Raw genomic sequence first — 115,343 nt, forward strand, 5'->3', positions numbered from 1 at the left:
TCTGGTATTAAAATCATATAAAACAAAGTCTAGCCAAAGTAGACTGATGTTCATATTATCATCAGATAACTTCCTTCAAGCTTATAAACGAGTACAGTATATGAAGCAATATGCTGACTATAGAAAATCTCAAGCAGATGAGGTGAAGGCTAAGGCTGAATCTCTAAAAGAGGCACTAGCTAGACTAAGTACACAAAAAGCAAAACAGCAAAAGCTACTTACTGAACAACAACAGAACGAAAAGAACTTACAAGAGGATCTAGGAGAACAAAAGAACCTAATGTCTATCGTACAAAAAGATCAGCAAAAGTATAACAAACACATCAAGCAAAAGCAAGAGGAGACAAAGGCAATCGATAGAAAAATCAAGCAATTGATCAAAGAAGCGATTGAAGAAGCGAACCGTATCGCTAGAGAGAAAGCCGCTAAAGAAGGTAAGAAGACGACTAAGTCTACTGCTTCTACGAAGTCTGCTACTGCCTTTGAGCTTACTCCTGAAGGGAAAATCGTAGCAGATAACTTTAGAGCAAATCAAGGTAAACTACCTTGGCCAGTAGCTAAAGGATATATCTCTCTACCTTATGGAGATCAGCCTCACCCTGTACAGACTCAGCTGACGATACACAACAGTGGTGTAGAGATCACTACTGAGGCAGGCGCTAGAGCTAGAGCAGTATTCGGAGGAGATGTCCTTCAGGTACAGGTATTACCTGGTGGTAATAAAGCTGTCTTAATACAACATGGAGATTATATAACTGTTTATCAAAACTTAGGTGATGTATCTGTCAAAAAAGGAGATAAAGTAAGTCTAAAACAAGACATCGGGTCTATCAGTACGAATAGTAATGGTCAGACGGTGTTGAAGTTCTTACTGTCTCGAAATACAGATATCTATAACCCACAAAGTTGGCTGAGCAGAAGTAATTAATTCATATATCATACTATGAGTACACAGTCATCATTCAATATATTTAAATGGGTAAAAGAGAATAAAGATTTATTAAAACCACCTGTTGGCAATAAAAACATTTACCCTGAAGCGTCTGATTATATTATTATGGTCGTAGGTGGCCCTAATGCTAGAAAGGATTTTCACTATAATGAAGCTGAAGAGTTCTTCTTTCAACTAGAAGGAACTATCTATATCGATATACAAGAGAATAACGAACGCAAGCGCATTACCTTAAACGAAGGAGACATTTATCTACTACCTGCTAAGGTACCTCACTCACCTATCCGTACAGAGAACTCTGTAGGACTAGTGGTAGAGAAAAAAAGAAAAGACCCTGGTGCAAAAGATGGACTCATGTGGTTCTGTGAAAATTGTAATCATAAATTATATGAAGTCTATTTTGAATTGACGGATATAGAGAAAGATTTCTTACCTCATTTTAAACATTTCTACTCATCTGAAGAATTGAGAACCTGTAAGTGTTGTCAGACTGTGATGCCTACTGATGCAAAATTCGTAGAATAGTAGATTACTGTACATTACACTCCCTGTTATATTTTTTTTTATATTAGCAAGTAACAATCAATTACAAACTATAAATAAAAAAACAAATGACGACATCTAATAACCAATTTGGTATTTCGGAAGTATTAGAAAAATTAGGACTCGTGGCAGAGAACAATGGTTCTTCTACAGGTCTTAATTCTTTTTCTAACGGTAGGATTATAGAATCTTATTCTCCTGTAGACGGTCAACTTATCGGAAAAGTAAAAGCTTCTACAAAAGAAGATTACCAAAAAGTAATGGCTACTGCAGAGGAGGCTTTTAAAAGCTGGAGACTAGTGCCTGCTCCTAAACGAGGCGAAATCGTAAGACAAATAGGTGAAGAACTTCGAAATAAAAAAGAATACTTAGGCAAGCTAGTATCATACGAGATGGGAAAAAGCCTTCAAGAAGGTCTAGGTGAGGTACAGGAGATGATCGACATCTGTGACTTCGCAGTAGGTCTATCTCGTCAGTTATACGGACTAACGATGCATTCTGAGCGCCCTATGCACCGTATGTATGAGCAGTGGCACCCTATCGGAGTGGTAGGTGTTATCTCTGCATTTAACTTCCCGGTAGCAGTATGGAGTTGGAATACCATGATCGCATGGGTATGTGGTGATGTGTGTATCTGGAAACCTAGTTCTAAGACACCATTATGTGGTGTAGCGTGTCAGAATATCGTAGCTGGCGTATTCAAGAAAAACAATATCCCTGAAGGTGTATGTAACCTAGTTATCGGTAATGAGTGTGGTGATCTAATCAACACGGATCCTAGAATCCCTCTAGTATCATTCACGGGGTCTACTCGTATAGGTAGACATGTATCTAAGACTGTAGCAGAACGCTTCGGTAATACTATCCTAGAGCTTGGAGGTAATAATGCTATCATCGTATCTGAGCATGCTGATATCAACATGGTATTAGTAGGGGCTGTATTCGGAGCTGTAGGTACTGCAGGACAGCGCTGTACTAGTACGAGAAGGCTGATCGTACACGAGAGCGTATATGATAAAACAGTAGATGTACTACAAAAGGCGTATGCACAATTAAAAATAGGGAACCCATTAGACGCTACTAATCACGTAGGACCACTTATCGATAAAGCAGCTGTAAAAGATTACTTAGACGCTATAGAAAAGGCAAAAGCTGAAGGTGGTAAGGTCATCGTAGAAGGCGGTGTACTAGAAGGTGCTGGGTATGAGAGTGGATGTTATGTAAAACCGTGTATCATAGAAGGTAAGAATACTTACGAAATTATACAGGCTGAGACATTCGCACCTATCTTATACATCATGAAGTACAAAGATATCGAAGAAGCTATCGCTATGCAAAACGGGGTGCCTCAAGGGCTATCTTCTTCTATCTTCACGAATAGTATGAGAGAAATGGAGTTATTCTTATCTCATGCTGGCTCTGACTGTGGTATCGCTAATGTGAATATCGGTACATCTGGTGCTGAGATCGGAGGAGCATTCGGTGGTGAGAAAGAGACTGGTGGAGGAAGAGAGTCTGGATCAGACGCGTGGAAAGCTTATATGAGAAGACAGACGAATACAATCAACTATGGTACAGAGCTACCATTAGCACAAGGTATTAAATTTGACTTCTAGTCTATACTTATAAAAATAAAGGGTGCTTACAGTTAGTAAGCACCCTTTATTTTATTCTATTATCTAAGTGTTTAGAATCTATATCCTAAGTTAATCCCTGCATTAAACTCAATAGCAGAGAATCTGTCATTCACTTCACTACTGAAGTTTCTCGCGATATCTGCAAAAGGATGAATCGTGAATGAGTCTCCTAAAGCCCACTTATACCCGAAGCCTACTCCAAAGATGAAGCTATTCATATCTACTTTAGTTCTAATAGACGTATCTGCTGCTTCTGACCATAGGTTCTCTTTAAAATCTCCAAAGCGGTATTTCAAGAAAGGAGATACTACATAACCACTGCCATGTGCATCATTCCCTGACCCAAAATAGTAGTTATAGTTAACAACTAAACTGTTGGTATTAAACTTTTGGTTCTTTCCTCCTTTTTCTTTGTGGTAAGAAAAACGGTCGTTGATATTAAAATTAGCTCCTATCGACTGGTTGTGCCCAATAAAGTGCTCATACCCGATCTCTACTGATGCTAGTGCAAGTGTATTAAACACATTCACTTTTACTTCATTAACAGCCTGTGCTCTAGCTCCTACTGTACCTACTAAGAGTAATAGTACTAAATATATTTTCTTCATATAACAAGATTGTGTGTGACAAATATAATAAAAGTGTTTTTTATTTATGGTTCCTTCCCTCCTCATCTGGGTATAGCTCAGCGACTACATCGCTCTGCCAATACTCCTTTGTCTCTATATCTAGAATAGAAATACGTCCTAAGAATGCTGCTCCTGTATCTATATTCCATACATTGGCAAAGTTCATAGGATACTTAAAACCATAATTAGTAACAGGTGTATGTCCTATAAAGATTTCGTGATAGTGCAACAATCTCTTCGGGTATCTAATGTCTTCCTTACTGATCGTTGTATCCATAGATAATACCATCTCCCATAACGTTCTGTCCCAATAAAGGCCTTCTTCAATATACTCGTCCTTCACTCCTCTTAAGTTCGTAAAACCTGCATGAACGAAGAGTCTATTGTTCTCATCGATATAATAGTTCTGTAAGTTTCTAAAGAAATGGAGATGCTTCTCTCTCATTTCTTTTGTGATATTGTCTAAAGAATAGGACTTAACAGAAGCGTCTCCTCCATTGCCTTCCCATAATTTATTCTCCTTACCTGTTTCTAACCAATTCACTAAAAGCGTCTCATGGTTACCTCTTAAGAATGTACAATTATGTGTCTCCTTCAAAGCTAATAAATACTCTACTACCTTCTCAGATTCACTCCACCCATCTACATAGTCTCCTAAAAAAATTAATTTATCTGAAGGGGTTACTTTTGCGCGTTCCATCACTTGTAATAGCGCCTTATAACCACCGTGTATATCCCCTATAACTAGTGTTCTACTCATCTATTTCTGTTTCGTATTTCAGTTTACGCAAGATACGCATTACTTCCTTAAAGGCTATAAAGAGCTGAGGGTCATTCGAATATTTTAGATAATCTTTAACGGAGATTAGTTCATCTTTAGCATCTTCAAAACCGTTTAGGTAGCACAACATCATATTAAAACATAGTTTACCCAACACACGTTCTTCCTTAGAAGTCAATTTAAGGTTGTTCTGAAGTTTATAAATAACATTAAGACTAGATCCGTAGATATGTCCAAGGATATTTCTATTATAGGATGGTGCTTTAAATAAGACTGTGTTGGTCATAGAATAAGTCCCGTTCTCTGAGAAAGAGATCATCACTTCTTCGAATGGGTAATAACTCGTCTTATCATTCAGCCCTAGATTTAGATACTCTGTTATCACAAACTTATGCCCATTATACGCAATCGTGACAGAGTCAAGATCTGAATAAAACAACTTAATCTGCTCATTGACAAACTCTATATCTACTCTAGAATAAAAAGGCATCCCCCTAACCATCTTTTTATTACCTGCCCAACAAATGATAAATTGTTCTCTAAAAACATTATATCTCGGCTTCATATCTCGATGCGTATCTGTCATAAAGGTGATAACACTATCTAAGATACTCGCTAGATCATTCTGAGAGTTCTTCTCTATGCTTTTTACTATTTCCCTATTCGTGCTACGAGGTACTACTGCATCAGGAACAGAGGTACTGCCTATCCTCACGAAATAACTTCCTTCTGCTATCTCACTGATTGACCGCTTAAACGTCGTTAGACCGATACCTGATCGAATAGAGACAAGACCTACTACCTTATCTTTGGGTAGGTCATTAAAAGCCACATTATCATAGGTGATAAGCGGAGGATTATCTAAATAAGCGTTGACTAAATTCTGAATCTTACTGTCATCATAGAAGTCTACACCTACTATTTCGTTATCTTCGTCTTCTATCCCTACTAATAAATAGGAGCTATTGTCTGGATTTGAATTCGCTAAAGCACAGATATGTTTTAAAAACTTAGCTTTGCCCGATTTACTGTGCAGATTGAGTTGCCTCTTCTTATCATAAAAGCTATTCTCATCATAATGCGCTAGTAAATTTTTAATAAGTAATCGCTTATTAATCACAACATTCTTGTTTTGTTCTTAAAATTATAAAAAGAAACTCACAATTCAGACCTAAATCAGAAACTCCATTGTTATATTTAACCATACATTAACAACTTAATAGAGAATATTTTTTGAATTTGCGGTAAGAATCAGAAAAGTATATTACTTTAGAAAAAAAACTATAGATATGGACACAACAGGATCTAATTATGATATCCGTGAATTAAACGAATTAATAGAAAGAGAGAGTGCATTTATCGATATCCTAACCATGGAGATGAATAAAGTTATTGTTGGTCAGAAACATATGATCGATAGACTTTTAATTGGTTTGTTAGGACAAGGGCATATTTTATTAGAAGGAGTACCTGGATTAGCAAAAACTTTAGCCATTAATACTTTATCTAAAGCAGTACATGGAACATTTAACCGCATCCAGTTTACGCCTGACTTATTACCAGCAGACGTTATCGGTACAATGATCTATAACGTAAAAGAAAATGACTTTTCGATCAGAAAGGGACCTATATTCGCTAACTTCATTCTAGCGGATGAGATTAACCGTGCTCCTGCTAAGGTACAATCTGCATTACTAGAAGCGATGCAAGAGAAACAAGTAACTATCAGTGATGACACTTTCAAACTAGACAAGCCATTCTTAGTTATGGCTACTCAAAACCCAGTGGAGCAAGAAGGTACTTACCCTCTACCAGAGGCACAGATGGACCGTTTTATGCTTAAGACAGTTATTGATTATCCTAAATTAGAGGATGAAAGACTTGTTATCCGTCAAAACTTAGCTGGTGAGAAACCTCAAGTTAATGCTGTAGTAACTCTAGAACAAATACAACGAGCTCAAGAAGCTGTTAAGAAAGTATATATGGATGAGAAAATAGAGAAGTATATCTTAGATATTATCTTCGCTACTCGTTATCCAGAACAATTTAAACTAGAGAAGTTAAAACCTATGATTAGCTTCGGTGCATCTCCTCGTGGAAGTATCAACTTAGCTCTAGCAGCTAAATGTTACGCTTTTATCAAAAAGAGAGGGTATGTAATTCCAGAAGATGTGAGAGCAGTAGTAATAGATGTATTACGCCATAGAATCGGGGTTACTTATGAAGCAGAGGCTGAGAATATTACTTCTGTAGATATTATTAACCAAATCGTAAATGAAATAGAAGTTCCTTAGTAGAACAAGGATAACTTTTAATATACAAAACCTATTTATAGTTAAGTGTAGATAGGTTTTGATGATTTTGTTAATTTGAAAGCTGTATAGTCATGGAAACCAAAGATATCTTAAAGAAGGTCAAGAAGATCGAAATAAAAACAAAGCGATTAAGTGACCATATTTTTTCGGGAGAGTATCACACTTCTTTTAAAGGGAAAGGTATGACCTTCTCAGAGGTGCGTCAATATCAATTTGGCGATGATGTAAGGGCTATAGACTGGAATGTTACTGCACGTTATAATGAGCCTTATATCAAAGTATTCGAAGAAGAGCGTGAGTTAACAATGATGCTCTTAGTGGATGTGAGTGGTTCGGAAGCGTTCGGGTCTACTGATCAGTTTAAAGAGGATATTGTACTCGAAATAGCTGCTACACTTGCCTTCTCTGCTACTCAAAACAATGATAAAATAGGTCTAATACTGTTCTCTGATCAGATAGAGTTATTCATTCCTCCTAAAAAGGGAAAAACACATGTGCTGAGAATAATCAGAGAGCTTATCGACTTCAAACCTAAAAGTCTAAAGACAGATGTAGGCTTTGCTCTTGAGTATCTCTCGAAGGTAGTCAAGAAGAAAGCTATTGTCTTTGTGCTTTCAGACTTCATTACACACTCTTTTGAACAGACTTTAAGGATATCGGCAAAAAAACACGATATTACAGGCATAAGAATCTACGATAAAAGAGAGAAAGAACTTCCTAATGTAGGTCTTATCAATGTATTCGATGCAGAGACTCATACAGAACAGTTAATCAATACTTCTGATGCTAGTGTAAGAAAAGCCTATGCTTCTCACTTCCACAAGCAAGAAGAAAACTTTACCAAAGTATTTCAAAAATGTGGAGCAGGAACTATCAATATTGAAGTAAATGATAGTTATGTCAAAAAATTACTAGGATACTTTAAATCGAGATAAGGACAATGAAATCTAATTTTCTACATATCGCTATTATTTTTTTAATTGCTACTTTCTCTACTCTAGCTCAAAATAGAATAGAAACGCAAGTAGATACTACTGCTATAAAAATAGGAGACACCTTTCTATACACCATAAAGGCCCATTCTAACACAGGAAGTTTAATTACATTCCCTGCTACAGAACAGATAGGGAACTTTGATGTAGTAGAGTCATTCCCTATTGATACGATTAAGAATGATAATACACAGGAGCTTATTAAGAAATATCACTTGACGCAATTCGACCCAGGTGATTTTAGTATTCCTGCTGTACCTGTTATAGTAGATGCTAAGCTATTTCATACAGACTCTATACAGATACATGTACAAGATGTAGCAGTAGATACATTAAAACAACCTCTTTATGAAATTAAGTCAATCTCTAAAGAAGGAGCTTCTTTCTCTACAGATTGGTATTATCTACTGTTTATCTTCATCGCTGTACTAGCGGGGATAGGTATCTATATCTATATCAGAAGACAACAAGAGAAGGACCTTACGGAGGATGATAAATACAAAACTCCTTATGAGAAAGCAGTTAAAAAACTGAAGAAACTAGAAGAGAAGAAAAACTGGAATAGAGGTGATGCTAAACCATACTATTCTGACATGAGTATTATCACAAGAGGGTTTATAGAAGATACTTTTGGAATCTCAGCAAAAGAATTGACGACTTTCGAAATTATCACTATTCTTAAGGCTACTTTAAATGATAAGAAGGTAAAGCTAGATCCTGTGGTGATTAAAGAATTAAAACGAGTTCTAGAATCTGCTGACTTAGTTAAGTTCGCTAAGTCTCAACCTACTGAAGGTGAAATAACAGCAGATACTTCTAAGATACAGAATGTCATAGACAGTATCAATACGGCTTATCCTATCTCTGCTGCAACACAAACAGAGTTAATCAGAAGAAGAGAGGAAAGTAAAAAGAAAAAGAAAAGAATACGTATATGGATCCCTACAGCCATCACAGCATTCTTAGTTGTTGTGACTGGGATAGTGTATATTATCAATACTTCTGCTAAAGAAGACTATCATTGGTTTACATTCAACAATACGAAGAAACTGATGAACAAAGAATGGATTACTAGTACGTACGGTACTGCTCCAGGACTGACTATCTCAACTCCTGAAGTTCTAATCCGTAAGAATGAACCTTTATTGCAAGAAGGAAAACCTGATGGTATATCATCACTTAATCAATTTAAATATGGTGTACTAGAAGACCCTATTCACATTGTATTAAATAATGTAGTTACCACTAAGGAATATAAATATACTGATAAGGAATTGATTACTTATTCTATTTCATTGCTGACACAAAACAATAAAATAGAAAACTTAGAGTATAAAGATGAACGCTTTGAGAATGCAAATGGTATTCTCGGGACACTTGTTTATGGTGAGTTTGCATTCAAGAACCCTACTAATCAAGTAGAAGAGAAAGTAATGTTCGAAGGAGTATTAACAGACAATGGTGCTAACAAAGATCAAGTATGGATATTCTATCTAGCAGAAGATGAGATAGCTCCTAAGCTAGTAGAACGTATGTTTGATTCAATACAGTATAAAAAAGAGGAGAAATAACAATGATACAGAATATAACTTTTGCCAATCCTGAGTTCTTCTGGCTATTTATACTATTACCAATAGTCTTATTTGTATGGTATAAAAACAGAAAGAAACAGCGTGCTACTGTCAAGCTAAGCACTATACAAGGTGTACAAGAGCATACTTCACTATTAGTAAAGTTATTGCCTATTTCTATTATCTTACGAGTACTAGCCCTTAGTGCCATTATAGTAGGTATGGCTAGGCCTCAAATCGTGAATGTAGATTCACAGATACACTCTACGCATGGTATCGATATCGTGATGGCTATGGACGTATCAGGAAGTATGTTAGCACGAGATCTAAAACCAAACCGTTTAGAAGCATTAAAAACTGTAGCTGCAGACTTCGTATCACAGCGTGTGACAGATCGTATAGGATTAGTTATTTATGCTGCTGAAGCATATACTAAGACGCCAGTGACTAGTGATAAATTACTGATACTAAATGATCTTAAGAGTATAAAATATGACAATGTACTAAGAGATGGTACTGCTATAGGTGTAGGTTTAGCGACATCAGTAAACAGATTAAAAGACAGCCCTGCTAAAAGTAAGATTATCATACTTCTTACAGATGGTGTCAATAATACAGGTACAGTAGACCCTACATTAGCTGCTGAGATCTCTAAAGAATACAATATTAAAGTATATACTATTGGTATCGGTACTAATGGGTTAGCAGAATCTCCAGTAGGAATAAGAGAGAACGGTGAAATAGTATATGAGAAAGTACCTGTAGAACTAGATGAAGAGCTTATGAAGTCTATCGCAAAGACAACAGGAGGTAAATACTTTAGAGCAACAGATACTAGTAAGCTTAAAGCAATTTATGAAGAAATCAATCAATTAGAGAAAACGAAGATTGACGAACAGAAGTTCGTTAAATCTGATGACAAGTTTCAATTCTTAGTGTTACTTGCCTTTATTCTATTGTGTATTGATTTCACATTACAAAAAACATTATTCAGAGGATTCATATAATAGATTATGTGGGAGTTAGACAATAAACAATATCTTTTTCTATTTTCAATCATAGCAATATTGATCTTAATCTTTATTGGGGATATCTTGTGGAAGAAAAAGAAGCAACAATCATTTGCTACAGCTAAAGCAATTAAAACTTTGGCACCTAATCAATCTAAGAATAAACCAATCATTAAGGCATCTATTTATCTAGTAGCTCTAATATCTATTGTAATTGCTTTAATCAATCCTAAGATAGGAACAAAGGTTATTACAGTCAAAAGACAAGGTGTTGATATCGTATTCACATTAGACGTATCTAAGAGTATGTTAGCTCAGGATATGGCTCCTGATAGATTGGCAAAGATGAAACAACTAGTCTCTCAGATTATCAATAATCTAGGACCAGATAGAATAGGTATAGTAGGATATGCAGGTACGGCATTCCCGATGTTGCCTATTACTACAGATCATTACGTAGCTAAGATGTATCTTCAGACGATGAACACAGATATGGTCTCTTCACAAGGTACCGCATTTGAGGACGCTATCTATGTAGCTTCTAATTTCTATGACAATCCCAATACAAGCAAAGTCATGATCCTTATCTCTGATGGAGAAGACCACGGAGAAGAAATGGAGAATGCTATCAAAATAGCAAAAGAAAAGAAAGTAAAGATTATCACCATCGGTGTAGGAACAGAGGCAGGAGGACCTATCCCTATTAAGACACCTAAAGGCGTGGAATATAAAAGAGATTGGAACAATGAGATCGTTACTACAAAGCTCAATCCATCTACGCTTAAATATATAGCTGATGCTACTGGAGGAAAGTATTATTACGGTTCGAATACGCAAGAGATTGTAGACCTTATTAAAAACGACCTTAGCAAAATAGAAAAAACAGATTTTGAAGATCAACAAATCGCAGAGTACCAATCTCAATATCAGTGGTTCTTAGGATTTGCTTTCTTACTGATCTTTATCGATTTATTCATACTAGAAAGAAAGACTATCTGGATGAAAAAACTTAATTTGTTCAATGAAAAAGAATAGCATGCGATTAATTATGAAAAACTCATTCTACATCACGATATTTTTATTGTTTACTGCTTACTCATTTGCACAGTCTGCTGGTAGAGCACTGAGCACAGGTAATGAAGTATTCGAGAACAAACATTATACTCATGCAGAATCTTCTTATAGAATAGCTAATTCTAAAGACAGTAAGTCTGTAGCTGATTATAACTTAGGAAACTCTTTATACAAACAGCAATTAACCAAAGAAGCAGAAGCTGCCTACCTTAGAGCCATACAAAAAGCGACAACCAAAGAAGCTAAGCACCAAGCCTACCATAACTTGGGGAATGCTTATATGAAATCTAAGAATTATCAAGCAGCAGAACAAGCTTACAAAAAGGCTTTATTAAACAATCCTAAAGATGATGAAACTCGTTATAACTATGCTGTAGCGAAGAAAATGAACAAAGAGAATCCTCAAGACAATCAAGACAACAAGGATAATCAAGACCAAAACAAAGATCAGAATAAGGATAATCAAGATCAGAATAAAGACCAAAACAAGGACAACAAAGATCAAGACCAAAATAAAGATAATAAAGACAAAGGGGATAAAGGAGACCAAGACAAGAAAGATCAAGATCAAAATGATAAAGGAGATCAGGATGACAAGAACAAAGATGGTCAGAATGATAAAGATAAAGACGATAAAGGAGACCAAGACAAGAAAGATCAACCTAAACAGAATACCCCTAAAACACCTAATCAAGATCAGATGGATCGAATATTAGATGCGATGAATAAAAATGAAAAAGATGTACAGCAGAGGCTAATTAATAGAGGCCCTAAAGGTGGTAAACCAGAGAAAGGACAACCTGCTGGACAAAATGAACAAAGAAAAAAAGACTGGTAGAATACAATGAAAACACTGCGTTACTACATATTATTATTCGCTCTGATTTGCACCCAAGCAATCTTAGCTCAAATCAGCTTTGAAGCAACAGTAAGTAGAGATAACATACCGCTTAACGACAATGTTCGCGTTGACTTTGCTATGAACCAAGATGGAGATAACTTCTCTCCACCTCGTTTTGACAATTTCACTGTAGTTGGAGGGCCTAACCAATCTGTTAGCTACGCTTGGACAAATGGTAAAAAGTCTTTTAATAAAACCTATTCTTACTTCTTACAACCGAAGAAGAAAGGAACTCTATCTATAGGTTCAGCATCTATAGAAATAGATGGACAGGTCTATAAAACCAAACCGATTACCATTACAGTATCTGACGCTGTAGCAAAGCAAGATCCTAGACAGCAATATAATCAAGTACAGCAGAAAGCTCTAGATGAAATACATCTAGTCGCTGAGGTGACGAATCAGAATCCTTATATAAACGAACCTGTAACGATAACGTATAAACTGTACTTCAATACCAATATCGCAGGATATACAGGAAGAAAAATACCTACTTATGAGAAGTTCTGGGTGCACAATGTAGACATCCCTAGACGACCTGAAGTGAAGCTAGGTAAGTATAAAGGGACAGATTATAACTACATTGTATTAAAGCAAGATGTATTAATGGCCCAAGAAGCAGGCAATCTTAGTATAGATCCTCTTGAGTTAATGATACAGGCAGAAGTTCCTACAGGTAGACGTGACTTCTTCGGATATCCTGAGTTTGGGTATATGGAGAAAGAATACAGTACAGGTAGAGTAACTATCAAGGCGAAAGACCTTCCTAAAGCAGGTAAGCCTGACAACTTCTCTGGAGGTGTTGGGACATTTACATTTAAAGTAACACCAACTAAGACAAGCCTTAAATCAGGTGAACAACTAAACCTAAAAGTTGAAGTTGCAGGTAAGGGTAACTTGGATTTATTGACCATTCCCACCCCTACTGCGCACTCTGCTCTAGAGATGTATGACCCTACTAGTTCAGATAAGATTACTTCTGGGGTACATGGTATGCAAGGTAGCAGAGTGAACGATTACATCATTATCCCTCAGTATAAAGGGGATTATATGATTGACCCTATGGAGTTCTCATATTTTGACTTAAGCACTAAGAAGTATAAGACTATTCATATTGACAGTTTAGCGATTAATGTACTAGAGGGACCTACCCTGCCAACTAATACAGAGGCAAAAGACACAGACGTAGTAGATAAGAGCGAATTGTTTCAACCGAATAAAGCTACACCTACAGTAGTAGAAGCTTCTACTAGCACCTACTGGGACACTACGTTATTCTACGCCCTTACAGTACTGCCATTCGCAGCTATACCACTATTCTTACTTGTAGTGATACAGCGTCGTAGATATGCATCAGACACAGATGGTATCCGATTGAGAAACAACAATAGACTAGCTAGAAAATACTTAGGAGAAGCAAAGAAAAACATCAATAACAAAGAATTGTTCTATGAAGCACTAGAGCGCTGTCTACACAACTTCCTTAAAGCGAAGCTAGACATGGTGACTAGTGAGATGAGCAATGAAAACATTACAGAGATTCTAACAGATAGAAATATTACTGAAGACGCTATTAAGAACTTTATGGATATTAAGAACGCTTGTGAATGGGCGCGTTACGCTCCGACTGATCAGGTTAATATCAATAAAGATTATGACAATGCGATTACAGTAATCTCTGAACTAGAAAAACAATTCAAATAGACCAACATGAAACACATCATCACTCTTTTTATATTTGTTTTGAGCTTTCATACATGGGCACAAACGGATTCTTGGAAACAACAATTTGACAAGGGGAATGCCTTGTATCAAAAAGAAAAATATAGTGAAGCAATCACAACCTTTAAAGCCATAGAGAAACAAGAAGCTTCTTCACCAGAAGTATTCTTTAATCTTGCGAATGCTTATTATAAAACACGTGATTACGTCAATGCTGTTTATTACTATGAGAAGGCCTTAAAGCTTAATCCTAGTGACACCGCTATAGAGACCAATCTAAACTATGCGCGCAAAGAGCTTATAGACGATATTACGATAGTGAAGCAGTATGATAACGAAGACATACTTCACCAGACATTAGGGAAGCTATCCGTTGACCAATGGGCTACATTAGCTACAGTAATGGCCTTCGTAGTGCTATTGTGTTTTGTGATATATTATCTGAATCACAGCAGTACGATTAAGCGTATTAGCTTTGTATTGATGCTTGTTTCTATCCTAGTGATAGGAGGTAGTGTATACGCTGCTACTTTCGAGCAGAAGTATGCTTCTAAGACTACATCTGCTATCCTATTTACAGAAAAAGTAAACCTTAAAGAAGAAGCGAAGAACACCTCTCGTACACTAAAAGAACTACACGAGGGTACTAAAGTGTATATCTTAGAGAAAAAAGCATTGTGGATCAGAGTGAAACTAGATGATCAACAAGAAGGGTGGATAGAAGAGAATACGATTAAGTATATCTAGATCGTTTCAGGTTCTTTTAAATCTTGTATCATATCAATACTCTTAGAGAACAGAGATTTAACTAAATCGTATAAACTAGGTAGTACAGACTCAGACAGAGATACATATATTTTATAACTAGTAGAGTTCATTAATGTTTCATGACTAACGAACTTAAATATCGCGTTAACCTCATCGAATATAGAGAGAAAGATACTTCCTACTAGGATCACGATCAAGATCTGAAATACAGCCCCAAAAAGTCTGTTGAACAGCCCTAAGAATACCGCTTGTACAAACTTAGTTGCTAACTGAGCGATGAAGCGTGCAGCTAATACTGCCAACACAAAAGCCAATACAAAAGCGAGTAAAGGAATAGAAGGTGACTCCCACCCTAGAGAATTCATCAGAAATTCTTTGATAATATTTGAGAATTTCAATGCTCCTATTATTCCGATAAATAGAGATAGAAAAGAAACTACTGAAATAAAAAAACCATCTCTAGCTCCTTTTATAATAGCAAAAATAACGGCGATAAGGCATATAATATCTAAAAACATAAATACTCAAATATATTCTGTGCGAAGATATTACAATTCTATTAATTACAATAGAGCATAACTGTAGTATATTTGTCACCATTACAACTAACAATATGGCAAGAGATGAACAATTAAAAGCTAGATGGGACGCTGTCGTTCAGAAAGTATCTGACCGATTCGGAGACGGAGAGACACTAGACTTAGAAGCTATCATATATTTAATCGGAGTACAAGAACTAGGTAAAATCAAAAAGAGATATAAAAAAGATGACAAAGTGAACTTAATGCATATCGCTATCTGTCGTCTATTAGAACCTTATGGTTATTACGAGTTTGATCACTTTGACCAGGACGGATGGCCACACTATAATGTAAAAGAAAACCTACCTAGCCTTAAAGCAGGTGAACAATCGGTTTTAATGAAAGAAGCGATAGTCAATTACTTCTTAGAAAGTAAGTTTATTGACTAACATAAGAAACAATTATAAAAATTATAGCTGTTTATAATTTTATGTCTAAATGAAAAGCAGTAAATTTGCTTTTTACTTTACTTAAGATGATAGATAAAATAAAAGAATACATCGGTGAAGCGGAACACTTTAACACCGATAATAAAGAGACGCTTGAAACATTTAGAATTAAATTCTTATCTAAAAAAGGAATTTTAAACGACTTATTTGCACACTTTAAAACGGTGCCTAATGAGCAGAAAAAAGAGTTTGGTCAAGCTATCAATCTATTAAAAAGCACTGTCGAGAATAAAGTAAAATCTATTCAAGATGAACTAGAATCTAAAGATGTGCAAGGTCTTTATGGAGACTTAACACGTCCAGGTTACCCTCTAGAGATCGGGTCTAGACACCCTATTTCACTAGTGAAGAACCAAATCGTTGATATCTTTAATAACATTGGTTTTAATATCTCTGAAGGTCCTGAGATTGAAGATGATTGGCATAACTTCTCTGCGTTGAACTTCCCAGAGTATCACCCAGCTCGTGATATGCAAGATACATTCTTCGTTCAGACGAATCCAGAACAACTATTACGTACACATACTTCATCTGTACAGACTCGTTATATGGAGAAGAATACACCACCTCTGAGAACTATATCTCCAGGGCGTGTATTTAGAAACGAAGCTATATCATCTCGTTCACACTGTATATTCCACCAAGTAGAAGGTCTTTACATTGATAAAGATGTTTCTTTTGCTGACTTAAAACAGACTTTGTTATACTTCACTAAAGAGATGTTTGGTAAATCTAAGATTAGATTACGTCCATCATACTTCCCATTTACAGAGCCTAGTGCTGAGGTAGATATCTATTGGGGATTAAAGACTGAGACAGACTACCGTATTACTAAAGGTACAGGGTGGTTAGAGATCATGGGATGTGGTATGGTTGACCCTAACGTTCTTAAGAACTGTAATATCGACCCTACTGAGTACAGTGGTTTTGCCTTTGGTATGGGGATAGAGCGTATTGCTATGCTATTATACCAAATCGGAGATATCCGTATGTTCTTTGAGAACGATGTACGTTTCTTAGAACAATTTAAATCGAACTTCTAATAAGAAAACGATATATAGTAAAAACACCTCATCTGATCTAGATGAGGTGTTTTTTTATATCCCTTTACATATAGACCCTTATAATCACTACATGGATTATAAGGGCTATTTATATCTAACAATACTGGAAGATTAACTAGAAGTTCTTCTTCACTCCTATCATAATACCGTCTTTAGCAAACGCCCCACCTTGATATGAGCGTACATAGTCTATACGGAAGAAATTAATCTTACCAAATCCGAAGTTAGACAGACCTGCTGTAAACTCGTGATATGGCTTTATATCGCTTACCATCGCATTGTGGTAGCCCAATACTACATTCCATCCTGTCTCTCTTAGCAAAGGAACCTTATTAATCAAGAATCCTTTAAAATCATACTCAAAATGACTCTCTACATAAGACTTATTCGTACTTAGAGCATAATATGGCAATAAGTTAAATGAAGTCAGTCTATCATTCGTGATGTTTAGATGAGTCTCGTTACCTGTGAAGTGTTTTCTATCCACATAAGAGATACCATCAGCACCAAAATATTTACCCATTAATACATTATACTCAAATCTCCCTTTATTACTCACCGTTAGTCCTTGGCTAAACCTAGCTTCCAGCTTATCGTATTCTAATCCTTTCTCACTACCACTGAATCCCTTTTCATAGTTCACCTCTATCAGAGGATAGTTAGGATTGCGCATATAGATACGCTTAGTAGGATAGCTTACATAGTTCATCCCTAAGGATAGCGTAGTACCAACTCTAAACTTGTATAGATGATGATTCGTGATCGGGCTACTGTTCATATCTAGAGGAGCTAGTGGATCATTAGAGGTATAAGCTCTACTACCCTTATAGAATGAGCCATTCGCATTATTATACAGCGGGCTTCTATCCTCATACCCTATCGCACTGTGTACCTTTAGAGCTTCATTGAAGAACTGACCGTAATACCCCACATACACATCATTGTGATTATAGTACTTCGCATAGTTCTTTCTCATTAATAGGGAGAATGCAGTATTTAGTAGTTCAGGTATATTCTCCTTATTATACTGTTCTATCTTACTTCCTCCTTCTATATATACTGCTGACTTAGACGCTCCCTTAAACTGGCGCAATAGCTTTCCATACACTCTCAGCCTATCAGAGGCAAACCCGTAGCCAAAACTAGCTTTACCATACGTATACCCTATCTTATCCTTATCATAGATAGAACCATACACATCCGTCTTCATATTGAACCCCTGCACAGTATTAAATCCAGGTTTATCCATCCCTATTAATCCTGTGTAGCCGATACTATACATATTATCTTCTCCTCTATAGTTATATCCACCGAACACATCACCTATCTTAAATCTATTGTGCTTCTTGCGAATACTATCTTTATACGCAGGAGACTCCTTAATTATTCTTATACTATCCTTCACGCGATAATCATTCAACTCCTCTTCTGACAAAGCAAATAATCTATTCTCTTTCCAGAAATCATCTCCTTTCTTATTCACATCCTTCGCAAAGGATAAAATCTCTTTATCAAAGCTCGCTCTAGTGAAATTAGGTGTGAAGTTATAGTTGTTAAACACACTTAAGAACACGGCTTGTATCCGTACTCCTAATGCTCCAAAGACTAAGTCAAGGTTCTGCGAGCGCTTCACCCAGCTCTTATTATCCTCATTATAACTAAAGTTCTGACTCACATTGATCTCTTCTATCAATGGTTGCTGTACACTTACTCCCGTTACTTTTAAATCTATACCATAGATAGCCCCTATCCCATCTACTAAGTAGAGATCACCTGAGAACACAGGCTGAACTGATGACTTAGGCGTTACCTTGATTTTATTAATCAATACCCCTTGATCTCTGAAGGTAGCCTCTAGCGTGTACTTATAGTATGAGAACGCTACATCTGCTATCGGAGAGATTAGTTTAGTATCCATATCTCCGATCACGATATGATTATCATAGAAGTCATAGAAGGACTCATCCGCAGTATTAAAGCTATATCCACTATTGCTCCCACTTACCTTAGATGCGATAATATGTTCTTTTAGTTTATTCGGTTTTTGATACTTTAGGCTAGAAACTGTCTCTGACAGATACACTATCCCTCTACCTAGTGAATCCACACCAGATAATCCACTACCATTCACCTGCACCTTCTTTTGAAAAAACTTAGACATCTTCAGCGTCTTCAGCATTCCTTTAGAGTAAAAATCCGCAGTGAAAGCAGACATTCCCTCTGTATTCTTCTGCTTGTTCTTTATCGCTAGACGGATCAGATCATCTGCAGGATTCTTACCAGCTGTGATCACGATATCTTCTAGTATGAAGTCTTCAGACTCCAGTACCACATTTACCTCCTGGGCAACTCCAGTATAGGTAATATTCTTTCGCAGCGTCTTATAGCCTAAGAATTGATATACGATTGTATACTCCCCCTTCTGAGGTAAGCTTAATTCATATAGTCCCTGTTCATTACTTATTGTATTCTGTTGGCTTTTCTCTAGATATACCGTAGTATAACTAATGGGATTACCCTCTGTGTCTTTTATACTCCCTTTTAGTTGACCAAATACAGTCAAGCCAATCAGAAGCATAAAAAGTGTAACAAATTGTTTCATTGGTTAGGTTTTGTTTAATAGTAACTATTAGACATTGTATTTATTACATTGTTACACCTTGACCATGATATTATACTAAATAACAGAACACCTCATACAGTCTTCATACCTCATCACATCGCTAACCTTCATATTCATTGACTTCATACCACTATATCCTCTCACAGAATAAGACAATACCTAAGTAGAGAAAGTTCTAAAGCGTTAATTAACTGTAAAAGAATTAGTCATTATAACATTAAATACACCTTTAACTCATTCTCTTTTGTATTTTTGTCAGTTCAAACTAAACTACCTATGTCAAGATTCAACCTATTAACTGTAAAAGAAGTTCGCAGAGAGACTCCTAATGCAGTATCAATAGCATTTGATATTCCTGCCAACCTAAAAGAGGAATTTGCATTCACAGCAGGTCAATATCTTAATATTAAATACCAACACGAGGGGAAAGAGATTCGTAGAGCTTACTCTATCTGCTCTACTCCTACTAGTGGAGAAGTACGTGTAGCAGTAAAAAAAGTAGAACACGGTGTGTTCTCTACTTTTGCAAACGAAACACTGAAAGCTGGTGATCAGCTAGAAGTAGAGAGCCCAGAAGGAAGATTCACTTTTGAGCCAAATGATTCAGTAGCTAATAACTATGCTGCCTTTGCAGCAGGTAGCGGTATCACTCCTGTGATGTCTATACTAAAGACAGTATTAGAGCAAGAGACTAACAGCAAGTTCGTACTAGTATACGGTAATAAAAATGCGGAAGAGACTATCTTCCACGACGAATTATACAAACTACAAGAACAATACGCAGAGCGTCTATTCATCCACTTCGTTTACTCACGTATTAGAGAGAACGATTCTATCTTCGGACGTATAGATAAAGCAGCGATCAACTTCGTAGTAAACAACAAACACAAAGATGTAGCGTTCGCTCGTTTCTTCTTATGTGGTCCAGAAGACATGATCGATACTGTAAGTGCTACTCTACAAGATAGAGGTGTTACTAAAGACAAAATCGCTTTTGAGATCTTCACTCCTAACACAGATGGTGTAAACCCTGTACAGGCAGAAGGAGGTACTACTAAGGTGACTGCGCTAGTAGATGATGAAGAAGCTAGCTTCGAGATGTCGAAGAGTGAAGTATTACTAAACGGTGTACTTAAAGCCGGTATAGATGCTCCATACTCATGTCAGGGTGGTATCTGTAGCTCATGTATGTGTAAGATCGTTAAAGGATCTGCTGTGATGAAGAAGAACAGCATCCTTACAGATGATGAGATAGCAGACGGACTTATCCTATCATGTCAAGCTATCGTTACATCAGACGAAATCTATGTAGACTACGACGATATATAATAGATATACGATATAATCTAAGCTCTCCCACAGTGGAGAGCTTTTTTTTGCGATCATACTCCGAGGTGATAGTCTATTGCTCCCTATATGATAGGCTAGTGATAGGCTATTTTTGGTACTTTTAAGCCGACCAAATGCCCATCACATGCCGACCACATGCCGACCACCCCACAAAAAAAGGTAATAAAAGCACATTTAATACTTTAGAAATAATACTCAGAATGCAAATCCGGGCCGAGATATAAAACACATTACAATAACACAATAAAAAAGAGCTGTACAAAGCATTATACTTCATACAGCCCTAAATCAATTATAGTTAACAGTGATAAATTAATAAATAGCAAGAGGCTCTCCCACCGCGTGGAAAAGCCTCTTTCAATCTATCACAACACTAAACTTACTAGTTTCTCATTTACTTGGTCAAAGTTGAATGACGTGTACACACGGTCAAACTCTCCTTTGATTGCTTCATTCATCAGGTTACCTACACTACCTTCATGTGTATGGTTTACCTCTTTTGACGGTTGATAAGTACCTGCCTCTATCGACAGCCCTATCTCTTTATATGCTTCTCTAAAAGGCATCCCCTTTAGTACATAATCATTCACTACCTCAACGCTAAACAAATAGTCGTATTTCGGATCGCTTAATATCTCTTTATTCACCTCTATATTGTTCAACATCAGTTTAAGAATATCTAAACACTCTTTTAATGACGTGAAAGCTGGGAACAAGTTCTCTTTTAATAACTGAAGATCTCTGTGGTACCCAGAAGGCAAATTAGTAGTCATTAAGGCTATTTCGTTAGGCAAGGCTTGTATCTTATTACATCTTGAACGAATAAGCTCTAGAACGTCTGGATTCTTCTTATGTGGCATAATGCTCGACCCTGTAGTCAAATGATCTGGGAATTTGATAAAGCCCATGTTCTGACTCATATACAAGCACCCATCCATCGCGAACTTAGCTAAAGTAGCTGCAATAGCGCTTAACCCTTGTGCTAAGATACGCTCCGTCTTCCCTCTGCCCATCTGTGCATAGACTACATTATAGTTCATAGACTGAAAGCCTAATAGGTCTGTAGTCATCTGTCTGTTTAGTGGAAATGATGAACCATAACCCGCAGCCGATCCCAATGGGTTCTTATTCGTAACCTTCCACGCAGCGAGCATCATCTCTAAATCGTCTACAAGGCTCTCTGCATACGCCCCAAACCACAAGCCAAATGACGAAGGCATTGCGATTTGTAAATGCGTATAGCCAGGCAGTAAAACATCTTTATACTGATTACTCAATTGCTGTAGTGTATCAAATACCTCCTTCGTCTTAGTCACGATCTCCTCTATCTCATGGCGAAAATAAAGTTTAAGGTCTACTAATACTTGGTCGTTTCTAGAACGTCCTGAATGTATCTTCTTACCAGCTTCACCTATTCTCCTAGTCAATAATAACTCTACTTGAGAGTGTATATCTTCTACATCTTCTTCTATCTCGAATTGACCAGCTAATATCTCTTGGTATATCTGTTTTAATTCTTTTTGGATAAGGACTAAGTCTTCTGACTCTAATAACCCTATACTTTCTAACATCTGTGTATGTGCTAGTGACCCCATAACGTCAAATGCCGCTAGGTTCATATCTAACACTCTATCTTGTCCTACTGTGAAGGTATCTACATTACTATCTACAGTAGTGTTTTTTTGCCATAATTTCATTTGCTACACGATTTGCGTTAACATCTCTATATACAAGGCTATTCCCTCTTCTATCTCCTTTACATAGACGAATTCGTCTGCTGTATGTGAGCGAGCAGAGTCGCCAGGTCCACACTTAAGCGATGGAATACTTAACAAAGCTTGGTCACTCGTAGTAGGTGAGCCATACGTCTCTCTACCTAGTGCTATACCCGCCTGTACGATAGGGTGATCTTTAGCTATAGACGAAGGCTTTAATCGAGTAGAACGCGCATTGACCTCACAGTCTACATGCTGTCTCACCATCTCTAATACTTCTTCGTTTGTATAAGCATCTGTCACACGTACATCTACAACAAAATCACAAGTAGAAGGCACCACATTATGCTGTGTACCAGCATTGATCATTGTCACACTCATCTTGATAGGTCCAAACTCTTCAGATACCTTAGGGAACTGATAGGTATTAAACCACTCTATATCTTTTATTGCTTTAAATATCGCATTGTCTCCTTCATTACGCGCTGCATGTCCTGAGCGCCCATGAGCTACACAGTCTAACACCATTAGTCCACGTTCTGCTACAGCTAAGTGCATTTGTGTAGGTTCTCCTACGATAGCGAATTCTAATTCTCCTAATTTAGGTATTACAAATTCTAAGCCATCATTCCCTGATATCTCTTCTTCTGCCGTAGCAGCGATACAGAAGTTATACTTCATTCCCTCTTTTTCATAGAAGTAAAGAAATGTAGCGATTAAAGAGACCAAGCACCCTCCAGCATCATTACTCCCCAATCCGAACAACTTGCCATCTATAATCTCAGGCTTAAAAGGGTCACGAGTATAGTCTTTATTTGGTCTCACAGTATCGTGGTGAGAGTTCAATAAGATCGTAGGCTTACTCGGATCATAGTGCTTATTAAACGCCCATACATTAAAAAGCTCTCGGTGAATAGCTACTCCATGAGACTCTAAAAAGTTAGCGATTAGATCAGAAGTCAAATGCTCTTCTTTACTAAAAGATGGAGATGCTATAAGGCTTTCTAATAAAGCTATTGCCTGTTGTGATAAGTTGTCTTTCATTGTGGTTTTATATAGTTATGGGTAGTTGTCTTGTTATCTTATATTAAAGTTGAATCGTAGTACCAGCTTTTATATCTAATAGATCCTCTGCTTTCTTAATACATACCTTATCTACTCCTTGGTTGACAGCCGCCAAAGCGTTCTCTATCTTTGGCAACATACCATCAGCTATCACCCCTTGTTGTTTTAGTTGTGTAAAGTTCTCTTGATTAATGGTATTGATCACAGAGTTCTCATCGTTAATGTCTTGCAGTACCCCTTTGCGCTCAAAGCAATATACTAAGGCTACTTTATACTTAGTAGCGAGAGCAACTGCTATATTAGAGGCAATAGTATCTGCATTGGTATTTAGTAGTTGGCCTTCCTTATCAGCCGTAATCGCAGAGAATACAGGACTAATCCCTATCTCTAACAATTGTTGTAATCGAACCACATTCACATCGCTTGCCTCAAAGTCCCCTACATAGCCATAGTCTATCGGCTCAATAGGGCGTTTATGACTCTGTATCAGCTTAGCGTCTGCTCCTGAGATTCCCATCGCATCACAACCTCTTGCTTGAAGTTGTGCTGTGATTTGTTTGTTTATCAAACCTGCATACACCATTACAGCTATAGGCAACATCGCTTCGTCAGTGATACGACGCCCATTGACCATCTGAGTTTCTATCCCTAACTGTGTAGCCATACGCGTAGCTAATTTACCTCCACCATGTACTAAGACCTTAGGGCCTTCTATATGAGCATAGATGTCTAAAAAAGCGTTTAACGCAGACTCGTCATCGACGATATTACCTCCTATCTTAATAACTGTAAGGCTTTGCATATTTTATTGGTTTTTAAGCATTTCTTTTAATACAGCTTGTGCTGCCCATACTCTGTTTCCTGCTTCTTGGATCACGATAGCATGCTCGCTATCTAATACTTCTGACGAGATCACTAAATCACGTCTAACAGGTAGGCAGTGCATTACTTTGGCTTGGTTGGTTGCTTCTAATTTATCAAGAGTTAACATCCAAGACTTATCTGTACACGTTATCTGTCCGTAGTCTTCATAACTCGACCAGTTCTTTACATATACGATGTCTGCATCTACTAAAGCTTCGTCCTGATTAGTAGTCACTGTAGCTCCTGCTGTAAACTCCTCTTTCAGCGCATAGCCTTCTGGATGAGTTACTACAAAGTCTACAAGACCTTCTGCCTGAGCTCTACACATCCACTCTGCGAAAGAGTTCGGTACTGCCTGCGGAAGTGCCTTAACGTGCGGTGCCCATGTCAATACTACTTTAGGTTTTTTGCCTTGAGGTACTAATTTATCTTGTGCAGCGTCATAATTATAATCGAAGTGCTCTACTATGGTGATCAAGTCTGTAAAGCTCTGTAGGGGATGTCTTGTCGCGCTCTCTAAGCTCACTACAGGTTTGCCACAGTACTTAGCGAACTTGCTAAACAATTCTTCGCTATAGTCTTCCTCAGCATCTTTTAACCCAGGGAATGAACGAAGTCCTAATATATCACAGTACTCTCCCATCACAGCTGCAGCTTCTCTAATATGCTCTGCTGTATTTCCGTCCATCACTACGCCGTCTTTAGTCTCTAAAGCCCAACCGTCTGATGTCATATTCATCACCATTACATTCATCCCTAAGTTAGCAGCAGCCTTCTGAGTACTCATCCTTGTACGCAAACTTGGATTTAAGAATACTAAACCTATTGTTTTGTGCTTGCCAAGAGTTTCTTCTGCAAAAGGGTTTGCCTTACACGCTAATGCGCTGTTTACTGCTTTAGATAGAGAAGGTATATCGTTAACGGAAAAAAATTGTTTCATTGTAATTGTCTTTTTAGAATTGTTGTAATCTGTTGTTGAATTTATCCAAGAATAAATCTGCATCAGCTTGAGTCAGATTTAATGCTGGTAACAACCGAATTACATTAGGGCTTGCATTACCCGTGAAGATGTGGTCTTTCACTAATAGCTCTTTACGAACCTCTTTTAACTCAGGAGCAAGGTCTATTCCGATCATCAATCCTTTTCCTCTTACTTCCTGTATCTTGTCTAATTTCTTTAATTCATTGATTAAGTAGTTCCCTACTTGTGCTGTATTTGCCATTAGATTGTCTTGCTTCATAACCTCTAATACAGATAGGGCTGCTGCACAAGCTAAATGGTTTCCTCCAAAAGTAGTTCCTAACTGTCCATGCCAAGGCTTAAACTGCTCTCCTATCGCTATTGCTCCAATAGGGAATCCATTCCCCATCCCTTTAGCCATCGTATAGATATCAGCACTCACTCCACCGTCATTCACTGCGTAGAAAGAACCTGTACGTCCATATCCACACTGTACTTCGTCTGCGATAAATACTGCATCATATTGCGTAGTAAGACTTCTGATTTTCGCTAAGAAGCTATCTGTAGCTACCTTAATCCCACCTACACCTTGTATTCCTTCGATAATCACTGCTGTTACTTCATCACCGTAAGATGCGAAAGCTTGTTCAAGAGCTTGCTCATCGTTAAAAGGCAAGAACACAATGTTCTCTGTTTGATTGACTGGGGCAACTATCTTTGGGTTATCAGTAGCAGAAACAGCAAGAGAAGTTCTCCCATGAAAAGCTTTATCAAAAGCGATAACTTTCTTTTTACCATTATAAAAAGAAGCTAATTTTAAAGCGTTTTCATTTGCTTCTGCTCCTGAATTACACAAAAACAATTGATAATTGTCCAACCCAGCTACTTCCCCTAATAATGCAGCTAATTGCTGCTGAAGAGGGATTTCTATAGAATTAGAATAAAATCCGATTTTGTTTAATTGGTCCGTTAATCTCGCTACATAGTGCGGATGAGTATGACCGATAGAGATCACAGCGTGCCCTCCATATAAATCTAAATACTCTTGACCCTTGCTGTCATATACTCTACTCCCTAATCCTTTTACAATCTCGATAGGGTTAAGTGGGTATACATCATATAATTTCATCATAATAAATCGTTGTTAGAAAGCCGAAGCTTTTAGTTGTAAACCTGTTTTTTCGTCTAATCCGAATAGCAGGTTCATGTTTTGAACAGCTTGTCCGCTTGCTCCTTTTAGTAGGTTATCTATCGCACTAGTCACTAATACATCATTTCCATTCTTTACGATAGACACCAAGCATTTGTTCGTATTTACCACTTGCTTTAGGTCAATGCCCTTTTTGCTTACGTGTGTAAATGGGTGTGATGCATAATATGTGCTGTACATCGTGTAAAGCTCTTCTTCTGTCAAAGTCGATTCAAACATCACACTTGCAAAAATCCCTCTAGCGAAGTCTCCTCTCTCTGGGATAAACTTAATGTTCTGTACATAGTCAGGTTGTAGTTGTACAAGGCTTTCTCCTATCTCGCTAAGGTGTTGGTGAGTGAAGGCTTTATATACTGATATATTATTCGCTCTCCAACTAAAGTGAGATGTAGTAGATAGACTCTGTCCAGCTCCTGTAGACCCTGTCAAAGCATTGATATAAACAGACTCAGGCATCTTAGCTGCATGTGCTAAAGGCAACAAGGCTAACTGTAATGCTGTAGCAAAACAACCTGGATTAGCTATATAATTCGCTTTCTTTATCTTCTCTTTATTCAACTCTGGCAAGCCATAAACGAACTCTCCTGCTGTATCTTTTAATCTAAAGTCTTGGCTGAGGTCTATAATCTTAATCTCCTTATCAATGTCATTCTCTACTAAGAACACTTTAGAATCTCCATGCCCCATACACAAAAACAATACATCAATATCCTCCATCAACACATTCGTAAAATGTAAGTCTGTATCTCCGAATAGGTCACTGTGAATCTCATATACTGGCTTACCAGCGCTACTGTTAGAGTGTACAAAGGTGATCTCTACTGCGGGATGAGGTAAGAGAAGTCTCAACAACTCTCCTCCCGTATAGCCAGCACCTCCTACTATTCCTGCTTTTATTGTCTGCATAGTTCTATTGGTCTTGGTTATTAACTTTGTGCCAAATCATGACTTGGTTACCAAAGATCTTAGAGAACCCTTTTACATCTTCGCCTGTCCATGCATTGTTCATCTCTCCATAGCTACCAAACTTATTAGACATTAGGTCATGCTCTGACTCTATACCTATCACCACAAAACGGTGTGGGTGTAACTCTACGATTACCTTACCACTTACGGTCTGCTGTGTACTGCTCAAGAATGCTTCCATATCTCTCATTACTGGATCGTGGAATTGTCCTTCGTGTAGGTAGTTACCATAGAATGACGCCAACTGCTCCTTCCAACTTAGTTGCCACTTCGTCAACGTATGTTTCTCTAAAGTGTGGTGCGCTTTCACTAAAATAATAGGCCCTGCTGCTTCAAAACCAACTCTCCCTTTAATCCCAATAATCGTGTCTCCTACATGGATATCTCTACCGATACCGAATGGTTGAGCTAAGTCTTGTAACTGTTGGATAACCTCAGTAGGTTTTAGTTTCTTACCATTTAAAGCTACTGGCTCACCCTTATCAAAAGTAATCTCCACTGTCTCAGGAGTCACTTTAGTCACCGGTGTAGGCCATGCCTCTTCTGGTAAATATAGATTAGAGGTTAGGGTTTCTTTTCCACCTACTGAAGTTCCCCATAAACCTTTATTAATTGAATATTTTGCTTTCTCTGCATTGATTTCGACACCGTGTTTTTGTAAGAACTCGATCTCTTCTTCTCTGCTTAATTTTAGATCTCTAATCGGCGTAATAATCTGTACACTAGGCACCAATATATTAAAGATCATATCAAAACGCACTTGGTCATTCCCTGCCCCTGTACTACCGTGAGCTACCGCTTCGGCACCAATCTTCTTAGCGTAATTAGCAATAGCTGTAGCCTGACATACACGTTCAGCACTTACTGATAATGGGTACGTAGCATTCTTCAATACGTTACCAAAGATCAAGTACTTCACACTGTCGTTATAGTAGTCCTCTGTCTCATCGATAGTCGTGTGAGAAGCAACTCCTAAAGCATACGCTTTCTCTTCGATAGTCTTCACTTCTGCTGCATCAAATCCACCTGTGTTTACCACTACAGAGTGTACTTCATACCCTAATTCTTCTTTTAAATAAATTACACAGAAGCTCGTGTCTAATCCTCCGCTAAATGCTAATACAACTTTCTTATTATTCATGATTGATGTGTTTTAAAATTAAAATAGATGTGTTTTTTTGACTGTTTTCTTCAATTGCATTTGCAATCGTTTCAGCAATGAGTACTTTTTCTGCATATTTTTAAGTCTCTCTTTTGCTTTGGTCTTTTGGTCTATTTTATTCCGAAGCTCTTTTTCTTTATCTTCTGGGTTCCAAAGCATGGCTGTACAAAGACAGTTTTTCTTCTCTTTACTCTGTAAGATTTGGAAGTTTACACAACTCTCACACCCTTTCCAGAACATCTCATCCTGAGTTAGTTCTGAGTAAGGCACAGGCTCATAGCCTAAATCTGAGTTGATCTTCATTACAGCAAACCCTGTAGTTAGACCGAATATTTTAGCCTTTGGATATTTCTTTCTAGATAATTCAAAAACACATTTTTTAATAGCTTTTGCCAGTCCCTCTTTTCTAAAAACAGGGTTCACAATCAGTCCAGAATTGGCTACATAATCACCGTGACTCCAAGTCTCTATGTAACAAAAACCAGCCCAAGTACCATCAACATGTAGGGCGATAACAGCCTTACCTTCAACCATTTTATTGGCAACGTACTCTGGTTTTCTTCTAGCAATACCAGTCCCTCTAGCAAGAGCTGACTGAGCCATTTCTTCACAAATTTGTTCCGCATATCCTACGTGTGTTTCATTCGCAGGAATTACGATAAACTGATTTGAATTCATTTCAAAACAAGTGATTAAGAATCAAACGAGCCAAGATATTGATACCGAATAGGTACAATAATCCTCAGACTGTCTGAAAAGCATTAAAAATCAATGATATATGTACAGATATAATGCCAAAAAAGGCATTACACTAAAAAAAGGCTAAAAAAGATTAAGCCCGGGCGCGAGATGACCGCGATGTAGATAATGAGAAAACTGCAACAGTTGCTAAAGCAATGTTGTTAGAGATAAAAGTAATATTTAAATCGGTTCTCTTCATAAGTTTTATATCTGCTTAAATAAGCATGAACAAAGTTTTCTAATTAAAATTGGATTATGCAAGGTTTTTATTAAAAAAATAAAACATCGCTCAACACCTTACATACTAAGAGTTTGATCGTAATTGATTCAAAATATTTTTAGTCCAAATTGTCTAATATTTCATTTTGAACGTCATTTCTGCACTATTCCTATATTTAAAATAAGATAAAAACCATCTTTAAAAAGGGTATTTTATTCTCTAACTAAACGCTATAAAGATAGCGTTTTTACCCCTAATATTCCACTCAATTATCCTATAATAACGATGATAAAATGGATTAAAAAAGAAGAATTATTCTCCAATAACACAATAAAAAAGCCCTATTCAATGTCTCTTATAATAAGACACTGAATAGGGCTATAAGTATGTTTTTTATCGTATTAGTAGCTAATTAAGCTTTTCACGTCATAGTTAGATAACTTATCTCTTCCGTGTAAGAATGATAGTTCCATTAAGAAATTTACTTGTACTATCTCTCCTCCTAAACGCTCTACTAGCTTACATACAGCCTCTGCTGTACCTCCTGTAGCTAATACGTCATCATGGATTAACACCTTCTCTCCTGGCTTAATCGAATCAGTATGTATCTCTAAAATATCTGTTCCGTACTCTAATCCATACGCTTCAGATATCGTGTCAAAAGGAAGTTTACCTGGTTTACGCACAGGAATAAATCCTGCTCCAAGCTTCTCTGCTAACAAAGTAGCAAAAAAGTAACCTCTACTCTCCATCCCTACTACTCTATCAATCTTCTTATCACCTACTAATGCTAATAACTGATTAGTAGCTTCTACCATAGCTGCATGGTCATTTAATAATGGAGTGATATCTTTAAAACCAATACCTTCCTTCGGAAAATCTTGAATATCTCTAATATAATCTGCTATGTTCATAGTCAATATTTTATACTGTAAAAATACAATTATTTATCTGATTTTATTACTTCTATAACCTTGTCACACACTACTTGTGGATCTATTGTATGCATCGCATTCTCATATCCTTCTACAATCTTATTTCCATACACAGACGTAGGTAATAATGGATACTGTGATCTATCTGCAGTGATACAATAGTCTGCTGGTTGATTAAATGGTGCAAAGCCCGCATAAGGGTGTGTCGCTCCCCACAGAGTCACAACTTTCTTGCCAAGCATAGCCGCTATATGTGCATTTCCTGAATCCATAGATAGCATCACATCTAAATGCTGTATAAGATTAATCTCTATATCAAACTTCACCTTACCTGCCATCACGATTACATTATAGTTATCGCGCTTTAGCTGGTTCAATAAAGCTATTTCTTTTTCTCCTCCTCCAAATAAGAATATGATAGACTTCTCACGTTCTGCTAAGGAGTCTACCACTTGTTGCATCAAGTTAAGAGGGTACACTTTCGTATCATACTGTGCGAAAGGAGCAATCCCAATCCATACGGTATCTTTCTCCTTTACATATTGTAATAACTCTGGGGCTAACTCTGGTACAGCAGGGAACTGAGGATTAGTTAAATCCACTTTAAAACCAAGTTTAGCTAATGTATTCTGATGATTAGAAAACATCGTGGGCAACTGTTTAAAGACTTTGTTCTCTGCTCGAGTAAGTTCTTTCTTTCCTTCTCTTCCTTTGTCTAATGCGGCTACTTTAGTACCACTTAAACTAAATAAGGTTCTGATAATCTGCGCTCGTAGTACATTGTGAAAATCAGCAAAATAATCAATCTTAAGCTTCTTTAAGTCACTAAATAATCTGATCAAACCTAAGAATCCTTTGTGTCGTTTCTTTACGTCAACTGCAAAGAAATCAACCCTGTCTATATCTTTAAAAAAAGGTTTGAAAAAAGGACGAGATACTACAGTCACTCGTACATCTGGATGCTGTGCTACTAAAGCACGCACTACAGGCACTGTCATAGCGACATCCCCCATAGCAGACAATCTAAATACCAATATATGTTTCAACTGTGCCACAACTAGTTAAATTAGGTTATGAACAAGAAAAGCGTGAATACTCACGCTTTCTATATTTTTTTATCAAAGATATGATTATTTCTTGTTTTGGTACAATACAGGGTTTAATTCCTCATCATTGTACATTTTCATTTGCTTGTATACTTTCATATACTTATCTCCATTAGCGATATCATTTAATAAATCATCGATAGCAGTAGTTAAGTCTTTCTTTTGTTCTAAAAGTACATCCAATTTAGCTTGACATTTATCTCTGTGATCTTGAGTAGCTTCAGGTCTAGTAGCTTCTTCATTCATGTGATAAATCTTAAGAGCTAAGATAGATAGTCTGTCAATAGCCCAAGCTGGACTCTCAGAGTTAATCTTAGCAGTTGCTTTTACTTGAACATCTTTGTGTTTTTGTAAGAAATAGCTATCAATATATTCTACCATATCTGTACGCTCTTGATTCGAAGCATCAATTCTTCTTTTCAAAGTTAATGCAGCTACAGGATCGATCTGTGGATCGCGGATAATATCTTCGAAATGCCATTGAACAGTGTCAATCCAGTTCTTTAAATACAATAAATGTTTGATATCATCTTTTGGATATGGGTTGTTGATTGGCTGGTCAACATTATCAAATTTATGATAGTCACGAATACTCTCTTCGAATATTGGAAATGCTAATTCTGAAAACATACTAATTATTTTATTTACAAATATAGTTTTTATACCTTTATCGTACTAATTATACCGAGATGAAAATTCATTATATTTCAGCAGAAAACAGTATCCTGAACCACTTTCTAGCACAACTTAGAGACGTTAATATCCAAAAAGATAGCATGCGATTTAGAAAAAATATCGAGCGAATCGGAGAGATTATGTCTTATGAGTTAAGCAAGAAGTTACCTTATAAAGATATTGCTGTACAAACTCCTCTAGGAGTAAAACACACAACGTGCATTGAAGACAATGTAGTATTATGTTCTATCCTACGTGCTGGATTAGCGCTACACACAGGGTTTATGAACTTCTTTGACAACGCTGAGAATGGATTCGTATCTGCTTATCGCCGTCATGGAAAACACGGTGAGGCTAGTGAGATCTTAGTTGAGTATCAAGCGGCACCTTCATTCCAGGACAAAATATTGATCCTTATTGACCCTATGTTAGCTACAGGACAATCTCTAGTAGCCGTAATCAATAAGCTAATGGCTGAAGAAAAGCCAAAAGAACTACATATAGCTGTAGTTATCGCTGCTCCTGAAGGAGTACAATACTTAGAAGAAAACCTTCCTGATAATGTAAATCTATGGGTAGCTACTCTAGATGAGAAATTAGATGATCACAATTATATCGTACCAGGACTAGGTGATGCTGGAGATCTAGCATACGGACATAAACTATAATACTAACTGCATGAAGTAGAAGAATACCCCTAGTCCAAATACGCTGTATACTATGGCTTCTCTTCTCCACTTCTGTGGAATATCTTCTATATAATTAGCTCCTAATACAGCTAATGGGAAGAAAGTAAATATTAAAGTTCCGTTGTTTTTATCAGCAGAAATCACATAAATAGCAACGCCTATAAGGAAAGATAACAGTATTTTCTTATAGGTGCTTTGCATATTAAAAGGCTTCGAAGAAATACTCGCTGCTTGGCTAACAAAGAATAGTAAAGCAATAGGTACATAGACTGCCAAAGCAATATTCTGATATACGTTTTCAAAATACATAAAGTCAAAGCTCACTCTACACTTCTCCCAGAACCAGTCATAATAACTACCGTCTGTAATCACTAAGTACAATTCTAAAAATATAGAAACACAGAAAAAAGCAATAATTGGGATAAACCAGTTTCTATAATCTTTTGCTCCAAAATAAGTTATCGCAAAGAACAATAGAAGTAAAAATAATACACTCCAAAAGTGAAATAACCCTGCTACAAAAATCCATAAAGAGGTATCAAACATCTTCTCCTTAGACTGCTTCAATGAATGCAATGAGAATATTCTTCTCAGAGCCAACATGATAAAGTAGTTGGCTATAATAACCTTACTATGTACTAAAACAGTAGGGAATAGCATTAAAAAAGAGACGAATAAAAGAGGTACATAAGCATTGTCCCTTACTAATCGATTACGAGTAGCAATAAACTGTGATAAATACATCATCACCATTAGCAAAGCTAGTAAAACAGTTCTTTTACCAAACTCATAAGTAGTCCAAACCAACTGATCTTGGTCTATAAATAAGTACAAAACACTGATTAATAGAATTAAGATGGTCAGTATAATGTAATTAATTGGTTTTGTTTTACTAAAAATACTTGCTAACATTTATATATTTTATATTTTTGTACATATTAAGCCTATACTTCCATTTTATCGGTTGAATAAGTTTAGTAACGGATTAATAAAATAATTTTATTTAATTTAAAATAAAGTACAATGACTTCATTTTTTCTTGGATTAGGATTCCTTTTTGAAAAAGTTCTATTTATTCCAATGGATCTTTTTGCAAAATTAGAATTAACAAATTGGTGGACTGCAAATATTATTACTTGGGCGTTTATCCTTATTACTTGCTACTATTTTGCTTTTTGGTTAAAACAACTAAAAATCTTCAAAGCAAATAATGAAGATGACCAAGATACTACAGCCCACTCATTTTTAAAATAGTTTCGATTTTTACAAATCGAAACCTATATCTGAACGGTAATAAATCTTATCGAAATTTAGCTTAGCTATGTTTTGATAAGATTTTTTTAATGCTTCATCGTAACTGTTTCCATAAGATGTAACAGCTAATACACGACCACCATTAGTCACTACTTCTCCATCTTTTAGTGCTGTTCCAGCATGGAATACAATAGAGTCTGTTACGTCATCTATACCTGTAATTACTTTTCCTTTCTCATACTCTTCAGGATAACCACCCGATACTAACATTACTGTAGTAGCTGTGCGCTCATCTAACTCTATCTCTACTGTATCAAGTGTTTCGTTAGCCACTGCTTCAAAAAGATCTACTAAATCAGTCTTCACTCTAGGCATCACCACTTCTGTCTCAGGATCTCCCATACGTACATTATACTCGATCACGAATGGATCATCTCCAACCTTAATCAATCCAATGAATACGAAACCTTTAAAGTCTAAGTTGTCTTCTTGCAATCCTCTTACAGTAGGAATAACTACTCTCTCTTCTACTTTCTTTAAAAAGTCATCAGTAGCAAAAGGAACTGGAGAAACTGCTCCCATACCTCCTGTATTTAACCCTTTATCTCCTTCTCCTATTCTCTTGTAGTCTTTTGCAGTTGGTAATAACTTATATGATTTACCATCCGTTAATACAAAACAACTCAATTCTATACCAGACAAGAATTCTTCAATAACTACTTTAGAACTAGCATCACCAAACTTAGCATCTACTAACATATTCTCTAACTCCGCCTTAGCTTCATTGATGTCTTCTAAAATAACTACTCCTTTACCTGCTGCTAATCCATCTGCTTTCAATACATAAGGAGCTTTTACTGTATCTAAGAACTTCTTCCCTTCTTCTACTGTATCTTTTGTGAAAGTAGCATAACCAGCTGTCGGTATATTATGTTTAAATAAAAACTCTTTAGCGAAGTCTTTACTTCCTTCTAATTGTGCTCCTTTCATAGAAGGTCCTATTACAGGAATATGATTTACTAGATCATCTCCTTTAAAGAAATCTACAATTCCTTTTACAAGAGGATCTTCAGGTCCTACTACCACCATATCAATCTTATGCTCTAGAACAGTCTTCTTTACTGCTTCAAAATCATTTGGATTGACCGCTATATTCTTAGCAATTTTCGCTGTACCAGCATTTCCTGGTGCTACGAATAACTCTTCACATTTAGAACTTTGAAGCATTTTCCAAGCAAGTGCGTGCTCACGTCCTCCTGAACCTAATAGTAAAATTTTCATTAATTGTGTTGTTTGTTATTAAACACCAAAAATAAATATAAATAACACAATAACGAAAGTTACTCTAAAGAAAAAAGCATCTAATTTAGTTTAGATGCTTTCCTATTAATATGCTTTTTTTTCTCCTTTAAAAACATTGTAAACAGTAAGATACACAATCTTTAAATCTAAGAGTATAGACCAGTTCTCTAAATAAAACAAATCATACTTGAATCGATTAATAATATCTCTATCTGTTTCTATTTCTCCTCTATATCCATGTGTCTGTGCCATCCCTGTAATTCCAGGCTTGATAAGGTGACGTAGCATAAACTTGTTTACTCTCTTTGAATATAACTTCGTATGAACCACCATATGAGGTCTAGGCCCTACGATAGACATATCTCCTAAAAAGACATTGATAAACTGAGGGAATTCATCTAAGCTAGTTTTACGAATAAAAGCTCCTATCTTAGTTACACGCATATCATTCTTAGTCGCTTGCTTCTGATCACAATCATCATTAACAGCCATAGACCTGAACTTATAACATACAAACTCTTCATCATTGACTCCAGTTCTTTTTTGTTTAAAGAATACAGGTCCTTTAGATTCTCTTTTAATCAAAATAGCGAGTAAAGGAAATAACCAAGACAACACAAATACAATCACTAAAGAAGAGAATACAATATCAAATAACCTTTTTAATAACTTATTATAGGGCTTATCCAAAGGAATAACACGTCTAGGGACAATAGCTATCAAGTCATAATAGTCTACCTTCAGATTATGTGTAATAATCTGTTTTTGGGTAGGTACATACTTTAATGTTACTAAATTATTATCTGCCAACTCTAACAATCTATGATAATCCTCCCCTTGGATTATTGAAAACTGTATATAAATCTCATCTACCTTATTCTCCAAGATAAGTTGTTCTATCTCATCTACTTTTTCTAAACATAATACATCATCATAAGTAGCAACTATTCTATATCCAAGATCTCCTCTCTTTATAAACAGTTTATTTAATAAAGATATTTCCTTACTCTTTCCTATTAAAATGATATTTCTAGAGTTCCCCCCTAGTACTTTTCGAAAATACTTTAAAGAGAAAAAGATAAAAAACTTCACTCCTGTAATAATCCCAAAAGCATATACACAGTATAGGAATATATCTAAAGGTTCTGCAAACCTAGCTGCAATCCCGTTAAAAGAGGTAATCAATACTAAGATCAGAACAAACTGCTTTACTATTTTCTCTCCAATCTTAACTACTCGTGTATGGCGGAAGACTCCATAGAAGTCGCTCATCCATGCTGCAATAATCCAACCAATAGTAATGACTAAATGAAATAGATATACTCCTTTTAAACTAGAGAAGTATAAAGCTGCCATTGTATTGATTACAAACAAATCAATAGCTATAGTCAATGGTCTAATTAAATACGAATATCTACCTGAATTTTTACTCACTAATATATATACTTTGAAAAATCTTTATGTTCTTCTCTTAATAAATCCTCACTTGAATAAGCTTTAAAGTACTCATACGTCAACTTCATACCCTCACTTCTACCGACTTTTGGTTCCCAACCTAATATTTTCTTAGCCTTCTCAATACTAGGACAACGTTGTAAAGGGTCATTTATTGGTAAATCCTTATAAATAATCTTTTGTTCTGACTGAGTAAGGGCAATAATCTCTTTAGCAAAGTCTAATATTGTAATCTCATCTGGATTTCCAATATTAACTGGTAGGTGATAGTCTGATAACAGTAATCTATAGATACCTTCAACTTGATCATCTACATAACAGAAAGATCTAGTCTGACTACCATCACCAAAGACAGTTAAATCTTCTCCTCTTAATGCTTGCCCAATAAATGCAGGTATAACACGTCCATCATTAAGTCTCATACGAGGGCCATAAGTGTTGAAAATACGTACTATCCTTGTTTCTACATTATGAAATGTATGATATGCCATAGTAATAGATTCTTGGAATCGTTTAGCTTCATCATATACCCCTCTTGGTCCTATCGTATTTACATTTCCGTAATATTCTTCTGTCTGTGGATGTACTAATGGATCTCCATATATCTCTGATGTAGATGCTATCAAAATACGTGCTCCTTTTACACGAGCTAAGCCAAGTAGATTATGCGTTCCTAATGAACCTACTTTTAGCGTCTGAATAGGTATCTTTAAATAATCTATCGGACTCGCTGGTGATGCGAAATGAAGTATATAATCTAATTCTCCAGGTATATGCACAAACTTCGTTACATCATGATGATAAAACTCAAAGTTCTCTAATTGAAATAGGTGTTGGATATTCTTTAAATCACCTGTGATTAGATTATCCATTCCTATTACGTGAAAACCTTCAGCTATAAAACGATCACATAAATGCGAGCCTAAAAAACCTGCTGCTCCTGTTATTAATATTTTTTTCATCCTTTTCTAAACTTCTCTTTAACTACTAAAAAAATAAACTTACCATTGGTAATAAAGCTTCTTTTCCACATTCTCTTAGGTTCTTGAAGAAATCTATAAAACCATTCCATTCCACATTGTTGAACCCATAGAGGAGCGCGCTTTACCTTTCCTGAAACAACATCAAAACTTCCACCTACCCCCATAGTAAAACCTATTAAAGATAATTCCTCTTTGTATGTTGACAAGAATATTTCTTTTTTTGGAGAGCTAATTGCTACAAATAAATAAGTAGCTTTACTATTCACAATATCTTGTACAATACTGGGTTCCTCTTCTTTTGTAAAGTATCCATTACGATACCCTCCTATAACTTGATCACCATATTTTTCTTTAAACTTATCTGCTACCTTACTTACAACTTCTTCATTTGCACCTAACAAATAGACTGATTCTCCTCTATTTGCAGCATTTTCTACAAGTTTGACGAACAAATCAACTCCTGATACTCGTTCTTTCAATGATTTTTTTAAGAATTTAGAGGCCCATACCACAGCCATTCCGTCAGCATTAACTAGATCAGCATTCTTAATACTATCAAACAACTCTATATCACTTTGCATATTTACAAGTTTAGCAGCATTAACCACTATATGCATAATAGGTTCTTTAGTATCTATAGATTTATTAATAACATCTAATGTCTCATTCATAGACAAATTATCAATGGAAATATCAAAAATTTCTTCTTTCATTTTTCAAATTAATTAATGTAAAAATACTTGCATAAAAACTAAAAAATATAATAGCCATATTACGATATAAAATAGAATCAAATAAAGAACCAACACCTATAATTACAAATAAAAACAAGAAAGTAAAATTTTTTGCTCTAATATTATGTATTACATTAACTACAAGAAAATAGAAAAACAAAGCAACTCCTACTAAACCATATTCAATAAAAAAAGACAAATACTGATTATGAGGTCCGTACTTTTCTTTTACTGCATAAATTAATCCTTCTTGTTTATAAGCTTCCAGTGAAATTCTATCTTCACTTCCTGATCCAGAGCCTACAAAAGGATGTTCCATTCCTTTATAAAAAATAGCTTCCCATCTACTCCATCTGCTATCATTTTTAAACTCTCCACTATAAGATGTTCCCTTATTCTCAGTTAGCTCCCATACAACTTGGCTTGAAATTCTTTCATAAAGATATGTTCCTTTTAAAACCTGATTCAGCCCCAAAGAAGAGAATATTACCAAAGAGACCACTATCAATAGTTGTATCCCACCTTTGCGATACTTTACAAATAAAACAAATGCTCTTATTATACAAAATAATATATATAATGTTAATAGTAAAAAAGGGCTTCTACTATTTAAAAACAACAAACAAATTACTAAAACAAAAACTAATAGAACTCTTACAGTTTTATGAAATACAGTTTTATTTTCTAAAACAATTACCAATGCAAATACTACATAGAAACCATAGAAAACTGGATGAAAGTCAAGCAAAGAAGCAAATACGTGATAAGTAAAATCATAACTAAAAATATCTCTTTCTAAAACTATACTTTGCCCCTTAAATAAATAATAGTTATAGAAATTATTTAATATCAATATACAACTAGATACAAACGTTCCACCAACAAATGCCTTAAATGAAACATCCTTAATCTTCTGTAAAAAAACTAAAGGAAAAAAACTAAATATTATAGGTATAAGTAAATAAGAAGAAAACCTCTCAATCAATTTTATTGAATTCTTCAGATCTTCTGTATAAAGTAAACCTAAAATCAATAATACAAAAATAAAAACAGTCGTCTTAAAGCTATTTTTTACATATATTTTTAATCCATAAATCTCTAAATTCTTTCGATTCTTATAAATATAGAATAATACACTGACTACTAATAAGCCTAAACCTATATTAGCCAACTTTGTGTAAATAGGTATTAAAAAACAAAATAACGATGTCCCTAATAAAACTAATTTCCTTTCCATTTTAAATCTTTTTAAACATTATAGCAAACCCAAATCCTATATACACACCAGCTATTCCTGAATTTAATATATGTCCTGATAAGCACGATAGTAAAAGTAAAAAACATAAAAGAATTAAAGTTACTCGACCAAAAGGGAATTCCTGCTTTTTACTAAGCAAAATAGATTCTTTTAATAGACTTCCATAAAATTGAAAAAAAAGTAAAACCCCCATTATACCATAAGAGAAAAAAATATCTATCATATCTATTTCTACAAATTTAGATGCCCATTCATAATATTGCGTAGGCCCAACTCCTATAAAATAATTAATTAGATTATATTTCTCTTGTATAATCAACCAAGTCTCATGGAAATATAAATTCCTGCTTGACAAAACAAAAGTTACAAAATCTAACTTATCCCAAAATAAAGTATATCTATCAAATATTGATGTATTTGTTATAAAAAGAACAATTATAATTAATATGCTACTAATTCCTAATAATGCCTTACCAATTGTTGCTTTAGATATATTTTTAGAAAAATCATAAACACTTAAAAGAATTGCAATATAAACAAGAACAATTCCTAGCATCCCTGTTTTAGAGCTAATCAATAAACCTAAAACAAAACTAAAGGCTCCATAAAAAATAAAAGCTAACTTGTCCTTTTTAACAACCAAATAATAATAACCTATGATAGCAGATAGAACAATTAGTAATGCTGATATTTCATTACCTGCAATAAAATATCCTCTTGTCCCGATATTACCAAACTCATACATTGGATAACCTAAACCTACCAACTTACTCAATAAATTGGATGCTAAAATCCAAAATGAAAATTTTATCCACCTCCATAAAATAGTAAAACTATTATTATCAACTAGATAATATTTAAAATAATAAAAGGAGATAATAATAATTAGATACTTCGAAGTTCTAATAGTGTCCTGAAAAAGGAGGTTGAGGTCTGAATTATAAAAACAAAATTGAGTGATTGAAGGAATAAAAAGGATAAGCGTATATAATAAAATTTTTTGAAACACTTTAGGGTATAAAATAAGCCTAACACTTAATAATAAAATAAGAATAGACTTATACAATTGACTTAAAGAAAATATAAACTCAATCTTATTCTCATGTAATATACCATTTATCATGTCCAAAATCAATAATGGAAACAATAAATATCCTATAATAAAATCTAGCTTTTTTACATTATCATGTATTAATTTCATGTCACAATTTGTTTTAATAAGAAAAGTTCTTTTTCACCTTGTTTTCGCCAATTAATTTTCGTCATTCCACTCCTACCTTCTTTTACTATATTCTCCATCACATGAGAATCATTAGTAATCTCAATGATTCTCTGTGCAAGTTTCTCTAGATCATCATCAATTAAACCCCCTATTCTATCTTCAATAAATTCACTTATTGCAGAATTATTATTACTTATTGTTAACAATCTACTTGCCATAGCTTCGCACATAATAACTCCTTGAGAATCAAACAAAGTAAAAGCGCTAAAAATACCATAATTAGAAAACAACGTAGGCAAATCTTTTCTCTCTATAAAATCGTCTATTATCCTAACTCTATTCTCTAGATTATACTTCTTTATTAGCTGTTCATATTTATACTTCAAAAAACCTTTACCATAAATATCTAATGTAAATATATCCGGTAAAAATCTCATTAATTCTATAGACATATCAACTCCATATTTAACATCAGAGAGAGGTCTTATTGTAATAATCTTATGTCTATTTTGATAATTAAACGGAACATCAAACAACTCAGTATCAACCCCATTAGGAACTGCATAAAACTTTTCAAACTTTATAGCAAGAATCTTCTCAGTATGGTTTTTCATCCATAGTGAAGGCGTCATAATTAAGTACCTATTTGATAAACTTATTTGCCTTAAGAAGCGCTTCATCCAAAAATGATTCCAAGTATTAATATATAGATACTTCACAATACCTTTTATTGACCAAGTAAAATCATACAAATACTCAGGATACTTTAACACATCTGTTCCATGAATATAGATTGCTACAGGATATTTATTCTTTAAAATAGCATTGTATATACTAAAGCCACCATTCTTTAATGGATATTGATTAAGTAAATGCAGATATAATAGATCATACTTCCCTAATACATTAGCTATTTCACTTGACACATCCTCTATTACATGAATCCCTTGATAATTATATATACTTTTCTCCTTTGCTGGTACTAAAATAGTCACATCTACTCCTTGAGATTTAAAATACAATGCCCTAACATGAACAAACATATGATTGTATGGCTGATTTTCTTTAGGATATCTAGATGTTATAATTGCAATTTTCATTATTTATTAAATAAGTAATAAATCGATAGTAATGTAAAAATCTGTTTTTCTCTATTAAAGCCTTTTTTGTGTTGTTCAAAAATATCCAATACAGCCTTTTTATTAAACAATTCAAAATAAGGACTATCACTTTCTTTAATCATTTGTATATAATACTCGCCTAAATCCTCTCTAAACCACTTTTCAGTTGGAGACATAAAACCTTTCTTAGGTCTATTAATTATTTCCGTAGGTAAAATTTCTTCTGCAAATGCTCTATGTATTCTTTTTGTTTTTCCATCAGCTATTTTAAAATCATATGGTAAAGATTCTAAAAACTTAATTAATTCAACATCTAACATTGGAACCCTTGTTTCTATTGTAAAATTCATGGAAACTTTATCTGTATACATTAAGAGATCATCTGCTAAATTCATTCTCAAATCAACCGCCATCATTCCTTCAACACCTTTCTTGTCTTTACACTTTAATAATTCATAGTAATAACAGATTCTATCATAGCTTTTATAATCACTATGATTTATAAGTGTATTGATTTCGGTATCTGTAAATAGGGCATAGATGTTTTCCCAACGCTTTACATCATTCTTAATAGACAATGATTGAGCAGCTCTAATCCATCTCTCTTTTTTACTGTAATTAGCAATCGGCTTCATTAATTGAAACATAAAAGAAGGAAACTTATCTGCTAAGATTTCTCCTTTATAGCGAGTATATCCACCAAGTGGTTCATCTGCTCCCTGCCCTGTTAAAACTACTTTTAAATCTTTACTTACAGCCTCATTTAAATAGAACATTGGTAATATTGAAGTTGTTCCTAAGGGTTCTTCAACAATACGACATGTCTCTTCAAAAATCTCTTTAAAATTACTAGCTGATATAATAATATTATGATGATCTGTCTTTAAGAAATCAGCAGACCTTTGAGCATCTTCTATTTCATTAGCAAATTCATTCTCTTCAAACCCTACTGTATATGTTTTAAGCCTATTATCAGAATGTTTCTGAGCAAAATAAGTAACTAAAGCAGAGTCTATTCCTCCACTTAGTAAAGTACCTACTTCTACATCAGACATTAATTGTCTCTTAACAGCATCTTCAAAAAGTTGACCATATTTACCTACTGCCTTATTAAAGCTATAATTCTTAACTATTGCAACTGGGTTTATATAACTATAAATATCAATAGAGCTCTTCTCTAAGTCATACTCTAGAATATGTCCAGGACGCACTTTTAAAATACCTTGATAAATAGTATCTGGCGAAGGATTATATCTAAGTTTCAATAACTCAGCTACATTCTCTTGATCTATCTCTAATTTTCCCTTGTAATATCTTAAAGGTCTAATCTCTGAAGAGAAGAGTAATTTATTAGATTCTTCTAATAAATAGTATAAGGGTTTAACACCAAAGTGATCGCGAACCAAATACACTTTTTGACTCTTTTTATCTAGCAAACAAAAACTAAATATTCCATTAAAATCCTTTATCGCCTCAATACCAAATTTAGCTAAATAGTAAAGAATAGTTTCAGTATCAGAATTTCCTTTAAAACTAATCTCAGGCAATTTCTTTCGAAGCTCTAAATGATTGTATATCTCACCGTTAAAAACAATTACAAAATTTTGATCTATAGATGTCATAGGTTGATATCCTGCTTCTGTTAGTTCAACAATGGCTAATCGTCTATGTCCTAAAAAAACAGTACTATTCTCTATATCAAAACTTTCAATAGCTCCACTATCTGGACCTCTATGATATATTGTATTTAATGTTGCTTCACCAAATGGTAAATTTATACTTCCTAAAATTCCACACATAATTTAATATTTTTTTAATTGTTTCTCCCCACTCCACAGAATTAAAGCAAAAACAATAAATGTTGAAATCAAATTAGTTCCTATAGCTCCCACTACTCCATATTTGGGTAACAATGTGAATATGGTTATTAAATTAACTACAGCCCCAATAACCATAATTAAAAAACGTATTTTCTGTTTATTTAAAGCTACTAATAACATTTCGTACCCTGAATAAACAAAACTGAAAAATATAATCCCTAACACACCGATATACGCTTGATTAATTGTTTCTGTTAAAGCTAACTTGGCTATTTTTTCTAAAACAAATTCTCTAAAAACATACATTACTCCTAAAATCAATACTAGAATAGGAATAGCTATTTTTTGCAGAGAATGAAATACTATTCCTTTTTCTTCAACAGAAACATTTTTTATTTGATTTAATAATACTTGTGAAAACGCAAGATTTAATAGAGCAAATGGAGCCACAATTAATAACAACCCTCTATACGTTCCATAAATATCTCCTTGAACTAAAAGTGGCAATAGTAACATTCCTCCCTGAACAAAAGAAGCTGTAACTATATCCTGTAATCCATAATACTGTCTCGCTTTCCAAACAAGTAACAACTGTTTTTTAGTTAGAAGAACTGTAATATCTTTAAACAAAGAAATACCTTTAGATAAATTAAGAAAAGTAGCTGTCGTTAATAGATTAAATAAAATCAATAAGTAAAAAATTGTATTGATTTCTAATGTTTCAATATAAATTACATACCCCATTAGAGCAAAAATTAATAAAGAAAAAACAACATTTATCTTTAATTCAAAGCCAAACTGCCCTATTCCTTTTAAATAAGAAAAAAGAATATTATTAATACTAAAAACTACTCCTAAAATCCAACCTAAATATATTACATAACCATAACTATTAACTCCTAGAAAATCTAAAATCAAAATTACTCCAAATACTAAAAATGATAATATAGTAAGTATAAGAACTGATGCCTGTAACTCTTTACTATTATCCTTATCTATGTTTGTTTCTTTTATTAAATAAAACTGACTACCGAAGGGTAGAACTGATACCAAAATATTAGCCAACGAGTAAATAAATGAAAAAATTCCAAAAGGGATAATTCCTAATTTTGACAATAAAACAATACTAAGTAACCATCTTGATCCAAACTGTAATCCTAATGATAAATTATTAATAATAATATTTTTTATAAATTCCTTATTCATCAATCAATTACATTTTTTCTAATAGAATTTAAAATATACTCTACTTTATCATCTTGGTCAAATAACACATTTATTTCTCTCAAGCTCACGTTTCCTCTACTACCAACATCGAAACTTATCTTTAACTTATTGGTAGCAAATGATACAGGAAAGTAGTTTATATCAATAAATGTATCGAATCCTCCTGTTTTATAATACTTTCTATTTTTATTATAGATATCTTTATTGGTATATATTTTTTCCCAATTATCTTTTTCCCACACATAAATAGAATAATTGTGTGGTAAAGATTCTTCAGTAGGGCTATAAAAAACAATACCTTCTATATTTCTTCGATACTTATCAAACTCTATTATTAGTTCATTATCTTTATTTTTTGTACTCCAAAAATTCCCCCAACTCCACAACTCATCAGTTAACACATCTATATTTTCTTGTAATTTTAAAGAAGTTACTTTCTTAAATTTATCGAAATCATAATAACTATCAATTTTTCCAGTATCATACTTAATAAACTTATGTGCATATTCTCGTAATATTGATTCATTAGTCCAATAATATAGAGTCAAAAGTTGATAAATCTCTAATTCATGATAATGATCTGGATCTTCATTAATTGCTGAAGCATATGTCTCATTCTTCATTTCTTCTACTCGAAATTTATTGTAATTTGAAGTAAAGAAAGAATCATACACATGAATTTTTGCTTTTAAAGTATTTATACCTTGATCAAAAAGACGTTTTGCATCATTATTACCTGTAACTCGATAACTATAATACAATCCTGCTAGCGAAAACATATACCCATTCAAAACATGTGATTTAGGATCTGCATATTCTTCATAAAAAGGATAACCATCCCAAAAATTTAAAACTCCTCCTTTATCTATTGAATAATCAAATGATTTCAAGAACTTATTGGACATATCTAAATATCTATTATCTCTCGTTAAATTATAAGCTTGTAACATAATTACTACAGCGTATCCTTGTGACATAGCTGATGCCCATTTAGAAGGTAGTCGATAGTTTTCAACTTGTAGTTCCGTCTGTAAAACCGCAAAGTCTTCTATCAAAACTGCCTCGTTTAAGATATGTGAAGATATTTTTAAAAACTCTTCTTTACTATTCTCTGATTTAGTTTCTAAAAAATTAGCATGATATGCTAAAGCCACTTGACAAAAAGTAATTGGATAATAGTGATGCCCGCTATTATAATAAATTAGAGGAATTTCTGCTTCAGATCTTTCTAAATTATCATACATAGCTATATTTGAACCAGAAAAGGGAAACTTAGGGTACAGACTATCATTATTAAAAACCTTTTTGTCTAAAAAATCAACTGCATTGAATCCTACTTTAACTGTATCTTCAACATTAAAAACATTATTTTCGGTACTAATATAAGTACTCACTGTAACATCTCTTTTACATGAATAAAACAAAAGAGTTATTAATAAAATAAAAATCCTTCATATCTACATACCCAACACACTATACCTCGGTCTACTAGCCCTAGTAGGATATTCCTCAGTAGTGATTGGATTCACTTTTATATTAATATTATTCTCTTTAAATATGGATACCGCAAAGTCATACCAAGAGCAAATTACATCGCCTCTATAATGATAAACCCCATAATCATGATTTCCTTGCATCAGAGACATTAAAAAATGACATAATTCTATTGCATGAGTAGGACAACCTATTTGATCCATTACAACACTTACTTCACTTTTAGTCTCTGCTAATCTCAACATCGTCTTCTTAAAATTATGACCATAATCAGAGTACACCCATGAAGTACGCACGATATAGTAACGCTTCATATTCGCTTTTATGTATAATTCTCCCTTTAATTTAGAAGCACCATACACATTAATAGGATTTGGGATATCAGAGACAGTATAAGGAGTCTGTTTATGACCATCAAATACAAAGTCAGTAGACAGGTGCACTAACGTAGTATTGTATTGATTACATGCTCTTGTTAAGTGCATTACTCCTTCAGCATTTACTTTATACGCTAATTCTTCCTCATCCTCTGCTCTATCTACAGCAGTATAAGCAGCTAAATTAAAACAATAATCAGGGTACACTTTACTGAAAACCTCATCTATCGAAACTTCATTCGTTATATCTAACTGACTAGAATCAAAGAAAAAGAATTCCACTCCATCATATTCATGACTTATAGATTGTAAGCATTGTCCTACTTGTCCTTTAGCCCCTGTAACTAATATCTTGATCATATAGGTAAAGCATTTTCGAATAATGGTAATACCTTATCTTTATCAGAAACGATAACCTCATCAAGATTAAACTCCCAATCAATCCCTAAACTTGGATCATTATAGATGATACCCCCTTCAGATTCTTTATTATAAACGTTATCGCACTTATAAGCGAATATTGCCGTCTCACTCTTTACTAAAAAACCATGCGCGCACCCTCTAGGGATAAACACCTGTTTAAAATTATCTGCTGATAGCACTTGAGTGAACTGCTGTCCATATGTACTAGAGTCCTTGCGAAGATCCACTACTACATCTAATACCTCACCTTGTAATACTCTTACTAGCTTAGCTTGCTGATAAGCTCCTCTTTGGTAATGAAGCCCTCTTAGAACGCCCTTAGAAGACTTAGATTGGTTGTCTTGAATAAAACGTACAGCTAACCCTGTTTCTTTCGCAAAAACAGCCTCATTAAAGCTCTCTAAGAAATATCCTCGCTCATCGAAGAATACCTTTGGTTCTATGATAACACAATCTTGTATAGGAGTAGTAAATACCTTCATCTTTTCAACTAAATTCTAAGACTATAAAATTACACTTAAATTCACAATTTAACATATAAATCAAAATAAAAAGCCACCACATATATTCTGTGATGGCTCATTTATCTTAAACTATTTAGAATTTAATTACTTAATATTAAATATCTGCTCTAGTATTTTAATGGTAATTAAGTAAGTAGGCTTTACTCCTGTTGTACCTAACCCTCCTGAAGCTAATGTACTACCTGTCTCTAATGGATTATCAGAAGCATAGTAAGCATATCTTACTTTCACATCAGGATTAATACTTTTTCTGATTTTAGAAGCAGACTGTATTGCTTTTTGGTAGTGAGCACCTTCCATCTCTAGACCGATTACACCCCACGTAGAATCGTGGAAGAACTTTAATAAATCCTTATTTTGAAGTGATGTACCTAATACAGTAACCATTGTTCCTCCAAATACAGGGATATCATCATTCTTAAACATATCTACTGTCAATTCATTATCAAAAGGATAATTATCCCCTGTTCCCTCATTAATATGAGCGAATGGAATCATAATATCACCTTTATCTCCTACTAAGATACCTGCTTTACCCATGATAGACACAGATTCCACATCTATCATCGTTGTCTTTTTATAAGGCTTTAAAAGCTCATCAATCGTCTCATAAGCCTGCTCACCGAAAGCGTAATCCATAACGATAATCACAGGATACTCTCCTTCTATTTGCTGAGCCTTAAAGTTTGTAGTAGCAAAATCTATCTTAGCAGTATCGAATATTTGAACGTCAATGTTCGTTCCTGACTCATCTCTTAAGAAAGTCATTCCTTCATTTTCAGCACGTTCATTAACTAAATCTCTAAGGTGTTTATTCTCAGGCTTACTTAATTCTTCGTACACCTCTAGCTCAGAACTCACCTCTACTTCACTCTTTACAACTGAAGGAGCAAAGATAGAATTCATCACACTGTGCATATTCGCACTGATGATATGGATTGGACGCTCTAACAATCCTTTTGCTGTAAGTACTTCTTTAATTCTATCAGACCACATTTCTCCATAGATATGGTGACCTAGACGCTCTCTAAGTAGTGGACTAAAAGTGATTGTACGTTTATCGTTATACACATCCTCTTCTATAGCTAACTTTCCTAACCAATAAATCACATCTAAGAAGCGATCTGGATTTTCAGGAATAGCAAACTTCTCATATACATCAAGAACCTCAGCAAAAGAACGTCCTAATACATTAGCTAAGTGAGACATGATTACCTCTTTCTCCTCTAATTCTAAAAACTCTTCTTTTTTAGCTGCAGTTTCTATCTTTTTCCAATCGCGAGTTACCTTACCATCTTCTCCTATCAATACACGATCTTTAATTTTATGCGATTCGATGAATATAAATGTCAAGTGAGTCAAAACATCATAGATATCAGATCTACCTCTAGTGATCTCGATATTCATCTGTTCCTCATCTATTCGATAACAGTTTCTTCTTCTCTTAGGTGGTACTATAGCTGTAAAGTGAGAGAATGAATACCCCTCATCAGATGTCAAGTTAATATAACGACACTCCTCTATTCCAATCGGAAGGCGTTCGATAACATATAACAATCCGTTTAACTCTACTTTTTCTTCTGCGATAGTACCATATATTTCTGGACGCAATTCTAATAGCGCTTCTCTTAATGTATCTCCTGACACTCCCATCGGTTTATAAAAACCTCTGTTAAACAAATGGCGCATTGTAATATACATACGCTCCACAGCTGCAGACGACACTTGCGCTCTCGTTCTAGATATATTCTTTATCTCTTTCATATACTTCTCCTTTTTACGTCTTATTATTTCTTTTTACTAATATAATTTTAATTGATCAGCGATGATTCTATCATTGCTTAATCTAGGCAACTTATTTTGCCCTCCTAGCTTTCCTATACTTTTCATATAATTATTAAAGCCTTCTTGTTTTACTTTAGAGATGACTAATGTCTTCAACACCTTTCCTACAATTAGATCATCATAATACATATTCTGCTTTCTTAGAGCATTATCTATCTTTAAAGCAAAAGCTTCTAAATCCTCAGGTTCATTGCCGAACTCTATCAACCATTCATGGTAAGGCAATCCCTCTTCTGGACTAATCTGTGGTGCTACAGTAAACTCATTAACCGTTACTGACGTACCCTCCATAGCTTCTTGTATAGCAGACTCTACCTCCTTACCGATCACATGTTCTCCGAATGCAGAGATAAAATGCTTTATACGCCCAGATACCACTACTCTATAAGGTTTCAGGTTAACGAACTGTACCGTATCACCGATATTATATCCCCATAGTCCAGCGTTGGTAGAGATAATTAATACATAATTCACACCTAGCTCTACCTCTCCTATCGTATATCTTCTAGCATTCTCATTAAAGAACTCCTCTACTTTTATAAACTCATAGAAGATACCTGCATTTAGCAACAATAACATCCCTTTCTCTGTCTGTGTATCTTGATAAGCGAAGAATCCTTCAGAAGCAGGGAACAACTCTATAGATGGTACCTTACGTCCGATCATTTGTTCAAATTTACCTCTATAAGGCTCATAGTTTACACCTCCATAAATGAACAAATTAAAGTTAGGAAATATATCCCCTACAGGTTTACCTTTTTTCTCCTTTAGTTTTTCGAAGTACATCTGTACCCAGCTCGGAATACCAGAGATCACACTCATATTCTGATCTACTGTCTCTTCCACGATAGCATCTACTTTAGTCTCCCAGTCCTCTATACAGTTTGTTTCTAGACTAGGCAATCTATTTTTCTGTAAATAAGCAGGAACATAGTGAGCTACTATCCCTGATAATCTACCTAATTTTATACCATTTTTCTCATCTAGTATAGGGCTCCCTTGTAAGAAGATCATTTTACCATTTACGAAGTCCGCTTTACCTGTCTCATATACATAAGCTAATATTGCATTACGAGCAGCTTCTATATGATACGGCATAGACTCTTTGGTTAATGGGATATACTTAGCCCCCGAAGTTGTACCCGAAGTCTTTGCGAAATATAAAGGTTTACCTTTCCACAACACATCACTCTCACCAGCTACTACTCTATCTACATAAGGTCTTAATCCTTCATAATCTCGCACAGGTACTTGCTTTACAAAATCTTCGTAGCTATTAATATAAGCAAAATTATGGTCTTTTCCAAATGCCGTATGCTTAGCATCCTCTAACAATTGTTCAAAAACCTTCTTTTGCGTATTGATAGGGTCATTGACCCACTTTTGTGTTTTCTTATGTATAATTGAAGCAAATACTTTAGCCCCAAATGATTTTATTGACATATTCTCTTATTCTAAATCTATAAATAATGAGCTATCTAATGGATAGGCATCTTTCCAAAGTTCGAAGTGGAAGTATTTTGTAGAAGCATTTAATGCAGTAGCCTCACTACTTCCATCAAACAGACCTATCACTTCTCCTGACCTTACACTTTCATACTCTCCTTTAGTAAGAGATGTCAAGTGCTTATATACAGATATTAAACCTTCATCGTGTAATAAGATGATTGTATAACCATCTTTTATAGTCCAGTCTACGAATAGCACAGTCCCTTTACTAATTGCTTTTACAGGTGTATTAGCAGGTGCTCTAAAGTCAATCCCAAAATGCATTGCTCTACTATCGTACTTTCTTACTATTTCTGCATTAATTGGGCTAAATAGGACTTGGCTAACTTTAGGTTTACTCTCTTCGAAGAGATTATACTTATCCTCTAGTCGAACCATTTCTCTTAGCTTCATATCTGTTTCACTAGGATCTTTATGTTCGATTTGATTCAGTGGTTTCTGAGTTAGTTTTAAAGAATCTATACTAGCCTCTGTCACCTGTATTTCTCCTAATAATGCGCTTTTGATCGCACTTAGATACTGTTGATTCTGTCTAGATTCATTCTCTAGCGAATCTACTTTTAGAGCTAACTCTACAGCCCTTTGTTTTAACTCAGCAGAAGAATATCCCGGTATATATTCCTTTAACGGAGTCAATACCAACAGTAAAACAGTTGATAGAATAAACAAAAATACCAATGTAGTACTGGCGCCAAAAACATTAAGTAAATTAAGCTTAAAAGATTTTACATCTTCAAAGGTCTTATCATTAACGATAACAATACGGTATTTACTTAAAAGTGTATTTTTCCACTTTTTTCTTTTATGTCCCTTTCCTAACATCTGTACCTATTTTACTACACAAATATAATAATTATAAAATTTGACTCTGTCACTTTACCTAAATATTCACAGTTTAAAAGAAAATTCCTTACTAGATAAACGTTAAAAGTTAAATAAAACCTATTACGAATAAACGTTTTACATTTTTCTTACTATATTTGTCGCTACTTAATGTTTCAAAAAGATTATTATGAACTCATTACACATATTTTTAGGAATGGTTGGGCCATGGCAAATTATAGTTATTGTAGCTATCATTCTATTGTTATTCGGAGGTAAAAAGATCCCTGAATTAATGAGAGGACTTGGTTCTGGTATCAAAGAATTTAAAGATGCTACTAGAGACGAAAACGCTCAACAGACAACTAAAAAAGAGAATACACAAGATAACTCTAAGACAGAATAATTCTGTTCTAAACTTATATATTTTACGCGTTATATGGCTTGCTGTATAACGCTTTTTTGTTTTTATACGTCACTATAGCACAAAAAAAAGTACCTATCTTGACAATAAAAGATAGGCACTTCACTTATAAAACATAATAAAAACACTACTTACCTGCTTGTTTTCTTTTTCAATAACAACATTATTGTTTCAAACTCAAGTACTAGTTTAAAAACAAGTATCGTGCCAAAAACAAGATTTAGAAATGTTTTTTTTATTTTTTTAAACCTAGAATATGCGATAGACCTATTAACGAGAGTAAATTCTACAAAAAAACTCTAAATTTATTCGTAGTATGGGCCGAATGCGGAATCTGGGTTTAATCTAATATCATAGACAGTTGTATTCTTTTTTTAGCCACATCTACATCCGTCACCTTCACTTGTACATGCTGGTGTAACTTTACTACTTCATTCACGTCTGATACAAAGCCTGCTTTAAGTTGAGAGATATGCACTAGACCACTCTCCTTAATTCCAACATCTACAAAACAACCAAAGTTGGTAATATTATTGATAATACCAGGCAGTACTTGACCTATTTTTAAGTCTGTAATCTGTTTCACACTAGGATCAAACTCAAATACCTTAGCACTGCGTCTAGGATCTAGACCAGGCTTCTCTAATTCTTTTAAGATATCTTGAAGCGCTAATGCTCCTACCTCACCCGTAGTATATTTATTAGCATCTACTTTAGCGATAAGCTCTTTATTAGAGATCATATCCCCTATAGATACCTTCATATCTTTAGCGATCTTCTCTACCACACCATAAGCCTCTGGATGTACAGCAGAGTCGTCTAGTGGATTCTTAGCATTCTTAATACGCACAAATGCAGCTGCCTGCTGGAAGGCTTTATCTCCTAGTCGAGGTACTTTCTTAAGCTCTGTTCTACTCTCGAATGGCCCATTCTCTGTTCTGTATTGCACTATATTCTCAGCCATCTTCTCACCTATCCCAGATACATAGCTCAGTAGCGATTTACTAGCAGTATTAAGATTAACCCCTACTGAGTTTACACACTTCATCACCACATTATCTAGCTCTTTTTTAAGCAATGTTTGGTCTACATCGTGTTGATACTGTCCCACTCCGATAGACTTAGGATCTATCTTCACTAGCTCTGCTAATGGATCAGACAGACGACGCCCGATAGACACAGCACCTCTCACTGTCACATCATAAGTAGGAAACTCTTCTCTCGCTATCTTAGACGCAGAGTACACAGATGCTCCAGCCTCATTCACTACGAATACTTGTACTGGTTTATCAAAAGCTATTTTCTTAATAAAGAACTCCGTCTCTCTAGAGGCTGTCCCATTACCAATAGCGATAGCTTCTACATTGTATGCATTGACCATAGAGCGAATCTTCTTCATCGCCATAGTAGTATCCTTCTGAGGAGCATGAGGAAATATAGTCTCATTGTATAATAAATCTCCTTGCTCGTCTAAACAAACTACCTTACACCCCGTCTTAAACCCAGGGTCGATAGCCAATATACGTTTCTCTCCTAATGGCGAACCTAATAATAACTGAGTAAGATTATCAGCAAATACCTGTATAGAGTTTAAATCTGCCTTCTCCTTCGCTTCTACCAAGGCTTCATTAGACAATGCTGGTTCTAACAGACGCTTATAGCTATCCGCTACCGCCTTCTCTACTATCTTACCACACTCATTCTTGCCTTTCACTACATTATCTTCTATGAAGCTAATAGCCTCTTCTTTATCAATACCTACATTAAACTTGATAAAACCTTCTTTCTCGGCTCTTAGTATTGCTAATAATCGATGTGCAGGTATCTTATACACAGGCTCTGCCCAATCAAAATATTGCTCAAACTTCTGCGCATGCTCTTCTTCCTTTTTTGCTTTTACCACCTTAGTACTGATCACTCCACTGCGTTGGAACTTTCTTCTCAGTGATTTTCGCACATACATATTTTCATTAATCCACTCTGCAATGATATCAGATGCCCCTTGTATAGCCTCTTCTTCACTTCCTACCTTATCATTAAGATATTTAGCAGCGATAGACTCTATATCATGAGCATTCTGAGCCATAATCACTTTAGCCAATGGCTCTAGACCGTTCTCTCTAGCTGTATCAGCCTTCGTCTTACGCGTCTTCTTATATGGCAAGTATAAATCTTCTATCTCTGTTAGATCAAAGCTATTTATAATCTTATTGCGCAATTCATCTGTTAGCTTGCCCTGTTCTTCTATAGAGCCTAATATAGACTCCTTTCTCTTCACTATCCCTTCGTACAGCTCGCTATACTTCGCTATCTTTTCGATAATCACCTCATCTAGATTACCAGTTCTATCTTTTCTATATCTAGCGATAAACGGTATAGTACATCCCTCTCCTAACAGAGACAGCGTATTCTCTATACTTTTTGCACTAGCACTCACAGCCTGTTGAATAAACTCTATCAACGTCATATTTTATTATTTTAAGAATAGCTAAAATACTACCTTTGTCACAATAAATAAATCTCATGAAGTTTTTATTCCTATATCTACTTATAATAAACTATTTAGCTTTCTCCATGTTTGCCTTTGATAAAGAACAAGCGATTAAAAACAAAAGACGTGTTTCTGAGAAGAACCTCCTGTCTCTTTGCTTTTTTGGTGGAACACTAGGTGCATGGATTGCGATGAAGAAACTTAGACATAAGATTTCTAAAGACTCTTTTAAACTAAAGTTTTATGCCATCCTAGCCATACAGGTAGCCTTATTCTTTATCGTCTTTAAACGATAATATCCATAAAAAAAGACTTAGTAACCGCAGTCATAAGTCTTCTTTAAATATTTTATTGTTTAGTATCTTTTATCTGTATCTACAGATCTAATCTCTAAGTAAATAGGTTGTCCTATATAATTCGCAGATAAATTATTCTTAAGTACTGAGAACATATCGTCTTTAGAAGTACTCCACTTACCTAAGCTGTTTATCTTATCTTCAGTGCTTAGTATTGTAAAACTTGCATTACTCAAGATTTTACCATTCTTATCATTTAAATTTAAATTACCTTCTTTTCGATAATGTACTAATGCTGATCTTACAGCATCATTTAAGTCTGCATAATCGGCCTTACTCTCTATTGCCACATAAGTAACAGGAGTTCCTCTCATAATTCTCTTCACATAATACAAGTCCTTCTCATTCATAGGCTCTTTAAAGAAATTTTCATAATCTCCCTCAAACCACTCTCCATAGAATACCTTACCTACTCTCATGAGTAAAATAGACTTATATCTACTATCACCTGCATTCATTTTCATATTTTTCGCAAAAACTTCTCCTAACTTCAGATTACCACTAAAAGCTTGAACAACATCTTTATAAGTATAACACTCTGTAATATATAAATCCTCAATACCATAAGCTCTATTTTTTACCTCTGATTGAAAAGCTTCGCTGTCTAGAGCTTGATTAACGGCATCTAAATATGTTACCCTCTCTTTCTTAGTACTAATATCACTTAAAACAAAAGATTTATAGAACATAAACATTAAATCATAAGGATTCTTTTCTGCTTTTACCATAGCATCAAATGTCAATCTATCTATGCTATTCTTTGGAAATACAGCTCCAGGATATAAATCATTACTAGTAGAATAATGTTCTCCTGATGTATTTACAGAATAATTAGTGTCATCTATAAACAATAGATCATTCACTTCAGCACTTCCCTTCACATCCCAACTAAAAGGGCTTCTGTCAAAACGTCCCTTTCTCTCTTCTACAGGTTTACTATCATTTAGATTATCATCATTGCTACATGAAGTTATAAATACTCCAAACATAGCTATTGCGATGCTACATATATACTTTTTCATATTTTTTTTCAAAAATACATATATTAAAAGTAATTATGGTGTCCCAAAAAGTCACTTTTGACCTCATTTGGTAATAATGATCTAATTATCCCTTTTTGATCAATTATAATCATTCAAAAAACAAACAAAACACTAATAATCAACATATAACAAATAATCGCTTTTATTTTGTTTTGATAGTGTTCGGTAATTCCCAGTGTTTACTTGAGATGAGAGCCTGTTTTCAAAACAATACCAAACTCGTACCCAAACAATCTACTAACTAAATAAATAGAAAACAGCTCAAATAGAGCTTAAGTACCCAATAAAAATAGTTAGACCTTCAACTAATCTTATAATTATCCTACCACATACCAAAAACCTAAATGCATACTACACTCGTCTATTAGACCAAGAAGAGAAAGGCAAGCTTCATTTCCAAAATAACCGTAGCAAATCTCCTTCGTATTGCCTAAGGTATGACCTAATACGATTTCGGCATATTGGTTATCGCCACGAGTGGAGATAAAGTGTCCTTTTGTGTTCTCGAAAGCATTGAGATAAGCTTGTTCTACAGCATACGAAGCAGATAATAGAGTAGAGGCTTGGATAGTATCTTTAAGAGAAAACTTACCATTCTCTATACAACCAAAGTAGGAAGGCACTGTGAAGTTAGGCTTACGTATCTCGTGATACTCCACCTGCACTGTACTTATATCTACCATACTGAAGAAGTCTTGGGTTTCTTTGGTGTTTCCTATCACTGCTTCTAATGTCTTTATCACCTCCATAGAAGTAGCGAACAGCACATTAGCATACTCGTTATCATAGTTGCGAACCAAGGTATGATAGACAATACCTTCTACCTGTGACAATTGACGCTCAAATCGGGCTACTGCAACTAATAATTCGTCATCACTTACTGTTGATTTCTTTCTAAAACTGGTGAACTCCATCGCACACACTAATGCATTACTTACTCGTATCATTCTGTATATTGTTAAGATTATGGAGCAAAGGTAGAGTAGGGTAGTGACAACCTTTTGTCAGGGGGGTATACCCTTATTTTTTAATTTTAGGATATACTTTCACTATGTCAAAGTAGGAGTTTCTAAAAGCCACTAAGCTTTTATAACCCACTTTAAAAGCGATTTCACTCAAGGTAAATTCTCTTGTATCTATTAGCTCTATACTCTTTAAGATGCGAATGATCTGAAGGTATTTCTGTAGAGTGATACCCGTCTCTAGTTTGAACAGGCGCTGTAGATTGCGTACAGACATGGTAGAGATACTAGCTAGTTCATCTAAGTCTAGCGTTGAGGTAAGATGCTCATTGATATAAGTGCATACAGGTATTAACCTATGATCGGTAGGAATAGGTAATTGGAGCGATTTATTCTCTTCACAGAACGATTTTAAACTCATAAGAATAGCCTGTAAGAACTGTTCTTTCTCTAATTCTGTCTCGATTACTCTATTCCACTTCGTCGCATACTGTAGCATCTCCCTCAGCACAGTAAGAGCAGGGAAGATGTGCACTTGATCATAGAATGAGTCAGCTGGCACCTCTTTATACAACAGTACTTTAAGATTAATATCCTTCGCTGTAGAGGTAGTAGCGTGCTGCTGTCCTGAAGGTATCCATGCTATGTGATACTGAGGGACTAGATAGATACAGTTATCTACATGAAGGTACTGATAGCCCTGTTCTACGTAGGTGAGCTGATATCGCTGATGAGCGTGCTGATACTCATCGTGAACGAAGTTGTCTTCATACCATACATACGCCTGTACCTCATTAGTATCATCATATACTCCTAAGAGTTTCTCGGTCAATCCACATTTGATATTGGCGTTTTGCATATATTTTTTGACAAATATAATATAAACTGCAAGTATACCTTTGTGATTATACTTTAAATAATTAATATGAAAGCATTATATACTGCACTAATCACTTGTACACTACTCTTCACAACGACACAGATCATGGCAAAAGATACCCTAACCAAAATATTAGTACTTATCCACTCTGATACAGGTGGTACGTATAGAATGGCACAAGAAATCGCTAAGGGAATAGAAAGCAACCCTCACACAGAGGCGACTATAAAAATAGTACAACCTTCAGCAAATGCACTATTAAGTGATCTACAGATAGCTACTCCTGAGGAGCTACCTACTTATGATGGCACCATATGGGGATCTCCTGTGTACTTTGGTAACATCAGTACTCCGATGAGTGCCTTTCTCGCGAACACTGTAGATCTGTGGACTGCTCATGCCCTAGAGGGAATGCCTACAGCCGTATTTATGTCTGCTGGTAGGGGAGCAGGGAAGGAGCTCGCACTACAGTCGTTCTGGAACAGTCTAGCAGTACATGGGATGATACTCGTACCGAATGGCATCAGAGCTACGGAGAAGCTAGATAATAGCATCCCTCAAGGTAATAGTGTACTAGGAGCAAGTAGCCTTGCTTCAAATAAAACGGTGCAACGTCCCAGCGAAAGCGAACTGCTAATCGCTTATACGCAAGGTCAAAACTTCGCCAAAGTTGCCAAAGCCTTAAAAGGAACTTTTCAAAAGAAAGAGGAAAACACTCCTAAACGAGTAGTCACTGATGTAGAAACCACGCTTAAACAAAAAAACATCATACTGCCTGTAGCGCCTAATCCTATGGGAAACTACACGCCTTACTCACGCAGTGGAAATCTAATATTCATCAATCAGGTAGCCTTAAAGGACGGCCAAATATTATATCCTGGTAAGGTAGGTGTAGATGTCACAGAAGAACAAGCAAAGCAAGCGACTGAACAGACGATGCTAAATGTAATCGCGGTGCTTAAATTAGCTGTAGATGGTGACCTCAACAGAGTAAAGAAAACCGTACAGCTAACAGGTATATTCAACACCACTCCTGACTACGCTCAGCACGCTAATCTAATGAATGTGGCATCAGACTTATCCGTAGCTATATTCGGAGAGAAGGGCAAACATGCTAGAGGTACTCTAGGTGCTACTTCTGTACCTGTCAACTCTGCGGTAGAGATACAAGCTATCTTCGAAATAGAGTAATCAAAAAAGGTGTTTGAATACTGTTATTTCGTCTTATAGATAATCCCTAACTTGCCAATTCTAACACGCTAATAGGTTAGATATGCAGTATCCATCTTATTCATTTACAACAGATAGAGAAAACTCAATCTATGAATTTACAAGCATAGGTAAAAACCAAGCAATCAAAAAATTAATTATCTTTGCTATAATTAAAAGTGAAGCTAATTTGTATAATCTTAGCTTTGGTGATAAACCAAAAAAGACACTTAATAACAGTATTATTGATGATAGAATTGTCAGTAATAATGGTGATATGAATAGAGTTTTGGCTACTGTATTTAGGGCTGTACTTGATTTCACAAAAGACAAAGGATTTTATAAGATAGTCTTTAGAGGAAGTACTCCTTCACGCACGCGGTTATACAGAATGGTTTTGTCCACTAACTATGAGGAACTCTCTAAATTTTTTAATATCTATGGAGTACACTCTAATGGTACAGTAGTGTTCTTTGAAAAGAATACAAACTATCAAGGTTTCTTAATCACACCGAATACGAACAGTATAAAATAAGGCATTATGAAAAAAAAGATTGATTCAAACGAAGTAAAGACTGATACTAATCCTAAAATCATCACTATTAATAATAACCTAAGAGTCATTGACGAATCAGGTAAAATAGAATATGCATTTAAGTTGTTTGAACAGCTTGAAGCTTCAGGGGAGTTATATATTTTCGAAGAGAGAGAAAGAAAAAGAAAAGAAGAATACGAAAAGGCACAAAAGGAATCTTAGTATTCCTTCAACTATAATTAATAACTTTTAATTCTTACTATTTCGCCTAAAAACACTTCTGATCACTAACGAATCTACTATCCATCTTCTCTGGATATACACAGTCTTTGAATACTGTTATTTCGTGTTTCTAATTACTCCAATTCATAAAAACTTAAACTTTTAAATCATAAAAAAAGATACTGTTGTACAAAGTTTAAATATGGACAATACTCCTAAAATCACTTATACAAATAAACAGATTAAAGTTGATCTTACTAAAGGGAAAGTAGCAAAAGATATTCCTTTTGTAAAAGAGTTAATAGCATTAGGAACTTTTGAACGTTTAGATAAACTTATAGAACAGACAAGAGCAGAAAAAAAAGCTCAAGAGTAGTTATTCGATAACTTACTACTGATAATAAAAAACAAGACTGTTATAAAATAAAAAAGCACGTAGTCTCTAGATTACGTGCTTTTGTTCTTTATACATTATAGTATTTACTTGTTTAGGCACAAGTAATCTTGTTCACTCTATTCTGGTGTCTTCCACCTTCGAAAGCTGTGTTTAAGAAAGTCTCTACCATCGCTACAGCTTGCTCTATAGAAGTATAACGAGCAGGGATACTGATCACATTAGCATCATTGTGCAATCTTGCTAACTCAGCAATCTCTTTTGTCCAACAAAGGGCACAGCGCACACCTTGATGTTTATTAGCAGTCATCGCTATACCGTTTCCGCTTCCACAGATTACGATACCGAAATCAACTTTACCTTCTTCTACATCTGTAGCTACTTTATGTCCAAAATCTGGATAATCCACAGACGAAAAATCATCTGTCCCATAATTAGTTACTGTAAATCCTTTTTCTTCTAGATACTTAACGATAGCCTTTTTGTATTCAGGTCCCGCGTGATCATTTCCGATTGCTATTTTCATTGTGTGTTGTGTTGAATAATTTTGTACAAAGTTAAGAATAAATCTTTTCTACAGCCCTAATTCTTCCACTGCTATTTGTCTCATCTCTACTTTTCTTACCTTACCTGATATGGTCATTGGAAATTCTGATACGAACTTCCAATACTTCGGTATTCTGAAGTGGGCTATCTTCTCCGTACAGAAGCTTTTTAACTCTTCACCTGTCAAGGTTATGCCTGGTTTTAAGATTACCCACGCCATAATCTCTTCTCCATATTTCTCATCTGGAACCCCGATAACCTGCACATCTGCAATAGAGGGATGAGTGTATAAGAAGTCTTCTATCCACTTCGGAGATATATTCTCCCCTCCGCGAATAATAAGGTCTTTAATACGCCCTGTAATCGAAATATACCCTTGATCATCCATAGTAGCCAAGTCTCCTGTATGCATCCATCTATTCTCATCTAATACTTCAGAAGTGAGTGTTCGATTATTCCAATATTTCAGCATCACTGAATACCCACGTGTACACAGTTCGCCTGCTTCTCCTCTAGGAACTATTCTACCTGTTTCTGGGTCTATAATTTTGATTTCTAGATGGTCTTGTACAGTTCCTACCGTAGTTGTCTGTTTGACAATATCAATACCGATATGCGTTTGGGTAGATACAGGTGAAGTCTCAGTCATACCGTAGCAGATACTTACTTCCTCCATATTCATCTCTGTCTTCACGCGACGCATTACTTGCTCAGGACACAGTGAGCCAGCCATCACTCCCGTTCTCAAAGAGGTAAGGTCATACTCTTTAAAGTCTGGCAACTGTAGCTCAGCGATAAACATAGTAGGCACTCCATATAATGAAGTACACTTCTCGTCTTGTACTACCTGAAGAGTCTTAGCTGGGTCAAATCCATCATTTGGAATCACGATCGTAGCTCCATGAGAGGTACAACACAGATTGCCTATAACCATCCCAAAACAGTGATAAAAAGGCACAGGAATACAGACTCTATCTACTGTAGTGTACTTTAAACGCTTGCCGATAAAATAACCGTTGTTTAGGATATTATGATGTGTAAGGGTTACTCCTTTAGGGAAACCAGTAGTCCCTGAAGTATACTGTATATTAACAGCTTCTCCAAACTGTACAGAGTCTTCTATAATGGCTAGTTCTCCATCCGTTATCTGATCGCTATCTGATAAGAAAGTATCCCATTCTTCTCCTAAGAAAACAACTTCTTTTAACGAAGGACAATCTTCAAAAATCAAGGAGATGATCTTTCGGTAATCACTGCTTTTAAAACTTGGAGCAGATACGATAAGGGATATTTCAGATTGATTAACCGCAAACTCGATCTCATGTGCTCGATAAGCAGGGTTAATATTAACTAATATCACACCTATACGAGCAGTAGCATACTGCATAAGCACCCATTCATAACAGTTGGGTGCCCATATCCCTACGCGATCTCCTTTCTGTATATTGTGCGCTAATAATGCTTTTGCAACTTGAGTAGTAAGGTTATAGAACTCTTGATACGTTGCTCTGAATCCCTGATGAACGCTGACTAATGCCTCATTGTTGGGGTATTGATCTGTTATCTTTTTTAGATTCTGTCCTATGGTTTCTCCTAACAATGGTGTATCAGATGCACCATGCACATAAGAAATAGTATTCATAAATATAGTTTTTTGTTGGTTTTTCTAAAGTACGAAATTTTATATACAATTCACTTTATATAATTAATTGCTATAAAGAATCTTAGCAGTAGTACATAAAAGGCATCATTATTCTCAAAAAATTATTCTATTCTCTAACTGCCTTCTCTTAGTCAAACAAATAAGTAATTAATACCATAAATACGGAGAAGACAATAATATATAACATATTATAAATCAGAAACTTTATAGTACCTCTCCATGTATAATTAAAAAAGATGAAGATGAGGCAACTATAATCAATGGTAGAAAAAAATGATATTAATAAAAGCTAGTACTATAATGGTAATTTCCTGTATGGATTAGACCTTACCTACCTCACTGTCAAACTACGTTAAAGAAATATATTGTAAAGCAAGAATAGGATATCGAAGAACCTTATTCTTGCTTTTTATATTATTCTATTTCTCTTTTTAGGGAGTTTTTGGAAAATAAACTAGAACATTATAAATTTGCAGAATCAAACGTACTTAAAGCAATGAGAGTACAGTGTACTGATCAACAATAAAATATAAGTATTAAATAACTCTACCTTCCTTTCTCTAAAAGAGTTATTTCTCGACCTATTTCTTTAAAAACTTAGCTACAAAAGAAGAAATATTATCGCTGATTAAAACAATCAAATTAAAATATTACTAAAAAATAGGATAAAACAGTTAGTAATTCGTACATTTAAGGATAATTACCAACCCTATTTTAGGTAAACATAATGAATTAGAAAATGACAAAAAAAATTAAACATAAAAAGAGTAAAGCATTTGACTTTGCTCCAAAAATATTAAAATTCTTATCTAAGAATACGACTAAAACGTATAACTATAAACAGATCGCTGCTCAATTAGAAATAAACGATACTCAAGGTAGAAATGAGATTATCAAAGAGCTTAAACACCTTATCTCGAAAGGAAAAATAGAAGAGATCGAAACTGGTAAATACAGATTCATCCCTAAAGCAAATTATGTAGAAGGTTATATCGATATGACTTCTCGTAAGACTGCTTATCTAGTAGTAGAAGGAGTAGAGGAGGATGTATTTATCCCAACAAATAACCTAAACAAGGCTTTAGATGGTGACTTCGTTAAAGCCTATATCTACAACAAACGAAAAGGTAAAAAACCTGAAGGAGAAGTAGTAGAAATCTTAGAAAGACACAAAAAACAATTTGTGGGAGTTATCGAGATTCAAAAGAACTTTGCTTTCGTATCTACTGCAGATGCTAAGATGTACACAGATATATTTGTTCCCAAAGAAAAAGTAGGAGAGGCACGTGATGGAGATGTAGTCGTAGTAGAAATAGAAGATTGGCCAGAGAAAGCAGATAGTCCATTCGGTAAAGTGATGAAAGTACTTGGTAAACAAGGAGAGCACAATACTGAAATACACGCTATTTTAGCTGAATATGGATTAACAGCTGAATTCCCTAAAGAAGTAGATGACTATGCTAATCACTTAGATACTTCTATCACTGAAGAGGAAATAGCGAAGCGTAGAGATATGCGTGATATTCTTACGTTCACGATTGACCCTAAAGATGCAAAAGACTTCGATGACGCTTTATCATTCAGACAACTAGAAAATGGATTCTACGAAATAGGTATTCACATCGCTGACGTATCTCACTATGTAAAAGAAGGTACTATCCTAGATGAAGAGGCTTATAACAGAGCTACTTCTGTGTATTTAGTAGATAGAACTGTACCTATGTTACCTGAGGTGTTATCTAACTTTGCTTGTTCGTTAAGACCAAATGAAGATAAATATACCTTCTCTGCTGTATTTGAATTAGACGATAAAGCAGAAATCAGAAACAAATGGTTTGGTCGTACTGTAACGCATTCAGACCAACGTATGGCTTACGAAGAAGCTCAGTATATCATTGATTCTAAAGACAGAGTTATTCCTGCTGATATCTCACTTACAGGAGAAGATCAAGAAATAAGTGAAGAAGTAGCTGATGCAGTATTAAAGCTAAATGAATTAGCGATGATCATGCGTAAGAACCGTATGTCAGATGGTGCTATTTCTTTTGATAAAGTAGAGGTTAAGTTTAACCTAAACGAAGCTGCTGAGCCAGTAGGTGTATTCTTTAAGCAATCAAAAGAAGCTAATCATTTGATTGAGGAATTCATGTTATTAGCAAATAGAAAAGTATCTGAGTTTATTGGTAAACAAAAGAAAACATTCGTATATCGTATTCACGACGAACCAGATCAAGAGAAGTTATTTGGTCTTCAGACTGTGATTGCACGTTTTGGACATAATATTAACTTTAAGTCTAAGTCTAGCATCTCTAAGTCTATAAACAAACTTCTAAAAGATGTAGAAGGTAAAAAAGAACAAAACTTAGTAGATACTCTAGCGATTAGATGTATGAGTAAAGCGAGTTATTCTACGAATAATATTGGGCACTATGGATTAGCGTTTGATTACTACTCACACTTTACATCACCTATTCGTCGTTATCCTGACGTAATGGCTCATAGATTATTACAACATTATTTAGACCATGGTGACAACGTAAATCCTGAGTTATATGAAGTAAAATGTTCACACTGTTCTTCTAGAGAGAACCTAGCTGCTAATGCAGAAAGAGATAGTATCAAATATATGCAAGTGAAGTATATGCAAGATCAGCAAGGTACAGAATTCTTGGGTGTTATATCAGGTGTTACAGAATGGGGTATCTATGTAGAGATAGTAGATAACAAATGTGAAGGTATGGTACGTATTAGAGAAATAAAAGAAGACTATTACGTATTCGAAGAGAAACAATATGCATTAGTAGGACAAGCAACGAAAAAGATGCTTCAACTAGGTGATGAGGTTATCGTTACTGTTAAGAATGCAGATCTTGTAAAAAAACAATTAGATTTCAACTATATTAAAAAAGTAAACTAAGATGAAAAAAATCGTTTTATTCATTGCTGTAATGGCAAGTACAATTTCTTTTGCACAAAAAACGAAATCAATAGGAGACTTTTCAAAAGTTAATGTTTTTGATCAAATTTCAGTAACTTTAGTTCCTGGAGAAGAGGGCAAAATAGAAATTGAAGGAGATAAAGAAGACTATGTAAACGTAGTAAACAAGAACGGAGCATTAAAAATAAAGATGAACTTCGTAAATAGTTTTCAAGGAGATGACATCAAAGTAAAACTATATTACAACAAGCTATCTGAAGTAGTAGCAGGTGAAGGAGCTACTATAAAAGGAGAAACTCCTATCAAAGCAACTACGCTAACTATAAATGCGAAGACTGGCGGAATGATTAATCTAAATATAGATGTAGACAAAGCAATTGTTAAATCAAGTGCGGGTTCAGTTATTACACTAGAAGGAAAAGCAAATGTACAAGATGTACTGAATAGTTCTGGTGCTAAAGTAAAGAGTCAAAACCTAGAAACAAATCAAACTATTGTTACCGTGAATGCTGGTGGTGTTGCAGAAGTAAGAGCTACTGAATTAGTAGAGGCAAAGGTTAGAGCAGGTGGAGAAATTAGAGTTCATGGAAACCCTAAAACCATTAATGAAAAGAATGTTCTAGGTGGAGTAATTAAAAAAGTAGATTAGTAATAATACGTTTTTATACAAAAAAATGTATCTTGCAAAAGATTATGAATAAATGCCAATTCTAGAATTGGCATTTTTTAATTATATAAGATGTTTGATGATTTATTAACAGGTGTCACTCTTGGATTCTTTCTGAGTTTTATGATAGGACCTGTTTTTTTTATTCTTATTGAAACAAGTATTACAAGAGGGTTTAAGGCAGCTATAGCCTTCGATATAGGTGTTATATTAGCTGATGCGGTATTCTTCGTTATAGCGTTCTTTAGTAGCTTTAAATTAATTAATGCGATAAAGGATGACCCTGCACTATTCCTTTTTGGAGGAATGATTATGCTTACTTATGGTATTATCTCTTTTATCAAACTAAAAAAGGTACAAGTACAAACCTTACAAATAGCCCCTCCTAATCTAAGACGAGAATACTTAAACTTATTTGCAAAAGGGTTCTTACTCAATTTTATCAATGTAGGAGTACTCGGTTTTTGGTTGGGGATTATTATAACATTAGGACCGCAGATGGATATGAATCCTAATAAGATGTTTACCTTCTTTGGTTTTACTATTCTAGCGTACTTCATTACAGATCTTTTCAAGATATTCTTAGCAAAGAAGCTACGTGAGAAGCTTACAGCAACCAATATCTTAAAGATAAAAAAAATAAGCAGTATCGTTATTATGGTATTCGGACTAGTCATTATGATTAAAGGAATACTTCCAAAATCTGCAGATAATCATATTAATCTCCCTCTCCCTAATCTAGAGAGTAAAAAATAAAAAGAAAGGACTTAGTAAATTACTAAGTCCTTTCTTTTTATAATACGAATAACGTTAACTATAATGCATAAAAAAAGGATAGTGAAATCACTATCCTTTAGTTGAGGCTTCGAGCGGATTCGAACCGCTGTAGACGGTTTTGCAGACCGCTTCCTAGCCACTCGGACACGAAGCCTTGTCCTTGAATTGGATTGCAAACTTACTAAATATTTTGATATTTCAAAACCAATTAATGTACTTTTTTACAACAATTCAAGACGATATTATCTAACTCCTTGCATTTCAACAGTTACATATTCTACATCACCACCTACAGGAGGGTTTATTTTAGAGACTAATACTGTTATTTCTTCTACCATTCTTATTTCTAGGATTACTCTATCGATGATTCGTTGTGCTACATGCTCTAATAACTTAGATCGAATAGCCATTTCTTCCTTCACGATTGTATTTAAGTGAACGTAGTCTATAGAATGTTTCAAATCATCTGTAGAAGCAGCCATCGTAAAATCTCCTTTCGCAATTAAATCTACTCGGTAATCCGAACCTATTTTTGCCTCTTCATCCATACATCCATGAAAAGAAAACGTTCTAATATTGTTTAATCTAATTATTCCCATAACACATTTGTTTGTTTAATAATGGCTAAAAGTACAAATTATTTGCCTCCTATAATTCATAATATGCTAAAAGACTATCAGCTTTTGATTAGTTTTTTGATACCTTTGTAGTTATAATAATTATTTCCATGTCAACAAAAGAGAAATCATTAAACTTTATTGAGCAAATCATTGAAGAAGATATCAAGAATGGTTTGCCAACAGAAAAACTTCATTTCCGTTTTCCGCCTGAGCCTAATGGTTATTTGCATTTAGGTCACGCGAGTTCTATTTGTTTAAACTTTGGATTAGGTCTTAAATACAATGCGCCTGTGAACTTGCGCTTTGATGATACCAATCCTTCTAAAGAAGAACAGGAGTTTGTTGACGCAATCAAGCAAGACGTAGAGTGGCTAGGGTACAAATGGGCAAATGAAGTTTATGCATCTGACTATTTCCAACAGCTATACGACTGGGCTGTCCAAATGATTAAGGACGGTAAAGCTTATGTTGATAGCCAAACTTCAGAAGAAATGGCTCAGCAAAAAGGTACTCCATCTACAGTAGGTGTAGATAGTCCATATAGAAATAGATCTGTAGAAGAGAACCTTGATTTATTCGAGAGAATGAAGAATGGCGAATTTGAAGAAGGAACTCATATTTTACGTGCTAAGATAGACATGGCACATACAAATATGCTTATGCGTGATCCTATCATGTATAGAATCATGAAAAAAGCACACCACAGAACGAATAATGACTGGTGTATATACCCTATGTATGACTGGGCTCACGGAGAGAGTGACTACCTAGAGAGCATCTCACATTCATTCTGTACATTAGAGTTCTTACCTCACAGAGAATTATATGATTGGTTTTTAGATCAAGTGGTAGAGGAGAATAAGATAAGACCTAAACAACGCGAATTCGCTAGAAGAAACTTATCACATACAGTAGTAAGTAAGCGTAAGCTTGCTCGTCTAGTAAACGAAGGACACGTAACAGGATGGGATGACCCACGTATGTCTACGATATCAGGACTGAGAAGAAGAGGATACACAGCAGCTTCTATTAGAAACTACGCTGATACGATAGGTATCGCTAAGCGTGATAACCTTATTGACGTATCTCTATTAGAATTCTGCATTAGAGAAGACCTTAATAAGATAGCTCCTCGTGTGATGGCAGTATTAGATCCTGTAAAACTAGTAATAACTAATTATCCAGAAGGACAAGAAGAGTGGCTAGATGCAGAGAATAACCCTGAAGAAGAAGTAATGACTTTCCGTAAAGTGCCTTTCTCTAAAGAACTTTATATCGAAAGAGAAGACTTCAAAGAAGAAGCGAATAGCAAATTCTTTAGATTGACTTTAGGAAAAGAAGTACGTCTTAAAAATGCTTATATCATCAAAGGTGAAAGCGTAGTAAAAGATGAGAATGGCAACATCACTGAGATACACGCTACTTATGATGCTGACAGTAGAAGTGGTAGTGGATCTGAAGCGAGCAAACGAAAAGTAAAAGGAACTATACACTGGGTATCTGTACCTCATTCAGTAGAAGCAGAAGTGCGTATCTATGACCGTCTATTCGTAGATGAGAACCCTGATGGTAATAAAGAGGTAGACTTCTTAGATTTTATCAATCCTAACTCTTTAGAGGTAGTGAAAGGATATCTAGAACCAAGTCTAAGTACAGCAGTAGAAGGAGATAAATTCCAATTCCAACGTTTAGGCTATTTCTGTGTAGATAAAAACAGTACTCCAGAAGCACTAGTATTCAATAAAACCGTAGGTTTAAGAGATACTTGGGCAAAAGTAGAACAAAAGTAATACTTCGATAAAAATTACACAAAAGCAGTGTTTTAACTAAAAATTAACGGTTAAAACACTGCTTTTTTTATATCTTAGAGTATTAATCATTTTAAAAATTAAAAGCTATGTCAAATCAATTAGGAAATACAGCTATCGCAGTATTAGCTGGAGTAGTAGTAGGAGCAGGTTTAGGAATATTATTTGCACCTGACGAAGGAAAAAAAACACGTAAAAAAATCAAAAAAACATTTAATGAGTCAAAAGATGATTTAAGTGATAAAATTGATGAATTAAAAAAACAAGTACGTCAAACTGTAGCAAAAAAGAAACAAGATTTCGAAACTGGATTTGATGAATTTTTAGCTCATACAGAAGACAAAAAAGACGACGTAATCGCTGCTTTAGAAAAAAAATTAGCAGAGTTAAAGTCTAAAGGAAACAGTATAGCTGAAAACGCTAAGAAGTAATCAAGTAGTATATAAGAAATGGCATTTAAAGATATAAAAGAGAATCTAGACGACATTAAGACTAACTCTGAAGAGTTTATTAATACTAGTTTAGATTACTATCGCTTATGGGGGTTTAAGATTACAGCCAAAGCTGGAAGCAAGTTTATGACTTTACTTCTAGTATGTCTGTTTGTTATGATGTCTCTACTTTTCTTATCTTTATTTGCAGCTTATGCTTTAGCAGCTTGTCTTGAGAGTACAGCTCTAGGTTTTTTACTAGTAGCAGCATTCTATATGCTGATAGCTGTATTAGCTTATCTATTTAGAAAACCTCTAGTAGAGAAACCATTTCTTAGAAAGTTATCTGAGATAATATTTAACGATTAAAACTGGTACGATGAGAAAGTCTTATTCTTCTTTTGAAGAAATCAAATATGATCTAGAAGTTCTAAAACTGAAAAAAGATATACACTATCACAAAGTCTTTAGAGCAGTAGATAATATAAAAACAGAATTATCACCTGATAGAGTCGTTAGAAATACATTAGGCTCAGTTACATCTTATGTAAAAGGTTCGAGTAATATCCAAGCGTTTTTAATAACAACTGCTTTAAAATACTTCTTTAAGAATAGATCTAAAAACAAATAGTTTTTTAATAAGAAAGGGCTCCATGTACATGGAGCCCTTTTTGTATTTATTCATCTTCTAAGCCATCTTCATAGCTTGATGAGTAATCATTACATTCTTTAGAAGATAAGTCCTCAGAACGCTTAGAAACACCTTCCACAGTACTCATTTCTTTTATCTTGCTACTAGCTGCAAATGAAGCTACCATATTCGTAAGCATATCGCTCGCTGCTGATGGTGCATTTGGTAATAGGATTAAGTTAGAACGGCTATCAGCCCCTACAGACTGTAACGTATCATAGTGTTGTGTCACCACGATTAGCGCAGAAGCTTCTTGTGAGTTAATACCTACTTTATTTAATACATCCACACTCTCTACCAGTCCTTGTGCGATCTCTCTACGTTGATCAGCGATACCCTGTCCTTGTAAGCGCTTAGATTCAGCCTCAGCCTTTGCTTTCGCTACGATGCGGATTCTACTCGCTTCTGCTTCATATTCAGCAGCTACTTTCTCTCTATCTGCTGCATTAATACGGTTCATCGCATTTTTTACCTGGATATCAGGGTCGATATCCGTGATTAGTGTATTGATGATATCATATCCGTATGTTGTCATCGCTTCGTTTAATTCGCGTTTCACTGCGATAGCGATATTATCTTTTCGCTCGAACACATCATCTAAGATCAGCTTAGGTACTTCTGCACGCACTACGTCGAATACATACGAAGTAATCTGGTCATGAGGATATTCTAGCTTGTAGAACGCATCTTCTACTCTATCTTGGATAACCTTAAACTGAATAGAAACTTTCAGTTTAACGAATACGTTATCTTTCGTTTTAGTCTCGATTAATACATCTAATTGTTGGATACGAAGATTTACCACTCCTGCCTTTCTATCCACAAAAGGTATTTTGATTTGTAATCCAGAATGTCTAATACTATTAAATCTTCCGAATCGTTCAATGATCACAGCTGACTGCTGCTTCACTGTAAAAAAGCCAAGAAGTAACAATATAATTACCGCTCCGACTATAAAGTACATTGGTGTCATAGTGCAATTTTTATGAATTATTCTGTTAAAATAAATATTTATATCCTTATTTAAAAGAATAATTCATTTTTTATTACTTTGTCAGTATAATATTAGCAAAAAGCAGGTTCAATTGACTATCTTCTATATACTCTATTTCTGGAAATAAAGGAATCAGATACTCTTTTACAGCCTTAGCAGGTATCGCTAGTACAAGTACCTTCTCTGACTTTTTTAATAAGATCATAGGTATCTCAGTACCATTCTCTAGCGTAAAACTAAGTTCACCTAGTCTATGATTCCATTTAAAGTTAGTTTTGCCCATTTGACAGCCTTGTACATAGTGATCAAAGTTACCTGTAAAGTCTTTTTGGAGTACTAATACATCTTTATTACAGCTAGGAGTATGAGGATAAGCAGAGCTAAATACTGTCTGTCCTATAAGAGGTTTTACGTCTATCTGCTGAGGTGTCCATTCCCCAATCAAGTGCTTTTGAACAAATTTTATCCATTCGCTCTCCGCGTTAGATCCTCCATTGTCATCACTAGAACATCCATTAAATACTAAACCTGCGAATAGAAATAAAATAATATAACTGACCTTTTTCATAGCATTACGTTTTAATACACACCTAAATTTAGGCATTTATATCCAAAATATCACAGAATATGTAATAATAAAAAAGAGGTCTAAACGATGTTCAGACCTCTTCTATATCTTATTTATTCGCTTCTACAGCGATAGCTAATCTTTCTAAAGTTTCCTCTTTACCGATCATCTCGATGATGTCAAATAAGTCTGGACCCTTCACAGCACCTACTAGACTAAGGCGAAGTGGTTGCATCACTTTGCCCATTCCGATACCTTGCTCATTGATCCAATCCTTCACGATAGACTCTATATTCTTCGCTTCGAATGCCTCAATACCTTTTATTACATCAGACACTTGCGTCATAATATCAGAGGTATCTTCTTTCCAATTCTTTAATGCCTTAGCATCGTATTCTGTTGGCTTTATGAAGAAGAAATCACTCAACTCATAGAAATCAGCTACGAATGTTGCTCTCTCTTTGATTAATCCTACTACTTTCTCCACATAAGCATCTGTCGCCTCGATACCGTTCTCTTTTAAGATTACTTGGTATGCCTTAGCTAAGTCAGCATCGCTTTGTAGTTTCAGATAGTGCTGGTTAAACCATTTATTCTTCTCTGGGTCAAACTTAGCACCTGCCTTGTGTACACGTGTTAAATCGAACTTCTCTACTAGCTCTTCTAATGAGAAAATCTCTTGATCTGTACCGTCATTCCATCCTAGTAAAGCAAGGAAGTTCACCACAGTCTCAGGGTAGAATCCTCTCTCTCTATATCCAGAAGATTTCTCTCCAGATGTAGGATCTTGCCAATCTAATGGGAACACAGGGAATCCTAGTTTATCTCCATCGCGCTTAGATAACTTACCGTTACCTACTGGCTTAAGGATTAGAGGAAGGTGAGCGAACTCAGGAGCTTCCCATCCGAATGCTTTGTATAACAACTCGTGTAGTGGAAGAGAAGGTAACCACTCTTCACCTCTAATCACGTGTGATGTCTCCATAAGATGGTCATCCACGATATTAGCTAAGTGATATGTCGGCATTCCGTCACTTTTATACAACACTTTATCATCTAATAAGCTCGTTTCGAACTTGATATCGCCTCTGATAATATCTTTTAGATGTAAAGTCTCTCCTACAGGAGTCTTAAAGCGGATAACATAAGCCTCACCATTAGCTATCTTAGCATCCACTTCTTCTTTACTTAATTTAAGAGAAGTGCTCAGCTGCTCTCTATTCGTATGATTATATATAAATGTCTTTCCTTCAGCTTCAGCTACTTTTCTTAATTCGTCTAATTCTTCAGCAGTATCAAAAGCGTAGTATGCCCATCCACTTTCGATCAGTTGATCAGCATATTGTTTGTACAATTCCTTGCGTTCACTCTGTCTATATGGTCCGAACTTTTCATTCTTACCGATAGTCTCATCAGGTGAAATCCCTAACCATTCTAAAGCTTCTAATATATAAGCCTCAGCTCCTGGTACAAAACGATTTTGGTCAGTATCCTCTATTCTGATATAGAATACCCCGTTGTGCTTTTTAGCGAATAAATAATTGAATAATGCGGTTCTTACGCCACCAATGTGTAATGGTCCTGTTGGACTTGGTGCAAAACGCACGCGAACTTGCTTAGCCATTTTGTTTTAAATTTTTTACAAAGATAAATACTAAGGTCATTTATCTACTGATATTTAGTATAATATTTTATACAAAGCCGAAATCTATCACATCTCACACCTTATATATAGGAGTACATTATCATCAAGATACACCTATATTATATATATACAAACCAAACTGACCAAGAATGACCTTCTTTGATCATAATGACCTACTATGATTATTTTGATCTTAATTGCTTATATTTAAAACACCTAACTAACAATAAATAAACCTGTTATCTGAATTCAAAATAAATCTGTTCGGATAGTGTTCGGTAATACCCAGTATATACTTGGGATAGAAGGTTTTTTACCGAACCGTACCAAATTTCTACCCGAACAATCTACTAACTAAATACACTACATTTTCATCTAGTAGAAACTAATAATTCAGGAATATTGTTAATCCAAAATAGACAAAATAACACCCTTTTTTAAAGTGAAAAAAAAGCGTTTTTAACCCTCAAAAAACACATCAAAAACTAGGTCAAAATACATCATCAAAATCTCTAAAATAAGGGCAAAAATAACAGTAAAAAAAGCTTGTCTAAAAGTGAAAATAGAGAGAACATTTTCCTCAAAAATTTATCTATTCAGTAAAAAAAATAGAAGTAAAAACAATGTAAAAATCTTAAAAAAGTACTTCATTATATCGTCCCTAATGGATAAAAAAACTCCTCTCCATACCTCAAAAATGAGTATGTAATCTACCCAATCTTACCCCAAATTTCACTAAGTGACTAACCCCAATAATTACCTCGGGACACTTAATTTTGAACTCAAAAATACAATCGAAACTCTGTTTATAACCTCTATTAGGAGTACAAAAGGTGCTAAAACAGAGATAGTAACTAAGTTTACTATATTTTATAATGTATTATAATACAGCTATTTATCTCCATACACTGCATTGTTAATAAGAAACAGTATAACACTGATATTAAACAAACTAAGAACTAACAATTTGTGTTGATAACTGTAAAAAGTTTAAAAAAAGTATTTTTTGTTTATTTCAAAAAAATTACAATACAGCTCATGCACACATATTTGCAAATTTATTTTCTAAAACATATTGTGTGGATATTAAGATCAAAACTATAGGTTGTGAACAGTTTTACACACCCTCATTTATCTAAAAATAACTGTTGATAACGAAAAAGTCTCTTGTTGATAACCAGTCTAAACTATTTATTTTAAATGATTTGTGAATTAACAACCTGTTGATAAGTATTAATAATTGATTTTATAGAATTTATAGAGAAAAGTTATTGTACATATTAACAGACAATACTATACTATTAGTTTATTTTAAATTTTAAAAAAATCTATTTATATATATTATAGTTGTTAATAACGTTGATAAGTGTTTTTGTTTTTCATATTTGGTATTATGTATTGTTGAGTGTGAAATATTGAAATTATAAGGCGTTGTTTTTTAGAGAAGGAATAAGTAAGATGACGGTCAATATTTTTTAAGCCTCTGAGGTTTGCTTATATTTTTTTGATAGAGTAGTTGGCTGTTATACGAAAAATATAGGAAGTTGTTTTTTAAAAAGAGAGGGATTGTTCCTCGTGGAACATTCCGAAACATCGCCTTGTATTTTGCGTATATTTTCTTACAGTGGTAGTGGGGTAAAATATCTAAATTATAAGAGGTTGTTTTTAGTAAAATTTGACTCTGTTTTTGTAACCTTTTTTGGGTAGTTTTTTGGATGTATTATCGCGCGTTTTTTCAATGTGTTTTTTAGGTTAGATTAGAGGAGTTATTTTAGAATTTTTATTCTCTTGTTTTTATTTCGCTGATCATTTTTTTTGACTGAGAAATTTATGAGGTAAGTTGTTTTCTTGTTAATCAAAATCTCTGAAGGTGTAATCTGATTTTATGATCCAGGTGATATTTATGTTTTTTTTCAATAGTGTAAATCTTTGTGTTTTTAGATTTTGTGTTTTTGTTTTTTGAATCTTTATTGATGAGGAGCTAATTGTTCCTCGTGGAACATTTTTAGAGGTTTTTATATTTTTCTTTTTTCAGTGGATTGATTTTAGACAGTACTTATTTTTTCGGTTTAGTGAAGAAAATTTTTGCAAGTTGTATCTTTCTTTTTTTTACTGGATGGGATATATGTTACCAGATTTGAATATTCGAGTTTCAGATTTATTTTCTTGAAAATATAAGTTTGTAGGAAGGATAAATTTTAAGAGAATTAAATTTCTTTGTTTTTAGTCTATTTTTTCAACGCGCTGAGAATCGCGTATATTTTTTTTTCTGGCCATAGGTACGTTTTATCGAAAATATGAGAAGAGCAGATTTTCAACTTTTTTTGTTATTTTTATTTTCCGATGTCTCATATTTTTATTTTAATGTTGAATTGTAAAAAGTGACGCGTTGAGATTGTCATATTTTCTTTTTTGTTTCACGTGAAAAAAAATAGAGTAGTGGTAGTGTGTTGTTTTTGTATCACTAGATTTTTTTCTAATTGTTATCGATCTAAGTAGGAGTTTGGTTTTCTATTTGCGTAACTTTGGAACTTGCTTAGACAGTATATTATTTATTTGCTTTTGTTTTATATAAAACATCGCTTTATAATTTCAATATATTATTCTCATCAAGTGTTAGTATTAAATATCAAAAGCTAAGCGCGTTGTTTTGGATTAGCTGAGGCTTTTTGAGTCCGGTTTTAGCTATAAGAGGCTAACGAATTAACTATCTGTGTATTTAGTTTGTAAATTTGATATTTTAAGGGCTTTTTAAGTCTATTTTTTATTTTTCCGTGTACCTTTGCAACAATTATTTTTTAATAGAGAAAAAGAATGATATTTTTTAACTATGAAACTGATTTTCAATTAGTTGATGAGACTAAATATGAAGATTGGATAGAGGAGATAGTGACTTCAGAAGGATTGATCCCTGGAGATATCAGTTATATATTTTGTGATGATGCTTACTTACATGAGATTAATGTTAAGTATTTAGATCATGATACATTGACAGATATTATCAGTTTTGATTATTGTGAAGGAAAGATTGTCTCTGGTGACATCTTTTTGTCTATAGAAAGAGTACGCGATAATGCTAAGGACTTTAATGTTGATTTTGACGTTGAGTTACTGAGAGTTATGTCTCATGGTGTCTTACATTATTGTGGTTATAAGGATAAATCTCCAGAGGATGAACGCTTAATGCGTAGTAAAGAAGAAGAGAAAATGGCTATGTTCCACGTGGAACAATAGTATTTTTTCGAGTATTTTAATTTTAATGTTTCACGTGGAACAATGAGTATATTCGCTGATAAATATGATGTAATAGTAGTAGGTGGTGGGCACGCTGGTTCGGAGGCTGCTGCTGCTGCTGCAAATATGGGTTCTAAAACTTTATTGATTACAATGAGTTTGCAGAACATCGCTCAGATGTCTTGTAATCCTGCAATGGGAGGTATCGCAAAAGGGCAAATCGTAAGAGAGATAGATGCATTAGGAGGGTATTCTGGTATCGTGTCAGATAAGACTGCGATCCAGTTTAAGATGCTTAATAAGTCTAAAGGACCAGCTATGTGGTCTCCTAGAGTACAGTCTGACCGTATGCGTTTTTCTGAGACTTGGAGGCTTATGTTAGAGGGGACACCTAACCTTGATTTTTATCAGGATATGGTAAAATCTTTGATTATTAAGAATCATAAGATCGAAGGTGTAGTAACTAATCTTGGGTTAGAAATAAAAGCTAAGACAGTTATTTTAACGAATGGTACATTCTTAAATGGGCTTATCCACATCGGAGAAAAACAGTTCGGTGGTGGTAGAGCAGGTGAGGGTGCTGCTTACGGTATAACAGAAGATCTTGTGAAAGCTGGTTTTACTTCTGGAAGAATGAAGACAGGTACACCTCCTAGGGTAGATGGTCGATCATTAGATTATAGTAAGATGGAAGTGCAAGGGGGAGATATTAACCCTTCTAAGTTCTCGTACTTAGATGTGACACAACCATTAGTTCAACAAAGAGACTGTTACATGACGTATACTTCTCCTGAAGTACACGATTTATTAAGAGAAGGATTTGATCGTTCTCCGATGTTTACGGGTAGAATTAAGAGTATAGGACCTCGTTATTGTCCGTCGATAGAAGATAAGATTAACCGCTTTGCAGATAAAGATAGACACCAAATATTCGTAGAGCCTGAGGGGTGGAATACTTGTGAGATCTATGTAAATGGATTCTCTACTTCACTACCAGAGGAGGTACAATTTAAGGCTCTTCGTTCGGTAGCTGGGTTTGAGAATGCTAAGATATTTAGACCTGGATATGCTATCGAATACGATTATTTTCCACCTACACAGTTAAAGCATACGCTTGAAACTAAGCTTGTAGAAGGACTATATTTCGCTGGGCAAATCAACGGTACTACAGGTTATGAAGAGGCAGCTGCGCAAGGGCTAATGGCTGGTATGAATGCTGCTTTAAAAGTAAGAGAAGATGGGGAGTTAATCCTTAGAAGAGACGAAGCATATATAGGTGTTTTAATAGATGATCTAATCACTAAGGGGACAGAAGAGCCTTATAGAATGTTTACATCTCGTGCTGAATACCGTACCTTATTACGTCAAGATAATGCTGACTTTAGATTAACACCGAAGTCTTATGAGCTAGGTTTAGCGTCTGAAGAACGTATGAGAAGAATGGAGCATAAGCAGACTGAAGCAGAAAACTTCGTTCAATTCTTTAAAGAAACAAGTGTAAAAACAGAGGAGGCTAATCCTATTTTAGAAGAGAAAGGATCGTCTCTAATGAGTCAACCTGATAAGATGTTTAAGGTATTCTCTCGTCCACAAATCGAGCTAGAAGATATCCTTAAATTCGAAAAGGTAAAGACGTATATAGAGGAACATGATCTTGATCAGGAGATCATAGAGCAAGCAGAAATCCAAGTAAAATACTCTGGGTATATAGAGAAAGAAAAGAATAATGCTGACAAACTTAATAGGCTGGAGGATGTAAGAATCCCTGCTAATTTTGATTATGATAAGATAGTATCTCTATCATTTGAGTCACGTGAGAAGCTTAAAAATATTAAGCCTATTACGATATCCCAAGCTTCTCGTATCAGTGGTGTAACACCTACAGATATCTCTATCTTGTTAATCCATATGGGAAGATAAGTAGCTTTAAAAGCTTTGAATAAATACAAAAGGTTGGTATGTTCCACGTGGAACATACCAACCTTTTTTTATGGATGTAGCTGTATAGAATAATATAGAAGTAGTGTAGCAGGTACATACATTAAGGCATAGAGTAGGTAGAGATATAGTGTATGATCTGTAAAGTTCAGAGTACTTATTTTGGGGTTATTATTAGCAGTTATAGATGTAGTATGCGCTCTATAATTATTGTGTTTTGTATTGTAAGGGATCGTCTAATACTCTTGTGATTTAACTTTAATAGTGGTGTTGAGTAGATGCTATTTGATGCTTTAGTTTTTTCTTTCTTTTAAATAAGGGGATTAGTTTAGACCTTAATACTATATTAGAAAGTGGTCTTATGTAGATGTTTATTTACTTTCATAGTGATCATATAATTTTACTACATAGTACTAATTGGAGTAGATAAAATAAAGTAGATTATTCGTAAGAGTTTATATTTATGTATAATCATCTTGGTTGTCTTATATCATTTTTTATATTGAGAGTAGGGGATAATATTAGGCAATAATTTTATGTGTTATTAGTCTATCTAACTTGACTATTTTTAAGTATCAAAATGAAGTTTAATGAAACTAAGGAAAGAAACTATCTAGTTCTTTATTTTATATTTTTAGTTAGAGTAATTGTTTAGGATGATTGATTTAGTTTATTGCTTTTTGTTTTTTAAGTGAATTGCTTAGGGTAGTTATTTGAAGTTAAATAATAACTTGAAGTATTCTTTTTTGGTTTTGGTTCGATCTTTTTTTATTTTAAAATTCCATTTAATTAGGTCATTATTTTTTTGTGGTTTTGGAATCAAACCTGATGTATGTTGTTTATATTTGTGTGGCTTTTAAAACTTCATTGATGGAAATTAATGCAACTATTAAATATTTAGAGGTAGAAGATCATTCTGTTTCTAAAGAGAAATTTGAACTTTATTTAGATGAGAAGTTTCAGTTATTAAAAACTGAACCAGTTCCTGATTTGGATAAATTAGATAGTTATTACGAAAGCCCTGAATACATTTCTCATACAGATAGTAAAAAGACTTTCTTCGATAAAGTATATCAAACTATCAAATCAAAAGCAATCCAGAATAAGTACAAAATACTTGAAGATATTAAAAGTGATCAAGGCCTACTTTTAGACATAGGATGTGGGACAGGGGAGTTTCTATTAGAAGGTAAAAATAGAGGTTGGTCTGTTTTAGGTTTTGAACCAAATAGTGGAGCGAGACAATTAAGCTTAAGTAAAGGAATCAACCTAGTGGATTCTCTAGATGATATAGATGATCATTCTGTAGATGTTATTACGATGTGGCATGTGTTAGAACATGTACCTGATCTAGATGCACAGATAAAAACTCTTCAACGTATATTAAAAAAAGAAGGCACACTGATCATAGCTGTACCTAATTATAATTCTTACGATGCTAAGTATTATGGTCAATATTGGGCAGCTTATGATGTACCTCGTCACCTTTGGCACTTTTCTCAGAAGTCAATACCATTACTTTTTAAGCCTTACCAATTCGAATTAGTAGAAACGTACCCAATGTTGTTTGATAGTTTTTATGTTTCACTTTTATCAGAACAATATAAAACTGGAAAGAAGAATTGGTTTAAAGCTTTTCGTGTCGGATTAAAATCAAATATTGAAGCAAGAACAAATTTAGAGTACTCTTCTCTGATTTATTATTTAAAAAAGAACTAAGCTACTTTTTAATAGGTTAAGAGGTGTCTTTAACTCTTTTGAACTGCTATTTCTTATTTTAAAGCGTTTTAAGCGAGTTTCTATATGGTATCTATGTCTTTATATTCCTTTTTTGAGATAATAGTTCTTTTTATTGTTTAAATAAGACGTTGTGTATTAGTATTATCTATATTATAATGTGTATGTGATAGATTTTTATTATATATTAATTATTTTTATTTAACTGTAAAAAGTTTATTACATTTACAACAGGTTTAAAAAAGCGAAAATGAAAAAAACTATTTTAATGCTAGGTATAGCTGGATTATTATTTTCATGTAATAATAATGCAACTCCTGCTACTGAATTCAAAACTGCTTATGTAGATTCTGCTAAGTTGATGAAGGAGTATGAAGAGATGAAGGATATGGAATCAAAATATAAGATCCAATCTGAAGAAAAAGGAAAAAGCTTAGAAGCTGAAGTTGCTAAGTTCCAACAAGAGGTTCAAAACTTCCAAGCTAATGCTCGTCAAAAAGGTCAAGCATGGGCTGAGCAAACTGCTGCTAACCTTCAAAGAAAAGAGCAAGAATTACAGTTTAAACAACAAACTTTAATGCAAGCTTTACAAAAAGAAAGCGGTGAAGAAATGGAAGCTGTAGTGAAAAAAGTAAAAGAACATATCGCTGAATATGCTAAAAAGAATAACTTAGACTATGTATTCAATACTGAGGATGCGTCTACTGTTATCTATAGCAAAGACGGTAATGATGTTACTGATATCATGATCAAAGAATTAAATGCTAAATATAAAGGTAGTGCTACTCCTGCTAAATTAGAGGAGACAAAACCTGCAGAAAGCAAAGAAGATAAAAAGTAATATCTTTGAATTACTTTAGAGAAAGCTCCTGTTTTAACAGGGGCTTTTTTCGTTTAGTACAGTTTTATTATCGTATTTTGTAAAAAAAAAGGAATGACTAATTTTTCAGAAGAAGCAGAATACGTTTTAAAGTTTATCAATGAGACGAATAGATCTCTTTTTTTGACAGGAAAGGCTGGTACTGGTAAAACTACCTTGTTAAAAGAAATTATTAATACTACACACAAGAATGCGGTAATAGTGGCTCCTACTGGGATAGCGGCTTTAAATGCTGGTGGAGTGACCATACATTCCTTTTTTCATTTGCCTTTTGCTGCTTTCGTTCCTGATACTAAGAATCCTCCTATTTTTACTGATACAATCAAGTTTGAAAATCGCGTATCGCTAAGGCGTCATATGCTGATGAGTAATGCTCGTAGAGCGTTGTTCTTAAACATGGATTTATTGATTATAGACGAGGTCAGTATGTTGCGAGCAGATGTATTAGATGCGATGAACTTTATGCTGCAAACTGTGCGTAAGAGTCAACAGCCTTTTGGTGGTGTACAGGTTCTTTTCATAGGAGATTTACTACAGTTACCTCCTGTTGTGAAGAACCAAGAGTGGGATGTGCTAAAGCGCTATTATGACGGGGTATATTTCTTCCATTCAGAAGTCGTTAGACAGTATCCACCTTTGTACATAGAGTTAGAGAAAGTCTATAGACAGTCAGACCAAGTGTTTATTAACTTGCTTAATAATCTTCGCAATAATCGCGTATCTAGAGAAGATGTGGCACTCTTAAATCAATATACTAATCCTAATTTTAATATAAAAGATAACCCTGGTTATATCACTCTAAGTACACATAATGCTAAGGCGGATAAGATAAATGAGGATGCACTTAGAGGATTGTTTACCAAGGAGTTTAGCTTTATGCCTGAGGTAGTCGGGGATTTCCCAGAAAAGATATATCCTATAGAAGCAAAAATGACGCTTAAAGAAGGTGCTCAGGTTATTTTTATTAAGAATGATATCTCTCCTGAGAAGCGATTCTACAACGGTAAGATGGGTATAGTGAAGACCTTGACAAAGCATGAGATATTCGTAGAGTTTGAAAATAAAGAAGTCATTGAAGTAGAACGATACGAGTGGCAGAATATAAAATATACGGTAGACCCTAATACTAAGGAGATCGTAGAGGAGGTCTTAGGTACCTTTAGTCATTATCCGCTTAAGCTAGCATGGGCTATTACGGTACATAAGAGTCAAGGGCTTACCTTCGATAAAGCTGTTTTAGACGTATCTAAGGTGTTTTTGCCTGGGCAGGCTTATGTAGCCTTATCTAGACTTCGTTCGTTAGATGGATTAGTGTTATTATCACCTATACAGATGAATGGGTTAGTCAATGACGAGGATGTAATGAGCTATGCTGAGAATAAGGCTGGTGCAGAAGAATTAAATCTGCAATTAAAGATAGAAACAAAGAACTTTCTACGAAACTATTTGATACAGACCTATTCTTGGTTTAATCTTAGTACACAGTGGCATACACATCTTTATAGTTATAATGCCGAGGCGGAGAGAAGTAAAAAAAGTGCCTTTATGGGCTGGGCTCAGCGTATGACTAATCACTTAGATGAAATGGTTGTTCACTCAGAGAAATTTGTCAATCAGTTGAGAGCGTTGTTTGAGGAAGAGCTCTTCAGATTTGAGTTTACTAAAGAGCGTGTACTTAAGGCGTATGATTACTTTTTTCCTCGTTTAGATCACATGGTGTTTGAATTATTGTTCACTATAGCACAGGTAAAAACTGCGAAGAAATCAAAGGCGTTCTACGAAGAATTAGTACCGTTAGAAGAGTCATTGCTGAAGACCGTTATTCAGATGAAGAAGGCTTCTATTATGTTACAGTTAATAGAAGAGGATAAGAAGATATGCAAGGAGAATCTGCGCTCACTAGAGATCAGTGAATATAAGATTAACCATTTAGTCAATATCGCTAATCTGATTAGAAGTACTAAACTAGGAGTAGAAGAGGAGGAAGATATAGAAGTATATTCTTCTAGCCCAAAAACGAAGACAAAAGAGAAGAAGAAATCTACCTTCGTTATTACCTTAGAGATGTGGAAAGAGAAGATGAGCATAGAAGATATTGCACTAACTAGAAAGTTGACTACGACTACGATTTATTCTCATATCGGTAAGTTGATTATGGATGGGCATATCACCTTAGAGGAAGTATTGCCAAAAGAACGAATAGAGGAATTAACTGCTTTATTTGAGAAGAGTAAGGGAATGACGTTATCTGAGATTAAAGCGAATGCAGAAGAGGAGTTCTCATGGGAAGAATTAAAACTGTATCAACGTGCAATGGCTCAGAAAGAGGAGTAAGGTCTATATTGAAGTAAGCATACTGTTATTAAAGAAAGAATCAAGTAAGGGGCTTATTTGCTTTTGCTTTGCTAGGGGATTGCTTGCAGTATTCTAGCACATTCCTTCGACAAAACACCTGTTTTGGCTAGGATTCTCCAAGGAAAGTCCTAGGAATCTGCAAGAAAGTGCAAGCTAAAGCAATGTTCTTCCAAATAGAAACAATAAAAAAACGGTCGTATTCATCGAATGCGACCGTTTTTATTACTTCTTATGTATTAACCGTGTTAGCTTTATAGATAGATCTGTAAAGATCATTTTAGCATTACCATTACGTTCTATATGGTAGATAGCATCTCCTAGCTCTTGGTATATTTCATTTATATTTTCTCCGTTGACGAAGGGAGCGAAGTTTTCTAGTTTAAACTTATCTACTGTCGTTTTATAATACACTAGCTCTGGAGTCTGATAGTTTAACAACAGTGCCTGTCTGAATAGTTCTATGCAGAACTCTATAAACTGTTTTTGCTGTTCACGTCCTAGCGCAGCTAGTTCTTCACTCCATTCTATTAACTCTTGAATTACAGCAGCGTTTCCCTTCGCTCTAAAGGCCGCTCGTACCCATTGTACAAACCATTTCTCATAAGGTAAGGCATTGGCTTTATTATGCAGTAAGCTTAGAGCTTTATTATAACTTCCTTGAGATTGATTAGCGATCATGATAGCTTCTTGTGGATCGCATTGTTCGCGTTGTACTAAGGCTTCTTGTATTTCGATGGCGTTAAGCGGAGGAAACTTTAGTACTTGACATCTCGAGAGGATAGTCTGTAGGATATTCTTCTCGTTCTCTGCGATTAGGATAAACACCGTCTTAGCAGGTGGTTCTTCTAATAGCTTTAGCAGTTTATTAGATGCCTCAGTATTTAGTTTATCTGCCATCCAGATAATCATAATCTTATAACCACCTTCGAAGGATTTTAAGGCAAGTTTTTTCAATACTTCACTAGCTTCATCTACACCTATCTGTCCCTGTTTATTCTGAATATCAATGTGGGTGTACCAATCGAAAAGGTTTCCGTAACTATTTGTTTTTAAAAAACCGCGCCATTGTTCTGCGAATAGATCGCTAGTAGCATTCTTTTTTACTGCTTCTGTCGTAGCTACAGGATAGACAAAGTGCAAATCTGGGTGAGCAAGATTGTTGAATTTGATATTACAAGCATCATTTCCTCCTGTGTTTTCATTACCCGTATTTTTGCATAGTAAATACTGTGCATAGGCGATAGCCATCGGTAAAGTACCTGTACCTTCTCCACCAATAAATAACTGTGCATGAGGTACACGACCTGATGCAGCTGACTGTATCAAATGATTTTTTAAAAAGGATTGTCCTATAATATCTGAAAATTGCATAAGGCAAAGATAAATTAATTATCAAGTGTTTAAAATAATCAGATTCATAATTGTACAACTATTTTATTTCTGTTTAGAAATTATTTACCTTCACAAAATAAGGTTAGTTGTAGAACAATATGATGTGATAATATGGCTTATTATCAGGTACTAAATCTGTGAAGTGATAATCAAGCGAATGTATTTTGCGTTTAGTTTTGTGTTAGTAATGTCTATTTTGTTTGATATTTAGAGTTTTTTAGACAAGTTCTAATTCATAACTGTTCTAAAATTAAAAATAGTTTAAATATTTATTTCGGCTTATTATTTTGTATTTCTGTTGATAAATACTATAATATTGAATAATAAATATATGTAAAGTGGAATATGTTTATTAATAACTCTGTTTATTAGTGTATTTATAAAAGAGTAATGAGTGTAATATGTTAAAATTTTCGTTTAACAATATAATAATCAGGTAGTCTGATATCGAAAAAGATTTATATTTGTGTAACTTATCGTAAAATATATAAAAAAGTAAAGATGAAATCTATTGATAGTTTTGATTTTAAAGGTCAAAAGGTGTTAGTTAGAGTTGACTTTAATGTTCCCCTAGATGAGAATTTTAATGTTACAGATACAAATAGAATAGAGGCTGCAAAACCTACTATTGAAAAAATAATAAAAGACGGTGGTGTAGCTATCTTAATGTCTCACTTAGGAAGACCTAAAGGAGAGTGTAATGACAAGTATTCACTACGTCATATCGTTGCAAAAACAGAAGAGATTTTAGGACATAAAGTTACTTTTGTGAGTGACTGTATAGGTAGTACAGTTAAAGAAGCTATCGCAGCTAGTAAAGCTGGAGATATCATCTTATTAGAAAACCTACGTTTCTACGCAGAGGAAGAAAAAGGGGATGAAGGGTTCTCAAAACAGTTAGCGGAGTTAGCTGATTTTTATGTGAATGATGCTTTTGGTACTGCACATAGAGCGCATGCTTCTACTACTATCGTAGCGAAGTACTTTGCTGATAAAAAATGTTTTGGTTATTTATTAGCTAAAGAGATAGAGAGTTTAAACAAGGTATTGAATAGTACTGATAAGCCTGTTACAGCTGTATTAGGAGGTTCTAAAGTATCTTCTAAAATTACGATTATCGAGAATATCTTAGATAAGATAGATCACATGATTATCGGTGGAGGGATGACTTTTACGTTTATTAAAGCTCTAGGAGGTAAGATCGGTAATTCTATCTGTGAAGATGATAAGCTAGAATTAGCTTTAGATATCTTGAAAAAAGCAAAAGAGAAGAATGTACAAGTACATTTACCTGTTGATATTTTAGCTGCTGATGCATTCGCTGCTGATGCAAATGTACAAGTGGTGGCTGCTAATGAAATTCCTGATGGATGGCAAGGTTTAGACGTAGGTCCTAAGACATTAGAAAGCTTAAAGCCTGTGGTAGCTGAGTCAAAAATCATCTTGTGGAATGGTCCATTAGGAGTATTCGAGATGGAGAAATTTGCGAATGGTACGATCGAATTAGGTAACTTCATTGCTGAAGCGACTAAGAATGGTACTTTTTCATTAGTAGGAGGTGGAGACTCTGTAGCTGCTGTAAAACAGTTCGGTCTAGCGCCTAAGATGAGTTATGTTTCTACTGGAGGTGGAGCAATGTTAGAAATGTTAGAAGGACAAGTATTACCTGGAATAAAAGCAATACAAGAATAATAGTAGATCCCTGTGCTTATGTACTAAGCATAGGGATTTTATAATAGATAGCGCGATGAATTACAAAGTATTAACTTTATTAGCATGCGGTCTTTTTTCGTACTCAGTCATGGGACAGAATGAGCCTAGTACGCTTACAGAAGTAACAAAGAAAGAAATGAGCCCAGAGGTGTATCTGGACTCTATTAAAAAGACATTCGTTAATCATGCTAGTAGTGCCTCGATCGAGAAGCGCTGGCTGAGTGAGTTAATGAACCAAGATTTATTTAATGAGCTAGAGAATGAGTTAGCAGATGCAAACTTTGACGAAGGAGATATTCGTTTTGATGAATTACCTACTGAGCTTTTAAAAGAACGTTTAAAACGATTAAATGAGAAAACACCTTTTAATGTGGAATACAATGAAACATTAGAACGCGTGATCAAGTCATTTTTAAAGAATAGAAAACGTTCTTTTGAGAGGTTATTAGGCTTGTCAGAATACTATTTCCCTATGTTTGAGGAGCAATTAGCAAAACAAAATGTTCCTTTAGAGGTTAAGTATTTATCTATAGTAGAATCTGCACTTAACCCTGTGGCTCGCTCTAGAGTGGGAGCAACTGGTTTATGGCAATTCATGTATCCTACAGGGAGACAATATAATCTAGAGGTAACTTCTTATATAGATGATCGTATCGATCCATTGAAGTCATCTGAGGCAGCTGCTAAGTTTCTTTCAGACTTGTATGGGATGTTCGGTGATTGGGACTTAGTGTTAGCATCTTATAATGCTGGTCCAGGTAATGTGAGTAAGGCTATTCGTCGCTCTAATGGATATACGAACTACTGGAATATTAGACCTAATCTTCCACGTGAAACACAAAACTATTTGCCAGCGTTCTATGCTACTATGTATATTTTTGAATATGCAAAAGAGCATGGTATTACGTCTAAAAAAGCACCTATAAAGGTAGTAGAGACTGATACAATAGCGATAAAGAAGACAATGTCTTTTGATCAAATAGCTAGTCTATTAGATGTGTCTAAAGAAGAAATAGAGTTCTTAAATCCTACTTACAAGTTACAAGTAATTCCTTATGATAGTGGTAAGTTGAATTTCTTAAGACTACCAGTTAAGAAAATTGGTTTAATGGCGTCTAATGAGGAGAAGATGTATGCTTATGTAGACTTCTTAGATTCTAAAAAAGAACAACCTAATTATGCTGTGGTTGCAGAATCTATAGTTGAAAGTTCATCTATTAATCCGCGTTATCACACTATACGCAAAGGGGAGAGTGTAGGTACTATCGCTAGTAAATACGGTATTTCGGTTGCACAATTAAAGAAATTGAATAATCTAAAAGGAAATCTAATCTATCCAGGCAAGAAATTAGTAGTAGGTAAAAAAGCTGTAGCTCAAGCTTCAGGTGGTATTAAAAATAATTTTTATACCGTACAGAGAGGAGATTCTTTATCATCAATAAGTAAGAAATTTGCTGGAGTGACTGTGTCTAAGTTAAAGTCTTTAAATAATATGAAGGACTCAGATGACATTCGTCCAGGTATGAAGTTAAGACTTAATTAGAGTAGAAAATAGGAGAGTATAGTGTGAGGTATGTAGGTTGTTTATTGTTAGTATTATTTGCCCTAGTTGGGTGTAGAGATAGGTCTGCTAAGAATAGATCAGATGATCCTATGGATGTACCTCATCAAATACTTATTGTCATTAATGATAGATTGTGGTACGGTAGTGTAGGAGATAGTATAAGAGAACAGTTAGCTGTACCTATAGAAGGTATTACACCGCCAGAGTCTACTTTTTCTTTGGAGCAGATTTCACCTAATCTATTTTCTTCACGTACAAAGAACAGACGAAATATTATTGTTTTTTCGGATAATTATAATAACAATAGCTTTTTATTCGAGAAGGATAAACATATTGCAGGGCAGATATACTTTACGGTGAGTGGAGATTCTAGGAAGGGGTTAATAAGTGAGTTTAAGAAGAATGCGGACTCTATCGTAAATTCTATCTTGCGTTCTGAGTTTGATGTCGTTGCAAAGCGAATTCTTGAAGGAAAAATTGTTGATATTGACTACTTTCAAGATAAGTTTCAAGTAAGTTTAAATTTGCCAACTACCTATAAGCTGGTTGGAAGTAATTATCACTTTGTATGGTTTAAAAAGAATATTGCTTCAGGTAATAGTAATATTCTGATTTATGATGTACCGATAGATAGAATTGAGAATACAGAGGGAACTATTCTAAGTAACTTATTATCTGTAAAAGATTCGGTAAATGGGAAGTATATACATTCTATAGAAGATAATTCTTATCTAAGACTCAACGAAGGATTTATTCCTAATAATAGAGAGTTTATAAGACAAGGACGAAAGGTCTATGAGTTCACTGGAGAGTGGGATATGCATAATAGCTTTATGAGTGGTCCTTATATGAGTTATGTATTTAGAGATGTATCAGCTAATAGATACTTGTTTATAGAAGGGTTAGTATATAATCCTGCAATGGGAAAGAGAGGTATCTTAATGGAAGTAGAATCAATTGTTAACTCTTTAAAATTTAATGAGAGTGAAACAAATTAAATAAATTAAAAAGGCGTTCACTACTGAACGCCTTTTTATGTATTAATACCTTCTATGTAAAGGTAATTCGTCTATTGGATTAATCACCATTGGAAATCGCTCAACGGTTACAGCACTACTGTCTAGACCAAAGGCCTTTTCTTCTGACAGGGCTAGTTTTTTAAGCCATTCGTATAATGTCAAAATAATTGTTTCATGAGCTGGTAACTCATTGTCATAAGACAATTCTTTTTCTATCAATACATACTCAAAGTCTGTATAGATATTATTTTTCTGTAGAGAGGTGTATTTACTAATAACATCTACTTCACCTGTTTCAGTCAGTTCTTTGAGTACTTGTTTCATTAATACACTGATTTTTTGATCATTTCTAAAACCTAGATAAAAGTCAACACGGATAATATTATCAGCACCCATCTTCTGAATTTTGTATTCTAAGTTATAAGGTTGATCACTCACATTTACATGTATAAACCAATAGTTATCTGCTCTTTTAGGTCTTCGTTGTGTGATAGAGTAGAGTACTTTATACTCTATTTTAGAACATGTATTGGAGTTGGTTAAATAGATTAAATTAGAAGCAAATTTAGGAATGCTTGTATCTCCACTGATATCTAGTAGGATGTCTTTGTATTGTTCTATATTGACAAACTCTGTGTAGTTCTTTCTTATCTTTTTAGCTAGGTAATTTATAATCATCGTACCAGCTAGTAAAGATGCTATGATAACCGTAACATAACCACCGTGAGTAAACTTCTGAACGTTAGCAATAAAGAATGAAACTTCTAAGCTCAGGTATATTAGTTCAACTAAGACAATTACAATGATATGCACACGTTTTAAGTACATATAGTAGCCTAGTAAGATCGTAGTCATGATCATACACAACGTAATCGCTAGTCCATACGCAGCCTCCATATTTCCTGACTCTTCAAAGTGCAAGACTACGAATACACAGCCTAAGAATAGTAACCAGTTGATAGAAGGTATATATAGTTGACCTTTTATATTGGTCGGGAACTTTACTTTTACTTTTGGCCATAAGTTAAGTCTTATCGCTTCATTGATGAGTGTAAATGATCCACTTATTAAGGCTTGTGATGCAATTACTGCCGCTAATGTAGCAATAGCGATACCAAAAGGTAGGAACCATTCTGGCATAACTAAAAAGAAGGGATTAGCAGGGTTTTGATTGTCTGTTGATAGTTCTAGTAGTGTCTGGTTAGAAAAGTTGATTAAATAAGCTCCTTGTCCAAAATAACACAATACTAGCATCGCTTTTACAAATGCCCAAGTGATGCGTATATTCTTTATCCCACAGTGTCCTAGATCACTATACAGTGCTTCTGCTCCTGTAGTACATAGAAAGACAAACCCCAGTACAAAATACCCTTCTGAGTGTATAGAAAGTAAATGAACTGCATAGTAAGGATTTAAAGCCTTAAGTACTGTAAGGTTATCCACTAAGTGAAATAGACCAATCATTCCTATCATTAAGAACCACAAGGTCATCATAGGGCCAAAGAATTTACCAATAGCTTTGGTACCAAATTGTTGGATGACAAAGAGAATAAAGATAATTCCTATGACTATCGGAATAGTCTGTAGTTTAGGTTCATATATTCTAAGTCCTTCTATAGCAGAGGATATAGAAATAGGAGGGGTGATGATACCATCGGCTAATAATGCGCTACCTCCAATAATAGCAGGAATGATTAACCAACGTTTCTTCAACCTCTTAACTAAAGTATAGAGTGAGAATATACCTCCTTCACCATTATTATCTGCTTTTAGAGTTAGAAAAACATATTTAATGGTCGTCTGTAAGGTTAAAGTCCAAAAAACGCATGAAATAGCTCCTAAGACAATATCCTCTCGGATAACCTCTTTTCCTATGATGGCTTTCATTACATAAAGTGGGGATGTACCAATGTCTCCATAGATAATACCTAAGGTCACTAGTAGTGTCCCTAAGGTTATTTTATTCAATTGAGAACTGTGGCCATGTGATGACTGTGCTTGCATAAAAGTGTCGGATTTAAACTTGTAATTTGTAACGATATGGTTACTAATAAGCTAATAGTCAGAATAGGAATATATACCACTCCATGGCTAGTCTTAGTTTAGTAAAGATATTTTGCTTTTAACAAAGCGATATCCACTTCTAATATTTCTGTCAAGTACTGTTCTACAGAAGTATAATATTTTTCTATAGTATTCAATGCCTTATCTAAGAATTGTTCTTGTACTGTGAATAGGGTTAGAAGTGTTTCTGCTTGTTGTATTTCTAGATTAAATTGTTGTTGTATCTTTTGTATATTGAGATTGACATATTGATTAGTCAATAGATAATCTTCTATCACTGTATGCTGATTCACGCCTAGAGCAGATAGGAGTAGAGCAGCAGCTAAGCCTGTTCTATCTTTACCCGCTGTACAGTTAAACATTAATGGAGCCTCTGAACACTCTACCTCTCTAAAGAAAGCTTTGTATTGACTTTGATTGTCGAGTACTAGTTGTTCATTGATATCCACTAAAAACTTAGTCGCTAGGTCTACATCACCTTCTTGCACGATCTGCATTACCTGATTCTTACTAAGATTACCAGGTGTGATGGGCAGAAGTACTTCATTAACTACCGTTTTAGGCAAGAGTGTTTTCTGCTCTTCACTTTCTTCTTTACTTCTAAAGTCTACTATTGTAGTCAATGGAAGTGAGCTAAGGTAGTCTAGGTCTAGGTTAGTTAAGTTACTCAATTGTCCTGAGCGGAATAAGCATCCCCATCTAACCGTTTTATTGTCTTCTGTTTGATATCCGCCTAGGTCTCTGAAGTTAGACTGACCTTGTAAAGGAATGTGGCGCAATCTGTTATTAGCTACTTCAAGACCTTTGTGTGTAGTATTAAGGTCTAGAGTGCTTTTGTTAGATGTAGAGATGTGTTTTACATCACTATCGGTTTTAATTAAACAATTTCCTTTTTCTAAATTTTGCATAGAGCTATCACTATTTTAAATCCTGAATTATCTCAGGAATATTTATAACAATGCTTTTCTGAACTCTTACACGTAAGTAGCATTAGATGCTATGTATTGTAAAAATGATCAACTCAATCAAGAATAAATAATACTTTTAGATAATGAAAAGATATTTATTTATTAGTATTTAATGATTAATAATCAGAAAACTATTAAGTTAAATGTATTTTTGATATAGTGCAAATATAAGGGGTAAAAAAGATAAATTATTAAGGAGTATCTTCTTTTTTTTCTGTTGTAGCGTCTATGAATTTTTCGAAAAGCTTAATCATCTTCTCGTTTACATCTTTGAATGTTAATCTATCTTTAGATTGATAGAATAGCATCATAGCATAAGGCTTATCTATATTTTCTAGAAGTAAGTGTTTATTTAGCCTATATGCTTCACGTAATAATCTTTTAAAATAGTTTCTATCTACCGCCTTTTTAAAATGGCGTTTAGATACAGACACCCCTACTTTTAGAGGGAGGTCTTCTTGATTAGCTATCTGCACATATACCATTCTCAAAGGGTATTTACTCACAGTTTTACCTGTTGTAAATAACTCTTCGATTACAGTTTTGCTTTTTAGCTTTTCCTTTTTAGGATAATTGTATTTTTTTTGTTCCATATAGATTGCAAAGGTAGCAAAGGAATATGAAATATTTATAAATAAAATAGGCCGCTACTGCGGCCTATTTCTATTTTGTATAGATACTATTTTCTTGATTTACATCAGCCATAAACTGGCTTGGGTCGATCACTATTTTCTTAATAGTACCTTTTGGCTTGTTGATTGTGAATTTATACTCTGGTTGAGCCCATCCCCATCCATCTAATACTGTTCTTTCGTATTGTACAAATTGGTTAGGTTTTATCCAGTGCATTGAAGTATAAGGGATATAGAACGTTTCTATAGAACCATCTTCGTATTCTACTAAGATATCTAGTGGCATCCCCATTCTTCCCATTCTTCCTAAAGTAACTAAAGTTTGGTTTTTCTGTACCTCTTCTACGAATAGGATAGAGTAGTCTATCGTGTTGTTCGTCTGTGTCCAGTCGATTAAATATTGGTCTAATACAGCACCAGATACTTTCTCTGCTACACGCTTGAAGTCATTAGGAGTAGGGTGAGTGAACTTGTATTCATTATAGTACGTTCTCAGTGTAGTCATCATATTATCCCACCCGATTAAGTAAGCTAACTGAGTTAAGAAGATAGACCCTCTGCTGTATGCAGATGTAGAATATGCTCTATTCGTAAGATAATGATCTGCATGTGTACTTAATGGCTCTTGCATCCCCTTAGACACTAAGCTGTAGTAGCTCTTATAAGTAGATCCGAACGGGTTCACATCTTCTTGTTGGTCTTTAGGTAAGATCTTTAGCATCGCTAGGTCAGAGATAAATGAAGTAAACCCTTCATCCATCCATTCGTGTTTTGTCTCATTAGTAGCTAATGCATGTTGGAACCAACTGTGTGCTAACTCATGAGCAGTCACACCTGCTAAGCTAGGGAATGATCTCTCTCCTGTGATTAAGGTACACATAGAGTATTCCATACCTCCATCACCACCTTGTATTACAGAGTATTGGTTATAAGGGTAAGGACCTACATTCTCATTGAAGAATTTCATTAACTCTGCTGTTACAGGCTGTAGTTTTTTCCAGTTATCTATAATAGCAGGATTGTTTTTATATAAGAAGTGAAGTTTCACTCCATCAGGTCCATCATACGTATCGTGTATGAAGTTAGGGTCTGCTGCCCATGTAAAGTCTAGTACATTCTCAGCCTTAAAGTGCCATGTAAGCTCTTTACCTTTCTTGATAGAGTTATCATCGATACCAGCATCTTGGTATCCATATCCCACCTCATTATTATTTATGATATTACCTGTACCACCTAAGATATAGTTTTTATCTAATGTAATTTTTACGTCGAAATCACCCCATACACTGTGGAACTCTCTACCTAGATACTGCTCAGCATGCCATCCTTCGAAGTCGTATTCAGCGATCTTAGGGAACCATTGAGACATAGACAGTGCTACACCCTCTTTAGAGTTTCTACCAGCTCTACGGATCATCACAGGAGCTTGTCCATCGAAGTTCATTGTGAATACAGTAGATGACTTAGGAGCAATAGGTTTTTTTAGAGTCACCTCTAGTACAGTACCTACTTCTTTCGTCTCTAAAGCCTCACCATCTTGCATCATTTTAGATACCTTTAAGTATCCTATTTCATTGTCTTTTAGCTTTGTGATTCTACTTTCAAATACTTTTCTACCTCTCACTGTTTTAGTATCTACCATACGAGAGTCAGGATCAGCGATATTTGATAGTAGCGCATCCATATCACTATTTGGTTGGAATGCGTTGTAGTAAAGGTGGAAGTATACTGCCTTTAAAGTATCAGGTGAATTGTTCGTATAAGTTAACTTTTGAGTACCCGAATATTGGTACTTTTTCACGTCCATCTTCACGTCCATTTTATAGTCAACATGTTGTTGCCAATAACCTGGATTAGGGTTGTTTTGAGCGATTACATCTATTAAGGCAATAGAGCAAATAGCTAGAGTTAGTAATATTTTTTTCATAATGTGTTTGAAATCAAAACTCCACATATATTATGCATAAATGTGGAGCTTTTTATATTAAGGGTTACTTAGTTACAAGTTTTATTTTTTAGCTTTTGACAATTTCTCAGCTAATAGTAATGCATTGTAAGCATTTACAAACTTACCAGAAGTAGAGATAGATTGGAAATTTCTGATTTCTTTTTTCTCACCTACTACTACGTCGAAGTTTACTGCTACACCTGAGTCCATGATGATTTTCTTCACTTCTCCAGCTGTAAACTCTGGGTAATAAGCTCTCACTAATGCTGCAACACCTGCTACGTTAGGAGAAGCCATAGAAGTACCTTGTAAGTACTCATAAGTATTCGTTGGTACAGTAGCATAGATCTTCACTCCAGGAGCGAATACGTCTACGTCATAATCTCCATAGTTAGAGAAACGAGCCACCATATTTTTACCAAACTCTGGGTTAAGAGCTCCTACTACTAGGAAGTTGTTAGAGATCTCTGGTCCCATCTTTACATTATCATTAGGATAGCGCTCTACACCTCCAGGGATGTTTAAGTCCATAGCATCATTACCAGCAGCTACTACGATAAGTACATCTTTCTCTTCTGCATATTTAATAGCGTCACGTACCCACTGACTGTTTTCTTCATAGTATTTACCGAAGCTTCCGTTGATTACTTTAGCATCGTTATCTACTGCATATCTGATCCCTAATGCGATATCCTTATCATACTCATCTCCATCAGGTACAGCTCTTACAGCCATGATCTCTGCTACCTCAGATGCTACACCGTCTCCACCTAAGTTATTACCACGAGTCTGAGCGATAATACCAGCTACGTGAGTACCGTGTTTAGCCTCTTCTCTTACAGGTCCGATCACGTTGTTATCACCATAGATTCTATCATTGATATCTGTATGATCATCACCTACTATCTTTCTACCATCGAACTCTAAGTTTAAGTGATGTTTCGCTTTACTTTCTACACTGTTTTTGTAAGCTTCTAACCAAGATAACTCTCTTCCACCTGCTAAGATATTATACATAACATTCTTAGAGTGAAGAATCTCTTCATTTGCGTCTAATGGAATACTGTTTAAGTCATCCATTGTGTAGTCCTTCTTATCTAGGTATTTTGCGATACGCTCATTCGCACGCAATAACATGTCTACGCGTAGTTTGCTCTCTTGGTTGCTTTTTATCTCTTCGTCGTATTCCTTCACAGCTCTTTTATACTGCTCAGAACCATCATCTCCTCTACGGATCACACGTACTAATTCCATGTTTTCGTGTACAGACTGTCCTAAGAAGTTCCATCCGTGGATATCATCGATGTATCCATTATTATCATCATCGATACCATTACCCGCTATTTCATTAGGGTTTGTCCAAACTTGAGTCTTTAAATCATCATGATCAATCTCAATACCTGAATCTACAACTCCTACAATTACTTTCTTAGGTAATTTCTTTCCTTTAAGAATTTCTTCATACGCTCTGTCTACAGACATTCCAGGAACAGTGTCATTGATGATGTCTAAATGACTCCATCTGCGTAATTGTTCTTCTGTAAGTTTTGTTGTTCTCTTCGGTAGATTATCTACACCCGAGATTGGTGTATTGGTAATCGTACTTGTTGTACCACAGCTAGTTAGGGCTAATGCTAAAGCAGCTGATAGGTATAAAGGTTTAATCAATCGCATTATAGTTAAATTTAAATTATCAATGTTATTCGTGCTAAAAATATAAATAAGTTACATCTTGAAAGTGTACTTAACACTAAATTAAGATTTCATTAGCTTTTAAATTCTCATTTAGTCTCACTCCTTTTTCGGTATGTTGTACAGTGATGATTTCATTATGAGCATCGTGTTCTAAGAACAAATACCAGTTGTCATCAGCTGCCATCTTTAAGAATTTCTCTTTTTCGTCTAGTGTTAGCAGAGGTCTTGTATCGTATCCCATTACATAAGGAAGAGGGATGTGTCCTACTGTAGGCAGTAGATCGGCTACATAAGCTATCTTTTTTCCTTTATAGTTCAGTATAGGGATCATTTGTTTCTCAGTATGTCCATCTGCGAAGAAGATATCAAAGCCTAATTCTGAGTTGTGCAGTATGTTTCCTTCAGCCTTTGGGATAAAGTGAAGTGCACCGCTCTCCTGTATAGGAAGTATGTTCTCTGATAAGAAAGAAGCCTTCTCTCTAGCATTCGGTTTAGTTGCCCATTGCCAGTGATTCTCATTCGTCCAGTACTTCGCGTTTTTAAACGCGTTTACATATCCTGTTCTATCGCTATTCCAGTCTACAGCACCTCCTACGTGATCGAAGTGTAAGTGTGTCAAAAATACATCTGTGATATCATCTCTGTGAAAGCCATGCTTAGCTAGAGACTTATCTATACTATGGCCACCCCATAGATTATAATATCCAAAGAATTTATCAGATTGTTTATTTCCCATACCTGTATCGATAAGGATCAGTCTGTTGCCCTCTTCGATAAGGAGTAGTCTAGCCCCTAAGTCGATGAGGTTATTAGCATCCGCAGGGTTGGTTTTGTTCCAAATCACTTTAGGAACAACGCCAAACATAGCACCACCATCTAGTTTAAAGTTGCCACTTTCTATAGCGTATAGTTTCATAATTGTTTTAGTTTATTTGAGTTAGGTGCAAATTACTAAAATTATTTCTCCTAGTCTCTCTTTTTTGCAAAAGTCTGTCACTGGCCTTAGTGTAACATAGAATCTGATAGGTAGTAAAGAGAAGTGATACTAGTAAGTAGATGGTTCGGGTAGAGATTTAGTACGGTTCGGTAAAAGGGTGCTTATCCCAAGTAAACACTGGGTATTACCGAACAGCTTCCGAACACTTTTTGATTAAATAGTGATAAGGTGTTGATTAATAATTTTTTATGGTGAAATGAAGTAACCAAAGGAAGGCAATCTCTCCAATAATAGCCAAAAAGGGCAAAAGAGGGCGATAGTTAATGAAGAATTAGAAATTTAGAATTAGGAATGTTTGCCTTCTGCATGATGGGGAGAAGGAATTGTATTTAAGGTTTGATATTGTTAGGGTTACTTTGTTTGTTTGACACGGATGATGATCCGTCTATAGTTTGTATGTGTTACTTTGTTTGATGCGGGGGTTCATCTGTTTGTAAAAGTATAGGGAGGGGATAGGCGGGTCTTTTTTATTGTGTATTTAGAGATAGATATTTGTTATTTTTCGCTTTTATATTTTATTGATAAAGGATAACTTTGTCTTTTTAAAAAAATATTCCCTTGATTTGTTCAATACATTCTTTTAAATGTCCTTGAATAGTATAATTAAAGGTACAATATTTGCAATAAAGTATTTTAGTAGAGCAAAATAATCGAATTAAGTGATTAGTTTTCAGTAGTTTTTTTACTAAAGTAGTTAGGAAAGAATATCAAAAAAGGAGTTCTAACGATAGTTTTTATTGATATTAGTATTAAAACTTCTAATCGTTATAAATATGTTAGTTAGTACAAGAAACCATTTTTTTATAATACCTTTGTAAATCAAATTTTAGAACTAATCTATTTTAAAAAAGGTATGATAAAAGTTTCAGATATAGCGAGTAAACGCGTAGCCCTTTTGATGGATGATGAAGGGTTTAACCATACTACAGATTATGTACGTGTAGGAGTGACTAGTGGAGGATGTTCCGGACTTTCGTATCAATTAAAATTTGATCACGAGATAGGAGAAGATGATAAGGTTTTCGAAGACAATGGGGTGAGAATCGCAGTGGATAAGAAAAGCTTTTTGTACCTAGTAGGAACGACTTTAGAGTATTCTGGAGGATTGAACGGTAAAGGTTTTTATTTCAACAATCCAAATGCAAGTAGAACTTGCGGATGTGGAGAAAGCTTTTCATTATAAGACCTCAAGGTAGAAAGGCGGATGTACGTCTGTCTTTCTTTCCTTTTGATAATTAGTTTAATAAAAGAAGCGTACGAGAAAGTAGTGGCTTTTAAGTATAAATATATGAGTAAGTATACAGAAGAAGATTTAAAGAAAGAATTAGAAACCAAGGAGTATGAGTATGGATTCTATACAGATATAGAGTCAGAGACATTTCCTGTTGGGTTAAATGAAGATATTGTTAGAGCGATCTCTGCTAAGAAAGGTGAGCCTGAGTGGATGACTGAGTGGAGGTTAGAAGCATTCCGTATCTGGGAATCTATGGTAGAGCCAGAATGGGCTAATGTGAACTATACTAAACCTGATTTTCAAGCTATATCTTACTACTCTGCACCTAAGAAGAAGGATGAGTATAAGAGCTTAGATGAGGTGGATCCAGAACTGATAGAGACTTTTAATAAACTAGGTATTTCGCTTAATGAACAGAAGCGCCTTACTGGTGTAGCGATGGATATCGTGATGGACTCTGTGTCTGTAGCGACTACATTTAAAGAGACTCTAGCTGAGAAAGGTATTATATTCTGCTCTATCTCTGAGGCGATCAAGACGCACCCAGAGCTAGTGAAGAAATATTTAGGTACTGTGGTACCACAGACAGATAACTTCTATGCAGCGCTGAACTCTGCGGTATTCTCAGACGGTTCATTCTGTTATATTCCTAAGGGTGTTCGTTGTCCTATGGAGTTGTCTACATACTTCCGTATTAACCAGGCTGGTACAGGTCAGTTTGAGCGTACATTAGTGATCGCTGATGAGGGTAGTTATGTTTCTTACTTAGAGGGATGTACTGCACCATCACGTGATGAGAACCAATTACACGCTGCTGTAGTAGAGCTTATCGCTATGGATGATGCTGAGATTAAATATTCTACTGTTCAGAACTGGTTCCCTGGAGACAGTGAAGGAAAAGGAGGAGTATTTAACTTCGTGACTAAACGTGGTCTATGTGAGAAGAATGCTAAGATCTCTTGGACACAAGTAGAGACTGGATCTGCTGTGACATGGAAGTACCCATCATGTATATTAAAAGGGGATAACTCTATCGGTGAGTTTTACTCTATCGCTGTGACGAATAACTTCCAACAGGCGGATACTGGTACTAAGATGGTACACTTAGGTAAGAATACGAAGTCTACTATTATTTCGAAAGGTATATCTGCTGGTAAATCTCAAAATAGTTATAGAGGATTGGTTCAGATGGGACCTAGAGCTGAGAATGCTCGTAACTTCTCTCAATGTGACTCTTTATTAATGGGTAATGAGTGTGGAGCTCATACATTCCCTTATATCGAGGCTAAGAATACTACTGCTCAGATCGAGCATGAGGCGACAACTAGTAAGATCGGTGAAGACCAAATCTTCTATTGTAACCAACGTGGTATTCCTACAGAAAAAGCAATTGCACTTATCGTTAACGGATTCTCTAAGGATGTGTTGAATAAGTTGCCAATGGAGTTCGCTGTAGAAGCACAAAAATTATTAGAGATTTCTTTAGAAGGAAGTGTAGGTTAATCTACGCCTAAACTAAAGAGTTCAAAAAATCAGATTACCTCAACAAAATTAAATAAGACAATTTATGTTACAGATAAAAAATTTACACGCAAGTGTTGAAGATAAAGAAATATTAAAAGGAATTAACTTAGAAGTAAAAGCTGGTGAAGTACACGCTATCATGGGACCTAACGGTGCTGGTAAGAGTACACTATCATCTGTGATCACTGGTAATGAAGCATTCGAAGTTACTGAAGGAGAGATTCTTTTAGATGGAGAAGAGTTAGGAGAATTAGGACCAGAAGAAAGAGCTCATAAAGGAGTGTTCTTATCGTTCCAATATCCTGTGGAGATTCCTGGTGTTTCTGTAACTAACTTTATGAAAACAGCAATCAACGAATCACGTAAAGCACAAGGATTAGAAGAAATGCCTGCGAACGAGATGTTGAAAAAAATCAAAGAGAAAGCAGAGTTATTAGAGATCGATAGAAAGTTCTTATCTCGTTCTCTTAACGAAGGATTCTCTGGTGGTGAGAAAAAACGTAATGAGATCTTCCAGATGGCTATGTTAGAGCCTAAGTTAGCTATCCTAGATGAGACTGACTCAGGATTAGATATCGATGCTCTACGTATCGTAGCTAATGGAGTGAACAAACTAAAAAGTGAAGATAACGCAGTAGTGTTAATTACACACTACCAACGTTTATTAGACTATATCGTGCCAGATTTCGTACACGTATTATACGATGGAAAAATCGTTAAGACAGGAGGTAAAGAATTGGCATTGGAATTAGAAGAAAAAGGATACGATTGGATCAAAGCTTCTTTAGAGAAGTAAGAATACTAGATCTCAAGAATCAATCATTTTAATCTAATTGCAAAGAAAGAATTATGGAGCTTAAAGATAAATTAATTACGTCTTTTGTGGCTTTTGAACAAGGTTTAAAAGGTGAACATGAAGGTTTACACGATATCCGTTTAGAAGCATTAAAGACATTCGAAGATAAAGGATTTCCTACTAAGAAAGTAGAAGCGTGGAAGTATACTTCATTAAACTCAATTTTAAAGAATGAATTCCGCGTATTACAGAAAGAGGAGACAGCGATAGAGTATAAAGATGTAAAGAAATACTTCTTAAGTGATTCTGATACTTATAAATTGGTGTTTATCAATGGAGTGTTCAGTTCTCACTTATCATCTACTACTCATGATGGGTTAGACGTATGCTTAATGTCATCAGCAATGACTAAGCCTAAATATAAAATGGTGATCGATGCCTTTTATAACAATACGGCTGATAAGACGGATAGTATGACAGCGCTAAACACAGCTTTCGCTACTGAGGGAGCTTTTATTAATATCCCTAAAAGTAAAGTAGTAGCTAAGCCGATAGAGATTATATACTTCTCTACGGTAGCAGATAAAGCCCTGTTAGTACAACCTCGTAACTTAGTAGTAGTAGGAGAGAATGCTCATGTACAGATCGTAGAAAGACATCAAAACTTGACTAACTCTACTGTACTTACTAATGCTGTAACTGAGATCGTAGCGCATAAACGTGCTATCGTAGATTTCTATAAGTTACAGAATGATAACGAAGAAGCTACACTAGTAGACAATACATATATTACTCAGAAGCAAGAGAGTAGAGTTTCTGTTCATACTTTCTCATTCGGAGGTAAGTTGACTAGAAATAACTTAAACTTCTATCAAGACGGAGAACGCATTGATAGTACGTTAAAAGGAGTGACACTAATCAGTGAAAAACAACACGTGGATCACTACACATTAGTATCTCATAACCAGCCTAACTGTGAGAGCCACCAGAACTATAAAGGTATCTATGATGGTAACTCTACTGGGGTATTCAATGGTAAGATCTATGTGGATAAAATAGCACAAAAAACAGATGGTTTCCAACAGAGTAATAATATATTATTAAGTGAGAAAGCTACTATCTATGCTAAACCACAGTTAGAAATCTTCGCTGATGATGTGAAGTGTTCGCATGGATGTACTATAGGACAGTTAGACGATGAGGCTATGTTCTATATGCGTCAAAGAGGAATTCCTAAGAAAGAAGCAAAAGCATTACTAATGTATGCTTTTACAGATGAAGTAATGGAGTCTGTAAAAATACCTGAGTTAAAATCTAAGGTAGCGAAAGTAATTGCTGGAAAATTAGGAGTATCTATGGGATTTGAAATTTAATTTCACGTTTTTTATACTTGGTCAAATATAAAAGAGACTGCCTCAGGCAGTCTCTTTTTGCATTTAATAAATGCTATGGTCATATTGGTTAGGTATGCTAAGTATAATAATAAAAACGACCTAGCTATTGGGGGAGCTAGGTCGCTTAAGAAAAAGAAAGTTTGTTGTTTTTGTTGTACAATGAATATTTCATATATCGTGCCAAAAAATGTAATGCGTTGTTTCTTAGAATGTGAGGGTATAAAACTACTTGTTTTTAACATTATTTTAAGATGTTGGTGTTTTATTGATGATGATTTCTTTTTTGTGTTATTATTAAATGTTGGTGTGTTCTGATTATTATAAGGTTTTGGTATTGATGGCTAGTAAGTAGCTTGTATTGCACTGTAGTTGTTTTTAGGCGTTCTTACGCTATTTTAAGGTAACTATCACATAGAGTTGCTTTAGTCAATAATACGCGCTTAAAAAGGTTGTATATACAATATTATACCTATCCCACTTTATGCGACCATAATAGACTAGAAGTGTGCATATACAGTCATAAAAGGCAATGTAGAGGATAAAGAAAGTATGAAGTAATAGTTTTGTCCATAGAATTATAGTTCATACGTTCTTTGACATACTGTATAATACGATGAGGTAGAAGAGGAGGGATAAAAAAAGAGAGAACCCTCTGTATGAAGATTCTCTCTGTATAGATTATAAGATAATATAGATTGAGTTCTTAAGATTCACAACTACTACATGTCACTAGGTTCGTTACCATCTCTTTAGATACACTCTGACTACGCTGGTAGTATAGTGTTTTAACTCCTAGTTTCCATGCTTCGATCATTAGGTTGTTTACTTCCTTGATCGGTAGGGCAGAAGGGATGTTTAGGTTTAAGCTTTGTGCTTGGTCTACGTACTTCTGTCTCACAGCAGCTTGTTGTATGATTTCAAGTTGACTGATTTCTTTGAATGTCTTGAATACTGCTTTTTCTTCTTCAGTAAGACCTTCTATCTGCTGTACACTACCACCGTTAAGCATTATAGTTCTCCATGTCTCTTCGTTGTCTAAGCCTTTTTCTTCTAATAACTTCGTTAGGTATTTATTCTTACGCATGAAGTTTCCTTTAGATAATCCAGCTTTGTAATAGTTACTACTAAAAGGTTCTATCCCTGGAGAAGTCTGTCCTAAGATAGCAGATGATGAGGTAGTAGGCGCGATAGCCATAGTAGTCGTGTTACGTCTACCATATCCTTTCATGATCTCTGGTTCACCATAGATGCGCGCTAATTCTTGAGACGCTTTGTCTGCTTTAGTACTAATGTTATCAAATATTTGATTTGTTAGCATTTTAGCTTGTAGCCCTTCGAATGGGATCATATTCTTCTGTAAGTATGAGTGCCATCCTAGTACACCTAATCCTAGCGCTCTATGACGTTTAGCAAAACGATTAGCAGCAGCTAAATAGTAGTTTCCTTCTGTTTTTTCTATAAACTCTTGAAGTACTGCGTCTAGGAAGTAGATCGCTAGTTTAACAGCTTCTGTGTCTTTCCACTCGTCGTATAACTCTAAGTTCATAGAAGATAAACAACAGATGAACGATTCGTCATCAGAAGAAGGAAGCATAATCTCAGAACAAAGGTTACTTGCGTTCACACGCATATTAAGATCTTTGTATACTTGTGGTTTATGCCCATTCACATTATCAGAGAAGAATAAGTATGGCATACCTTTTTGTTGGCGACTCTCTAGTACTTTAGCCCATAATTGTCTCTTCTCTCTATCCCCATCTATCATCTCTTGCATCCAGTAGTCTGGTATACATACTCCATAGAATAGGTTCTGGATAGGGTTACCGATATTTTTTATATTTAAGAATTCTTCACAGTCAGGATGGTCTATGTCTAGGTATGCTGCAAAAGCACCTCTACGCACACCTCCTTGTGATATAGTGTCCATAGCTGTATCGAACAACTTCATAAAGCTTACAGCACCACTACTCTTACCATTATCTGTTACTGCACTACCTCTCTCGCGCAGCGCTCCAAAGTAACCTGATGTACCACCACCGATTTTGGTTTGCATAATTACTTCACCAAGCTTGTGTGTGATTCCTTCTATACCATCTGGAATATGTACGTTAAAACAAGAAATAGGTAGACCTCTCTCTGTACCCATATTAGCCCATATAGGAGAGCTTAGACTCATCCATCCACGTTCTATCATCTCTTGGAATGATTCTTTTAATTCAGGTTTATACAGTCTTCTGGCAGCAGCTGATGCGATACGGTCGATAGCACCTTCTACTGTCTCTCCTTTAAGCAAGTATCCTCTATTAAGGATTTGTTCACTTTCGGAGTTTTTCCACCAAAGTTTTTCTGTTAGGTTATCGTTGTCTTCTGTCAATAATGGTAATGAGAAATTGTTCATAGAATTCTTTTAGGTTTTTTTGATAGTGAATTTTTTGGTTTAGAATAGGTCGTCTGCAGAGAAACTCTTATCGTGCTTCGTATAGTCAACAGGTCTCTTAGCGAAGAAATCATCTAAACTGTTTGCGAACACTTCTTCTTCGAACCAAGCCATTGGTTTGTATTGTTCGTGGGTGATATTAAATACCTTTTTAAGGCCAATCTTTTGCATACTTTCGTCTACTCTGAACTTCATGAAGTTTAATAGATCAGCTTTGTTTACCGTTTCTATTTCTCCTGTGCTGAAGATCCAGTCTAAGATTCTACTTTCGATCTCGATAGATTTATGGATTACTTCATTGACATGATTGATTAACTCGTCATCAAAGAAGTCTGGAAACTCGTCTCTAATCACATTAACGATATAAATACCTGCGTTAGCATGTACTTGCTCGTCTACTGATGTCCATGCGATGATGTTGCTCACATTCTTCATCAGTCCTTTAAAACGAGTAAAAGATAAGATGATGGCAAACTGGCTGAACAGAGATACATTCTCTATCAATAAAGAGAATAGGATAAGAGATACTACGTATTTTTTGCGGTCAGTATAGTTACCAGAGTTTTCTAATACTTCTGATAAGTATTCTACTCTTTCTTTAATAACAGGTACTGTCAGTAAGTTCTCGAACTCGTCATTATATCCTAATACATCTAATAATCTAGAATATGCTTCTGAGTGTCTAAACTCACATTCTGCAAATGTACTTCCTAGCCCATTAAATTCTGGTTTAGGGAAGTGTAAGTATAAGTTTCCCCAAAAGGTCTTAACTGCAACTTCTATCTGTGCAATAGCTAATAAACTATGCTTAATAGCTAGTTGTTCTTCTTTCGTTAAGTGCGAATGGAAATCTTGTGTATCTGCTGTGAAGTCAACTTCACTATGTACCCAAAATGATTTATTAATTGCATCTGTGAATTGGTAAATTCCAGGATACTCAAACGGTTTGTAGTTTACTCTTTTATCAAAAATCGACATAGCTTAATTTTATTAGATTACATAATTAGGACAATCTTATTCTAGTCAAAACGTCAAGTAAGTGTACTTTTTAAAAGTGATAAACACTTGTAAACACTGCGATAGCCTTGTGTGTAAGTAGATAAGATTGACGAAGTTATCTTAGCTAATTTACTCTTTACTAAGGACTAAATCAATAGAAAATGTTTGAAAATCATAATTAGTTATTAAACATCTGTTGATAACTATTATTTGTTGAAATGTTGTGATTGTCGATTTAATGGTGATATCATTTGAGAGTAGGTGTATTAAGGCGATATTGTCTTAAGGCAATTTTGTTATTCCTAATTTTTGTTGTGTTGTCTTAAAAAATATGTAATTTTTTATTTTTGATGAATAGAAGGGGACCTACTGAAAATAAAAAAAGTGGAAGGTATACCTTCCACTTTTTAGTATATTAAGCTAGTTTAGCAACTAGTTCTCTCCATTGTTCTAATTCTGGTATTCCTGGTTTTCTCTTACCAAAGAATTGGACGATGATTTCGCCAATCTCGTTGAATACTTCTACAGAAGTTACAATACCATCTTCTGTAGGTTTGCGCACTATCCATGTCTGTGCTATCTTATCCATATCTAAGTGCATATTGAAGTCTGGGTCTAGTACATTGTACCAGTTCTGATGCCACATCGTTCTTTTTACTTCGCCTGTGTGAATCTGGATATTACCTCTATTCCCGACAAAGACCATAATAGGTGTCTGTGCCTCTGAAGCACCTTCTAACAAGGTTACGATAGCATCTTTAGTAATCTGCTTAGCGTAGTACTCATCTGGAGCTAATCTTAATGCTTGCGTACGCGTTAGGTTGTATTTCTTTAATAATGAAAAGAAGTTATGTGTATCTTTTAGTTCTTTCCACTCTGTTCTGAATCCTTCTACATCTATCTCTTCATCTAATCTTTCGTCTAGATTATGTATATAAGGCTCTGTTGTTTCTTCAGTTGACTGATTTTCTGAAGTATATTTTTTTACTAATGCGTGGAATGCTTCTTCGTTGCTCTGAGGAACTAAATAGATCTTGTGAATAGCTTCACCATCTTTACCAAAGAACTGTAAACTCATTCTGTCTTTATCTCCTGCTTTTTCTACTACTGCAAAAGCTTTTTTCCAATGACTTAAGAAGATTCTTAAATCAATGTCTGGATTAACGAATAGACCAGCGTGAGGGCTACTAAAATCTGGGTTAGCATACACCCCTTTTCTCTCGTGTACACATTCGTCATTACGCGTAAGTGCCATTACTTTTCCTAAAGTTTCTACTTCAGATAGTATTGCTTCAAATTCAGGTTTTAATCGCGTAACAGATTCTCCTATTTGTGTAGCAAGCAATTCCATTTCACTAGCGTTAAGTTCTTTGGCTGCGTTGCGTATTCTAATATGTGGATTGGTCACCTTTAGAGCGTCCCAACGTTCTTTTAATGTTTGTGTGCTTGTACTCATAATTATTGTTTTTAGATACCAAATATTATTAAAGGGTTATTGCTAACAGGGTTTTTAGTCACCACACATGGAAAGTTATATACCTCAGAGATGATCTCTTGAGTTAATACTGCTGCAGGTGTGTCATAGATTACTTTTTTTCCTTTTTGTAGCAAGAGTATTTTATCAGCATACTGTGCTGCTAAATTTAGATCATGTATTACTACGATAGCTGTATTTCCTTTTGCTGTAAATTCTTTAATGATGTCCATGATACGGTGCTGATGTAGTACATCTAGATTGTTCAAAGGTTCGTCTAAGAATAACAGCTTATTTTCAACATTATTGTTTAACTGTGATAATACTCTAGCTAAGTGGACGCGTTGTTTCTCTCCTCCTGATAGATGATTGTACTCTCTGTGCTGTAGTGGACAGATGTCTATACAGTCCATACTCTGCTGTACTGCAGTTTTGTCGTCTTCTGTAGGGATGTGGTCAAAATAAGGATATCTACCCATCATCACTACATCTTCTACGTTTAGAGGTATATCTCCATTGTGATGTTGTGAAAACTTAGCTTTGTGCTTAGGTAGTTCTTTACTACACCATTTAGGGTATTCACATGATTTCAATAGAACTTTGTTTCCCTTTTCGTGTAATTCGTCAGCAAGTATACTTAAAAACGTAGACTTACCCGCTCCATTAGGACCTAATATTGCAATAAACTCACCTTCTTTACATTCGAAGTCTATATCGTTAATGATATAATTTCCTTTTGCTAAATAGTTTATTTTAAAAGCTTCAATCATAACTAGAGTGATTTTTTAAACTTGATTAATATAGCAATAAATACTGGTGCTCCCATAATCGAAGTAAGAATACCTATCGGAATCTCTGAAGGAGGCACTAGTGTTCTGCTTATCGTATCTGCAACTAATAATAGTATACTACCACATAGTGTAGATAGGGGTAGAATGAAGTAATAGTTAGATTTAAAAACAAGTCTAAGTATATATGGAACTATTAATCCTACGAATCCTATAGTTCCAGTGAATGCTACTATGGTACCTACCATAAGGGCGGATAATAATACTATTTTTTTCTTTGTTTTTTCTACTGGTATTCCTAAGTGTGTAGCATCTCGTTCTCCTAGCATCATCGCATTTAAGGCCTTTCCCTTGTTGATTAGCAAGATTATAGAAACTAATACAACTACTGCAAGGATACTAACTTTAGTCCAAGTCGCTCCTGCTAAGCTACCTAAGGTCCAAAAGGTTAAATTTCTCAATTCTTCATCACTTGATAAGTAAGTCAGCAAACCTGTCGCAGCACCCGTCAGAGAAGTAATAGCTACTCCTGATAGTAGTAATACACTGATATTAGTCTTACCCGCTGTAGTAGACATTTTATATACAAAGGACATCGTGATGATAGCTCCTACAAAGCTCATTATACTCAATAATGAGTAGTGTACAGCTTCTGGGATCAAGGATTTAATATGAGATCCTAAAACAATAGTCACTGCTGCAAATAATACAGATCCAGCTGTAATACCTATAAGATCTGGCGAAGCAAGGGGATTCTTAAACATCCCTTGAAGTGTTGTTCCGGCAAGAGATAGTCCAGCGCCAGTTAAGATTGCCATTAGAACTCTGGGAAGTCGGACATCAAAAAATACATAATAGTCGCTTGGATTTACCTCTTGCTTAGTGAACAATATTTGATATAAAGTCTGGAATGATCCAGACTCAAATTGATAAACTCCTATGAATATAGACGCAATGGCTATCACAATTAAGATAACAGATAATACTATTGCGTAAAAAGAGAGTTTGGTTTTCATTATAATTTATTCAGATAGTAGTTGATTTAATTCTTTTGCTGCTTGGCCTACTCTTGGACCGAATCCACTTAGTAATAAGCCATCCATCGCAATTACTTTTTTGTTTTTACCAGCATTAGTTTTGTTGATACCATCGATTTTTAATACTCCATCGATACCTCCCATACTTTGTAATCCTGTTGTGAACATTAGGATATAGTCTGGGTTACTGTTTAGTAATGATTCTGGTGTAAGAGGTTTGAAATCTTCAAATTCTGTTACTGCGTTTTGTCCTCCTGCTAGATCTACAATATTGTTTACAGGTGTTTTATCTCCTGCAACTAGAAGGGTAGCAGCACCACGAGCATAGATAAACAATACTTTAGGTTTGTTTTCAAAAGAAGGAAGACCTTGTAAGTCTTGATCTATTTTGTCTAGAAGCGATTGGTAGTTTTCATTGTTTAATGACTGAGCTACAGTTTTTATTAATGTCTTAGTTCCTTCTAAAGTGAACTCTTGTTTAATAACTTCTAAGCGGATTTTTGTCTTTTCTAATTGACTTTTGAAATCGTCGTTAAGGTCTTTTTCTGTAGCATATATAACCGTTGGTTTTAACGCCATAATGCTTTCAATTGATATTTTAGAAGTATGTCCTAGATCTTGAGCTGTTGTTTTAATGTCTTCAGGATAAGTGCTAGTTACGTCTACTGCTATTATATTTTCTTTTTCTCCAAGTGCAACAAGCGTTTCTGTAATTGCTCCATTTAGAGAAATAATTCTTTCTTTTACTTGAGTCGTTTCAACTGGTGTAGACTCTTGTTCTTTTTTAGAGTTACAGCTCATCATTGCTGTAACGATTAGGAATAAAGCTGTTAGTTTTTTCATTTGAGTTGTTTATTTGAAATAGTTCTAAATTATGGCAAAAATAGAATCTTTTTTACGCGTTACAAAACATATTTAGATTAATTTTAAATTAATATTTAGTAGGCTAAAGTATAGTTATCCTTATCTTTGCTTTTACATTTGCATACTAAAGAAGTATGAGAAGTATTTTTAATTAAATGAAAAGTAATATGTTAGATATAAAGGAGGTACGTAAGAATTTTCCAATTCTTACTCAATCAGTAAATGGCAAGCCTTTAGTTTATTTTGACAACGCAGCTACTGCACAAAAGCCAAAAGTGGTAGAGGATGCAATTGTTAAATATTACGAAACTATCAATGCAAATATTCATAGAGGTGTGCATACACTTAGTCAATTGGCTACGGATGCGTATGAAGAAGCTCGTAAAAAAGTACAAGCTCATGTGAATGCTAAGCATGATTATGAAGTACTGTTTACAGCAGGGACTACGTTTGGAATAAACTTGGTAGCAAGTGGTTTTGGTAGTCTGCTTAAGGAAGGTGATGAGGTACTTATCTCAGCTATGGAGCACCATTCTAATATTGTGCCATGGCAGTTCGCTTGTGAACGTTCAGGTGCTACATTGAAAGTTATTCCAATGAATCAGGATGGTGATTTAATTATGGAAGAATTCGACAAGCTATTAAGTTCTAATACAAAAATAGTAGCTGTAACCCATATTTCTAATGCGCTTGGAACTATTAACCCAATTAAGGAAATTATAGCTAAAGCGCATCAAGTAGGAGCTGCTGTTTTAATCGATGGTGCTCAAGCAACACCGCATATTAAACCTGATGTACAAGACCTAGATTGTGATTTCTATGTGTTCTCAGGTCATAAGGTGTGTGGACCAACAGGAACTGGTGTTCTTTATGGAAAAGAAGCATGGTTAAATAAATTACCACCTTATCAAGGAGGAGGAGAGATGATCAAGACTGTGACTTTTGAGAAAACAACGTATGCATGTTTACCACACAAATTTGAGGCAGGTACCCCGAATATTGCTGGAGGAATTGTATTAGGAGTTGCTTTAGATTATCTAAACGGAATAGGGTTTGATAAAATAGCTGCTTATGAACATGAGCTTTTAGAGTATGGAACGAAGCGTTTATCTGAAATAGAAGGACTTAAAATATATGGGACAGCTAAAGAGAAGACTTCAGTGATTTCTTTTAATCTAGAAGGTATTCATCCTTATGATGTTGGAGTTATTGTAGATAAACTTGGTGTAGCGGTACGTACAGGACATCATTGTACGCAACCTATTATGGACTTTTTTGGTATTCCAGGTACAATTAGAGCTTCATTTGCTTTCTATAATACGAAAGAGGAAATCGATGTGTTAGTAGAAGCAGTGAAGAAAGCACAAATGATGTTATCATAATAAGTAAATAAAGAAAATATAACGATATGACAATTAAAGAAATTCAAGAAGAGATAATTGACGATTTTTCAATGTTCGACGATTGGATGCAACGTTATGAATATATTATTGAATTAGGAAAAAGTCTTCCGTTAATCGATCCTCAATATCAAGTAGAAGAGAACTTGATCAAGGGATGTCAATCACAAGTGTGGTTACATGCTGATTTACAAGACGACAAGGTCGTTTTTACAGCAAATAGTGATGCTATTTTAACGAAAGGAATTATTGCTATTCTGATTCGAGTTTTTTCAGGACAGAGAACAGAGGATATCCTGAATGCTGATATGTCTTTTATTGACGAGATAGGTCTAAAAGAACATTTGTCTCCTACTAGAGCAAATGGATTAGTTTCAATGATAAAACAAATTAAAATGTATGCTTTAGCTTATCAAGCTAAACAATAAATTTATAGAGTATGGAAGAAGTAGATGTACAACAATTAGGGGAGAATATAGTTAAGGTTCTTAAAACTATTTATGACCCAGAGATTCCTGTAGATATATATGAGCTAGGATTAATTTATGATGTTTTTGTTAATGAGAATTATGATGTTAAGATTCTTATGACATTAACTTCACCTAATTGTCCTGTAGCAGAGACTCTACCAATGGAAGTAGAGGAAAAGGTACGATCAATAGACAATGTAAAAAGTGTTGAGATTGAATTAACTTTTGAGCCTTCTTGGACAAAAGATTTAATGAGTGAAGAGGCTAAGCTAGAATTGGGAATGCTTTAATTATGGAAGGGGAAATTGTAAATAAAGTTGCTAATAGCGCTCTAAGAGTTTTTGACCTAGAAGAGCTATATCCTACGAATCCTCGTATGGATATCGATATAGCACAGTGGTTATATGAGGGTTTTGTACTTAGAGAGAAAGAGTTCAGAGCTGCATTAAAAGAAGTAGATTGGTCTCTTTATGAGAATGCTTACGTAGGATTGTTCTGTTCTACAGATGCTATTCTTCCAGGATGGGCATATATGCTTTTGACAAGTCATCTTCAACCTGTTGCCAAACGTATATTTTTAGGAGATAGAGCACATTTAGAAAAGTCTATTTATCAAGAATTGTTATTTTCTTTAGATTATTCTCAATATGCGGATTTACCAGTGATAATTAAAGGTTGTTCAAAGAAGGAAATTCCTGAGGAGGCGTATGTTTTAGCAACCCAATTAATGATGAATCACGCACGTTCAGTGATGTTTGGAGAAGCATGTTCTGCTGTACCTGTGTATAAACGTACAATTAAAAAGTAGTCCATTCTTTGCTATTTTAACTTATTGTTATTATTTTTGATTAAAATTTTAACAATATGAAGAGACTTTTATTAGGAGTGTGCGCTTTCTTAGCAGTGTATTCGGCTCAGGCTCAGGAAACTGAGGCTAATGCGGCAACAGAAGCTGTTAGCCCATGGACAAGAACAGGTAATTTTACTTTTTTACTTAACCAATCTAGCTTCTCAAATTGGCAAGCAGGTGGAGATAATAACGTATCTGGAAGTTTAAAAGTAAATTATGATTTCAATTACAAACAAGGTGATTGGAACTGGGATAATAAAATAATTGCTAGTTATGGTCTTACTAAGTTAAAAGGGCAAGATCAGAAGAAAACTGATGATAGACTAGAGTTTAACTCATTGCTAGGTAAAAAGGCTGAAGGTAACTGGTTCTATTCTGCATTCTTGAATTTCAAGACTCAGATGGATAGAGGGATAGATAAAGATGGAGTATATAACTCACACTTTATGTCTCCAGCTTATTTACAAGTAGGACCTGGTATGTTGTGGAAAAAGAGTGATAATTTGAAAGTGAATATTGCACCTGCTACTTCACGTTTCATTTTAGTTCATGACCACTTTACAGAGTTTGGCGATGCTTTTGGTGTCGAAAAAGGTAAATCAATGAAATACCAACTGGGGATGTCAGTTAACGGATACTACAAATTCGACATTATGGAGAATGTATCTGTTGAGAATATCTTAAACTTATATTCTAACTATTTGAAAAAACCAGAGAATGTAGTAATTGATTATCAGTTGAATGTAGTGATGAAGATTAATAAATATCTTTCTACAAACTTTACATTCCAAACAATCTATGATGACTTAGCTTATAAAGGCTTCCAAGTTAGAGAGATGGTAGGTGTAGGAGTAAACTACAACTTCTAATAGAATAAATACAAAGTAAAAGGTTGGCATTCGCCAACCTTTTCTTTTTTTATAATAGGTTTATTCCTTTTTGTTCTGCATCTTTTCTTACTTCTTCTGGCCAAATACTTGCTTGTACTTCTCCAATATGTTTTTTACGTAATAAAAACATACAAATTCTTGATTGACCTAGACCTCCACCTATACAAAGAGGTAACTTGTCCTCAAGAAGTAAACTGTGATATAGCAACGATTTTTTATCTAAAGCTCCTGCTAACTCTAATTGATGTTCTAAAGCTTCTTTATCTACTCTAATTCCCATAGAAGATAGTTCTAGTGATTTACCATGAACGGGGTTCCATACTAGTAAATCTCCATTCAATCCTTTATAACCATCTTCTGTAGGAGTAGTCCAATCGTCATAGTCAGCTGATCGACTATCATGTGGGTGTCCATTAGATAGCTTTCCTCCAATTCCTATAATAAAAACAGCTCCATATTCTTTCGCTATTGCATGTTCTCTTTCTTTTGAAGTTAGAGTAGGGTATAGTTGTAAAAGTTGCTCAGAATGGATAAAAGATAGTTTT

The 115,343-nt window shown here is 34.8% G+C and carries 102 protein-coding genes and 1 tRNA gene (2 of these 103 cut by a window edge); 46 read left to right on the forward strand and 57 right to left on the reverse strand.

Features of this window, described 5'->3' with window-relative positions; genetic code table 11:
- The 3 genes from E0Z07_RS04895 to amaB all read left to right on the forward strand — a co-directional run.
- Positions 1–928, forward strand: partial view of a murein hydrolase activator EnvC family protein gene (locus tag E0Z07_RS04895; RefSeq protein WP_131540345.1) — the 3' portion only. The gene continues 329 nt to the left of window position 1, outside the view; 928 of the gene's 1,257 nt are visible here — the last part of the coding sequence; its start codon lies beyond the left edge, outside the window; the stop codon is at positions 926–928.
- A gap of 15 nt (positions 929–943) precedes the next feature.
- Complete coding sequence (locus tag E0Z07_RS04900) at positions 944–1,477, forward strand: 3-hydroxyanthranilate 3,4-dioxygenase (protein ID WP_016649872.1); 534 nt, start codon at positions 944–946, stop codon at positions 1,475–1,477.
- Between the two features lie 86 nt (positions 1,478–1,563).
- On the forward strand, positions 1,564–3,111 hold the full coding sequence (gene amaB, locus E0Z07_RS04905) for an L-piperidine-6-carboxylate dehydrogenase (RefSeq protein ID WP_006258017.1): 1,548 nt from the start codon (positions 1,564–1,566) through the stop codon (positions 3,109–3,111).
- Between the two features lie 71 nt (positions 3,112–3,182).
- Here amaB and E0Z07_RS04910 read toward each other — a convergent pair whose 3' ends face one another.
- From E0Z07_RS04910 to E0Z07_RS04920, 3 genes are read right to left on the reverse strand one after another with little or no spacing between them, the layout of a single operon-like run.
- Positions 3,183–3,740 (reverse strand): DUF3575 domain-containing protein, encoded by a 558-nt coding sequence (locus tag E0Z07_RS04910; RefSeq protein ID WP_006258016.1) that lies wholly within the window; start codon positions 3,738–3,740, stop codon positions 3,183–3,185.
- Between the two features lie 40 nt (positions 3,741–3,780).
- Complete coding sequence (locus E0Z07_RS04915) at positions 3,781–4,521, reverse strand: metallophosphoesterase family protein (RefSeq protein ID WP_016649875.1); 741 nt, start codon at positions 4,519–4,521, stop codon at positions 3,781–3,783.
- Complete coding sequence (locus E0Z07_RS04920) at positions 4,514–5,662, reverse strand: DUF5929 domain-containing protein (RefSeq protein WP_006258014.1); 1,149 nt, start codon at positions 5,660–5,662, stop codon at positions 4,514–4,516. Before E0Z07_RS04920 ends, E0Z07_RS04915 begins: the two co-directional genes overlap by 8 nt.
- A gap of 169 nt (positions 5,663–5,831) precedes the next feature.
- Between E0Z07_RS04920 and E0Z07_RS04925 the strand changes: the two genes are divergently transcribed.
- The 8 genes from E0Z07_RS04925 to E0Z07_RS04960 all read left to right on the forward strand — a co-directional run bounded on the left by E0Z07_RS04925 (position 5,832) and on the right by E0Z07_RS04960 (position 14,874).
- Positions 5,832–6,836, forward strand: coding sequence for an AAA family ATPase (locus tag E0Z07_RS04925; protein WP_006258013.1), 1,005 nt, complete (start codon positions 5,832–5,834; stop codon positions 6,834–6,836).
- A gap of 92 nt (positions 6,837–6,928) precedes the next feature.
- A complete protein-coding gene (locus E0Z07_RS04930; protein ID WP_006258012.1) occupies positions 6,929–7,792 on the forward strand; it encodes a DUF58 domain-containing protein in 864 nt (287 codons plus the stop codon).
- Positions 7,793–7,797: 5 nt separating this feature from the next.
- Complete coding sequence (locus E0Z07_RS04935) at positions 7,798–9,420, forward strand: BatD family protein (protein WP_006258011.1); 1,623 nt, start codon at positions 7,798–7,800, stop codon at positions 9,418–9,420.
- A gap of 2 nt (positions 9,421–9,422) precedes the next feature.
- Positions 9,423–10,427, forward strand: a complete 1,005-nt coding sequence (locus E0Z07_RS04940; RefSeq protein ID WP_006260420.1) for a vWA domain-containing protein — start codon at positions 9,423–9,425, stop codon at positions 10,425–10,427.
- A gap of 6 nt (positions 10,428–10,433) precedes the next feature.
- Positions 10,434–11,465, forward strand: coding sequence for a VWA domain-containing protein (locus E0Z07_RS04945; RefSeq protein WP_006258009.1), 1,032 nt, complete (start codon positions 10,434–10,436; stop codon positions 11,463–11,465).
- A gap of 1 nt (position 11,466) precedes the next feature.
- Positions 11,467–12,342, forward strand: a complete 876-nt coding sequence (locus tag E0Z07_RS04950) for a tetratricopeptide repeat protein (protein WP_006258008.1) — start codon at positions 11,467–11,469, stop codon at positions 12,340–12,342.
- Positions 12,343–12,348: 6 nt separating this feature from the next.
- Entirely contained in the window at positions 12,349–14,109 is a 1,761-nt protein-coding gene (locus E0Z07_RS04955) for a BatD family protein (protein WP_131540346.1), read from the forward strand.
- 6 nt (positions 14,110–14,115) lie between these two features.
- Entirely contained in the window at positions 14,116–14,874 is a 759-nt protein-coding gene (locus E0Z07_RS04960) for a tetratricopeptide repeat protein (protein ID WP_131540347.1), read from the forward strand.
- Here E0Z07_RS04960 and E0Z07_RS04965 read toward each other — a convergent pair.
- On the reverse strand, positions 14,871–15,413 hold the full coding sequence (locus E0Z07_RS04965) for a CvpA family protein (protein WP_131540348.1): 543 nt from the start codon (positions 15,411–15,413) through the stop codon (positions 14,871–14,873). The two genes, E0Z07_RS04960 and E0Z07_RS04965, sit on opposite strands and share 4 nt — an antisense overlap.
- 95 nt (positions 15,414–15,508) lie before the next feature.
- Here E0Z07_RS04965 and E0Z07_RS04970 point away from each other — a divergent pair, with 95 nt between their 5' ends.
- Together E0Z07_RS04970 and pheS are read left to right on the forward strand one after the other, a co-directional pair.
- Entirely contained in the window at positions 15,509–15,865 is a 357-nt protein-coding gene (locus E0Z07_RS04970; protein WP_006258004.1) for a hypothetical protein, read from the forward strand.
- An 86-nt stretch (positions 15,866–15,951) separates the two neighbouring features.
- A complete protein-coding gene (pheS, locus tag E0Z07_RS04975) occupies positions 15,952–16,968 on the forward strand; it encodes a phenylalanine--tRNA ligase subunit alpha (protein WP_036471075.1) in 1,017 nt (338 codons plus the stop codon).
- Positions 16,969–17,104: 136 nt separating this feature from the next.
- Here the strand turns inward: pheS and E0Z07_RS04980 are convergent, their stop codons facing one another.
- Positions 17,105–19,591: a DUF5686 and carboxypeptidase regulatory-like domain-containing protein gene (locus E0Z07_RS04980; protein ID WP_131540349.1), complete on the reverse strand. Its 2,487-nt coding sequence runs from the start codon at positions 19,589–19,591 to the stop codon at positions 17,105–17,107.
- A gap of 297 nt (positions 19,592–19,888) precedes the next feature.
- Between E0Z07_RS04980 and E0Z07_RS04985 the strand changes: the two genes are divergently transcribed.
- Positions 19,889–20,941, forward strand: a complete 1,053-nt coding sequence (locus E0Z07_RS04985; protein WP_131540350.1) for a ferredoxin--NADP reductase — start codon at positions 19,889–19,891, stop codon at positions 20,939–20,941.
- 386 nt (positions 20,942–21,327) lie between these two features.
- Here E0Z07_RS04985 and argH read toward each other — a convergent pair whose 3' ends face one another.
- From argH to E0Z07_RS05040, 11 genes are all read right to left on the reverse strand, one after another.
- A complete protein-coding gene (gene argH, locus E0Z07_RS04990; RefSeq protein ID WP_131540351.1) occupies positions 21,328–22,659 on the reverse strand; it encodes an argininosuccinate lyase in 1,332 nt (443 codons plus the stop codon).
- 3 nt (positions 22,660–22,662) lie between these two features.
- Positions 22,663–23,721 carry a M20 family metallo-hydrolase gene (locus E0Z07_RS04995; RefSeq protein ID WP_006257998.1) on the reverse strand — a complete coding sequence of 353 codons (1,059 nt, stop codon included), beginning with the start codon at positions 23,719–23,721 and terminating at the stop codon, positions 22,663–22,665.
- Positions 23,722–23,764: 43 nt separating this feature from the next.
- Positions 23,765–24,544 carry an acetylglutamate kinase gene (gene argB, locus E0Z07_RS05000; RefSeq protein ID WP_025124092.1) on the reverse strand — a complete coding sequence of 260 codons (780 nt, stop codon included), beginning with the start codon at positions 24,542–24,544 and terminating at the stop codon, positions 23,765–23,767.
- Between the two features lie 3 nt (positions 24,545–24,547).
- Entirely contained in the window at positions 24,548–25,546 is a 999-nt protein-coding gene (locus tag E0Z07_RS05005; RefSeq protein WP_131540352.1) for a Rossmann-fold NAD(P)-binding domain-containing protein, read from the reverse strand.
- A 13-nt stretch (positions 25,547–25,559) separates the two neighbouring features.
- Complete coding sequence (locus E0Z07_RS05010; RefSeq protein ID WP_071307005.1) at positions 25,560–26,699, reverse strand: aspartate aminotransferase family protein; 1,140 nt, start codon at positions 26,697–26,699, stop codon at positions 25,560–25,562.
- A 12-nt stretch (positions 26,700–26,711) separates the two neighbouring features.
- A complete protein-coding gene (gene argC / locus E0Z07_RS05015; RefSeq protein ID WP_131540353.1) occupies positions 26,712–27,683 on the reverse strand; it encodes an N-acetyl-gamma-glutamyl-phosphate reductase in 972 nt (323 codons plus the stop codon).
- Positions 27,684–27,687: 4 nt separating this feature from the next.
- Positions 27,688–28,884, reverse strand: coding sequence for an argininosuccinate synthase (gene argG / locus E0Z07_RS05020; RefSeq protein WP_071307007.1), 1,197 nt, complete (start codon positions 28,882–28,884; stop codon positions 27,688–27,690).
- A gap of 18 nt (positions 28,885–28,902) precedes the next feature.
- Positions 28,903–29,583, reverse strand: a complete 681-nt coding sequence (locus E0Z07_RS05025) for an N-acetyltransferase (protein ID WP_006257992.1) — start codon at positions 29,581–29,583, stop codon at positions 28,903–28,905.
- Positions 29,584–30,267: 684 nt separating this feature from the next.
- Positions 30,268–30,780: an adenine phosphoribosyltransferase gene (locus tag E0Z07_RS05030; RefSeq protein WP_006257991.1), complete on the reverse strand. Its 513-nt coding sequence runs from the start codon at positions 30,778–30,780 to the stop codon at positions 30,268–30,270.
- A gap of 29 nt (positions 30,781–30,809) precedes the next feature.
- Positions 30,810–31,856: a glycosyltransferase family 9 protein gene (locus E0Z07_RS05035; protein WP_131540354.1), complete on the reverse strand. Its 1,047-nt coding sequence runs from the start codon at positions 31,854–31,856 to the stop codon at positions 30,810–30,812.
- Positions 31,857–31,931: 75 nt separating this feature from the next.
- On the reverse strand, positions 31,932–32,537 hold the full coding sequence (locus E0Z07_RS05040; protein ID WP_006260432.1) for a DUF4254 domain-containing protein: 606 nt from the start codon (positions 32,535–32,537) through the stop codon (positions 31,932–31,934).
- Positions 32,538–32,596: 59 nt separating this feature from the next.
- On the opposite strand from E0Z07_RS05040, the gene upp reads away from it, so the two are divergent.
- Entirely contained in the window at positions 32,597–33,250 is a 654-nt protein-coding gene (gene upp, locus E0Z07_RS05045) for a uracil phosphoribosyltransferase (RefSeq protein ID WP_006257988.1), read from the forward strand.
- Here upp and E0Z07_RS05050 read toward each other — a convergent pair.
- The gene (locus E0Z07_RS05050) at positions 33,245–34,183 is read right to left on the reverse strand and encodes a DUF6427 family protein (protein ID WP_006257987.1); all 939 of its coding nucleotides are present in this window, start codon (positions 34,181–34,183) and stop codon (positions 33,245–33,247) included. The genes upp and E0Z07_RS05050 overlap by 6 nt on opposite strands.
- A gap of 111 nt (positions 34,184–34,294) precedes the next feature.
- On the opposite strand from E0Z07_RS05050, the gene E0Z07_RS05055 reads away from it, so the two are divergent.
- Complete coding sequence (locus E0Z07_RS05055; RefSeq protein ID WP_006257986.1) at positions 34,295–34,525, forward strand: DUF6341 family protein; 231 nt, start codon at positions 34,295–34,297, stop codon at positions 34,523–34,525.
- A gap of 9 nt (positions 34,526–34,534) precedes the next feature.
- On the opposite strand, the gene purD is transcribed toward E0Z07_RS05055, so the two are convergent.
- The 15 genes from purD to E0Z07_RS05130 all read right to left on the reverse strand — a co-directional run bounded on the left by purD (position 34,535) and on the right by E0Z07_RS05130 (position 52,641).
- Positions 34,535–35,806: a phosphoribosylamine--glycine ligase gene (purD, locus tag E0Z07_RS05060; RefSeq protein ID WP_006257985.1), complete on the reverse strand. Its 1,272-nt coding sequence runs from the start codon at positions 35,804–35,806 to the stop codon at positions 34,535–34,537.
- Between the two features lie 105 nt (positions 35,807–35,911).
- Entirely contained in the window at positions 35,912–37,261 is a 1,350-nt protein-coding gene (locus E0Z07_RS05065; RefSeq protein ID WP_006257984.1) for an exopolysaccharide biosynthesis polyprenyl glycosylphosphotransferase, read from the reverse strand.
- Positions 37,261–38,244: a UDP-glucuronic acid decarboxylase family protein gene (locus E0Z07_RS05070; RefSeq protein WP_006257983.1), complete on the reverse strand. Its 984-nt coding sequence runs from the start codon at positions 38,242–38,244 to the stop codon at positions 37,261–37,263. The genes E0Z07_RS05065 and E0Z07_RS05070 overlap by 1 nt, the downstream gene beginning before the upstream one ends.
- Positions 38,241–38,978 carry a WecB/TagA/CpsF family glycosyltransferase gene (locus E0Z07_RS05075; protein ID WP_006257982.1) on the reverse strand — a complete coding sequence of 246 codons (738 nt, stop codon included), beginning with the start codon at positions 38,976–38,978 and terminating at the stop codon, positions 38,241–38,243. Before E0Z07_RS05075 ends, E0Z07_RS05070 begins: the two co-directional genes overlap by 4 nt.
- The gene (locus E0Z07_RS05080; protein ID WP_006257981.1) at positions 38,959–40,236 is read right to left on the reverse strand and encodes an O-antigen ligase family protein; all 1,278 of its coding nucleotides are present in this window, start codon (positions 40,234–40,236) and stop codon (positions 38,959–38,961) included. Before E0Z07_RS05080 ends, E0Z07_RS05075 begins: the two co-directional genes overlap by 20 nt.
- A gap of 1 nt (position 40,237) precedes the next feature.
- On the reverse strand, positions 40,238–41,458 hold the full coding sequence (locus tag E0Z07_RS05085; RefSeq protein WP_006257980.1) for an O-antigen ligase family protein: 1,221 nt from the start codon (positions 41,456–41,458) through the stop codon (positions 40,238–40,240).
- Entirely contained in the window at positions 41,455–42,579 is a 1,125-nt protein-coding gene (locus E0Z07_RS05090) for a glycosyltransferase family 4 protein (protein ID WP_006257979.1), read from the reverse strand. The genes E0Z07_RS05085 and E0Z07_RS05090 overlap by 4 nt, the downstream gene beginning before the upstream one ends.
- Positions 42,579–44,399 carry an asparagine synthase (glutamine-hydrolyzing) gene (gene asnB / locus E0Z07_RS05095; protein WP_006257978.1) on the reverse strand — a complete coding sequence of 607 codons (1,821 nt, stop codon included), beginning with the start codon at positions 44,397–44,399 and terminating at the stop codon, positions 42,579–42,581. The genes E0Z07_RS05090 and asnB overlap by 1 nt, the downstream gene beginning before the upstream one ends.
- A gap of 3 nt (positions 44,400–44,402) precedes the next feature.
- Positions 44,403–45,626 (reverse strand): lipopolysaccharide biosynthesis protein, encoded by a 1,224-nt coding sequence (locus tag E0Z07_RS05100; RefSeq protein WP_006257977.1) that lies wholly within the window; start codon positions 45,624–45,626, stop codon positions 44,403–44,405.
- Positions 45,626–47,041 (reverse strand): D-glucuronyl C5-epimerase family protein, encoded by a 1,416-nt coding sequence (locus E0Z07_RS05105; protein ID WP_225581439.1) that lies wholly within the window; start codon positions 47,039–47,041, stop codon positions 45,626–45,628. The genes E0Z07_RS05100 and E0Z07_RS05105 overlap by 1 nt, the downstream gene beginning before the upstream one ends.
- Positions 47,042–47,104: 63 nt before the next feature.
- Entirely contained in the window at positions 47,105–47,878 is a 774-nt protein-coding gene (gene rfbD / locus E0Z07_RS05110; RefSeq protein WP_006257975.1) for a dTDP-4-dehydrorhamnose reductase, read from the reverse strand.
- Positions 47,875–48,423, reverse strand: a complete 549-nt coding sequence (gene rfbC / locus E0Z07_RS05115; protein ID WP_006257974.1) for a dTDP-4-dehydrorhamnose 3,5-epimerase — start codon at positions 48,421–48,423, stop codon at positions 47,875–47,877. Before rfbC ends, rfbD begins: the two co-directional genes overlap by 4 nt.
- 126 nt (positions 48,424–48,549) lie before the next feature.
- Positions 48,550–50,229 carry a DUF6909 family protein gene (locus E0Z07_RS05120; RefSeq protein WP_006260441.1) on the reverse strand — a complete coding sequence of 560 codons (1,680 nt, stop codon included), beginning with the start codon at positions 50,227–50,229 and terminating at the stop codon, positions 48,550–48,552.
- 36 nt (positions 50,230–50,265) lie between these two features.
- Entirely contained in the window at positions 50,266–51,753 is a 1,488-nt protein-coding gene (locus tag E0Z07_RS05125) for a GH3 auxin-responsive promoter family protein (protein WP_131540355.1), read from the reverse strand.
- 6 nt (positions 51,754–51,759) lie between these two features.
- Positions 51,760–52,641, reverse strand: a complete 882-nt coding sequence (locus E0Z07_RS05130; RefSeq protein ID WP_131540356.1) for a murein hydrolase activator EnvC family protein — start codon at positions 52,639–52,641, stop codon at positions 51,760–51,762.
- A 190-nt stretch (positions 52,642–52,831) separates the two neighbouring features.
- Between E0Z07_RS05130 and E0Z07_RS05135 the strand changes: the two genes are divergently transcribed.
- Positions 52,832–53,047, forward strand: a complete 216-nt coding sequence (locus E0Z07_RS05135; protein ID WP_006257970.1) for a twin-arginine translocase TatA/TatE family subunit — start codon at positions 52,832–52,834, stop codon at positions 53,045–53,047.
- Between the two features lie 358 nt (positions 53,048–53,405).
- Here the strand turns inward: E0Z07_RS05135 and E0Z07_RS05140 are convergent, their stop codons facing one another.
- The gene (locus E0Z07_RS05140) at positions 53,406–55,532 is read right to left on the reverse strand and encodes a Tex family protein (RefSeq protein ID WP_131540357.1); all 2,127 of its coding nucleotides are present in this window, start codon (positions 55,530–55,532) and stop codon (positions 53,406–53,408) included.
- A 56-nt stretch (positions 55,533–55,588) separates the two neighbouring features.
- Between E0Z07_RS05140 and E0Z07_RS05145 the strand changes: the two genes are divergently transcribed.
- Positions 55,589–55,852, forward strand: a complete 264-nt coding sequence (locus E0Z07_RS05145) for a DUF1294 domain-containing protein (protein ID WP_006257968.1) — start codon at positions 55,589–55,591, stop codon at positions 55,850–55,852.
- A 59-nt stretch (positions 55,853–55,911) separates the two neighbouring features.
- Here E0Z07_RS05145 and E0Z07_RS05150 read toward each other — a convergent pair whose 3' ends face one another.
- From E0Z07_RS05150 to E0Z07_RS05160, 3 genes are all read right to left on the reverse strand, one after another.
- Positions 55,912–56,934 (reverse strand): hypothetical protein, encoded by a 1,023-nt coding sequence (locus E0Z07_RS05150; protein WP_131540358.1) that lies wholly within the window; start codon positions 56,932–56,934, stop codon positions 55,912–55,914.
- A 338-nt stretch (positions 56,935–57,272) separates the two neighbouring features.
- A complete protein-coding gene (locus E0Z07_RS05155) occupies positions 57,273–57,902 on the reverse strand; it encodes a hypothetical protein (RefSeq protein ID WP_131540359.1) in 630 nt (209 codons plus the stop codon).
- Positions 57,903–57,975: 73 nt separating this feature from the next.
- A complete protein-coding gene (locus tag E0Z07_RS05160) occupies positions 57,976–58,776 on the reverse strand; it encodes an AraC family transcriptional regulator (protein ID WP_131540360.1) in 801 nt (266 codons plus the stop codon).
- A 66-nt stretch (positions 58,777–58,842) separates the two neighbouring features.
- Here E0Z07_RS05160 and E0Z07_RS05165 point away from each other — a divergent pair, with 66 nt between their 5' ends.
- From E0Z07_RS05165 to E0Z07_RS17990, 4 genes are all read left to right on the forward strand, one after another.
- On the forward strand, positions 58,843–59,988 hold the full coding sequence (locus E0Z07_RS05165; RefSeq protein ID WP_131540361.1) for an Atu1372/SO_1960 family protein: 1,146 nt from the start codon (positions 58,843–58,845) through the stop codon (positions 59,986–59,988).
- 82 nt (positions 59,989–60,070) lie between these two features.
- Positions 60,071–60,541, forward strand: coding sequence for a DUF6934 family protein (locus E0Z07_RS05170; RefSeq protein WP_131540362.1), 471 nt, complete (start codon positions 60,071–60,073; stop codon positions 60,539–60,541).
- 6 nt (positions 60,542–60,547) lie between these two features.
- Positions 60,548–60,763 (forward strand): hypothetical protein, encoded by a 216-nt coding sequence (locus tag E0Z07_RS05175; protein WP_131540363.1) that lies wholly within the window; start codon positions 60,548–60,550, stop codon positions 60,761–60,763.
- Positions 60,764–60,965: 202 nt separating this feature from the next.
- Positions 60,966–61,139, forward strand: coding sequence for a hypothetical protein (locus E0Z07_RS17990; protein ID WP_165868442.1), 174 nt, complete (start codon positions 60,966–60,968; stop codon positions 61,137–61,139).
- Positions 61,140–61,251: 112 nt separating this feature from the next.
- Here E0Z07_RS17990 and rpiB read toward each other — a convergent pair whose 3' ends face one another.
- Both rpiB and E0Z07_RS05185 read right to left on the reverse strand, forming a co-directional pair.
- On the reverse strand, positions 61,252–61,683 hold the full coding sequence (gene rpiB / locus E0Z07_RS05180; protein WP_006257955.1) for a ribose 5-phosphate isomerase B: 432 nt from the start codon (positions 61,681–61,683) through the stop codon (positions 61,252–61,254).
- Positions 61,684–61,731: 48 nt separating this feature from the next.
- The gene (locus E0Z07_RS05185) at positions 61,732–63,345 is read right to left on the reverse strand and encodes an AMP-binding protein (RefSeq protein ID WP_131540364.1); all 1,614 of its coding nucleotides are present in this window, start codon (positions 63,343–63,345) and stop codon (positions 61,732–61,734) included.
- A gap of 760 nt (positions 63,346–64,105) precedes the next feature.
- Here E0Z07_RS05185 and rnr point away from each other — a divergent pair.
- The 3 genes from rnr to E0Z07_RS05200 all read left to right on the forward strand — a co-directional run bounded on the left by rnr (position 64,106) and on the right by E0Z07_RS05200 (position 67,727).
- Positions 64,106–66,283 carry a ribonuclease R gene (gene rnr, locus E0Z07_RS05190; protein WP_131540365.1) on the forward strand — a complete coding sequence of 726 codons (2,178 nt, stop codon included), beginning with the start codon at positions 64,106–64,108 and terminating at the stop codon, positions 66,281–66,283.
- Position 66,284: 1 nt separating this feature from the next.
- A complete protein-coding gene (locus E0Z07_RS05195) occupies positions 66,285–66,953 on the forward strand; it encodes a head GIN domain-containing protein (RefSeq protein WP_131540366.1) in 669 nt (222 codons plus the stop codon).
- 90 nt (positions 66,954–67,043) lie between these two features.
- The gene (locus tag E0Z07_RS05200; protein ID WP_131540367.1) at positions 67,044–67,727 is read left to right on the forward strand and encodes a LysE family translocator; all 684 of its coding nucleotides are present in this window, start codon (positions 67,044–67,046) and stop codon (positions 67,725–67,727) included.
- 104 nt (positions 67,728–67,831) lie between these two features.
- Here the strand turns inward: E0Z07_RS05200 and E0Z07_RS05205 are convergent.
- Both E0Z07_RS05205 and folB read right to left on the reverse strand, forming a co-directional pair.
- Positions 67,832–67,902 (reverse strand) — tRNA-Cys (locus E0Z07_RS05205).
- An 88-nt stretch (positions 67,903–67,990) separates the two neighbouring features.
- The gene (folB, locus tag E0Z07_RS05210; protein WP_006257948.1) at positions 67,991–68,347 is read right to left on the reverse strand and encodes a dihydroneopterin aldolase; all 357 of its coding nucleotides are present in this window, start codon (positions 68,345–68,347) and stop codon (positions 67,991–67,993) included.
- A 128-nt stretch (positions 68,348–68,475) separates the two neighbouring features.
- On the opposite strand from folB, the gene E0Z07_RS05215 reads away from it, so the two are divergent.
- The 4 genes from E0Z07_RS05215 to E0Z07_RS05230 all read left to right on the forward strand — a co-directional run bounded on the left by E0Z07_RS05215 (position 68,476) and on the right by E0Z07_RS05230 (position 71,238).
- Positions 68,476–70,158 carry a glutamine--tRNA ligase/YqeY domain fusion protein gene (locus E0Z07_RS05215; protein WP_131540368.1) on the forward strand — a complete coding sequence of 561 codons (1,683 nt, stop codon included), beginning with the start codon at positions 68,476–68,478 and terminating at the stop codon, positions 70,156–70,158.
- A gap of 107 nt (positions 70,159–70,265) precedes the next feature.
- Positions 70,266–70,607 (forward strand): YtxH domain-containing protein, encoded by a 342-nt coding sequence (locus E0Z07_RS05220; protein ID WP_131540369.1) that lies wholly within the window; start codon positions 70,266–70,268, stop codon positions 70,605–70,607.
- A gap of 18 nt (positions 70,608–70,625) precedes the next feature.
- Positions 70,626–70,976, forward strand: a complete 351-nt coding sequence (locus E0Z07_RS05225; protein WP_025125990.1) for a phage holin family protein — start codon at positions 70,626–70,628, stop codon at positions 70,974–70,976.
- A gap of 10 nt (positions 70,977–70,986) precedes the next feature.
- Complete coding sequence (locus E0Z07_RS05230) at positions 70,987–71,238, forward strand: DUF6327 family protein (RefSeq protein WP_131540370.1); 252 nt, start codon at positions 70,987–70,989, stop codon at positions 71,236–71,238.
- 46 nt (positions 71,239–71,284) lie between these two features.
- On the opposite strand, the gene E0Z07_RS05235 is transcribed toward E0Z07_RS05230, so the two are convergent.
- From E0Z07_RS05235 to gltX, 3 genes are all read right to left on the reverse strand, one after another.
- Positions 71,285–72,271, reverse strand: a complete 987-nt coding sequence (locus tag E0Z07_RS05235; RefSeq protein ID WP_131540371.1) for an SPFH domain-containing protein — start codon at positions 72,269–72,271, stop codon at positions 71,285–71,287.
- Between the two features lie 73 nt (positions 72,272–72,344).
- Positions 72,345–72,860 (reverse strand): hypothetical protein, encoded by a 516-nt coding sequence (locus E0Z07_RS05240; protein WP_131540372.1) that lies wholly within the window; start codon positions 72,858–72,860, stop codon positions 72,345–72,347.
- A gap of 109 nt (positions 72,861–72,969) precedes the next feature.
- Positions 72,970–74,484: a glutamate--tRNA ligase gene (gene gltX / locus E0Z07_RS05245; RefSeq protein WP_131540373.1), complete on the reverse strand. Its 1,515-nt coding sequence runs from the start codon at positions 74,482–74,484 to the stop codon at positions 72,970–72,972.
- 2,835 nt (positions 74,485–77,319) lie between these two features.
- Here gltX and ybeY point away from each other — a divergent pair.
- The 5 genes from ybeY (at position 77,320) to E0Z07_RS05270 (ending at position 84,628) form a co-directional block, all read left to right on the forward strand.
- Positions 77,320–77,739 carry an rRNA maturation RNase YbeY gene (gene ybeY / locus E0Z07_RS05250; RefSeq protein ID WP_006266022.1) on the forward strand — a complete coding sequence of 140 codons (420 nt, stop codon included), beginning with the start codon at positions 77,320–77,322 and terminating at the stop codon, positions 77,737–77,739.
- 42 nt (positions 77,740–77,781) lie between these two features.
- Entirely contained in the window at positions 77,782–79,659 is a 1,878-nt protein-coding gene (gene mnmG / locus E0Z07_RS05255) for a tRNA uridine-5-carboxymethylaminomethyl(34) synthesis enzyme MnmG (RefSeq protein WP_131540374.1), read from the forward strand.
- A gap of 888 nt (positions 79,660–80,547) precedes the next feature.
- Positions 80,548–81,396: a class I SAM-dependent methyltransferase gene (locus E0Z07_RS05260; protein WP_131540375.1), complete on the forward strand. Its 849-nt coding sequence runs from the start codon at positions 80,548–80,550 to the stop codon at positions 81,394–81,396.
- 268 nt (positions 81,397–81,664) lie between these two features.
- A complete protein-coding gene (locus E0Z07_RS05265) occupies positions 81,665–82,255 on the forward strand; it encodes an OmpH family outer membrane protein (RefSeq protein ID WP_006262473.1) in 591 nt (196 codons plus the stop codon).
- A 93-nt stretch (positions 82,256–82,348) separates the two neighbouring features.
- Complete coding sequence (locus E0Z07_RS05270; RefSeq protein ID WP_131540376.1) at positions 82,349–84,628, forward strand: helix-turn-helix domain-containing protein; 2,280 nt, start codon at positions 82,349–82,351, stop codon at positions 84,626–84,628.
- 243 nt (positions 84,629–84,871) lie between these two features.
- Here E0Z07_RS05270 and E0Z07_RS05275 read toward each other — a convergent pair whose 3' ends face one another.
- Entirely contained in the window at positions 84,872–86,020 is a 1,149-nt protein-coding gene (locus E0Z07_RS05275) for a DNA polymerase III subunit (RefSeq protein ID WP_131540377.1), read from the reverse strand.
- Positions 86,021–86,542: 522 nt separating this feature from the next.
- Here E0Z07_RS05275 and E0Z07_RS05280 point away from each other — a divergent pair.
- Genes E0Z07_RS05280 through E0Z07_RS05290 form a run of 3 tightly spaced genes read left to right on the forward strand, consistent with a single transcriptional unit; the run spans position 86,543 to position 90,316 of the window.
- The gene (locus E0Z07_RS05280; RefSeq protein WP_131540378.1) at positions 86,543–87,733 is read left to right on the forward strand and encodes a phosphoglycerate kinase; all 1,191 of its coding nucleotides are present in this window, start codon (positions 86,543–86,545) and stop codon (positions 87,731–87,733) included.
- A 55-nt stretch (positions 87,734–87,788) separates the two neighbouring features.
- Positions 87,789–89,297, forward strand: a complete 1,509-nt coding sequence (locus E0Z07_RS05285; protein WP_131540379.1) for a lytic transglycosylase domain-containing protein — start codon at positions 87,789–87,791, stop codon at positions 89,295–89,297.
- A 23-nt stretch (positions 89,298–89,320) separates the two neighbouring features.
- Positions 89,321–90,316: a DUF4837 family protein gene (locus tag E0Z07_RS05290; RefSeq protein WP_233446014.1), complete on the forward strand. Its 996-nt coding sequence runs from the start codon at positions 89,321–89,323 to the stop codon at positions 90,314–90,316.
- A 42-nt stretch (positions 90,317–90,358) separates the two neighbouring features.
- Here the strand turns inward: E0Z07_RS05290 and E0Z07_RS05295 are convergent, their stop codons facing one another.
- From E0Z07_RS05295 to E0Z07_RS05320, 6 genes are all read right to left on the reverse strand, one after another.
- Positions 90,359–92,341 carry a KUP/HAK/KT family potassium transporter gene (locus tag E0Z07_RS05295; RefSeq protein ID WP_131540380.1) on the reverse strand — a complete coding sequence of 661 codons (1,983 nt, stop codon included), beginning with the start codon at positions 92,339–92,341 and terminating at the stop codon, positions 90,359–90,361.
- 98 nt (positions 92,342–92,439) lie between these two features.
- A complete protein-coding gene (locus E0Z07_RS05300; protein ID WP_131540381.1) occupies positions 92,440–93,309 on the reverse strand; it encodes a tyrosine-protein phosphatase in 870 nt (289 codons plus the stop codon).
- Positions 93,310–93,560: 251 nt separating this feature from the next.
- The gene (gene rnpA / locus E0Z07_RS05305; RefSeq protein ID WP_131540382.1) at positions 93,561–93,962 is read right to left on the reverse strand and encodes a ribonuclease P protein component; all 402 of its coding nucleotides are present in this window, start codon (positions 93,960–93,962) and stop codon (positions 93,561–93,563) included.
- Between the two features lie 70 nt (positions 93,963–94,032).
- Complete coding sequence (locus E0Z07_RS05310; protein WP_131540383.1) at positions 94,033–95,955, reverse strand: M1 family metallopeptidase; 1,923 nt, start codon at positions 95,953–95,955, stop codon at positions 94,033–94,035.
- A gap of 54 nt (positions 95,956–96,009) precedes the next feature.
- On the reverse strand, positions 96,010–97,623 hold the full coding sequence (locus E0Z07_RS05315) for a S8 family peptidase (RefSeq protein ID WP_131540384.1): 1,614 nt from the start codon (positions 97,621–97,623) through the stop codon (positions 96,010–96,012).
- A gap of 76 nt (positions 97,624–97,699) precedes the next feature.
- Positions 97,700–98,560 (reverse strand): MBL fold metallo-hydrolase, encoded by an 861-nt coding sequence (locus E0Z07_RS05320; protein ID WP_131540385.1) that lies wholly within the window; start codon positions 98,558–98,560, stop codon positions 97,700–97,702.
- A 934-nt stretch (positions 98,561–99,494) separates the two neighbouring features.
- Here E0Z07_RS05320 and E0Z07_RS05325 point away from each other — a divergent pair.
- The 4 genes from E0Z07_RS05325 (at position 99,495) to sufD (ending at position 103,568) form a co-directional block, all read left to right on the forward strand.
- On the forward strand, positions 99,495–99,824 hold the full coding sequence (locus E0Z07_RS05325) for a HesB/IscA family protein (protein WP_131540386.1): 330 nt from the start codon (positions 99,495–99,497) through the stop codon (positions 99,822–99,824).
- A 105-nt stretch (positions 99,825–99,929) separates the two neighbouring features.
- Positions 99,930–101,378, forward strand: a complete 1,449-nt coding sequence (gene sufB, locus E0Z07_RS05330; RefSeq protein WP_041895060.1) for a Fe-S cluster assembly protein SufB — start codon at positions 99,930–99,932, stop codon at positions 101,376–101,378.
- A 64-nt stretch (positions 101,379–101,442) separates the two neighbouring features.
- Positions 101,443–102,195 carry a Fe-S cluster assembly ATPase SufC gene (gene sufC / locus E0Z07_RS05335; protein ID WP_041888229.1) on the forward strand — a complete coding sequence of 251 codons (753 nt, stop codon included), beginning with the start codon at positions 101,443–101,445 and terminating at the stop codon, positions 102,193–102,195.
- A 53-nt stretch (positions 102,196–102,248) separates the two neighbouring features.
- Positions 102,249–103,568, forward strand: coding sequence for a Fe-S cluster assembly protein SufD (gene sufD, locus E0Z07_RS05340; protein ID WP_131540387.1), 1,320 nt, complete (start codon positions 102,249–102,251; stop codon positions 103,566–103,568).
- Between the two features lie 724 nt (positions 103,569–104,292).
- Here the strand turns inward: sufD and E0Z07_RS05345 are convergent.
- The 6 genes from E0Z07_RS05345 to E0Z07_RS05370 all read right to left on the reverse strand — a co-directional run bounded on the left by E0Z07_RS05345 (position 104,293) and on the right by E0Z07_RS05370 (position 111,167).
- Positions 104,293–105,987: a ribonucleoside-diphosphate reductase subunit alpha gene (locus tag E0Z07_RS05345; protein WP_058699219.1), complete on the reverse strand. Its 1,695-nt coding sequence runs from the start codon at positions 105,985–105,987 to the stop codon at positions 104,293–104,295.
- 39 nt (positions 105,988–106,026) lie between these two features.
- Complete coding sequence (locus E0Z07_RS05350) at positions 106,027–107,004, reverse strand: ribonucleotide-diphosphate reductase subunit beta (RefSeq protein WP_006257885.1); 978 nt, start codon at positions 107,002–107,004, stop codon at positions 106,027–106,029.
- A 436-nt stretch (positions 107,005–107,440) separates the two neighbouring features.
- Positions 107,441–108,481 carry a hemin-degrading factor gene (locus E0Z07_RS05355; RefSeq protein WP_131540388.1) on the reverse strand — a complete coding sequence of 347 codons (1,041 nt, stop codon included), beginning with the start codon at positions 108,479–108,481 and terminating at the stop codon, positions 107,441–107,443.
- 11 nt (positions 108,482–108,492) lie between these two features.
- Positions 108,493–109,269 (reverse strand): heme ABC transporter ATP-binding protein, encoded by a 777-nt coding sequence (locus E0Z07_RS05360; RefSeq protein ID WP_131540389.1) that lies wholly within the window; start codon positions 109,267–109,269, stop codon positions 108,493–108,495.
- Between the two features lie 2 nt (positions 109,270–109,271).
- Positions 109,272–110,303, reverse strand: coding sequence for a FecCD family ABC transporter permease (locus E0Z07_RS05365; protein ID WP_131540390.1), 1,032 nt, complete (start codon positions 110,301–110,303; stop codon positions 109,272–109,274).
- Positions 110,304–110,309: 6 nt separating this feature from the next.
- Positions 110,310–111,167 carry a heme/hemin ABC transporter substrate-binding protein gene (locus E0Z07_RS05370; protein WP_131540391.1) on the reverse strand — a complete coding sequence of 286 codons (858 nt, stop codon included), beginning with the start codon at positions 111,165–111,167 and terminating at the stop codon, positions 110,310–110,312.
- 188 nt (positions 111,168–111,355) lie between these two features.
- Between E0Z07_RS05370 and E0Z07_RS05375 the strand changes: the two genes are divergently transcribed.
- Genes E0Z07_RS05375 through E0Z07_RS05395 form a run of 5 tightly spaced genes read left to right on the forward strand, consistent with a single transcriptional unit; the run spans position 111,356 to position 114,777 of the window.
- Complete coding sequence (locus tag E0Z07_RS05375) at positions 111,356–112,570, forward strand: aminotransferase class V-fold PLP-dependent enzyme (protein ID WP_131540392.1); 1,215 nt, start codon at positions 111,356–111,358, stop codon at positions 112,568–112,570.
- 26 nt (positions 112,571–112,596) lie between these two features.
- A complete protein-coding gene (locus E0Z07_RS05380; protein WP_131540393.1) occupies positions 112,597–113,016 on the forward strand; it encodes a SufE family protein in 420 nt (139 codons plus the stop codon).
- 11 nt (positions 113,017–113,027) lie between these two features.
- Positions 113,028–113,348 (forward strand): iron-sulfur cluster assembly protein, encoded by a 321-nt coding sequence (locus E0Z07_RS05385; protein ID WP_006257878.1) that lies wholly within the window; start codon positions 113,028–113,030, stop codon positions 113,346–113,348.
- A 2-nt stretch (positions 113,349–113,350) separates the two neighbouring features.
- The gene (locus tag E0Z07_RS05390) at positions 113,351–113,866 is read left to right on the forward strand and encodes a DUF2480 family protein (RefSeq protein ID WP_131540394.1); all 516 of its coding nucleotides are present in this window, start codon (positions 113,351–113,353) and stop codon (positions 113,864–113,866) included.
- Positions 113,867–113,922: 56 nt separating this feature from the next.
- Positions 113,923–114,777, forward strand: a complete 855-nt coding sequence (locus E0Z07_RS05395) for a DUF3078 domain-containing protein (protein WP_131540395.1) — start codon at positions 113,923–113,925, stop codon at positions 114,775–114,777.
- Positions 114,778–114,826: 49 nt separating this feature from the next.
- On the opposite strand, the gene asnA is transcribed toward E0Z07_RS05395, so the two are convergent.
- Positions 114,827–115,343: the 3' portion of an aspartate--ammonia ligase gene (gene asnA / locus E0Z07_RS05400; protein ID WP_131540396.1), read on the reverse strand. The gene runs 488 nt beyond the window's last position; the window shows 517 of its 1,005 coding nt (coding positions 489–1,005); its start codon lies beyond the right edge, outside the window; the stop codon is at positions 114,827–114,829.

Source organism: Myroides odoratimimus (assembly GCF_004337635.1).
In the GTDB taxonomy this organism is placed as follows: Bacteria; Bacteroidota; Bacteroidia; order Flavobacteriales; family Flavobacteriaceae; genus Flavobacterium; species Flavobacterium odoratimimum.

Bases quoted from the DNA above. Each gene is read 5' to 3' on its own strand.
- E0Z07_RS04985 (WP_131540350.1), top strand. From the start codon at position 19,889: ATGTCAAGATTCAACCTATTAACTGTAAAAGAAGTTCGCAGAGAGACT.
- E0Z07_RS05265 (WP_006262473.1), top strand. From the start codon at position 81,665: ATGAAAAAAACTATTTTAATGCTAGGTATAGCTGGATTATTATTTTCA.
- purD (WP_006257985.1), bottom strand. From the start codon at position 35,806: ATGAAAATTTTACTATTAGGTTCAGGAGGACGTGAGCACGCACTTGCT.
- mnmG (WP_131540374.1), top strand. From the start codon at position 77,782: ATGAGTATATTCGCTGATAAATATGATGTAATAGTAGTAGGTGGTGGG.
- argC (WP_131540353.1), bottom strand. From the start codon at position 27,683: ATGCAGACAATAAAAGCAGGAATAGTAGGAGGTGCTGGCTATACGGGA.
- E0Z07_RS05120 (WP_006260441.1), bottom strand. From the start codon at position 50,229: ATGAAAGAGATAAAGAATATATCTAGAACGAGAGCGCAAGTGTCGTCT.
- E0Z07_RS05140 (WP_131540357.1), bottom strand. From the start codon at position 55,532: ATGACGTTGATAGAGTTTATTCAACAGGCTGTGAGTGCTAGTGCAAAA.
- E0Z07_RS05285 (WP_131540379.1), top strand. From the start codon at position 87,789: ATGAATTACAAAGTATTAACTTTATTAGCATGCGGTCTTTTTTCGTAC.
- E0Z07_RS05200 (WP_131540367.1), top strand. From the start codon at position 67,044: ATGTTTGATGATTTATTAACAGGTGTCACTCTTGGATTCTTTCTGAGT.
- E0Z07_RS05365 (WP_131540390.1), bottom strand. From the start codon at position 110,303: ATGAAAACCAAACTCTCTTTTTACGCAATAGTATTATCTGTTATCTTA.
- amaB (WP_006258017.1), top strand. From the start codon at position 1,564: ATGACGACATCTAATAACCAATTTGGTATTTCGGAAGTATTAGAAAAA.
- E0Z07_RS05155 (WP_131540359.1), bottom strand. From the start codon at position 57,902: ATGATACGAGTAAGTAATGCATTAGTGTGTGCGATGGAGTTCACCAGT.
- E0Z07_RS05275 (WP_131540377.1), bottom strand. From the start codon at position 86,020: ATGCAATTTTCAGATATTATAGGACAATCCTTTTTAAAAAATCATTTG.
- ybeY (WP_006266022.1), top strand. From the start codon at position 77,320: ATGATATTTTTTAACTATGAAACTGATTTTCAATTAGTTGATGAGACT.
- E0Z07_RS05005 (WP_131540352.1), bottom strand. From the start codon at position 25,546: ATGAAACAATTTTTTTCCGTTAACGATATACCTTCTCTATCTAAAGCA.
- E0Z07_RS04995 (WP_006257998.1), bottom strand. From the start codon at position 23,721: ATGAAAGACAACTTATCACAACAGGCAATAGCTTTATTAGAAAGCCTT.
- E0Z07_RS05295 (WP_131540380.1), bottom strand. From the start codon at position 92,341: ATGCAAGCACAGTCATCACATGGCCACAGTTCTCAATTGAATAAAATA.
- E0Z07_RS05225 (WP_025125990.1), top strand. From the start codon at position 70,626: ATGGCATTTAAAGATATAAAAGAGAATCTAGACGACATTAAGACTAAC.
- E0Z07_RS05145 (WP_006257968.1), top strand. From the start codon at position 55,589: ATGAAGTTTTTATTCCTATATCTACTTATAATAAACTATTTAGCTTTC.
- E0Z07_RS04900 (WP_016649872.1), top strand. From the start codon at position 944: ATGAGTACACAGTCATCATTCAATATATTTAAATGGGTAAAAGAGAAT.
- rnpA (WP_131540382.1), bottom strand. From the start codon at position 93,962: ATGGAACAAAAAAAATACAATTATCCTAAAAAGGAAAAGCTAAAAAGC.
- E0Z07_RS04910 (WP_006258016.1), bottom strand. From the start codon at position 3,740: ATGAAGAAAATATATTTAGTACTATTACTCTTAGTAGGTACAGTAGGA.
- E0Z07_RS05160 (WP_131540360.1), bottom strand. From the start codon at position 58,776: ATGCAAAACGCCAATATCAAATGTGGATTGACCGAGAAACTCTTAGGA.
- sufB (WP_041895060.1), top strand. From the start codon at position 99,930: ATGAGTAAGTATACAGAAGAAGATTTAAAGAAAGAATTAGAAACCAAG.
- E0Z07_RS05360 (WP_131540389.1), bottom strand. From the start codon at position 109,269: ATGATTGAAGCTTTTAAAATAAACTATTTAGCAAAAGGAAATTATATC.
- E0Z07_RS05085 (WP_006257980.1), bottom strand. From the start codon at position 41,458: ATGAAATTAATACATGATAATGTAAAAAAGCTAGATTTTATTATAGGA.
- E0Z07_RS05300 (WP_131540381.1), bottom strand. From the start codon at position 93,309: ATGCAAAATTTAGAAAAAGGAAATTGTTTAATTAAAACCGATAGTGAT.
- rfbC (WP_006257974.1), bottom strand. From the start codon at position 48,423: ATGAAGGTATTTACTACTCCTATACAAGATTGTGTTATCATAGAACCA.
- E0Z07_RS04930 (WP_006258012.1), top strand. From the start codon at position 6,929: ATGGAAACCAAAGATATCTTAAAGAAGGTCAAGAAGATCGAAATAAAA.
- E0Z07_RS05320 (WP_131540385.1), bottom strand. From the start codon at position 98,560: ATGAAACTATACGCTATAGAAAGTGGCAACTTTAAACTAGATGGTGGT.
- E0Z07_RS05130 (WP_131540356.1), bottom strand. From the start codon at position 52,641: ATGTTAGGAAAGGGACATAAAAGAAAAAAGTGGAAAAATACACTTTTA.
- E0Z07_RS17990 (WP_165868442.1), top strand. From the start codon at position 60,966: ATGGACAATACTCCTAAAATCACTTATACAAATAAACAGATTAAAGTT.
- E0Z07_RS05185 (WP_131540364.1), bottom strand. From the start codon at position 63,345: ATGAATACTATTTCTTATGTGCATGGTGCATCTGATACACCATTGTTA.
- E0Z07_RS05240 (WP_131540372.1), bottom strand. From the start codon at position 72,860: ATGAAAAAGGTCAGTTATATTATTTTATTTCTATTCGCAGGTTTAGTA.
- argH (WP_131540351.1), bottom strand. From the start codon at position 22,659: ATGAAATTATGGCAAAAAAACACTACTGTAGATAGTAATGTAGATACC.
- E0Z07_RS05220 (WP_131540369.1), top strand. From the start codon at position 70,266: ATGTCAAATCAATTAGGAAATACAGCTATCGCAGTATTAGCTGGAGTA.
- E0Z07_RS04980 (WP_131540349.1), bottom strand. From the start codon at position 19,591: ATGAAACAATTTGTTACACTTTTTATGCTTCTGATTGGCTTGACTGTA.
- E0Z07_RS05175 (WP_131540363.1), top strand. From the start codon at position 60,548: ATGAAAAAAAAGATTGATTCAAACGAAGTAAAGACTGATACTAATCCT.
- asnB (WP_006257978.1), bottom strand. From the start codon at position 44,399: ATGTGTGGAATTTTAGGAAGTATAAATTTACCATTTGGTGAAGCAACA.
- E0Z07_RS04915 (WP_016649875.1), bottom strand. From the start codon at position 4,521: ATGAGTAGAACACTAGTTATAGGGGATATACACGGTGGTTATAAGGCG.
- E0Z07_RS05125 (WP_131540355.1), bottom strand. From the start codon at position 51,753: ATGTCAATAAAATCATTTGGGGCTAAAGTATTTGCTTCAATTATACAT.
- E0Z07_RS05050 (WP_006257987.1), bottom strand. From the start codon at position 34,183: ATGTTAGCAAGTATTTTTAGTAAAACAAAACCAATTAATTACATTATA.
- E0Z07_RS04945 (WP_006258009.1), top strand. From the start codon at position 10,434: ATGTGGGAGTTAGACAATAAACAATATCTTTTTCTATTTTCAATCATA.
- argG (WP_071307007.1), bottom strand. From the start codon at position 28,884: ATGAATAATAAGAAAGTTGTATTAGCATTTAGCGGAGGATTAGACACG.
- E0Z07_RS05055 (WP_006257986.1), top strand. From the start codon at position 34,295: ATGACTTCATTTTTTCTTGGATTAGGATTCCTTTTTGAAAAAGTTCTA.
- E0Z07_RS05395 (WP_131540395.1), top strand. From the start codon at position 113,923: ATGAAGAGACTTTTATTAGGAGTGTGCGCTTTCTTAGCAGTGTATTCG.
- E0Z07_RS05025 (WP_006257992.1), bottom strand. From the start codon at position 29,583: ATGAATTCAAATCAGTTTATCGTAATTCCTGCGAATGAAACACACGTA.
- E0Z07_RS05090 (WP_006257979.1), bottom strand. From the start codon at position 42,579: ATGAAAATTGCAATTATAACATCTAGATATCCTAAAGAAAATCAGCCA.
- E0Z07_RS05040 (WP_006260432.1), bottom strand. From the start codon at position 32,537: ATGTTTTCAGAATTAGCATTTCCAATATTCGAAGAGAGTATTCGTGAC.
- E0Z07_RS05215 (WP_131540368.1), top strand. From the start codon at position 68,476: ATGTCAACAAAAGAGAAATCATTAAACTTTATTGAGCAAATCATTGAA.
- E0Z07_RS04925 (WP_006258013.1), top strand. From the start codon at position 5,832: ATGGACACAACAGGATCTAATTATGATATCCGTGAATTAAACGAATTA.
- E0Z07_RS05390 (WP_131540394.1), top strand. From the start codon at position 113,351: ATGGAAGGGGAAATTGTAAATAAAGTTGCTAATAGCGCTCTAAGAGTT.
- E0Z07_RS05280 (WP_131540378.1), top strand. From the start codon at position 86,543: ATGAAATCTATTGATAGTTTTGATTTTAAAGGTCAAAAGGTGTTAGTT.
- E0Z07_RS04965 (WP_131540348.1), bottom strand. From the start codon at position 15,413: ATGTTTTTAGATATTATATGCCTTATCGCCGTTATTTTTGCTATTATA.
- E0Z07_RS05010 (WP_071307005.1), bottom strand. From the start codon at position 26,699: ATGATGAAATTATATGATGTATACCCACTTAACCCTATCGAGATTGTA.
- E0Z07_RS05385 (WP_006257878.1), top strand. From the start codon at position 113,028: ATGGAAGAAGTAGATGTACAACAATTAGGGGAGAATATAGTTAAGGTT.
- E0Z07_RS05195 (WP_131540366.1), top strand. From the start codon at position 66,285: ATGAAAAAAATCGTTTTATTCATTGCTGTAATGGCAAGTACAATTTCT.
- rfbD (WP_006257975.1), bottom strand. From the start codon at position 47,878: ATGATCAAGATATTAGTTACAGGGGCTAAAGGACAAGTAGGACAATGC.
- E0Z07_RS05350 (WP_006257885.1), bottom strand. From the start codon at position 107,004: ATGTCGATTTTTGATAAAAGAGTAAACTACAAACCGTTTGAGTATCCT.
- E0Z07_RS05270 (WP_131540376.1), top strand. From the start codon at position 82,349: ATGACTAATTTTTCAGAAGAAGCAGAATACGTTTTAAAGTTTATCAAT.
- E0Z07_RS05325 (WP_131540386.1), top strand. From the start codon at position 99,495: ATGATAAAAGTTTCAGATATAGCGAGTAAACGCGTAGCCCTTTTGATG.
- E0Z07_RS04940 (WP_006260420.1), top strand. From the start codon at position 9,423: ATGATACAGAATATAACTTTTGCCAATCCTGAGTTCTTCTGGCTATTT.
- E0Z07_RS05310 (WP_131540383.1), bottom strand. From the start codon at position 95,955: ATGTGGAGTTTTGATTTCAAACACATTATGAAAAAAATATTACTAACT.
- E0Z07_RS05135 (WP_006257970.1), top strand. From the start codon at position 52,832: ATGAACTCATTACACATATTTTTAGGAATGGTTGGGCCATGGCAAATT.
- E0Z07_RS05315 (WP_131540384.1), bottom strand. From the start codon at position 97,623: ATGCGATTGATTAAACCTTTATACCTATCAGCTGCTTTAGCATTAGCC.
- E0Z07_RS05260 (WP_131540375.1), top strand. From the start codon at position 80,548: ATGGAAATTAATGCAACTATTAAATATTTAGAGGTAGAAGATCATTCT.
- E0Z07_RS05355 (WP_131540388.1), bottom strand. From the start codon at position 108,481: ATGAGTACAAGCACACAAACATTAAAAGAACGTTGGGACGCTCTAAAG.
- E0Z07_RS05345 (WP_058699219.1), bottom strand. From the start codon at position 105,987: ATGAACAATTTCTCATTACCATTATTGACAGAAGACAACGATAACCTA.
- sufD (WP_131540387.1), top strand. From the start codon at position 102,249: ATGGAGCTTAAAGATAAATTAATTACGTCTTTTGTGGCTTTTGAACAA.
- pheS (WP_036471075.1), top strand. From the start codon at position 15,952: ATGATAGATAAAATAAAAGAATACATCGGTGAAGCGGAACACTTTAAC.
- gltX (WP_131540373.1), bottom strand. From the start codon at position 74,484: ATGGCTAAGCAAGTTCGCGTGCGTTTTGCACCAAGTCCAACAGGACCA.
- E0Z07_RS05070 (WP_006257983.1), bottom strand. From the start codon at position 38,244: ATGAAAAAAATATTAATAACAGGAGCAGCAGGTTTTTTAGGCTCGCAT.
- folB (WP_006257948.1), bottom strand. From the start codon at position 68,347: ATGGGAATAATTAGATTAAACAATATTAGAACGTTTTCTTTTCATGGA.
- E0Z07_RS04970 (WP_006258004.1), top strand. From the start codon at position 15,509: ATGGCAAGAGATGAACAATTAAAAGCTAGATGGGACGCTGTCGTTCAG.
- E0Z07_RS05080 (WP_006257981.1), bottom strand. From the start codon at position 40,236: ATGGAAAGGAAATTAGTTTTATTAGGGACATCGTTATTTTGTTTTTTA.
- E0Z07_RS05380 (WP_131540393.1), top strand. From the start codon at position 112,597: ATGACAATTAAAGAAATTCAAGAAGAGATAATTGACGATTTTTCAATG.
- E0Z07_RS05100 (WP_006257977.1), bottom strand. From the start codon at position 45,626: ATGAATAAGGAATTTATAAAAAATATTATTATTAATAATTTATCATTA.
- E0Z07_RS04960 (WP_131540347.1), top strand. From the start codon at position 14,116: ATGAAACACATCATCACTCTTTTTATATTTGTTTTGAGCTTTCATACA.
- E0Z07_RS05075 (WP_006257982.1), bottom strand. From the start codon at position 38,978: ATGAAAGAAGAAATTTTTGATATTTCCATTGATAATTTGTCTATGAAT.
- rpiB (WP_006257955.1), bottom strand. From the start codon at position 61,683: ATGAAAATAGCAATCGGAAATGATCACGCGGGACCTGAATACAAAAAG.
- E0Z07_RS04955 (WP_131540346.1), top strand. From the start codon at position 12,349: ATGAAAACACTGCGTTACTACATATTATTATTCGCTCTGATTTGCACC.
- E0Z07_RS04935 (WP_006258011.1), top strand. From the start codon at position 7,798: ATGAAATCTAATTTTCTACATATCGCTATTATTTTTTTAATTGCTACT.
- E0Z07_RS05375 (WP_131540392.1), top strand. From the start codon at position 111,356: ATGTTAGATATAAAGGAGGTACGTAAGAATTTTCCAATTCTTACTCAA.
- E0Z07_RS05370 (WP_131540391.1), bottom strand. From the start codon at position 111,167: ATGAAAAAACTAACAGCTTTATTCCTAATCGTTACAGCAATGATGAGC.
- E0Z07_RS05170 (WP_131540362.1), top strand. From the start codon at position 60,071: ATGCAGTATCCATCTTATTCATTTACAACAGATAGAGAAAACTCAATC.
- sufC (WP_041888229.1), top strand. From the start codon at position 101,443: ATGTTACAGATAAAAAATTTACACGCAAGTGTTGAAGATAAAGAAATA.
- E0Z07_RS04950 (WP_006258008.1), top strand. From the start codon at position 11,467: ATGCGATTAATTATGAAAAACTCATTCTACATCACGATATTTTTATTG.
- argB (WP_025124092.1), bottom strand. From the start codon at position 24,544: ATGCAAAGCCTTACAGTTATTAAGATAGGAGGTAATATCGTCGATGAC.
- E0Z07_RS05165 (WP_131540361.1), top strand. From the start codon at position 58,843: ATGAAAGCATTATATACTGCACTAATCACTTGTACACTACTCTTCACA.
- rnr (WP_131540365.1), top strand. From the start codon at position 64,106: ATGACAAAAAAAATTAAACATAAAAAGAGTAAAGCATTTGACTTTGCT.
- E0Z07_RS05150 (WP_131540358.1), bottom strand. From the start codon at position 56,934: ATGAAAAAGTATATATGTAGCATCGCAATAGCTATGTTTGGAGTATTT.
- E0Z07_RS05030 (WP_006257991.1), bottom strand. From the start codon at position 30,780: ATGAACATAGCAGATTATATTAGAGATATTCAAGATTTTCCGAAGGAA.
- E0Z07_RS05235 (WP_131540371.1), bottom strand. From the start codon at position 72,271: ATGACACCAATGTACTTTATAGTCGGAGCGGTAATTATATTGTTACTT.
- E0Z07_RS05230 (WP_131540370.1), top strand. From the start codon at position 70,987: ATGAGAAAGTCTTATTCTTCTTTTGAAGAAATCAAATATGATCTAGAA.
- upp (WP_006257988.1), top strand. From the start codon at position 32,597: ATGAAAATTCATTATATTTCAGCAGAAAACAGTATCCTGAACCACTTT.